The sequence below is a fragment of the Luteolibacter rhizosphaerae genome, assembly GCF_025950095.1.
GTDB lineage: Bacteria > Verrucomicrobiota > Verrucomicrobiia > Verrucomicrobiales > Akkermansiaceae > Haloferula > Haloferula rhizosphaerae.
Genome location: NZ_JAPDDR010000006.1, coordinates 343,933 through 440,241, shown reverse-complemented (window position 1 = coordinate 440,241; position 96,309 = coordinate 343,933). Strand labels below are relative to the sequence as shown.

The following is a 96,309-nucleotide window of genomic DNA, read 5'->3' as shown; positions in this document are numbered from 1 at the left end:
GAAGAATCTCCCATTCGGAATCGGTGAGGCTACAGGGATACTCGCGCATCGCGAGCTTCTCCAATACCTCACCCGGCTAGTACAGATCAAAATCCGGACGGAGATGATTTTTCAGACGGCTTCTAAGACGATCTTGCGACTCGCTTCTTTGATCAATTCTCCCAGCCTTTCAATTCTCGCGACTCCCGCCCCTCTTCGCTGCAGAAGCACACCGGCCACCCGTCCCTCAGGCAGCCGGTCCCATTCTTCAAATCAAGCCCCCGCCGGAGCCGGAGCATGGGTCGCAAACATCTCCCCTTCTTCCACCTCGATATCCTCCACCTTCTCGTGCTTCGCCGCGATGATCGAATAGAACGCCGGCACCACGAAAAGGGTGAACAAGGTTCCCACGATCATCCCCGCCACCAGCACGATCCCGATGCTGTTCCGCGACTCCGCACCGGCACCCGTCACGAAGATCAGCGGCGCATGACCGAACACCGTCGCCGCCGTCGTCATCAGCACCGGACGCAGGCGCGTCTGCGCCGCCTCCCGCAGCGCCGCCACCTTCTCCAGACCCTTCGTTTGCAGCTCGTTCGCGAACTCCACGATCAGGATCCCGTTCTTCGCGATCAAGCCCACCAGCGTGATCAGCCCCACCTGCGAGTAGATGTTGATCGTCGTGAAGCCCAGGAAGGTGAACACCAGCGCCCCGGAGATCGCCAGCGGCACCGAGCCTAGCAGGATGATCAGTGGATCCCGGAAGCTGTGGAACTGCGCCGCCAGCACCAGATAGATCAGCACCACCGCGAAGCCCAGCGTCACCACCAGCGCCGATCCCTCCTTGCGGATCTGCCGTGACTCGCCCGCGTAGTCGATCGTCGTGTCCGGCCCGATCGACTTCTTCGCCGCATCTTCCAGCACCGTCAGGCCTGCCTCCTTCGTCACCCCCGGCGTCACCCCGCCGAAGATCCTCACCGCGTTGCGTTGCTGGAACCGGTTCAGCGTCCGCGGCGAAGTCGTCGCCTCCACGCTGGTGAAGGTCGAGACCGGCACCAGATCGCCCGCCGGAGTCTTGATCTTCAGGTCGAGCAAGGGCCCCACCGCCGCACGATCGCTATCACCCAGCTGCGGGATCACCTTGTAGCTCCGGTCGAAGTAGTTGAAGCGGTTCACATAGGCCCCGCCTAACAGCGTGCCCAGCTCCTGGCCCACGCCGGCCAGATCCAGCCCGAGGTCCGCGATCCGGTCGCGGTCGATCTGCACCCGCGCTTCCGGCCGGTCGATCTTCAGGTCTGTATCCACATACAGGAATTTCCCGCTCTGGAAACCCGCCCCGATGATCTCGTAGGCCGTCTGGATCATCGGCTCCACCGGACCGTCCGTCTGCAGCACCAGCTCCACATCATGCTGGCCGGAGGTCGGCAGCGGCGGATCGAGCCTCGGGAAAACCCGGATGCCCGGCACCTGCGAGACCGCACCGAAGACCTCGATGTACATCTCCTCCGTCGTCCGCTCGCGCTCCTTCCAACCCTTCGTCGCCATCCCGCCGAAGCCACCCCAGCCCGCCGTCAGCGACCACATGTAATCCGTCTCCGGGAAGGCCGTTACCGCCTTTACCAGCTCCAGCGAATCGCGGTTCGCGGACTCGATCGTCGAGTCCGGCGGCGTGTCCATGAAGAGGCTGATGTGGCTCTGGTCTTCCACCGGTGCCAGCTCGCTCTCCGAGAACATGTAGAAAGGCACCGCCGCCAGCATGATCAACACCGCCACCGCCATGATCGCCCAGCGGATCTGTAGCGCTCCGTCCAGCAGCACCGCATAGCCCGCCTTCACCTTGTCGAAGGCGCGGTTCACCAGACGCGTCAGGCGTCCTTCGTGACCCTTCGAGTGGATGAAGCGCGAGCTCATCACCGGTGAAAGTGTTAGAGCCACGAATCCGGACACGATCACCGCCGCCGCCAGCGTGATGGCGAACTCCAGGAACAGCGAACCCGTCAGGCCGCCTTGGAAACCGATCGGCGCATAGACCGCCGCCAGCGTGATGGTCATCGCCACCACCGGCCCCTTCAGTTCCCGCGCCCCGATCAGCGCCGCTTGGATCCGCGATTTACCCTCGCGCACGTGTCGCTCCACGTTCTCCACCACGACGATCGCATCGTCCACCACCAGACCCACGGAAAGCACGATGGCCAGGATCGTCAGCAGGTTCAGGCTGAAGCCGCAGGCCAGCATGATCGCCGCCGTGCCGATCAGCGAGATCGGCATGGCGATCAGCGGCACCATCGCGGTGCGGATCGAGCCCATGAAAATGAAGACCGCCAGGCCCACGATCAGGATCGTCTCCATCAGCGTCTTGCTGATCTCCTTCAGCGCCTCGCGCATGAACATCGTGCCGTCGAAGGCCAGCTTCATCTCAATGTCATCCGGCAGCGTCGGCTTGATGCGCTCCATCTCCTTCTCCAGAGCCTTCGCCACATCGATTTCGTTCGATCCGATCAGCGGCCAGATGCCTAGATACACGCCCTCCTTCTCGCTGTGCTTCGCGATGTAGTCGGGCTCTTCCGCGCCCAACTCCACCTTCGCCACATCGGTCAGGCGCACGATCGAGCCGTTCCGCTCCACCACGATCAGCTTCTCGAATTCATCCGTCGAACGCAGGTCCGTGTTCGCCAGCAGGTTGATCTCCACCAGGTTCCCCTTCGTGCGTCCCACCGCGGCCAGATAGTTGTTCCGTCGCAGCGCCGAGTGCACATCACCCGGCGTCAGGTTCAACGCAGCCAGGCGGTCCGGATCGATCCACACCCGCATCGCGATCTGCCGCCCGCCTTCGATCGTCACCCGCTGCACCCCCGGCAGCGTCGCGAACTGCGGCTGCAGCGATCGCGCCAGCCAATCCGTCACCGCGGACACGCTCCGTTCGGAGGAGGTGAAGCTCAGGTAGAAGGTCGCATAAGGCCGGTCCGCGCGCTGGATCTCCACCATCGGCGGCTCCGCCTCCGCGGGCAGTTCCGCTCGCACCTGTTGCAGGCGTGCATTGATCTCCGCCAGCGCTGCCGTCGTGTCGTGGTTCAGCTTCAGCCGCACCGTCACCGTGCTCACTCCGGCCCGGCTCGTGGATTCCACGTGATCGACCCCGCCGATCTGCGAGACCACCCGCTCGATCGGCGTCGTCAGGAAGCCCCGCACCGTCTCGGCGCTCGCTCCATAATAGAGCGTCGTCACCAGCACGGAGGAGCTCTCCAGCTTCGGGTACTGCTGCACCGGCAGTGAGCCGATCGCCCGCCAGCCCACGAGGACGATCACGAGGTTCACCACGATGGCCAGCACCGGGTGTTTGATAAAGGTATCGGTAAAGGAGCGCATGACAGTAAGGCAGGGACCTTTCTCCGAAAGGTCCGGCGGTGCCGGGTTGAAGTCCTAAGTCTCTTCTTAGCTCTTGGCTCTTGGCTCTCTAGTGCGCCTGCTTCTCCTGCGGCGCCTTGCCCACATCCGCGACGAGCACGCCCTCGCGCAGCTTGAAGGATCCGGATGCAGCCACCTGATCGCCCACGGCCAGGCCTTTCTCGATCAGGACCTCGTCGCCCTGCACCGTTCCACCCTGCACCAGGCGCAGCGAAGCCCGCGGCTTGCCTTCCTTGTCCGCCATCACCACGAAGACATGATCGCCTTCCGGACCGCGGCGCAGCGCGCTCACGGGGATCGCAATCATCTTGCGCGCGGCCCCGACCGGCACCCTCACCTGCACCGAGGCACCCGGCGCTTGCAGCTTGCTGGCATCCGCCACCTTCGCCCGCACCCAGGCACTCCGCGTCGCCCGGTCGATCCGCGCATCCAGCGCCACGATCGAGGCGCTCACCGGCGCATCCTTGTTCGGCCCCACGACCTCCACCACGTCGCCTTCCTTCAGGCCCACCGCCACCGCTTGCGTGATCGCGAAATCCACGAAGACCGCCTCATCCACACCCTGCAGGGTGGTGAGCTCCGTGCCTTCCACCAAGTATTGTCCCGGGTGCACGTCGGAGAGGCCGATCTTCGCCCGGAAGGGCGCGCGGATCATCTTGCGGGCGATCATCGCCTTGGTCCGCTCGGTCTGCGCCAGCGCCACGTCGCGCTCCGCCCGTGCCTGATCCAGATCCTTCTTCGAGCTCGCGCTGCTGCTCGTCAGCGTTTCCACCCGCTTCAAGGTCGCTTCGGTCAGGGCCGCCTGTGCTTCCAAAGCTTTCAGCTCCGCTTCCTCCACGGAAACATCCAGGGCCACCAGCACCTCGCCTGCCTCCACGATCTTGCCCGGCGTGAGATCCACCTTCTCCACCGTGCCCGCCAGCTCGTTCTTCAGGGTCACGGAACGCAGCGCCAGCACCGAGCCCACCGCCGTGGTCACCCGCCGGTGCTCCGTTTCACGCGCTGACTGCACGATCACCGCTTCCATCGGCTCGGGCATCATCGCCGCCTCCGCCATCGATTTTTGGATATCGGCTTTCTTCTTCATCGCCAATCCGGCGCCAACTGCCGCCACCGCGGCAATCAGCCCGAGGGATGCAACCCACTGTGATGCTTTCATGATTCCTGAGGAGTAGTCGTCTGAGATCCGTCTTCATCGGCGGCGGCGTCGATCGCCCGATAAATCGCCCGTTCCAGCACCGTGCGCATCTGGTCCAGGTCTTCCTGCACCACAGGCCGCAGCCGAAGCACCCAGTAGAACCAAAGCCCGTCCATCGCCGTGCTGATCGTTTCGGCCACGCCCTCGGCGAGACCGTCCGCCTTCAAATAGCTGTAAAGTTCTTCGTACGTTTCCCGCATCGGCTGGATCAGCGCGGGATTCTGCGCCAGCGCCGCGAAGACCGAGGAGTAGCTGCGCCGCAGTTCTTCCGTCCACGCCTGCGCGTCCGTGAAGCAGCCCCGCAGGAGCCCCCGCACCATCCGCCCCGGGCCCTCCGGCACGCTCTCGTAGGAGGACATGAAGTGCTGCCGCCAGCCCTCCGCCGCCCGCAGCACCATGCTCTCGATCAGCTGGTCCTTGCTCGCGAAGTAGTGCAGCAGCCCGCCCTTGCTCACCCCCGCCTCCGCCGCCACCGCGTCGAAGGTCAGCCGCGCCACACCATCCCGCACCGCCACCGATTCGGCAGCGTCCAGCAACAGGTCCTTCGCACTCGGGTTTGCTCTCGTCATGTCGCCCGGCCACCCTACCGACCAGACGGTCGGACGTCAAACCGTCCAGACGGTCGGGACTCACTTTCTCTGTCATCACCCCCATTTACCCCTACGACGAATAACTCCGCCCAATCGTGACACCCGGTTTCCATTTTTAGCTACAAACCGGGGAATACCTTGATTCCAAAGGGTAAAGCCGTCACTTGGATCGCCTCCGATTCATGCCGCCGAATTCAAGACGTCCGGTTTCCCTCCTCCACGAGCGCTGGCTCGAAACCTTGGACCGGCATCGCGATCGCATCGCCATCATCGATGGACAAGACCGCTGGACCTTCGCCGATCTGGCCGACCGCCTCGACGCCTCTCCCCCTGCTCTCTTCCCGGTTATCGCCCGCGGCGGCGTGCCGGAAGTCGCCGTCGCCGTCCTCCGGGCTTGGCGGGACAACCAGCCCGTCTTGCCCGTCGAGAAGGACGCGCCCGATCCCGATCTCCCCCTGCTCATCCCGGACGGCACCGCCCACCTGAAGCTCACTCCCGGCATCGCGGGCAAACCCCGCGCCGTCTTCTTCACCGCCGCACAGATCGCCGCGGATGCCGATCGCCTCTGCATGGCGATGGACCTCGATCCCGCCGTCCCCAATCTGGCGGCCATCTCGGTCACCCATTCCTACGGCTTCTCGAATATCATCCTCCCCCTTCTCTTGCGCGGGGTTCCCGTGCATGCGGTGGAAGTCCCCTTCCCTCGGGTGGTCGCGGATGCCTTCGCCATCCACGACCGCCTCACCGTCTCCGCCGTCCCGTCCATTTGGAAGGCTTGGCATCGCTCGGGAATCCTCGCTCACGCCCGCATCTCGCTGGCCATCTCCGCCGGCGCCCCGCTCTCGCTGGAGCTGGAACACGCCGTTCACGAAAGCTTCGCCCTCAAGCTCCACAATTTCTACGGTGCCAGCGAATGCGGCGGCATTTCCTTCGATAGCTCCAACTCTCCGCGCAGCAGCGCCGCCGATCTCGGAACGCCTCTTGATGGCGTGAGCGTCAGCATCCACGAATCCGGGCGCTTCCTCGTCACCAGCGGCTCCGTGGCCTCCGGCTATGCCCAGTCCCGGGAGGGCGAACTCCTCGGCGGCGGCCGCTTCCTGACTCAGGACTTCGGCAGCCTTCAAGATGACCGCTTGATGCTCGCCAGCAGCGGCGCGGAATCGATCAACGTCGCCGGCCGCAAGATCGGCCCGGCCAAGATCGAAGCCGCCCTGATGGCGACCGGCCTAGTCGCCCGGGCCCGGGTTTTCGGCGTGCCGAGCCACGATCCCGAGCGGGTCGAGGAAATCACCGCCATGGTCGAACTCATAAGCGGCTCGCTGGACGGTGTCCGCCACGCCGCCATCGACGCCTTGGCAGGCTGGGAGTGCCCGCGTCATTGGATCACGGATGCCACCGAAGAGGCATGGCGGCTCGGGCGGGCGGAATTGAAGAAGCGCTACGCTTCCTGACCGCTCAGCATGACCTTCGCACTGGCAAGAAGACGCTCGCCGCTTCTAACCTCCCCGGAGACCTGAATCATTCCGCCGAGGCGACCCTCCACCTCGGCGCGGATGCTGAGGACTTCACCCGGCGTCGCCGCACCAAGGATCTTCGCGCCGCGCACTCCGGTGAGAAGCAGGTTTGCCAGCGGCGGAATCGCAGGATCGCTCTGCGCCACCACCCCGCCGAGTTGCGCGATGGCCTCGATCAGGATCACCCCCGGCATCAAGGGATTTCCGGGGAAATGCCCCGCCAGGAACGCCTCGTCACCCCGCACCCGGTAACTCGCCACGGCCGATGTTCCCGGATCCAGCGAGACCAAGGCATCCACGAAACGGAATTCCGGGCCATGGGGCAGCGCGGCGAGAGGGTCGTTCATGGCGGCATCCATCCCTCCCGACCCCGCACTGGCAAGCGGCATGCGCGTTTTTGCAGCGGAATTTTGATTCGACCCGATCCCCCGGGCTCGGTTAGACTAGACGCGCGTTCCCTCCCATGCCACCCGCCGACACCCATAGCATTGCCGCGCCCGCCCAGGCTGCGACAACCCAGCCGAAGCGCTGGGGTCGCTGGCTTTGGGATCTAACCGCGACCTTGGGGGCATTTGCTTACTGGGGCGTGTTCGGCCTCCTCTTTACGGCGGTTTCCATCCCGTTGATCCTCGTTCTCCCCTGCTCCACGGCCAAGAAGCTGGGTCGTGGCCTGCTCCACCGGGCCTTCCGGGTCTTCGTCCGCTACCTCAAGTTCACCGACCTGGTCCACGCCGACCTCGCTTCGCTCAACGCCCTGAAAAACGAGTCGGGCCCGGTGATCATCGCGCCCAATCACACCTCCCTCTGGGACGCCGTCTTCGTGATTTCCAAGTTGCCGCAGCCGATCTGCATCATGAAGGAGTCGATCCTGAAGAACCCCTTCCTCGGCGGCGGGGCCCGGCTCGCAGGCTACATTCCGAACGGTTCGTCTCCCCGGATGGTGAAGGACGCTGCGGAGGCGCTCCAGAACGGCGGCCAGCTCCTCCTTTTCCCGGAAGGAACCCGCACCCGCCGCGATGCCCGCTGGATCAATCCGCTCGGCGGTGGCTGCGCCCTGATCGCGAAGAGAGCGGGAGTGCCGGTCCGACCCGTCTTCATCCGTAGCAATACCCGCTTCCTCGAAAAGGGCTGGCCGCTCTGGAAAAAACCCGAGCTCCCGATCCGCCTCAGCTTCGAACTCGGCGACCCCGTGCGGGTGGAGGAAGGCGAATCCGCCCACGATTTCACCAAGCGGCTCCAGGACATCTTTGAAAACAACCTGTCCCGCGCCCACAAGCTCCGGAGGCAGGTCGCGGAGGAGAATTTTTGACATCCGGCGCTGCTCGCAGCACGGCGGCGCGTGGATTTTGAAGGGGTGACGGAAATCCTGTCCGGATTCCGCTTGTGAGTCCGCCCGCCCCTCCCCTACCGTCCGCGCGCCGCGCGGGTAGCGCTCCTGCGCGGCCGTCCCGCGCCCATGAAAGCCATTCTAGCTCTTGAAGACGGCCGCCTTTTCGAAGGCCGTGCCTTCGGTGCCACCGGAACCACCACCGGTGAGATCTGCTTCAACACCTCGATGACCGGATATCAGGAGGTCATCACCGATCCTTCCTATCGCGGTCAGATCGTCGCGATGACCTACCCGCAAATCGGGAACTACGGCATCAACCCGGAAGACGCCGAGTCGGCAGCCCCGCACGTCCGCGGCTTCGTCATCGGTGAACTTTCCCCGGTCGCCTCGAACTGGCGCTCCCGCCAGTCCCTGCCGGATTACTTCAGCCAGCATGGCGTGGTCGGCATCGAGCATGTCGATACTCGCGCGCTGACCAAGCACCTGCGCTCCCGCGGTGCCATGCGCGCCTGCCTCACCACGGAGCTGGACTCCGAAGCCGCGATCAAAACGGCCCAAGCCTCCCCCTCGATGGAAGGCATGGACTACGTTCAGGAAGTTTCCACCGAAAGCGGTTACATCTGGCAGGATGACTCCCGCCGTTTCGCGCTACCGAACGCCTCTACCGGCCAGCTCGAGACCTACCTCGAATTGCCGCCGGTCAAGCACCGCATCGTCGCCTTCGATTTCGGCATCAAGTGGAACATCCTCCGCCGCCTCCGCCAGGCCGGCTTCGAGGTGGACGTGGTGAACTCCCGCGCCTCCGCCGAGTCCGTGCTCGCGAAGAATCCGGACGGCATCTTCCTCTCGAACGGTCCGGGCGACCCGGCAGCCCTCGGCTACATCCACGAGGAAGTGAAGAAGCTTATCGGCAAGAAGCCGGTCTTCGGCATCTGCCTCGGCAACCAGATCCTCGGCCACGTCTTCGGCGGCAAGACCTACAAGCTGAAGTTCGGCCACCGCGGCGGCAACCAGCCCGTGAAGGATCTCCGCAGCGGCCGGATCTCGATCACCTCGCAGAACCACGGCTTCGCCGTCGATCCGGACTCTCTGCCCTCGAACGTCGAGGTCACGCACCTGAACCTCAACGACGACACGGTCGAAGGCATCCGCCACAAGGACATGCCGGTCTTCTCCGTGCAGTATCACCCGGAGGCCGCTCCCGGCCCTCACGACGCCACCTACTTCTTCGAGGAGTTCGCGGCGCTGATCGATTCGACGAAGTAAGACCCGGCTTTTCCGGCTGCGAACACCGCGATCGCTCCCGGCAAGACCCATGCCCATTTCTTCCATTCGCGGTTAAAGAAACATGAACACCATCGTCACCGGTCTCCAGTGGGGAGACGAAGGAAAAGGCAAGATTGTCGATTACCTCACCGAGAGCGCCGATGTGGTCGTGCGCGGCCAAGGCGGTAACAATGCCGGTCACACGGTCATCGCGAAAGGTGTCCGCTACATCCTGAACCTGCTTCCTTCCGGCATTCTTTGGGATGGCAAGGTCAACGTGATCGGCAATGGCGTGGTCGTGGACCCCGTGGGCCTGGTCGCGGAGATCGAGCGCCAGGAAGCGCAGGGCGTGGCCATCACCGCGGATAAATTGCTCATCTCGGACCGCGCACACGTGGTGTTGCCGCTGCACAAGGAACTGGATGCCGCCCGCGAACTCGCCCTCGGCGACCGCAAGATCGGCACAACCAAGCGCGGCATCGGCCCCACCTACGCGGACAAGATCAACCGCTGCGGCCTGCGCATCGCCGACCTGCTCGACGAGCCCTTCTTCCGCGAGATGGTGGCCCACCGCACCGAAGACGCGAACGAAGTGCTCGCGAAGTACGGCCTACCGACCTTCGACGCCGTCCAGCAAGCCGATGAAGTGCTTGCCGCCTTCGAGCGCCTGCGCCCGCACGTGACAAACACCATCCCCGTGCTCCACAAGGCATGGAAGGAAGGCAAGACGATCCTCTTCGAGGGAGCCCAAGGCTCGCTACTGGATGTCGACTTCGGCACCTATCCCTTCGTCACCTCCTCGAATACCACCTCCGGCGGATCCTGCACCGGTAGCGGCCTGCCGCCGAATGCGATCCAGCAGGTGATCGGTGTCTGCAAGGCCTACACCACTCGTGTCGGCTCCGGCCCTTTCCCCACCGTGGACGAGGGTCTTTCCGAGTATCTGCATGGGCTGGGTCGCGAGTTCGGCGTGGTCTCCGGCCGCCCGCGCGGCTGCGGCTGGCTGGATGCCGTGCTGCTCCGCCACGGCTGCATGGTGAACGGCGCCACCGGACTGGCCGTCACGAACCTCGACGGCCTCGACAACTACGAGAGCCTCCGTATCTGCACCGGCTACGATATCGACGGGACCATCCACGAGCTGCCGCCTGCCGACCGCCACGCTTGGGACCGCGCCAAGCCGGTCTACGAGGAGCTTCCCGGCTGGCAACAGGACACCACGGCATCCACTTCCTTCGATCAACTCCCGGCAAACGCGAAGGCCTACCTCAAGCGCCTGAGCGAACTTTGCGACACACCGGTGAAATTCGTCGGTGTCGGTCCGGATCGCGCTCAGACATTAGTCGTCTGATTTTCACTGCCGCTTCATCCCATGCTCGCTCATCCGCATTCCAATGCGGTCCTCCCGATGAACGAAGACCGCTCCATCCCCCGCCACATCGCCATCATCATGGATGGCAACGGGCGTTGGGCGAAGGAGCGCGGTCTGCCGCGTCGTGAGGGACACCGCGCCGGGGCGGAGTCCGTGCGGGAATGCGTGGAAGCCTGCAAGCAACTCGGCGTGGAGTATCTGACGCTCTACGCCTTTTCCTCCGAGAATTGGAACCGCCCCGCCGCGGAGGTCACCGCGCTGATGGCCCTGCTGGAGAAGTTCCTGGAGGAGAAATCCAGCGAGTTGATGAAGCAGAACGTGCGGCTCAAGGCGATCGGCCACCTCGACCGCCTGCCGGACCGCACCCGGCGCAAGCTCGACAAGGCGATCGAGAGAACCTCGGGCAATACCTCGCTCACCCTCGTGCTCGCCCTGTCCTACGGTGCACGCGAGGAGATCGTGGAGGCCGCCCGCTCGCTCGCCGCGGATGCCGTCGCCGGCAAGATCGACCCGGCGAAGATCGACAACGCCAGCTTCGCCGCCCGGCTCTACACCGCGGAAATCCCCGATCCCGACCTGCTGGTCCGCACTTCTGGCGAGCTGCGGGTCTCGAACTTCCTACTCTGGCAGATCAGCTACGCGGAAATCGTGATCTTCAAAAAGTTCTGGCCGGATTTCCGCCAAGAGGATCTCCGGGAAGCAGCTCAGGAATACGCCCGCCGCCACCGCCGATTCGGGGGATTGTAGCGAGCGAACCCGGGTCCCGACGCATCCTAGACCTTCGCGCATTATTCCGCTTTCCTGATGCCCCGCTTGTCCGGACCACCCCCTTACCTTGACATTTGAAAGGATCTAGGTGCAGGCTGTAAGCGTGAGAACGCTGCGCCCTTCCTCCCTATCCCGCACCCTCGCCTTGGCCGCCCCGGCGGTCAGCCTCGTCGTCACGCGAGCGGATGCCGCCTTCGACACTTTCATCAAGTTTTCCGACATCAAAGGCGAGTCGGTGGACAAGGTCCATCGCGAGTGGTGCAACGCTTTAAGCTTCAGCTTCGGCACGGAGACACCGGTGCTCATCGGTGGCAGCGGCAGCGGAGCAGGAAAGGCCACCGCTAAGCCTTTCATCATCACCAAGCGGGTCGACAAGGCTTCGCCACAACTTTTTCTCCAGAGCGTCCAAGGGCAGCCCCTCCCGACCGTGACGATGGAACTCGCTACGACTGCTTCAGCCACCGCGCCCGTCGTCTTCTACAAGATCGTGCTCACCAATGCCTTCGTGACCAAGATCGATAGCTCCGGAGCTGCGGGTGATGACGGAGTTTCCGAGACGATCGAGCTCAGCTACGAGAAGATCAGCATCATCTACTCGGCACTCGATGCGAAGGGGGTCCCGATTCCACAACCCGAGGTGACTTGGAACTTCGCGGAGAACACGAAGTGAAACTTCGCCCTTCCATCGGAAGCACCGCTGCGGCGTTTGCCGTCATGCTTCTCGCGGTAAACGGCGCCCAAGCCGCGATCCGAGCATGGCTCGATTTCGACGGAACCATCCCCGGTGAAAGCCGGGATGCGATGCACCGCAATTGGATCGATATCACCGGCTTCGAGTTCAGCGGGGAGGAGCGTGCGGCACCGCAGGGATTTGGCTTGCTCAAGCTCGTTGACAAGGCTTCGCCGAAGCTCTTCCAAGCCACTACCACCGGCGCCGAGATCCCGAAAGCAACGCTCGATCTGGTTCGCTCTACCGCGGAGGGAAACGAGACCTTCTGCCGCATCCGCTTGGAAGGCATTTTCCTGACGTCGCAGACAATCTCCGGCAACGGGGAAGCACCTACCGAAACCGTCGGTCTGGCTTTCAAGAAGATCACCTACAGCTATTTCGAGCCGGTCCGTGGAACCCAGTTCTACTCGACCTTCAATTTCGAAAACAACACCGGCAGCTCCGGCACCGGCAATCCCCCGGACAGCGAACCGCCCAATCCCGATAGCGACAGCGACGGGATCCCCGACGCATGGGAGGCCACCTACGGCCTTTCCATCGGCACCAATGATGCGAATGCGGATCCGGACGGCGATGGATTGACCAACCGGGAAGAGTATCTTCTGGGGACTCATCCGAAATCCGGTGCCTCCTTCTTCAAGGCGAACGTGGTGCTCGGCAATGGCAATGCCCAAGTCAGTTGGAACGCGAAGGCGGGCGCGACCTATGTGGTCGAGTGGTCGCCGAATCTCACCAGCTCCTTCTCCACCGTGGCCACGGTAACCGCTTCCTCCGGCTCCGGAACCGCCACGGTGCCGGCGGGCGGGACGATCGGCTTCTACCGCGTGCGCCTGCAGCCGTGAGCCTCGCGCCCGAGAATTACTTCCCCGGGCTCGATCAATGGGACGCGGAGCCTTTCCGCAAGCGGCTCCGGCGCGGCGGCTTCGTCCGCGAAGCTCTGGAAGTCCTCGGCCTGCCGGAGCACTGGCTACGTTCGAAGATTTCACGGGCTGCCCTGCTCGGCCGCTGCGATCCAGACTCCCCGATCGCAACGCTGATCCGCCTCTTCACCCTGGGCGATCGGCTCGAGGGCGACGCGGTGCTAGCCGTGCTGGGAGACAGCGTCCTGCCGCTTTTGGAGATGGGATTCATGGAAGCAAGCGAAGGCAGCTTCCAATCTCTCTATCAGATCTGCCCCGTGGGAGATTCATGGATCGCCTGCGATTTCCTCTCCCGGCAAGCCACGGGCGAGGCCGATCAGACGATGGGAATCGGTCCCTCTTCCCTGCTTCTGGCCTCGCTCACCCCGCCCATGGAGAAAGGCCGCCGGGTGCTGGAACTAGCCTGCGGCATCGGCTGGCTGGCCCAACAACTCGCGGCAGCGGGCCACGATGTGGTGGCTAGCGACCTGAACCCCCGGGCCCTCGCACTCGGCCGCTTCACCCGGGTCCTCACCGGAGCGCCTGCCGTGGATTACCGGCAGGGCGACGCCTTTTCGGCGGTGGCAGGCGAGCGCTTCGACCTGATCGTGGCAAATCCTCCCTACGTCCAATCGCCGGGCAGCGACCTAATTTACCGGGAGGCTCCCACCGATGACCCGATCTGCGCCCGTTTGCTACGGGAGATTCCCTCACACCTCGCCCCCGGCGGCATCGCCATCTTGCTCCTGAACTGGGGCCACGCGACAGAGGATGACTGGAGTGAAGCGCCACTTTCCTGGATCGCTCCGGAAGGCCTGCGTCGCTGGCTTTTCCTAACCGACTGTAGCTCGCCCTCCGACTATGCTTGGAAGTGGATCGAAGGGGATGTCCGCTTCGGTGCCACGGACTCCGCACTGCCGGAGATGCAGCGCTGGCTGGATCACTACGCGCGGCGCGGCATCACCTGCCTGAGCGGCGGCTTCATCGTGGTGGAGAAGTGCGCCCCGGGCGAGGAATGGACCCGCTGCGATAGTCGCGATGCCGGGAAACTATCCCCCAGCGCCGGGGCGGAGGTGCTGCGCGTGCTACGCGCCGAGACCGCGCTGCGGAGCGGACTCCCGCTCCTCGATACGGTCTATACCGTATCCCCCGGCCTGCGGGCCGAGGCCGCCATGACCTTGGATGGAGGCGGCTGGCAGCGCCAGACGATCCGCCTCATCAGCCCCGGCCGCCTCTCCTATGATGGCCAGATCGACGAGAACATCCTGCGCCTCTTGGAACTCGCCCGGAGCGGCCAGCCCCCCGTAGCCATGCTCGCCGAGATCCGTGCCAACCCGGCCTTCGCCGGAATCGAGGACTTGGAATCCCGGATCGCCGCTTTGGTCGAAGAACTCGTACGGCACGGCATCCTTCTTCCGCCATCTTAAGACTCCTGCTGGTCCGGGAATTGCTACGATAGACCGGACATTCCGGGTGCCGCCGACATTCTCGCAAAATCGGCCGCCATTCTGAGCCACTCTGATTCCACCACCGCGGATTCATGAGTGATTCTCATGTACACCGTAATTTCCCTCAGACAGCCAGTTCTTGCGCTTGTTCTGTGGGCGAGACATGATTGCTCTTGCAGCAACCCATGGCCGACGTCCCGCCGGAGCAAACGATTCTTCTCGTTGATCAAGACCACGACTTCTTGGAGTGGGCTACGAAGCATTTGACCGCGAACGGGCTTCGCATCCTGCGTTGTGACAATGCGGACAACGCGGTGAAGGTGGTCGAGAAGACCCCCGTGGACGTGGTGGTGGCGGATATCCAGCTCCAGCCCTTCGATGGTCTCGAGCTCCTCTCCCGCCTGCGCCAAGTCTCTCCCGCCACGCTGGTCATCCTGACCACCGGCTTCCCGAGCACGGGCCAAGTGATCGAGGCCACCCAGCGCGGTGCCCACGATGTGATGCGCAAGGAGGCCCTGCCCTTCGAGCTGCGCCCGGTGGTGGAAACGGCTCTCCAGACCGCGGACGACCGCAAGTCCGCCGAGCAACCGGCAGCCGAGATGCCGAGCTTGGACGGCCGCGTAAAGATCATCGGGGTCTCCCGCGCCCTGCAGGATGTTTTCAAGATCGTGGGCCGCGTCGCCCGCTCGGATGCACCGGTTCTGGTCACCGGCGAAAGCGGCACCGGCAAGGAGCTCGTCGCGAAGGCCATCCACGAATACTCACCGCGCCGCCAGCAGGAGCTGATCGCGATCAACTGCGGAGCCATCCCGGAGAACCTGCTGGAGAGCGAGCTCTTCGGTCACGAGAAGGGCTCCTTCACCGGCGCCATTGCCCGGCGTGCGGGACGTTTCGAGCAGGCCGACGGCGGCACGCTCTTCCTCGACGAAATCGGTGACATGCCGCTTTCCGTGCAGGTGAAACTGCTGCGCGTGCTGCAGGACGGCACCTTCTCCCGCGTGGGCTCAAACGAAACCCTGAGCGCGGACGTGCGGGTCGTCACCGCCACGAACAAGACCCTTTCCACCGAAGTGGCCGGCGGTCGCTTCCGCGAGGACCTCTACTACCGCCTGAACGTGGTGGAAATCCGCCTGCCCGCGCTGCGCGAACGGGCAGAGGACATTCCGCTGCTGGCCGAGTTCTTCCTGCAACGCATCACGCGCAAGAACGGGATGGCCCGCATCCGCCTCTCGGCGGAAGCCATCGCCGCGCTGCAAGTGCACCGCTGGCCGGGCAACGTGCGCGAGCTGGAGAATACGATCGCCCGCGCCTGCGCCTTGGCCTCCTCGACCGTACTGCTGCCCGCAGATATCCCGCTGGCGGCCGCGCCGGGCTCGGAGAAGGGCGCGCTCAAGCAATCGCTAGGCAGGATCCTGGACTCGATTCCCGCCGGCGAGAACGCCATCGCATGGTTCACCCGCGAGCTCGCGGCCTGCGCACTGGAGCGCCACGATGGCGATCTCAAGGAAGCCGCCTCCGAGATGGGCACCAGCGCCTCCGAACTGCGCCGGATCCTGGCCGATGGCAATGCCGCCACGCTGGCGAGCCAAGTGGAGTCCTGAGACTCCGCTAGCCATTCCCTTGGCACCGCGCTAGCCTCGCCTCATGCTGTTCCGCCGCACGGTGACCGTCCTGCCGCTCCTGTTCGCGCTCGCCGCGGCGGCAGCGCCGAAGCCGGCCGCCATCCCCGCCTACAAGGACGGGCTGGATGCGATGGCCGCCCATCTCTGGGACATCGCGGCCACCCGCTTCGAATCGGCGCTCACCACTCCGGAGCTCGATGAGACCGGCAAGCGAACGATCTTACTCCGTCTCGCCGAAACCCATGTCCGCGCCGGGAGAACGGAGGCTGCCCTGAAGGTCCTGGATGATCCTATCCTCGCGGCGGATCCCGCCTTGGCCTTCTGGAAGGCTCAGGCTCTTACCACCTCGGGACGCTTCGCCGAGGCGCTCGCCCTGCTGGATGAGAAGGCCACCGTCGCCACGGCTCCCCATTATCAGGAAGCGCTCTTCACCCGTGCCGCTCTCCAGGAGTCGCTCGGCGATCCCGGCGGAGCCCTGGAGGCGCTGAGCATCCTGGCCAAGGAGAAGGACGCCGCCACGGTGCTGAGGGCGAAGATGAACATCGCCGCCATCCTGCTGGAGCAAGGCAAGGCGGATGAGGCACTGACGGCCCTGCCGAGCCCGAACCTGAAGATGAACTCCCAGGAGCGGGCGCGCTCCGAGATCCTTCGCGCGCAGGCCGAGCTCGGCAAAGGCGAGAATCAGGCGGCCATCGGGCTCTTCTCATCCGTGTTGGAGAAGTCGGAAGACCCGGCCTATCGGATCTACCGGCACGAGGCGGCCGCGGGTCTGGCCAAGGCGCAGCTCGCTTCCGGCAACCGCTCCGCTGCTACGGACGATCTGCTGGCCTTTATCGAGCAGGAACGCAGCGCGCCGAAATTCGGAGAGGTCTTCACCATTCTTCTCAACTGTCTCCCGGAGCCGCTGACCACGGACGATGCCATCCTCACGCGCCTGCGCGAGTGGTCACCGCCTCCGCCCTTGGCAGTGCCTCCCGCCGGAATCGTCGGCGGATCGGGCACCCCCTCCGCCAGCGATGTCAGCGCGGTGTGGCCCGCCGGTGTCGCGACGGCGAACGAGCTCGGCACGCAAGCGCTCTTCCATCTCGCACTCGGCCTGCGCCGCGAAGGCTCGGCGGACTCGAAAAGCAGCGCCCGTCGTCTGCTGGCACGCCTGCGCATCGAGTACCCCGGCCATCCGCTTTCCGATCGTGCCCTGTTAGAGATGATCCGCTGGGATCTTCAGGACAATCGCAAGGAACAGGCTCAGGCTGCCCTCGCCGCGCTGGAGAGCAGCGAGGTCCCCGCCTCCTTGCGCGCCGGTGCATCGATCGCCGCCGCTTCCTCCGCCTTCAGCACCGGCGACTTCAAGCTGGCCGCCGATGAAATCGAGAAGGCATCGGCCCTGCTCGAAGGCGACGCACTGCGGGAGGCTACCCTGAATGCGGCGGTCACGCGCCTTGCCACGGGCGATCTCGCGGGCTTCGAGGCGCTGGCGGAAGCACGCGGGAAGGACCCGCGCATCGCGGATGATCTCGCCTTGGAACGGGCTTTGTTCCTCACCTCGGTCCGCGATCCATCGGCACTCGGAGCACTGGATCGCTTCATCCTTGATCATCCGCAGCATCCGCGTCTGGCAGAAGCACGACTCGCCGCCGCACATGCCGCGCTTGATGCCCTGCCACCCGACCCCGCCTTTGCCAAGGCGCAGATCGAATCGATCTCCGCGGAAGATGCGGCGAAGCTTCCCCAAGCCGATCTCGCTCTCGCCGGCATCCGTCTCGCGGAGCGTGAGAAACGCTGGGCGGACGCCGCCGGACTCGCCGCCGCCTTCCTGAAGCAGTATCCCGCGGACCCCGGGGCCAATGCAGTGCGCTTCGAACTCGGCAGCGCGTTGTTCGAGAACAAGGACTACAACGATGCCCGCCTCGCGCTGAATGAAGTGGCCAAGACCACCGACTCGCCCTTGGCCGCTCCGGCGCTCTTCCTCGCCGGCCGGGCCTCCGCGCTGGTTGGCACCAACCAAGCCCAGGAGGAAAGCCTCGCGATCTTCGACAAGCTCATCGCCACGAACGGCCCGCTCGCCGATGTGGCCCGCTTGGAGAAGGCGCGCGTGCTGATCACTCTCAAGCGCTTGGACGGAGCCGCCGCCGAACTTCAGCCATGGTTCGATACCATGAAAAAAGACGCGCCGCTGCGCGTCACCACCGGCCTCCTGCTCGGGGACGCCCTCTATCCTTACAACAGCGCCAGCAGCGACATCGCAAAACTCGAACGGGCACTCGCGCTCTACGAAGACTTGCTCGCCAGCTTGCCGGCGGACTCATCACGCCGCTTTGAAATCGAGTACCGCCGCGGCATGGTCATCGAAGAGCTTCCGCTCACCACGGAGAACTCGGACAAGGCGCTCGATGTCTATTTCTCCGTGCTGCAAGCCGCGGCGAAATCCCCGCCCGCCGACTGGCAGTGGGTGGACAAGTGCGGCGTGCGTGCCCGGGCTTTGTTAGAAACCCTGCAGAAGTGGGAGGCAGCCATCGGCGTGGCTCAGAAGCACGGAATGCTCCCGAGCCCCGGTGCGACGGAAGCCCGGGCCCGGGCCACCGCACTCAAGCAAGAGCACTTCATCTGGGACAAGTGAACCCGCTCAGCGCGCCGCGAGAGCCTGTGGCGAGCGGCTGAGACGCTTGGGCTCGCCCGAGTTGATCTCGTCGATCTGTCCGTTGAGCGTGCAGTAGTCGTAGATGTAGCCGACCAGGAAAAGACCGCCGGTCACAAGCCAGAGCAGGCCGGTCCAGACCTTGCCCATATAGAAACGGTGGATGCCGAGCGGGCCGAGGAAGGTCTGCAAGACCCATGCCACGGAGTAGTCGATCTTGCCGGTCTCGTATTTCTGCCCGGCGCTACGCTCCATCCCGGGGATCAGGAAAAGGTCCACGATCCACCCGATCAGGAAGAGTCCGCCGGTGAAGAACCAGATCGCTCCTGTAATCGGTCGGCCGAAGTAAAAGCGGTGGGCTCCGGTGAACCCGAAGATCCAGAGCAAGTAACCGATGGTCTTGCTGTGAGTAGGCATGCGTTCCATGGCCCGATAGGATCGCCGGATTCCCCGCGCCCGCCATGAGAATTCCGTGCAGTTTTTCGACACCGCCGCGGGAATCCTTCCTATCCGGAATCGCATCGGACTTGCCAGAGTTTGACACCTGCCGCCGTAAAGGCGGAACTTCAGTCATGACCAAAGCCATCCTCATTGCCGCCATGTCCGCCGCCCTTGCCAACTCCGCCGTCGCCGAAAACGAATTCCGCCACGTCGTCCTCTTCAAGTTCAAGCCCGAGGCCACGGCCGACAAGGTGCAGGAGATCGAGAAAGCCTTCGCCGAACTGCCCAAGAAGATCCCGGCCGTGACTGGCTACGAGTGGGGCAAGAGCGAGAGCGTGGAAGGCCTCAACGACGGCTTCACCCACTGCTTCCTGGTCACCTTCAAGGACAAGGCCGGACTTGAGGCCTACATTCCCCACGAAGCGCACAAGGCTTTCGTGGAGAAGCTCAAGCCCCTACTCGAAAAGGCGACCGTCTTCGACTACACCGCGAAGAAGGACTGATCAGAACGCATACGTGGCGGACAGGAAGACATTGGTGCCGGGTGCCGTGCTGCGATCCGTGACCGAACCCGCCTGTCCGCCAAAGGTATCCAGGCCCATGTGACCACCGCTGCGGCGCACCGCGCCCCAGTCGTAATACTGCTCGTTGAAGATGTTGTTCACGCCGCCGTTGAGGGTCAGGCCTTCCATCGGCTTCCACTAGGCGACGGCATCCAGCGTGAACCATGACGGCGGACGGAACATGCGGCCGTTCATCGTGGTGTCATCGGTACGGGTCACCGCCGCGGGGTAGGTGCCCAGCACGCGCGCGCCATAAGTGCCCTGTGCGTCCTGGTACCCCATCCAGCCGACCGTCTTCCACGGTTCCACCGTATTGATCGCGGTGTCCTTGGTCTGGTTCTCGCCGTAGGCCCGTCCGGTATTCAGGCCCAGAGTCCAGCCGCGCATGCGGTCGAAGGCGGTGCCGATGTCCCATTCGCCGCTGGCCTCGAAGCCATAGATGATCGCCTCGCCCTGATTCTTGGTCGTGGAGAGTGCGGTATTGTCGGGCAAGCGGCCCACCGGGACATTGTTCTCGATGAAGTCCTTGTACTTCGTGAAGAAACCTTCGATTGCGAAACGTCCGGGCTCGGCCTCGCCCTTGTAGCCTACCTTGAAGGCATGGCTTTCTTCCTCCTTCAGATCGGGATTCGGAATGGTGACCTGCTGGAAGCCCCCCGAGGGATGATCGAAGACCATGGTCAATTCCTCCGCAGTAGGATTACGGATGCCCATGCCATAACCGGCGTAAAGACGCGTGTTCTCGGTGCTCTCGAAGACCACATCCAGACGTGGCGACATACTGAAATTATCGAATCCCTGCGAGGGCTCGATACCCGTGCCCATCAAATTCGACAACCGGTCCAGATAAGACTGGGTCAGGTTCACAGCGATCTCGTGGTAATCCAGCCGAAGTCCCGGCGTGACTGTCCAACGTTCTGCCGGTTTGATCTGGTCCTGCACGAATAAACCCAAGCGATAAGTCTCGGAAGGCGCGAACGAAATGCGGTCGAACACCGTGCGCTGGGTCGAAACAATCGGCAGGCCTCCGTCCGGGTTTGGGAGGGCAACGCCGGTTGACTCCACACGGTCGAAGCGATTGGCTGAATTCTCCTGCGAGAGGTCGATCCCGGCGAGCAATTGGTGCTTCATACCGAAGAGATCCATCTCGCGCCGCGCGATTGAGGAGAGACCGAAGATCTCCGTGCGGAAATTGATCTGCTGCTGCCGGTTCCGCCCCTTCAAGACATCGATACCCCACTCCGGCGGGAAGCCCGTCGTGCGCGGGGGATTCCGGCTCAGGTTGCGGCTGCCGCTATTTGAATCCTGCCAGTAGAGGTGGGTCTCCACCGCATCGACCCAACCGTTCTCCGGGGTCCAGTCCCAGTTGAAGCTGAGACGCTGGCGATCGACATCCTGCCAGTTCTCAATGCTCTTCTTGAAGATGCTGAACATCTCGATCGAAGGATGCAGTGCGCTCCGCATGTTCGCATACACGTCCCGCTCGTACTGCTCGTAAGTGAGCTGGAAGCGATGGTCGCCCAGAGAGTAGCCCGCCTTCGAGAGCCACGCATTGCTGTGCATCTCGATCGGGTCCGGCGGGATGATCCCGTGGTTCTCCGTCTCCTCCCCTTCCCTGCCGGCATAGAGCAAGAGGAAGTCGAAGTTATCCTTCTTCCACGCACCGCCGGTTTGCCAGGCGAAGCCGCGGTTGCGGGAGAAATACTGGGTCCGCATCAGGCCGCCCCAATCCTTGTCGCCTAAGAGATCCTCGGCCGTCAGCGTCCGGGCGGAGACCATGCCACCCATCGCATCGCTGCCGTAGAGCGCGCTCGCACCGCCCTTGAGGATCTCCACGAGCTGGAACATAGAGGGATCGAAGTAATCGCGCCCCATCCCGCCCGATCCCGTCTCCGCCCCCGCATCGAAGGAAGTGGAGACATACTCGGGCGGCTGGCGAATCCCATCCACCTCCACGCCCACCCGGTTGCCCTCGGTGCCCCGGATGTTGAAGCTCGCGGCCCCCGTTGCCGCATAAGCCACGGCACCGTCGCCCGTGGTCATGTCGAAGGGCACGACCACCGTGGGATCATACTTCACGATCCCGCCGAGGTCCTGCACGCCGGTCTCTTGCAAGGTCTCGCGATCCACGCGGGTCACCGTGCCGGAAGTATCCAGCCAGTTCTCCTCGGTACGGGTGGCCACCACCACGATCTCGTCGAGTTCATCGACAACGCTGCCGCTCGACTTCTTCTCCTCTTCCTCCGCCACCACCACTTCTTCGCTTGTTTCCGGCACTTCCTCCTGCGCGCGAAGGGCCCCGCCAAATGATAGGACCGCCGTGCAGGCAAAAGTGTGAAGGGGGATTCGAATCTTCGTTCTCATTTGAATGCTGCTCCACCGCCGCCCGAACGAGCGGCCATTCTGTTAGATAGTCTTGCGCTCCATTGGGCCTAGTAGCCCACCTTGAGACGCATCAGCCGTTTGCCTCCCACCGCCGCACTGTCGGCCACCGTGACCTGCGATCGTTCGCCTGAGGCCACCGTGGTGACACGGGAGGTCCCGCCCGCATTCCAAACCCACGCTTGGGTTCCCACCTTGGTCGCGAGTGTCGTCCACTGCACCAAGTCGGAGCTGACCTGCACCTGATAGGTCAGCGCCGCAGGCGGACTGCCGGGCATCGAGAACGAAAGGGCTAGCCTGCCATCGACGATCGACGAGGATGGCCGCGCGCTCGTCCCATCTCCACCCGCAGGACTGGCCGGGTGTGTCCCCAGCGCATACTCCACGAGGTTCGACAAACCGTCGCCGTCATGGTCTGCATCATCCGCCGCCGCACCACTGTTCTCGGTGGTCTGGAAGTAATCCTGCCGCCACTGCTGGAGCGGCGTAAGCACCGGTCCGCCAAGTTCGGCGAATTGCGAAGCCACATCGATGCGAGCTCCCACCACCGAGGTGTGGTTCGCGAACGGCATCTGGATGCTGACGCTATTGACGCCACCCGCGATCGCCGAGAGATCCCACTGCCAGGTGATCCCCCGGTAAGCGAAGGAATCGATCCCCTCCATCTCCGGAACGCCAGTCTCGTTCTGCACCACGCGGGTGCCATCCACGATCATCGGCAGCGTCGCGAGAAGCTGCTGGTTTCCGCCGTTGTAGTTCAGCTTCGGGCCACCGGTAAAAGGAAAGGTCGTCGCCGGATCCCAGGTCACATCGAGCTGGAAGACAACCTGATGAATCCGGAAGGACGGAGCCGCGGTGGCCGCTTGGTTCACCGTCATCGAGTAGTTCCCGGTCCAACTGTAGAGCCCCATGCTGGCCCCGTATCCCGGGCTCGCCACCGTCATGGTGCCTTTCATCGTCGAGGGACTATCCGGAATCCGATAGGGATTCTGCGAGGCGAGGAAAGTCCGGTAGGTGGTCTTCACATCCCCCTGAAGCGGATAAGACTTCAGCAAAGACTGGGCGCCCGCGAAGGGAGCCAGAGCCAGCAGGCACAGGGAGACAAGGAACTTCGGGACGGAGAAGCGGTTCGTGCCGTTCATGATGAAGGGCGCGGTGCGCGACATGTTCGGCACACTGGCGAGATTCAACCACGGGTCATAGACTTGCCCGCCGCTCAGCGTGATATCGAGGGGATCGGATGGCATCCAGCTCATGCCCTCCGGGGGCTCGGCGGAATAGGAGGTGGAAGCGACGGCAAGCAATGCCGTGGTGATGAGGGCTGCGCGGGTAGTAATCATCGGGGCGGTGAGAAAGCCCGTAGACTGGGCTTCTCCCATCGCCATCGCTCCCGGCTCCTTGCCATTCCGTGACGCATCTTTGCATTTCAATGGCGGCGCGTTGCGCCAGATGATTGGCTGCTTGTACTAGCATCATCGGAGTTCCTTCAGGCGCTCGGAACCACACATCCGTTAGATTGTCTTCCATTGATGGCGGATTGATCCCGCAGGCCGACTTAGCCAATTGCTCGCCGATCAATCGCAACCCGGCGCGAGCGGAATGGAATCCCAAGGACACATCATTCCCTCGTCATGAAGACAACACACACATTCCTCAAGCCCGTCCTTGCCACCCTCCTGCTCGCCGCCACCGCGCAGGCCGAATACTTGGCCGATACCGATCCGGTGACGGCAGGCAATCAGCCGGGCAGCGTCTACTACCCCATCGGTCTCGGCGGCGCCTACAAGACCGAAGGCTGGGAGAAGCTGACCTCCACCCTCTACCCCGGCAATGGCAGCTTCCCCGGCTGGAGCGCATGGGTGGGTGCCCTTGCCTCCCAAGTGGACACCGATGCCGGCTCAAGCGGTCTCGCCAAGGTCGCCAACGGAGTCGGTGGCGGCCCCTACCCCTCCAGCGCCTCGATCTACTTCGGAGGCACCGGCATCCTGCCCAATCTTTTCGGCGGCACGCTTGAGACCCAGACCAGCGGTAGCAGCGTCGTCCCCGGCCTGAGGACCGTCATCTTCCACCTCGATATCGGCGAGGCCTGGACCTACGACCTCTACAGCGGCGCGGCCCCCGTGCTCTACATGACCACCTCCTCCGGCACCACCACCATTCCGGCCACCCATGCATCCCGCTACGCCAAGGTCTACAACGGCCAAGTCTGGATGAACGGCAAGTACGAGGACCTCTACATCAATTCCCGCGCCTACCAGTTCAACATCGGCTCCCTGGGCACCATCACCAGCTTCACCGTCCGCTTCAGCGGCGCGCAGCACGCGCAAATCCACGGTGCGGGCTTGGAGCAGTCCAGCCAAGCCTACACCACCAACGAGCTCCCGGCACACGTCCCCTGATAATCAGGGACCTTCGTAGATTCCCCCGGCGCCCCCGCCTCACGGCGGCGGGCGCTTTTTCTTCCATAATAGACGCGTTTCACTGATGAAAAGCGGCGGAGCAGCCCGTAAGGGTCAAGAAGTCACACAAATGAACGAATCCGCAGGATCACCGGAATTCTCGCGACGCGGCTTTGTCGGCGCCGCGCTGGCAGGCATGGCCGCACTCGGCGCGGCCCCGCAGGCACGTGCCAATGACGCCGCCGCCCCCGCCTTCAGGGATCCCTACGTCTACCGCTTCAAGATCGGTTCGCTCGAAGCCTTCTCCATCAGCGATTGCAATCTCGGCTTCCGCGAAGGCCTCGGCCTGATGTGGCCGGAGGAAGCACGTCCCAAGATGAAGGAGGAGATGGAGCGCCACGGCGAACGCCTGGACACCCTGCCCCTCTACGTGAACGTGCTGGTGATCCGCTCCGGCAACGAGGTCGCGGTCTTCGATGCCGGCTTCGGCAAGGTGAACAACCCGCAGATGGGCTGGCTCTTCGATGGACTGGCAGCCGTGGGCATCGCACCGGAGCAGGTCACTGCCGGCTTCCTGAGCCACGCGCATGCCGATCACCTGAACGGCTTCGTCCGCGACGGGAAGCCCGCCTTCCCGAATGCGCAGATCTACCTTCTGGAAGACGAGCTCTCCTTCTGGCGCGGCGAGAACCCTGACTTCTCCAAGTCAAAGCGCGACAAGAACCAGATCCCCGGAATGATCAAGGAGGTCCGCGGCCACTTCGACACGCTGCAGGAAAAGCTCCGCCCCGTGAAGCCCGGCACCGAGGTGCTCGGCGGCATGGTCCGCGTGGAAGGCGCTCCCGGCCACACCGATGGCCATGCCTGCTTCCGCATCCGCTCCGGCGATGAGGAGCTGCTCCACCTCATGGACCTCGCGCATCATCACTTGCTGATGTTCGCGGATCCGGATTGGACCATCGCTTTCGATCACGACCCGGTCACCGCCGTGGTCACGCGCAAGAAGTATTGGACCGAGGCAGCCGAGAAGCGCATCCGCTGCTACGCCTTCCATCTGCCATGGCCCGGCCTCGGCCACATCATGGCAGACAGTGGCAAGTATCGCTGGTGGGCCGAGCGCTGGGCTTGGGGCTGAAGCCATCTCTCTCCAGCAAGACACAGCTCTGTTAGGTCGTGTGCCGGTCATCCGAAAGGGGGCCGGCACATTTATCTTTCCTACGCGGGCTACATGATCTATCTCCTCACGCATGCGCCTGCATCCATTCCCATGACGCGAGAGGTCCGCTCCCGGCACTAGCCGGATGTGGTGGACCTGCTTGTCGATAGGACGCGCTTCCCTGCGTCCCCGTCACGGTTGAACGCTTCTTTCCCGCGGGATCTTCGTGCCCGCATGTACGGATCCGCGCAGCCGTGTGCACTTGAGAGAACCGGCAGCATGCCTGTGCCGCCGGATAAGAAGCTTATTGTACATGAAACCGGAGTTATGCCATGAGATCATGGCATGTTTGCCGATGGGACGCACCCTGTTCCACTACGGCAAGGATCACTACGCCTTCCACCTTCTCCGCCATGTGGCGGCGCAGGGCACCACGGTTGCCGCGTTGCGGAAATCCGCATTCTCACCGCTGTTGGAAAAGCCCGCCGTGCGTGCCTGGATGGCAGGCATCGGCAGCGGACAGATTCGCGCTGCCGATATCCCGGAGTCCGCCTGGATGCCCGGCTCCGAGGCCTACCGCCTCTCGCTTGGCATCTGGGGCCGCGATCCCGCTCGCTGGAAGAGCTACCAGGTATCGCGCCGCGGCGTCAGCCTGGTGCTACACCTGAACCACAACAACACCCAGTATCAGCGGCTGAAGCGAGCGCTGCCGAAGGATGGCTCGGATCCCTTCCTCGCCTACGGTCATCCCGAGGCGGGAGGCGGGTTCCCCACCATCGCATGGGCACGCATGGATATCGATCTCGGCCGCCGCGAGGCGCTCATCGAGGAGATGCAGACCGACCGGATTCGCGACATGACCGCAGCGGTCAAGCGGGCCCGTAAAGCGAAGCCGGGGAGCGAGATCGAGTTCTACAGCATCACGCTAAACCGCGACGCTCTGCTCGATTACTGGGAAAAGGAAATGCAACGCCACGTCGCCATATGGGAGGAAGCCATGCTCACTGCCACGCTCGACTTCCTGCATCGGGAGATCGGCGTACGGCGCGTCTTCTACCACACCCACGAAGGTGGCGCTGCTCTCAAGCACATCCGCAGGAAGCTGCCGCCCCGATCGCTCTACACCACCGTGCCGCGGAAGTTCTGCTTCCAGCTCACGGATGAGGTGCCGGGCATGGTTGAGTCGTGTTCCTCATGGCATTCGCGCCCGTCGCGAATCCGCCGCGAAATCAAGTTCCACCTGCTGGAAACCTGATAAACGAAAGCTGCCCGTCGGTTCTCCGGCGGGCAGCTTTATCATGCATGGGCGTGTCGCTCTCAGGCATAGCTCTTCTCCTGCGCCGCGCGCCTCATTGCTTCGACCACATCCTTGGACGGCGAATTGATTAAATCGCGCTTGATCTGGAGTACCAAGCACTCGCGCGCTTCCTTCGGCAAATGGTCGACAATCGCGCGATGGATCTGAGAAGGCGCGACCAAGGCCCAGCGGCCGACCTTCTCCTCGCGTATGATGGTCTGGATATTCTCGGCAATCGCACGAATGCAGCGGATCTCCAATTCGTTCTCGAGCGGCAGGCGCTCCGCCGAGGCGGTGCCGATACTACCGCTTACGGGAAAGGCACCCGCTTGATCGGTCACGAGTTCGGAAAGCTTGCGGCTCCCTTCGGCAAATTCCTCGTTCGCCACTACCCGCGGTCGGTCGGCTTCATCCAAACGATAAGCGATCAGCCGGCCACGGTCGGCCACGACAACAATTGGTGGCAGTGTTTTCATAACTCCTCTCTCCTTGCAGTTTGCCCGCCAAGCCGGGTCATTTCGCTCGCAGACTAAGCCTCTTGAACAAGTGGCGGGTCATCGGAACAGCCTTGATCGCCAAGGGTTTCAATTTGCTCCCCGCTTCCGTGCAATTCGCGCCGCCATCTACCGAGCCCGCAGCCAATCCGCGTTGATAATTCCATGGCATGCCTCATGCGCTCCCACCCTTCATGGACAGCAATCTCGAACGCTACCTCAACGACCACCTCGCCGGATCACTCGCCGCCATTGATGTCCTCACGCTGCTCTCCGACAAGAGCGAGATTTCCTCCGACCGGGAATTTTACAGCGAGCTTCTCGCGAAGGTGAAGCAAGACCGCGAGCTTCTGGAAAGCCTGCTCGAAAAAACCGGGGAGGACCGCAGCGCATTGCGCGAAGCCGCCGGCGGCATCACCTCGAAGGCGAGCATGCTGAAGCTCCGCTGGGAGGGACTATCACCGGAATCGCTCGGCCTGCTGGAGGCCATCGAAATGCTCGCCCTCGGCATCGAGGGCAAACGCCGCCTCTGGCTCCTGCTCGGCACCATTGCCACCTTCATTCCCGAATGGCAGGGCACCGACTTCGAAGCTCTCGAAGCCGATGCCAAGACTCAAGGCGACGCGGTCGAACAGCGGCGGATCGTCGCAGGCAAGTCCGCACTGCTGATGCGCCCTGCCGCCCGCCACTAAGCCCGGATCAACGCGTCACCACCGGCTCGAACCAGCATCCCCAGTCGGAGCCGATGCCATCGCCGGCATCCTCCACGCTCAGTTCGATCTCCTTCGCCCCCTCCACGGAGACTTCGAAGGAACGCAGCGTTCCCGGCTCCGTCTTCTTGGAGCGCCAGAGCTCCTTGCCGTCCGCCTTCACCACGAACACGCAGGAGCCGCCATCGCGTCCATCGGGCAGACCGGCATGACCGCTCAGCGTCTTCCACTTTCCGCCCACATCCCACACATGGCTCGCATTTGCATGCGCGTAGATGCCGCGTGAGAAAAGCCGGGATCCACAGGAGAACAGCAGATCGCTATCCGGCAGGCGGTTCATCACCGCCCTACCCCAGCCGACCTTGGCCGACTTCACCGCTGCCGTCGGCAGATCGCATTTGTCGCCGGTCGCTTGGGCGGGCGAGGCACCCGGCTTGTCCGCGGCCGGATCGGCCAAAACCTTTGCCGCTTCAAGCACGGCCTGGGAAGGATTCGCCGCCTTCACCCGGGCAATCTCCTTCGCCAGCGCCGCGGCATCCTTCTTCTCCGCCGCCTTTGCGAGCGGCAGCAGCAGCAGGCGGGCTTCTGTCGCGGCCAGATCCACCGTCCCGTCCTTCGCTACCAGATAGGGATACGTGAAGGGCGTGCTCGCCCCGGCGAAGGAACTGGCGGCGCCGTTTGCTTGCACCACCACCACGCGGAAGACTCCCGCCTTCCCCGCAGCCAAGGCACCCGCTTCGAGCTTGAAGTTCCCATCCTTGTCCGGGATCGCCGTGCAGGTCGTCGCGTCGTAGTCACCGCCACCCTCCGGGTCCATGTAGCCCAGCACCGCATAGGGCGGCGGATTCGCCGTCACCCGTGCGCTGTAGGTGAAGCTCTTGCCTTCGTTCACCACCTTCACCTCGTGCAACTCTGCATTCGCAGGAGAATCGATACCTTTCACCGAACCGCAGAAGATCGGATGCGAAGCCAACTTCAAGCCGTGCGCGAGGGTGAGGAAGGAGCCCTTCCCTTCTCCGCGCAGATCCTCGCCATAGGTCCGGTTACCACTGCCCATCAGCGCGGTTCCCAGCGCCGCCGCCTCATCCGGACGCTCGCGGTTATGTGGCAGCCCGAGCGCATGCCCGAGCTGTGACAGATCCCTCCGATGAAGATCGAGTTGTAGCGCCCGATCGAGATGTCGCCGTACTGGCCGTCTTTCACCCGCGGCTCTTTCTTCGCCAGCGAATCAAGCTCGAGGATCGGGGAATCCACCTGCCACGCGGTTCCCTGCCGGTTGCTACCACCGGCATAGTAGGGACTGTTCTGCGTGATCGTGGATTTCGCCGGATCCCAGTTCGACATGTTGCAGAAGATCACGATCGTCTCCTTCTCCGGATCGATCCCCGCCGCCCGCAGCGTGCCCAGGCACTCGCTGCGGATCTCGCTGCCGGACTGCACATCGAAGGCAGAGTAGGGCTTCCGGCTTTTCACCACGTGCACCTTCATCTTGCCTGAGTCACCGTAGTCCAGACGGATCGTCATCGGCCCGAAGCCAAGCCGCTTCATCTCCCTCGCGTAGAAGTCGCGGATGTCCTGCATGATCGTCCCCAGCCGCTCCTCATATCTCGGCGCCGGATCGCGGTCGGATGGCGTCCAATACACGATGTGCACCTTCTTCTCCGCCCGCTTTGCATCGGCACCCTGCCACGCATCCAGGATCGTCTTGGCTTGGGGCACCTTGGACGCGATCTCGGCCTGCGGGGAGGCGACCAAAGGCTGGCCAACGAGCAAGAATCCGACAACTGAAGTCAATTTCACGCGTTAAAAACGCCACAATTGACCCACTTTATTCAAGAATTTTGTCCCTGTCCCACCACGGACATGGCGAAGATCAGGACCTATTCAAGAAGCGCCACCCGCCGACCTTGCAGCAAAGCGAAGGACCAAGGCCCGCCTTGCTTCGGTTAGACTTCCCGGAGAATCTCATCATGCCATGAAAAGATTCGAAGTACATCTGATCGGTGAAGACAAATGGAAGGAAGTGATGGCGGAGTCCTTCACCATCACCGACACGGACCCGAAGGAGATCCATTTCGAAGGCTCGCGCCCTCATGTCGTCTACTACCTCCACGCCCTGCGACAACCGGTGACCGAACTGCCGGCAAGAAACAGTCCGCTCCCCGTGCGCCACAACTAAAGCCGCTCCTCCAGACGCACCCGGAAGCCATCCTTCAGCCGCAGCGTGATCCCCGGCTCCGGCTCTCCACTTTGCCCCGGCTCCGCCACGAAGCAGAAGCGCCGCAGGATCATCGGCAGAATCACCCGCGCCTCCGCTAGGGCGAACTCGCTGCCGATGCAGAATCGCGGCCCCGCGCCGAAGGGATAATACGCCTCATGATCCCTGCGCTCGAAGCGCTCCGGCCGGAACAGCTCCGGCTCTTCCCAAAATGCCGGATGCCGGTGCAGCGTGTACGGACTGATGATCACGCCAGAGCCCTTCGGAATGTGATATCCCCCGATCTCGTCTTCAGCGATCACATGACGCTCCATCGCCCAGATCGGCGGGTAAAGCCGCACCGACTCCTCGAAGACATGCAGCGCGTGCGATAGCTGAGGCAGATCCGCGAACTCCGGCAGGCGTCCTCCACACGCTTGATCGAGCTCCGTCCGCACCCGCTCCGCATGCTCCGGATGCCGGTCGAGCAGGAAGAGAGCCCAAGCCAAGCCATTCGCCGTCGTCTCGTGACCAGCCAGCAGGAAGGTGATCGCTTCGTTCCGCACTTCCGCATCACTCAACCCCAGCCCGCTCTCCGCATCGCGGCTACCCGTCAACATGGTCAGCAAGTTCGGTGTGGCCGGCGGCTGCACCCGCTGCCGCGCGATCAAGCCCGCGATGATCTCATCCACCTCCGCCACCGCACAGCGGAAGCGCAGGTTCCCCGGCGTCGGCCAAGAGGGCGGCGCGTTCAGGATGCTCCGCCAGCGGCGATAGGTATGCATCACCATCACATGCATCGCCTCCTCCACCGCGCCCGCTTCCTTCTCCAGATCCACACCGAAGAGACAGCGCCCCACCACGCGGAAGGTCAACCGCATCATCTCGGAGGCCAGATCCACCGCCTCGCTTGCCTTCGCCTTCACGCTCCACGCATCGAGCATCTCCTGCGTGCAGGTCGCGATCGATGTCACGAAACCCTCCACCGCCGCGCGATGAAACATCGGCTGGATGATCCGCCGCCGCTGCCTCCACACATCACCATTCGCGGTGAGCAGGCTCTCGCCGCAAATCAGCGCGAGGCAGTCGGAACTCCGCGAAGCCTTGTCGTAGTTCTTCCGGTTCCGGATCATCACCTGCGCCACGTGATCCGGGTGATTCACCAGATGCATCACCAGGGGCCCCACGCGGAAGCGGATCACATCGCCATGCTCCCGCGTCGCATCGGTCAGCAGCCCGAGCACGTCATTCCGCAAGCGGTTCAGGTGACCGGTGATCGGCGACCCCGGCGGGCTGGGAGCGATTCTGCGCTTCATTCCACCCGGTATCCCAAGGGTTCGTAGAACTCCCTCCACTCCTCGCGGATGCGCTGCCGCGAGGCCTCATCCAGAGGCTTGAAGCGGTTCTTCTCATAGCCATCCAGCGTGTCCACGTAGGCCTTGATCTTCGGCATCGCCTGCTCCGCTCCATCCAGCGAGAGCGCATCATAGATCCCGGCCACGGCCCCCATCGGATCGCGCTCCAGATCGGCATACGCCACCTCGCAGAAGTTGCCCGCCGGAATCTCTCCTCTCCGCGCGAAGAAGGCCCCCATCAGGTCGCGATAGCGCTGGAAGATCTCGTCGTCGATCCGGCTGCGGTCCGGCCGCTGCAGATAGGTGTGCCACATCGCCGTATCGTAGTAGTGGCGGAAGGATTGCAGCACCTCCTCCGGTCGGCGGTGGATGTGCACGAACTTCGCATCCGGAAACATCTCCCTCAGCACCCCGATCCGCGCCGTGTGCGGTGGCGATTTCAGCAGCAATCTACGGCCCGGACCGTACTTGAAGCTTAGCTTCTTCAGGAACCACTCCAGGCCGCGCTTCCACTCCTCCACCTCGTCCCGCGGCACTCCCTCAAAGCTCAGATAGCGCGAATAGTGATCCTCGCTGCGTGGAAAGGAAACGCCCAGGTACGAGGACTTCAGCGTGATCAACAGCGGCGCGAACTCATCCTCTTGCGGGGACTCGAAACTCAGCGCCATGTTGTCCATCGGCCGCTTGTCCGGCAGCAGCTTCGCGAAGCGCCGCGTGCGCACCTCCTCCGTCGTCAGGAAGATGTGCGGATTCACCACCTGATAGGTGTTCGGATAGGCGAAGCCCTCGTCATCCTGCGCCATCAGGTTGTGCAGATGCGTCGTCCCGCTGCGCCAGTGACCGAGGATGAAAACCGGCGCCTTCGCGATCACCGTCGCCACCACCTCATCCCCGTGCTCGCGATCCTCCCGCCACCGGTAGATCGAATTCGCCACGCTCAGCAGGCTCACCACCGCCGCCCGGTGCCAATACACAGGATCCACCGCGAAGTTGTTATCCTGCAGCAAACGCCACCAATCCCCTGCCGTGATACCGGTCAGGTAATTGTGCGAGATACTCCAGCGGTGCTTGAGAGGTTCCTTCAAACGCTCCCCACAGGCTGCGCGTCCCCGCGCTCAAGTCAATCTCCCGGAAGGCCCCGCGACCGGACCACCTCATTCCCCGCCCCGGAGGGGCATCGGAACCTAACCGGTGCGCAAGCACAACGCAGCCACCGGTCACGCCCGCCCCATCATCTCCCCGCCCCGGACGGGCATCGGAAACTAGCTGGTGTGCAAGCGCAGCGCAGCCACCGGTCACGCCCGCCCCATCATCTCCCCGCCCCGGACGGGCATCGGAAATTAGCCGGTCGGCAAGCGCAGCGCAGCCACCGGTCACGCCCGCCACACCATTGGCGTCCCGGAGGGCCGCCGGAACTCCCCGGCACACCCTCCGCAACCTCCATCTTCTAGTCCTCAGTAGCTCCGCCCCCAAATCGCACGCGACTTGGTCGGCTTGCCCGTCAGAATACAAGGCGCCTCCGCCTCGTCCTGCTTATCCAGCGGCAGGCAGCGGATCGCGATCTTGTGTTGCTTCGAAATCTCGTCCTCCTCCTCCGGCGTTCCCGCCCAAGGCGTGAGCAACCAGCCCGGATTGTCCTGACCCCAATGCGCGTGGAAGGAATCGATCGCATAGCAGGGCGCGATGTTCGCATCGCGGAAGCTCGTCGCCCGCTCGAGCAGCGTGTTGTGGATCTCCTGCAGGATGTCCATGGCCTGCTGCAGGAAGTCCTCCTTGTCCATGAACTCCTTCTCGTTGCTGCCACGGTCGCGGCGCTGCACGCAGACCTTGCGGGTCTCGATGTCGCGCGGCCCGATCTCGATCCGGATCGGCACGCCCTTCTTGACCCACTCCCACTTCTTCACGCCGCCTTGGATATCGCGGGCATCCACGTGCACGCGCACCGGATCGCCGTGATACTTCTTCTCCAGGCGCAGCGTCTCCGCCAGCGCCTGGCAGGCATCTAGCACGGCTTGCTTCGTATCTTCCTTCGGCGTCACCGGCACGATCACGATCTGCTGCGTGGCCACCCGCGGCGGCAGCACCAGACCGTCGTCGTCGGAGTGCGCCATGATCAGCGTGCCGATCATGCGCGTGGAAACGCCCCACGACGTGGTGTGCACGTATTGCTTGGTCCCCTCGCGGCCGGTGAAAGCGATCTCCTGCGCCTTCGAGAAATTCTGCCCGAGATAGTGCGAGGTGCCGGCTTGGATCGCCTTTTTGTCCTGCACCATCGCTTCGACCGTCAGCGTCATCTCCGCACCCGGGAAGCGCTCGTTCTCCGTCTTCTCACCCGGGATCACTGGGATCGCCAGGTGGTTCTTCAGGAATTCCTCGTACACGCCGTGCATCAGGCGCGTCTCGGTGATCGCTTCGTCCTTCGTCTCGTGCGCCGTGTGGCCTTCCTGCCACAGGAATTCCGCCGTCCGCAGGAAGAGACGCGGGCGCATCTCCCAGCGCATCACGTTCGCCCATTGGTTGATCAGCAGCGGCAGATCGCGGTAGCTCTGCACCCAGCGCGAGAAGGCTGCCCCGATGATCGTCTCGGAAGTCGGGCGGATGATGTAGGGCTCGGCCAGCTCACCCGTCGGCACCATCTTAATCTTCCCGGTCACGGGATCCTTCTGCGGCTCCAGCCGGTGATGCGTCACCACCGCGCACTCGGTCGCGAATCCTTCCGCGTGCTCCGCTTCTTTCTCCAGGTAGGAGATCGGGATCAGCAGCGGGAAGTAGGCATTCTGGTGCCCGGTCGCTTTGAACTTCCGGTCGAGCTGCTGCTGGATCAGTTCCCAGATCCCGTAGCCCCACGGCTTGATCACCATGCAGCCGCGGGTCTCCGAATTCTCCGCCAGATCGGCGGCTTTCACGACCTGCTGGTACCACTCGGGGAAATCCTGGGCACGGGTCGGGGTGATGGCAGTCTTGTCGGACATGGCTTGGGATTGGGAAACGAAAACCGCTGGCCGGACGGGACACACCCCCACCGGTCGCGCGGCGCGCGGATTTGGTCCCGGAAACCCCGGATTTGCACGCCAATTTTAAGCCCCCCTTAACCCGATTCCCCCATCCCATTCGCGTCCATCCCCGGTTCACCTCCTCCCCATCCAAATTTCATTAGCCGCCACGCGAATCCCGGTTAGAGAGGGAAAGTTCGATTCCTTACCCATCATGCACCCGCGTCGCCTCGCCATCCTCGCCCTCTCGCTCACCCTCATTTCCGCCCGCGCGGAACAGCCGGACAGCTCCTTCCCCGGCCTGAAGACCCTCCCAATCCCGGAGGATCTCAGCCCCTACCCCGGCAAGCTCTCCTACGACTCCGGCCTCGCCGAAGTCATCAACAAGCCCCTCAAGCCCGAGGAAGGCGCCCCCGAAGGCCAGCGCCTCGTCGCCACCAAGATCAGCCGCGAGGAGCAGACCCGCTACTTCATCGACTTCGATTCCGGCCCGAGCGCCGACCCCGCCTTCGTCATCACCGAGGAGAAGACCGGCAAGCTGATCGGCAGCATCGGCGGCGAGAGCATCGTCATCCCCGGCAACGGCTTCCTCTACATCAGCGGCCGCGCCAACCGCCTTCACCAGGAGCAGGGCAAGTTCGCCATCCGCGATGGCAAGCTCGTCGAGATCGAACAGCCCTTCTCCTACGTCGGCCTCAAGTCCAAGGCCAAGGTCCCGCTCAAGCTCCTCGCCAAGAAAGATGGCGGCGAAGTCATCGCGAACATCCCCGCCGGCGATGCACTCGAAGTCGTCCTCCGCGACGGCGAGCACCTCCTCATCAAGACCAACTTCGGCCTCCTCGGCTGGTGGAAGGCCAACACCAGCGTCATGCACGACAACGCCGAAATCGAAGACCTCTACTACGCCGGCGACTGAGGGCAAACCAAGGAGGGGCTGCGTCCCGCGCCCCTCCCTCAATTCCCCTAACACTCCGCCCCAAGGGCTCGTAGTCCCGCCTTCAGGCGGACGAAGCCACCAAGCTGGCCCGAATCACCCTCTTCAAAGGAGACGGCCGCAGACTCCAACTCGCTATACTCCGAGCTTCCCGCTTCACAGCACCCCCGCCGCCTCCCTCAACAACTCCTCCGTGGTCTCCCAATCGATGCAGGAATCCGTGATCGATTGCCCGCGCACCAGTTGATCCAGCGGCTTCGGGAAGGACTGGCTTCCCGCCACCAGATTGCTCTCCAACATCGCCCCAATGATCGAGCGATCCCCGGCGGCGCGCTGCCTCACGATTTCCCGGAACACATCCGGCATCCGCGCACAATCCTTGCCGCAGTTCGCGTGTGAGGCATCCACGATCAGCGAGGGCGGCAGCTTCGCCCCCTCCAGCGCCGCAAGTGCCGCTGAAATACTATCCGCATCGTAGTTCGGGCCGTGGTCACCGCCACGCAGGATCACGTGACAATCCGGATTCCCCGTCGTCGTCACCGAGGAAGCGATCCCCTCTTCCGAAACGCCCAGGAAGGTCTGCGGACGCGATGCCGCTTTCACCGCATTGATCGCGGCCACAAGGTCGCCCGAGGTGGTGTTCTTGAAGCCCACCGGCATCGAGAGGCCGGAGGCCATCTGCCGGTGCGTCTGGCTTTCCGCCGTCCGCGCTCCGATCGCCGACCACGAGATCAGGTCCGCAATGTACTGCGGGGTGATCGGGTCCAGCAGCTCCGTCGCCGTCGGCAGGCCCAGGTCGATCACGCTGCGCAGGAATTGCCGCGCCCGCCGCAGACCTTCCGGGATGTCGTCCGTGCCGTCCAGATGTGGGTCCATGATCAGGCCCTTCCAGCCCACCGTCGTCCGCGGCTTCTCGAAGTAGACGCGCATCACGATGTACAGCTTGTCCCGCAGGCGCTCCGCTAGCGCCGCCAACCGGTGCGCATACTCGATCCCCGCCTCCGTGTCATGGATCGAGCAGGGCCCGACGATCACCAGGAAGCGCGAATCCGCCCCGCCCAGCAGCGAGCGCAGGTTCACCCGCGACCGCGACACAAACTCCGCCCGCTCATCACCTCGCGGAATCTCCGCCTGCAAACGGGCCGGCGAAGGCAGCGGGACATTCCGGGCAATATGGACATCGGAGACACGGGCGGACATGCCCCCAGCCTAAGAGCAGCCCGCAAAACGTGCCAAGTGCCAATCCTGCAGACCTCTGCGGCTCTGCGGTGACTTCCTTTCATTCCGGCCCGCTCACCCCATCTTTTCCCAAGGCCCCGTCACCGCCACCGTCAGCCCCCGGCTCTGCAGGTTCACGAAGAACCACTTCCCGTCCGGCGAGAAACATCCGCCCGCAAACTCCCCCTGCCCGGAGGAGTTCCGCGCCAGCGTGAAGATCTTCCCCTCCGCCGTCACGCAGCGCACATGCGCTGCCGGTGCGAAGCCCGGATCGATCAGATCCTCGCAGATCACGATCCCGCCCCACGGCCCCGGGCACAGGTTGTCCCCGTTCGTCAGCAGGTCGCTGAGCTCCGGCTGCAGGAATAGCTCCAGACGATCCGGCGTCTCCGCCTCCCCCGAGGGATCCAGCCGGAAGATCTGCCCCCGTCGCAGCGGGCCGCCATCCGTGCAGCAGATATAAAAGGAGTTCCCCACCATGTGGATCCCCTCTCCGCGTGCGAAACGCGCCGCCCCCGCCTGATAACCCCGCAGGCGCAGGTCGTCCTTCGGCGCATCCGTATCCTGCAGGTCGATCCATGTCGCCTTCAGCGGCGTCCCCGGCAGCGGCCACTTCGATTCCGGATCGTAGTTCCGCAGATCAGCGGACGGCTTGTCCGCAATCGCCAGCGCCTGCAGCTTGCCCTTCGTGAAATCATTCTTCGTATCCGGGATGAATCGATACAGCAACCCGTCCCCGCGATCCTCCGTCAAGTAGAGGATTCCCGTCCGCGGATCCAGCGCCACCGCCTCATGGCGGAAACGTCCCAGCGCCTTCAGCGCCACCGGCTTCTGGAGCCCCGGGGTGGCCGTCGCCTTGACCTCGAAGCACCAGCCATGGCGCGCGCCACGCCCTTCCACCAGATCCGCCGGCTCCTCACAGGTGATCCAGGATCCCCACGGCATCGGCCCGCCCGCACAATTCCGGTCGGTGCCGATCAGCGAGAGGAAATGCCCCGTCTTCCTCCCCGCCACCGGATCGAAGACCAGATTGGAAGTCCCGCCCAAGGACGGATTCGCCCGCCCCTCGCCGGGATCGAAGGCCAGCGCCTCGTCGAATCCCTCCGGCAGCTTCAGGTTGTTCGCGAATGGGCCCATCGCCGTCATCTCCAGCCCCAGCTCGTGATTGCAGACCAGCACCACCTTCCCCTCCGGCCCGGGAAAGGCCGCCATCCCGTCCGCCTGCCCGGGGACCAAGTAGCCGTCATCCATCTTCTCCCCGCGCGTGGCCAGCACCCGGTAGGAGAAGCCCTCCGGCAGATCCAGTATCCCCTTCGCATCCTTCACCAGCGGTCCGAAGGGCTCGATCACCCTCCCCGCCGTGATTTCGCCCAGCGTGTAGCGTTGCAGACCGAGGAAAGCGAGCCCGGCAGTACCGAGGAAAAAGCGGCGGGAAGTCACGTCTTCACTGAAATCCTGCTGCCCGCCCGGTCAAGCCTGCGCCCCCAAGGTGTCGGTATCGTTTCATCCGCCCCCGGCTCCCCGCGAACAATGACCAATGACCAATGACCAATGACCAATGACCTTCGCAAATACCCCGTGAATACCGCGTGGCGAAATCGTCCCGCTCACGAGATGGATGTTTGACAGCCCCAATCCGGGCATGGTTGCTTTCGTCAACCTGCAATCCTAAAAAGCCTAGCAATGAGCGAAAACGAAATCCCGCCGCCGAGGCAGACGTCCTCGATCCCGGCACCGAAGCAGACCTCCTCGATTCCTCTCAAGAAGGAAACCGTGCGGGTGACCCTGAAGGCTTCCGATGCCCCGCCGGCCACTCCGAATGCACCGGTCGTGGCTGCTGCCACCAAGCCCCCGGCACCGACCGGCCTCGGCTCCGCTCCTCCGGCTCCCAGCGTTGGCCCGCCGACCGCTGGCGGTGGCGCACCCAAGGCTCCGGCTCCGGCCCCCACCATCGCTCTCCGTCCCGCAGGTGCCCCGACCGCTGCCGGTGCTCCAGCTCCGACGATCCGCATCAACACCCCGGGCGCCCCGACCGCTCCCGGTGCTGCTCCGGCCCGCACCGTCCCGCTTGGCGGCGGCCCTGCCGGCACCGTCTCGCTGCCGAAGGCCACCGTGCAACTTCAGCCGCCGACCCAACCGCTCGGCACCACCGGCGCTTCCCTTAGCTCCGCCGCCACCATCCGCTCCGTGGATGAGGACGAGGAAGAGGGCAACGACACCATCTCCACCGTCCTTTCCGTGATCGGCTTCCTCGGCGCTGCTGCAGTCGTCGTGTTCCAGATCCAGACCCTGAACCTCTGGGGTTCCATCGGCCAGCTCTTCGGCGGCGAGTAATCCCTACACCGGACCCATCACGATCATGATCTACCCTATCATCACCTTCCTGCTCGCAGCCGCCGTTCTCGCTCTCGCGATCACAACCGGCAGCGTGCCGCTGGGCTGAATCAGCCACGCTTCTCCAAGGGCCGTCCCGCCGCTTCCGCGGCAGGGCGGCCCTTGACTTTTCCGGGTCTCCCTCCACCTTCCGCCCATGGCTCAGCAATTCAACGAAAGCAATTTCCAATCCGAGGTCATTGATTCCGACCAGCCCGTCCTCGTGGACTTCTGGGCCGAGTGGTGCGGACCTTGCAAGATGATCGGTCCGGTCATCGACCAGCTTTCCGGCGAAGTCGAAGGCCAGGCCAAGGTGGGCAAGGTCAACGTCGACGAAGCCCGCAACCTCGCCGTCAAATACGGCGTCCGCTCCATCCCGCTCCTCCTCTTCTTCAAGGGCGGCGAAGTGAAGGACCAGATCGTCGGCGCGAATGTCACCAAGGACATGCTGAAGCAAAAGCTCCTCGCCCTCGCCTGAGCTCAGTTCCGCTCAACTTTCCAAAAGGCCGGTGCCCTCTTTAGGGCCCCGGCCTTTTTAACGTAGTCCGCTCAGTCCCCTGAGCGGAAGAAGCCACCCTCCCCGCCCACTTCACCCATCCACCCATCCACCCATCCACCCATCCACCCATCCACCCATCCACCCATCCACCCATCCACCCATCCACCCGCCCGCCACTCCGCACCAGCACAAATCCCCTTGCTATTGCGAACGATTCTCAATAATTTCCCCACATGTTCGAGTGCTGGTGGCAGCAAGACGGTTTCGAGGCTTGGCACCTCCGCGGAGATCTCCGCGGCGCATCCCGCCGTTGGCAACATCGCCTCCACGACGAACTCTGGCTCTGGATCAACACCAGCGGCGAAGGCGTCGTCTGGGGTAAGGACCACCGCATCTTCCTGAAGGACGGGCTCTTCGGCTGCTTCGGCGGTCAGGAAGGCGAACCCTGGAAATGGACCCGCCTCCCCGGCCATCACGAAGCCGAGATCCTCATCATCCCGCGCGACTACCTCGCCGCGAACTTCAGCGCTGCCGCCGCCGCCAAGAACACCCCCTTCGCCAAATGGCTCCGCGGCGAGCAAGGCATGTCCTTCGCCGGCCTCTCCGCCCGGGAGGAGAAGCGCCTCGCCACCCTCCTCGGCCGGGGCTGGAACTCCAAGCGCATGCCCGCCGCCGTCAAACGCGCCCTCGACCGCTGGGTCGAGCGCATCCTCGGCATGGATCAGGCCTTGACGCCCCGCGCCTCGGCGTGCGGTCGCAAACGTACCAGAAGCCAAGTCAGGAAGACGAAGCCCATATCCCACCAGATCCAGTAATCCGGGTGGATATAATACTCGCCGATCTCATCGCTCCGCCACGGATACAGCCACGCGATCCCGCCTGAGATCGCATCCGCCCCCACGTGCAGGAAGGCCGCGCTCCAGCAGGCCACTGCCACCCGCCATCTCCCTCCCGGGAAGAAGCTGGCCACCACCGCGCACACCGGGATCAGCGCCAGCAGGAACCACACCGTGTGGGACCAGCTCGTCAACCGCGCCTCCCGCGAGATATGCGGCGTGCACAGGTCCGGCAAAGCCCCGAAGAGCCCGATCAAAGGCAAACCCCAAGCCGGGAAGAAATGCCCCCGCCCCCTCATCAGCGAGCCGTTCTCCAAGATCAGCCCCGCACAAACCGGGAGCAAAGTGTGGGTGCCGAGGAACATCGGCTATTTGTGCCAAAATTTGGAGATTAGGATAGCGAGGAATTACTCCAAGCGAGACCCTAGTATTTTGCCGATTCAAAATCATCAGATTCGCATCCGCTGCTCACGCACCAATTACAATGAGTTAGAAGGGCAAACTCCTCTCCGAAACAGGAGACGAGAGTCAAATTTGGATCCGAACCGGCGTAAGAATCTCCAATCGGCTCGAATATTTACGATACGCTCTGTCATACAGGTCTTTAATCTCCGGAATCTTAACAGCCACCACCATTGCGTAGGGAATCGTGTGTCCTCTCTCTGCAGCATCTCGCTCTCCTTGAAATCTAGACATCGGGTGAAGCCTGATCGCGGCATCCCGAAGCGAGCTAAGCTCCATGATCCGCTTCTGATGCAGGACCGTTTCCCATTTTCCCGCCGCCCGGCGATCCTGCTCCGTTTTCGAGCTGAAAACTGCTGAAACTTGGAAGAAAGGTCTAGTATGCTCCTTTAACTGCCCATCCTCACTGGGGATTCTGTGAGTAAACCAAGCTTCAACCCCCCGACGCGTATAAGATGCGGCATCAAAGGGGTCGATCTCGGTCCCAACGCAGAGGGTCACGGCCACCTCAACCGGATGGTCATCTGGGAGCTCCTCAAAGAGATCCTCATAAACCGGGCTAGGAATTGGGGACCGCACGTATTGTCCATCGATCAGGTTTCCTTGGTAGATCACTCGGACCTCTCCATCACCACAGGTGCACAGATCGATAGCCTCATTAGGCACAACGACCCCCCATCCCTTCTCGCGAAGGTTTCTCTTCCCTTGCGCTGCATTGATCAACAGACATCGAATACCCAAAGTCGAAATCTTATCGCCAAAAATCTCCCTCATTTGCACACCCGCTCTCAGCACCGATGGTGCCGAGAAGCTCGTCCCTCGAACGGCATCTACACCACCACGTCCATTCGGCGAGAACGTTCGGAATCCAATTTGGCTTCCCCCCCCAAAGGCGATGACGTCAGGTTTCACATATCCTGTGGGCCGTCCTGGACCAACGCTACTGTAGGCAGCGCGAACCGAGTCCCCATCTTGAGGTAGATCTGCGGCCCCCACTGAGAGAACATTTGCACCGTCGGCAGGGACTTGCACTCGATCATATCCGAGGTCACTATCCATCTGTCCTGTATTGCCCGCGGCAACGGAGATCAGAAGGTTACCCGAGCCTGCAAGACCGTCCAAGGTTGCCGTCCATGGATGAATGTCATCGTCCACAACAGGATATTGAGGCCCGATACTGATGTTGGAAAATTCGTAGGCCCCGCCCTCCAATGTATCACGTATTATTCTCAACGTCCGAGGCAAAAGATATGGGTCAGCATCATCAGATTCATTGTCTAGCACACGAAAGTGATCTACTGCAAATCGCGGACAACGAAGCTCACCAGAGGATGGAAGATTCCCGAAAAGTAGCGCGGAAGTGACTCGAAATCCGTGCTCTTGAAGTTTTGCATCCTGCCCCTGAGAGACACTATCAGCAAACTCCCTCGCCCATGGTGCGAAAAAGTCCCCAGCCAACCCTCCATCAAATACGGCAACACGATGAACTGTAGGATCCCCACTATCGATCTCCGGCTTTGGGAGCTGAATCTGCGAACTAGCGAATAGATCACCCAAGGGTTGAATGGAGACATCTATTGTGCGTAGCGTCGGAGCATGGCGGACCACCCGAATTGTTGAGAATTGAGAAAGCTCGTTCGCGGTCGTAGCGTCCATCAAGCCGTAAAAAAACTCCAATCCAAGAAGAGGCACCGACTGAGTCCAGTCAACTGAAGCACCTCTTTTTGCGAGAAACTCGACAAGAAGCGGGCCGACCTGCTCCCATCGGTGATCCTGATGCACTCCAAACTCAATTGGCAAGAGATCGCCATGCTGACTGAATGGCACTCTTAGACGGTCCGACGCCTTTATGGGAAAAACGTCCTCGATTTTTCCCATTGTTTTTCCAATAGCATCCGATCCATTACTACCTTTTATCATCCGTGCCATCTCCTCAAGGAGATATACCGAGCCAGAAGCGATGATGTCCACAGATGCTGTAACCTTCTTCTGCATTGGTCGCATGGCCACGTCAGGAATCACAGCGCAAGATTTGCTACCTAAGTATGATAGCGAAGACGCCCGAAGAAACTCTCCCGGAAATTTTGTGACCGCGAGGTAACTAGGATGTATTCTCACCACAATATCCACGAGACCGAGCGGCTTAAACTCGTCTGCTAGACTTTTAGCAAAATCGATGCATGTCGCAACCTTCGGAAGTAATCGTGCCTTTGCGCGATCCAGAGGGTAAGGGTCTGGTTTCCTCTTTCCGCCTTTACTTGGAGGGGCGGTTTCCTGCCACAGGGCTTCCCCCCGCCCTATCAAATATCGGTTTCTTTGCATTTAAGTCGTTTATCGAGAGTTGGACGGGAAATTCCCGCAATTCTACAAGCTTCAGATTTGTTAATTCCAGCTAGCACAAGCCTCTTCGCCAAGTCCGCCCGCGCTTGAGCGCTTTTCAGTTTTCCGGAATGAGCAAGCTCTTCCAAAACAGCTCGTGTCATTTCAATTTTTTCAACTACCACTGTCCGGCGAGAATTGAGAATCAGACGATCCAGAGAAGCATATGACCAATCTTCCAAAATCTCAGCCAAGTATTCGATAACCGTAGATGACACTTCGTCCGAAGACAACCTCCGCCTAAAAAAATCCGCTCGCGCAGCCTGATCGGGATTATCGCATCTTAGATCAACATTGAATCGGCGCCAGATAGCAGGATCCAGAAGTTCCGGATGATTCGTTGCCGCTATAAGAATTCGATTCCCTGGCCATTCGTCAATTTCCTGCAACAACACGGTGACTAACCGCTTCAGCTCACCTAGCTCATGGGTGTCATCTCGACGCTTTGCAATCGAATCAAACTCGTCTAGAAGGAGGATGCAATCGAACGTCTTAGCGTAGTCCAGAACCCTCTTGATGTTTATGCCAGTCTTTCCCAGAAAGCTGCTCATCACGGACGAAAGATCCAAAACAAGAAGCGGCAAATTCAATTGGTAGGCGATGTACCGAGCCGTCAGAGTCTTGCCGGTGCCCGGTGGCCCCCAGAGAAGGAGAGTGTTCGCCGGCGAAATTCCAGCTCTGTTCAATTCGTCCGCTTGTGACCTCTGTGCTAGAAACCTCTCGACGGCTGAGCGCATGTGCGGAGCAAACAGAGGCTCCACCGGTAGCTGATCTACCGTCTCCTCACGAAGCAATTGCAAGCGAGAATCACCGTCTACGGGAGGCGTCCGAGGCGACGCTTCGCGGAGACCGGCGGAACGCAGTTCATAGCTTTTCAGCAAGGCCTTTAGCTCTCTATTAGCCTCTTCGGGATGTTCGCTCCTCAGCATTTGACGAAGATATTGGGCGACGTCTGAGCGCTTCCCCGCCAATCCAAGCCTCGTCAGAGTGTAAATATCGTCGTACGGTTTAGAAAGTTTTACGTCCATTTTTCGAGGACAATGATCAATAATCACCCATTTATGTAAAGATCTGTTTTTTGGAATGGTGAATTTACACCACTAGAGCTTGAGGACTCGCCAGTGGAACGAGCGGGCGACGGGGATTTTGCCGGATGACACATTCCCTTTGAGGGCGGGGAGAGCGACACGGCTGAACGGAGGCTGATGGAGGCCCGCGAGGTCCACACGATGCTTCACCTGCCGACGGGTGCTTTCTAAGCGCGGGCGGCAAACGCGTGCCTGTCCTTCGTCGACAATGTCGGGTAAGGACGTAGCCTCGAAAGGAGTCTAATACTATGATCATCGTACAAATGTCCCGCAGTCTGAAGCTGAGCCTGACAAATCTTCAGGTATTCATCGACTGCTACGAGCCCGTCGGCCGCGACAAGACGAGCCTGGATCTGTTCTGGCTGAAGGATGACAGCCTCACCGACCTCGACAACCTGCCCGAACCTGCCGATTTGGCGGACGAGATCATCGAGAACATCGAGGCCGGACTGAACAGCTTCCGCGCCGTCGCCGCACTTTTGCAGATTTCGGGCAAGCGCTAGCGCCAACGATTCAGCGAAATCCTCCCGCCCTGTCGGCAAGCCATCCGTAGCACGCGCCGAAGGCGATTCATACTAAGCCACATGCACTCGGAGCTTCGGAAATTTCCATTCTAAGGCCGGCAAGCAAGCTTCCCCTTGGTCCCCTCCCCGACCGCAGGCAAACTTCATGAAACGACAGACATTTCATGACCTTTTCCTGCCCGCTATTTCCACCGGTAGTGCCCCGTCAGCGGGAACTCGAACAGCACGTCTTCCTCCTGCGCCCCCGCCCCGATGTTATGGATCATCAGCGGCACCCCCGCATCGGTCTTCTTGTCGCTCACGATCATCACGTGCGGCAGGTTCGGCGGCACGGTGCAGGTCACGATGTCGCCCGGCTTGTAGTCCGCCGGATCCTTCGTCACCGGCACGGAGAAGCCGCGCCGCTTGAAGAAGGCCTGCAGGTTCGGCACCCGCCGGTGGTCGATGTTCTTGTCCGGCCGCGATAGACCCCAGTTCTTCGGATAGGCCCCGAAGTTCGCTCGCATGTCCTCGTGCACCAGCTTTTGCAGATCCTGCGTCAGCCCCTCCCGTAGCGCGCGGACAATCACATCCGTGCACACGCCCCGCTCCTTCGGCACATCCCCGCCCGGATAGACCAGGCTCACATAGGCAGGATCATAGCGCAGCGTCACTCCCACCTGCTTCCGCGCCGCGCTCACGATTTTCACCCCCGTCTCCTGAGCCGGAAGCGGGGCCAGCAAAGCCAAACCGAGAAAGATCCAACGCATGCCAAGATAACGCATCATGAACCGCCATCTAGCAAGCGGGATAGATTTTCACCGCTTGGAAAACACTCTCCCCTCTTCGTTCAGAAACCCATCCAAAGGCTTCCCTGCCAGACCGGCACACCCTGCGATCACCTGTCGCGCATTGAACAGCGCGCCCGCATGGTTCGTGTGGGTCCGCTCGTCCGCGAACAGCGCCTCCACCTCCGCCTTCCCCATCCCGGCATAGGCCTCGCCGATCAGCGCGGAGAGATCCAGAAACAGCACGCCCTCCGCCTCCGCGCAGGCCTTCACCCAGCCACGCCACTCCGTCCAATCCGCCACCGCCCTCCCCTCGCGATCGAACTTCCTGTGCGGCACCGGCGAACACAGGACCACACTCGCGCCCTTTGCCTTCGCCGTGCGAGCAAAGTGCCGGAGATACCAGCCGTAGCTTTGGACCGTTTCCTTCGTCCCGTCCGGCTTCTCCACTGTTTCCGTCTCCTCACCGATCCCCTTGATCGAGCCGCGGAACTTCCCGGCAGCCCCCAAGGGACCGGCATCGTTATGCCCGAATTGGATCAGCACCACATCCCCCTTCTTCATCTCGCCGAGCATCCTGTCCCAGCGCCCCTCCGTGAAGAAGGTCCGCGAGGAACGCCCGCCGATCGCACGGTTCAGGACCTGGATCTTCGCCGGATCCAGGAAGCGGGAAACGTCCTCACCCCAGCCCCGCATCTCACCACGGTTCCGCACCGTCGAGTCCCCCGCGATCCACAGCGCCGGCAGGGTTTGCTCCGCAGCTTCCTCCGGAGGCAGATCACTGTCCTTCACTACCGGTCGCTCATCCTGCGCCAAGCTCGCGGAAACGGAGAGCAGCAGCAGGAGCAGCGCGCGGAAAATCGCATTCATCGGCGGAGCATGGCAGCCCGGCCCGCAGGCGGCACTGCCACTTACGGGTTAGCCGTCACTCCCTTACTTCCGCCGTTGCAGGAAGAGATCGATGCCATCCACCAGCGCGATCCAGGAAGCCTCGATGATATTCTCCGAGACGCCGATCGTGCCCCAGTTCTCCTTGCCATCGGTGGATTCGATCAGCACGCGAGTCTTCGCCGCGGTAGCGTCGTGCCCATCGATGATGCGGACCTTGTAGTCCACCAGCGAGACATCCGAGATCTCCGGATAGAAGGGTCGCAGGGCCTTGCGCAGGGCCTTGTCGAGAGCGTTCACCACACCGTGACCCTCGGCCACCGTGTATTCGGGCACCTCTCCGACATAAAGTTTCACCGTAGCCTCACAGACCGGCTGGTGACCATCGCGGTACTGGCGGAAGGAGGTGTGGAATTCCTTCAGATCGAAGGGCTTCTCATAGCGCCCCAGTTCGCGGCGGATCAGCAGCTCCAGGGAACCGCCCGCAGCTTCGAAGGCATAGCCCTCGTTCTCCAGATCCTTCACCTTCTGCAGCACCGCCTTAGCTTCGGGCGAACCCTTGTCCAGCGAGATGCCGAGCTGCTCGGCCTTCATCAGGATGTTCGACTGCCCGCTGAGCTCGGAGACCAGGATGTTCTGCTCGTTGCCCACGGACTGCGGCTCGATGTGCTCGTAGCTCCGCGCCAGCTTCTGCACCGCATTCACGTGCATGCCGCCCTTGTGCGCGAAGGCCGTGCGACCGACGAAGGGAGCCCGCGCGAAGTGCGGGTTGTTCGAGACATCGTCCACGAAGTACGAGAGATCCCGGAGTTTCTCCAATTGTGGCACCACCTTCAGGCCCATCTTGAGCTGCAGGATCGGGATCACCGAGGTCAGGTTGCAGTTGCCGGTGCGCTCGCCGTAGCCGTTGATCGTTCCTTGCACCTGCGTGGCACCGGCTTGCACCGCGGCGACGGCATTGGCCACACCCAGTTCGCAATCGTTATGGGTATGGATACCCACCGGCGCTCCCGGGATGCGTGCCTGCACGGCAGCGGCGATCTCCATCACCTCGGCAGGCAGGGTGCCGCCGTTCGTGTCGCAAAGCACCAGCCAATCGGCACCGCCCTCGGCCGCCGCTTGCAGCGAGGCGAGAGCATGCTCGGGCGAATCCTTGTAGCCGTCAAAGAAGTGCTCGGCATCATAGACCACCTCGCGGCCGTGCTTCTTGAGATGCGCGACGGTGTCGCGAATCATCGCCCGGTTTTCTTCCGGCGTGGTCCGCAGCACCTCGGTCACGTGAAGCTCCCAGCTCTTGCCGAAGATCGTGACCACCGGCGTCTCCGCCTCCAGCAGCAGGCGCACCTGGGCATCCTCTTCCACTGGTGTGTCCGCACGGCGGGTCGAGCCGAAGGCCGCCAGCTTCGCATGCGTGAGCTTCAGCTTCTTCGCCTCTTGGAAAAACTCCACGTCCTTCGGGTTCGAGCCCGGCCAGCCGCCTTCGATGTAATCGACCTCGAAGGCATCCAGGCGCTCGGCAATTCGCAGCTTGTCGAGCAAGGAGAGCTGGAATCCTTCACCCTGCGTGCCATCGCGCAGGGTGGTGTCGTAAAGTCGGACCGGCTTGTCGGAAAGAGCGCTCATGGGTGGCGGGGCGCGGAAACTAGGGCGATCCGGCATCGGGGGCAACCTGCAATCGGGACAGCAGATTCCACGGATTTCCCTCCCGGATGCTTGTCACCCAAGGACATTGCGCCTCTCATGCAGCCTATCATGACCCGAAATGCGTGGATTCCCGCACTTCTAGCCCTTGGCTTCTCTCTTCCCGTCTCCGCCCAGCTCTGGAAAGGGATTCCCGGCGATATCAATGCTCTGGAGAAGGCCGCGAAGACCGATCCCGAGAAGGCAGCTGAGTATGCCTGGCACCTCCTCGAGGGTCATGGCGGGCGGAAATTCGACGCCAAACAGATCTTCACTCTCTTCGAGGAGGCTTCCGCCCAAGGCAGCGCGCTCGGGCATGTGGGGCTCTCCCGCTGCTACGCCAAGGGTATCGGCACCACCGCCGACATGCGCCGGACATGGAAGCTCGCCGAGGAAGCAGGCAAAACCGGCCATCCGGAGGCATGGAAACAGATGGGCTATCTGACGAACGCGGGCTTGGGCGTGGCCAAGGACCGGAAGAAAGCGGTGGAGCTCACCGAGAAGGCTGCGCAGGCAGGAAGCATCTCGGCACAGGTGAACCTGCTGGTCTACACCAACTATGCCGGTGAGGAGGACCGCTACAGCCCACAAGCAAAGATCGCCCTGAAATACGGACACCTGATGGCGGCGATCAACGCGACCTTCGGCTACGTTTTCCTGCGGGGCAGGCCGGAGGAATATGAAACCAACCGCAAGCTGATCGAATTGCTGGAAAGCCGCGCCGAGCTTGATCACCCGGAGGCTCTCCAAGCACTGTCCTTCGTGAGAAGCTGCCAGGGCGATCGGGAGGCGAGCCGGGTGCTTGAACTCCGGGCAGCACGGACCGGGACGGGCGATGCACTCGAAGAACTGGCGAAAGAAGTTTCCCTGCCGACCAATCGGGGGCCGAAAGCGCCTTACACTCCCTATCATGTGACCGAGGAAGGCCAGCAGAACCTCGCCTGGCTGAACTATCAGCACGGGGAACGCGGCGACCACACGGTGACGAGTGCCGCAAGCGCCTTGGCCGAAGGGATTGATGGCAAGCCGGGCGATCCCGCCGCAGCCGTGAAACTGCTGGCCAAGCACCTGCCGGGAACCAACAAGCAAAACCACTTCTACCTCACCCTGCGCTATCTCCCGCTGGTCGGGAAGAAGGAGCACGAGAAAGCCGGAGCACTGGCCGTGGCTCACGCCGCCTATGCCACGGATCGATACCCGAAAGCGCTCGGACTGCTCGGCTACCTGCTCTCCGGCAACGCCAAGGGCATCGAAGCCGATCTACCCCGCGCCCACGCCGCGATGCGCCAAGCTCCTGAAAGCGAGAAGCAGCGGCAAGATCAATGGAAGAAACTCGACGCGAAGCTGAACGACGAGCAGCGCAAAGCGGCAGACGACTTGGTCGCGAAAGGCTACCCCACCGCGGCCGAGTTCATTGCCGAGGCTGCTGCCCTGCTGAAGGAAGCCGGAGAGCTTGAGGGCACTCACGATTGAGTCCGGGCGTATTTTTCCGGAAGATCATGCTCGATGCGCATCCGCTCGAGCCAGCCGGAGAAAGTGCCGTCGATGACTTTCACCGGCGGTTCCTTCAGGGGACTGCCCAAGGTGAGTTCCACCGGCTCCTGGAGCGGCCCCTTGCCTGCCAAGCGGGCCGGGGACCGGTAATCGAAACGGCGGACCCTGACCTTCACTTTCGCGCCCTCCCCTGACGTCCGGATCATTTTCATGAGGCGTCCCACGCAATCGTCTCCTTCGAGCGGCTTGCCATTCCACTCGACGATCACATCCCCTTTGCGAAGCCCCGCCTTCGCGGCGGGAGAGTCCTTGGCCACGTCCTCAATCAAGGGATGGACCGCAGTGACGCCCTTGGTGCTGCTGGTCTCAAGATAGCGGGAAAAGATCATGCCGGTCTCGGGTTCGCCGAGACGATAGCACTGGCGCAGGAAGATGTTCTTCAAGATATCCGGTATCCGGGCGCTCGCTTCGGGGCCCATCTTTGCTGAACTGAGATAACGGATCACCTCCTCCAAGTGATCATCTGCCGCGGCGGCCATCTCCGTGACCGCCTCTTCCCTGGCTTTGAAATCCTCGGCATCCAATTTCTTGGCCAAGCCTCCCAAATCCGGAGCGGAGATGACCTCGGAACCGAGAAGACCCAAAGCGATGGCCGCATAACCCGCAAACTTCATCCCGACCCATTCCAAGAATTCCGCAAGCTTGTCAATCCAAGCCGCAAGCCGACCGAGCCGGGATCAAGATAAACCATTTATCTGTCAGTTATCTTTCCGAAAAACGGCCAAACCCAAGCCTGCCACCCATGTGAATATATTCACTCCGGCCCTCCAAAAAAGTAGGAACCAGCGTAGTTCACAATAAAAACCCCGGCATGCTGTTCGATCAAACAGCCTGCCGGGGTTAAATGTAAATACAATATCAGGCGCGGATACCCGCGAACTCGAGGAACTTGTCCAGAGGCATCGCAACTTGAATCTGGGGCGATGTCTGGGTCACGTGAATCGCGTTTGCATTGCCCGGGATAGGGCCGAATTGGAGGTCCAGTTTCTTGATCGACTCCGGGATCTGGGTCTGGATTTCACCGGTCAGGAGATCCTGAGTGATCTTCACCGGGAATCCTTTTCCGTGGAGAACCTTGTAGAAAACGCTCTCATCCAGCTTGCCGGCGGCGGGGGCCGTAGCCTTTACCACACCTGCCTTTGCCGCCTTTGGGGACTTACTTCCCTTTTCGTCCGATTCACCGGAGGCCGGGCAGGTGCCGTAGGATGAAAGATATTTTCCAGACACCCAGATCGGAGAGGCACCGGCACGGCGATAGCGCGGAGTATCGCTAAGTGTCCACTTGCACTTCGACTTCTCAAGGTCCGCATAGACAGCAGCCTCCGTGGCTTCGAGACCGTTTTTCTTACGCAGCTCAAGAACTTGTTCTAGGGTGTCGGATGGGATCTTGTCCATAAAGTGCGCGGAACCTGTGACAGGACCACCCCCCTCGCAAGCGCTATTTCCCGATAATATAAAATAAAATTCCGGGCCTTATTTTAAAAAGGGAATGCCTCTTATCTAATGTGACCGTCCGAGCCAGACGACCCTCAATCCCGGCGGGCAGATTCCGGGCCCCTTCACGAAAAGCGCCGTGGCCCAAGCACTTGCATGCGCGGCATCCGGCCCGATGACGGTCACGGAACAAGGCGGACGCAGAAGCGGCTCACCCGTGGCGGGATCCAGCAGATGGGACACTAGCCGGCCATTTTTGGATTCACGCCACTGTCGGTGATTCCCGCTGCTCGCCATCGCTTGCCTGGAGAGCGAAACCGTTTCGGCAATACCGTCCGGACCTTCGATCCCCACTGCCCAATCTCCTTCCCCGGCGCGCACCTCGCCGGCGAGGGAAAAAACATGCCGGTGAATGCCGCGGCATCTCAAAAGCTCGCAAACCCGGTCGACCGCGAAGCCCTTCCCCACCGACGACAAGTCCACCCCCGTCCCTCCGGGGCCGAAGCCAGCCTTCCCGAGCTGGGCGAGCATGCGATGATCGAAGGCTCCACCGGTATCCAGCCGGAGTTGCTCCGCCAGCTCAAGAACCCGGGAGAGATCCTCGCTCGCAGGTTCACCCCGATTGTAGCAGGAGAGATCGGAGTCCTCGCGCCAGATGCTGAGGACTTGCTCCCAGTGCTCGAGAACCGCGGCGATCTCACCCGGAAGTTGCACGCGATCAAAGTTCTCATCCGTAAGCAGCTTCCACTCGCAGCCCATCGCCCGGCCAGCGAGCAGAGTCGGCCCGGACGGCTGCTTCCGCCAAAGGGCAATGAGAAGAGCGACGAGGAGCAGGAATGGAAGAAGTCGCTTCATGCCATGGGAACCAAGAACCAAGACAAGGCCACCAGGCCTCCGGCGATCGAATCGCGGCGGGTCCAGCGACCGGGCGCGCTGGCCAGAAACTTCAGCACCGCTCCCGTAGGACATCCATAGTGGCAGTAGGCCTGGGGCAGGAAGCTCGCCGCTGCCAAGCCTCCGATGAAGATGACCACCGGGAGCAGGGCAACAAAGCCCGCGCTCCAGACTTCGAAAGGCTCGGAGTGGGAGAAGGGAACGCCGATGCCCAGGAAGGCCATCGCCCACAACAGGACGAGCGTCAGCCAAGGCATGCCCACCAGGAACCGGTGAAGTTTCGGCGGTAGCGAGTGCCGCTTCTTCCGGAAGCTGCCCATCAGCTGTTGGGCAGCGCCGTGCGGGCAGAGATGGGAGCAATAGATGTTCTTCCCGAAGACGGCGGGAATCAGCAGCGCGGAGACCGTGAGTGCCAGCAGAGGCAGAGCGGAACCTGTGATCGAACCCCGCATTCCCGATTTGATCCACTGGTCCTGACCGGTCATCAGCCCGAGCCAAAGCCCGCCACAGGCGACACTGACGAGCGAGAAAAGCATCCGGAGCCGCTTGCGACCACGCCAAGGCCCCAAGCCGAGCAAGAGCCCCACGCCGATCCAAGCGAAGGCAATTCCTTCCCGCCATCCGATCGCCGGACCCGCCTTGATCTCGGGAGCGAAATGCCTCCGCAGCATCTCTCTCACCGTCTCCTCCACCGATTCGGCAGTCCGGCTGGCTCCGGAAACCATCACGAGCTCGCCGGGGACGGCCGCGAGAATCTGTTCATTCGAGCGACTGCTGAAGGGTGTGTCGAAGACAAGTCCGTCCCGGACGTCGGACGTATAGGGTTGGTTATCCCGGCTACCCTGCAAGGAGACGCCGAGGATGCGATCCCCATCGAGAGCAAGGAGCAGATCCTGTGAGCCTTGGAAGCCACGCACCGAAACGCCCATGCGGCTGGAGCGCAGGAGCTCGCCCAGTCGCTCACCCCGGGCATTGGAGACCGTGGCACCCTCAATCCGCGAGGCCTCCGGAAACCAGCGCCTGATCTCCCCGATAGGAACTTCGCCGGGAAACCATTGGTCCATCTCCCGTGCTCCGAAACGGGCCGCAAGACCTCGTGCGATCGCCTCGCTTGTTAGAGACGCACTGCTTACCATCACCGGCTCTCCCGGTGATGCCAAGCTGGCTTGATGACGACCGTTCCACTGGCTCAGAAAGCGAGGATCCCCGGCGACCTTGGCCACATGACCGGCCGTATCAGCGCTTTCCAAAAGATGCACCCCGCGGACACGGCGGGAAGTATCGAAGACCACCAGCAAATTCGTCGGCCCGGCATAGCCGATCACGGGGAGTGATTCGGGGTAGCTCTGGGCAAGCCATCCGACCGTTTCGCCGTCGGGTCTCAGCACCGGTCGAAGACGATCATCGCCTTCCGGAGCACCAACCGAAGCTGCCGTCGGCAAATCCGTCTTCAACAAGGACAGCAACGCAGCACCGTCCAGATGATCGACCTGTCGATCCTCACGCTTGGCCGTGGTGAAATAGAGCGCGAAGAATGCCGCCACCAAAAGACCGAGGCGGTAGCATGCGATGAGCACACGCTTCGCCCGCCTTGCCGCATTACTTGGTGGAGGCGGTGCTTTCGCCGAGCGACTTGCGCAATTCATCGATGGAATCAAAACGCTGTTTTCCGGGCATGCGCCAGAGCGTCTTCACCTCGTCGAGATGATCGCGGTAGACGTCGCGGGGCAGGCAAGCGTGGACCTTGCAGATCGCGGCGGCCCGACCCACCGCCACGCCCATCATGCCGATGGTCTTCATCACGCGGATCGTACCCAGCGCCTCCCGGGTCACGCTGATGTTACGGCCGGCCATGAAGAGGTTCGGCACATTGCGCGAATAGAAGCAGCGGTAGGGAATCGGATAGCCCACCCGCTTGTCCACCGCGTGGCGGTGAATGTCCTTCGAGATGAAGGGGCGGTCCGGATTCTCCTTGGTGTAGACCGGGTGCGGGATGTGCAGGTCGATCGACCAGGTGGTGAGCACGCAGGCATCAGGAAACTCCTTCTTCTCCTCGATATCGGCATCACTGAGAACCACATCGCCGATCAATTGCTGCGTCTCTCGCGTCCCGCCCACATAGGCGAGCCATTGCAGCTTGGCATTCGCATGCTCTTGCGGATCGCGGTTGGCATAGACGCCGTGGTTCTTGATCGCATTCCACGCGCTGTAGGAGGCCAGCAGGTTCCAGTCGCGGGTTTGTTCAAGCTCCTTGATCGGATGACTGTCGAAGCCGCCCTCCCAGAACCATTCGGCGTGGTGGCGCTGCGGATAGGGGAAACCTTTCTCGCTGAGGTCGATCATCCATGGCTCCTCCCGGAAGCTGCGAGGCGATGCTTCCGCTTTCCACATCCACATGTTGCTCATGCCCATCCGCCCCTTGCGCTCCATCGTGAGATCCGCCCCGGCCCACTGCCCGATGAATCCGTGACCGGTGCAATCGGCGAATAGCCTTCCCTTCACGCGTTTGATCTTGCCGGTCTTCACCTCCAGGAGCTTCGCCGCGGCGATCTCCTCGCCCTTCATCTCCAAGCCGTACGCGTGGTGGCCCAGCAGCAGCGTGATGTTCTTCTCCGCCTTCACGACCGCCTCCTTCTTCGCGTCGACGAACTGCTCGGCGGCAGCGGGCGAGGCCTGCGCACTGTCGGAAATCTCCCGCACGATGTCCGCCATGAGATACTCGCTCGGAGGCAGGTCCCCCTTCGCCCAAACCCGCACTTCGGAAGAACCATTGCCACCCAGCACTTCCCGGTTCTGGACCAGCGCGACCTTGCACCCCATGCGTGCAGCAGAGATGGCGGCACCGAGACCACCGTAGCCCCCGCCGATCACCACCAGGTCAAAATCGCCCGCATCCTCGACCGCCAAGGGTGCCCCCGGAATCTTCCAAGCGATGCGATCCTCCAGCAGGCACTTCTCCGGAGGACGCAGCCCTTGGGAGCGGCTGAGCAAGACTGCATCGACTCGGCCGTCGAAGCCGGAAAGGTCCTTCAAGGAGAGAGTGGTCTGTCCCTGCTTCAAGGAAATTGAGCCTGCTTCCTCCCAATGCCACTCGCCTTTGCCTTTTCCAAGCTCTCCACCCACCTGCGTGCCACCGATCGAAAGCGAGAAACGTCCTGCTCCGCCCTCTCTCTCCAAGGCCTCCGTCCAATCCATCGTGCGGGCCCATACTTTGTAGCTGCCATCCCCGGGAACGGTGATGGAGGTGCTGGCATCCGCGACACACTCTCCCATGCCGTGTGCGAGCAGGTAGGGCGAACCCATGGTCTCGATGAACTGGGTATCGACCTGCCAGCCACCCCTCTCGGAGAACTGTTCGGCCTCGATCAAGAGGGTGTCCGTCTCCCGGGCTTGTAGAGGCAGGGCAGAACACATGGCTCCGAAGAGAATGAATCTGATATGCGTATTCACGATATTTTATTTTATGAATACGAAAAACAAAGCAGGACGTCTTTCAAGCCAAATGCGGTGCCTTCGCTGCATGCATTCTTCTCCAGCGAAAGAGCAGCCATCCAAGCCAAAGGATCGCGACCGCGAGTATCAGGCACCAATGCGCGATGGCTGCGGCTCGCCAACCATCGACCGGCGAGCCGTATTTAAAAGCCTTTGGAAACCATGAACTCTGCTCCCTCCCGAACATCCTTTCGAGCGGCAACTCGGGAAGCGAATAGATCGGTGTAGCCGACTCCCAAACCAAGGCGACATAGCCTCCGCTCTGGTCGATCCGGAGCAGCTCCTCCGAGCTCCCGGCGATCGAGACGTAACCGCCCTGCCCCATCGAGTGCACCCAGCTCCATGCGAGGAAGACGAGAACGATCGCCCCGAACCAGAAAGACTTCCAACGGTGCAACGAAGGCGGGCTCATGGCGATATCCACCACAATAGCCACTTTTTCAAGTCAGGGCGAGGCCGTGAACACCACCCGGAAAAAGCGGCGGCTATCGGATCCGACCGAGACACTGAGAATGCGGGCCTCCGGCCCATTGCTCGTGACGGTGACACCCGAGATGGCCGAGGTCCATCCGGACAGGCCGGTGGAGGTTTCCAGCGCCACGCTGGCCGTGCGGTCGAGCCGCCGGGGAACCGTGAGCTGGATCGAGCCGCCCACCATCGTGGTGCCGATCGGCGGCAGCGCATCAAGGGTAAGCGGGCGGGTGCCGAAGACGAACTCCAGCAGGTTCTTGATCCCATCGCCATCCGCATCGTCCTCCGGACCGTTCAGTGCGACGCCGGAAAGCTCCTCATTCCTCCACTGGGCGTAGGTGGAAGAGGGCGGCACGCTGCTCACCACCGCGGAGGCCTGCATGAGGAAAGGACTTCCCGAGGCATGGATGTTGCCAACGATGACTTGGGTGGCATCCTTCGCATTCCAATCGAGGCCGAAGGGGTCGATTGGATTCGGCGCCGGCCAAATCCATGAGGGCGCGCGGAACAGTATCCACTCATTCCCCGCCCGACCACCAAAGCCCCAGACGTAGGCATTCGCCCCGACCGTGAATGGAGCCGCGTTCGAGGTCACCGTGTATACGCCGGTGAAGACCCTGGTGGTCCCATTGTAGACCACTCGTTGGGCGGCACTCCAATTAGCGGACCATTGAGCAGTATTGGCGGCGGTGGGAGTGAAGCCCGCCGCGAAGACTCCGAGTTCGAAGCGGTAGCCGCCGTCCATGGGCACGCCAGCACTGCTGAGATTCATCGTCTGTGAATCGCAGAACCACTTGAGCGTCTCCGCTTCCACCGCCTTCGTGAGAACGATCACGAGGGCGATGCGAACCAGAAGGGCGCGGAGCAAGAACATCAGGGGGTGAAATCGGTCAGGAGATCGGACGACGGCGGCGGAGACAGAACATCATCCCGAATGCCGCGAGGACAAGGGTCGAAGCTTCCGGAACCGTGTGGGTCTGGATCGTGTAAACGCCGGGATTATCCGAAACGCCACCGCCGAATACCGGACCCTGCGCGCCGTATACCGGGGTGTCCGAAGTGGTGAAGTCGGTGGTGGACCATTGGGTAGGCAGGCCATTGTCGCAGCATTCGGTGGGAGCGGTCGGCATCACCCAGCTATCGCTGCGGCCGAGGAACCACTCCGACTCCGGTTCCATGGTCGTGGAATTGAAGACCCAAACATAGACTTCCATGTCCGAGAAATTGATCCCCGTGTCCGCGAGCGGATCGCTGCTGCCGCCACCGACCAGTAGATCGGCGGTGCCGGTGAAATAGCCAAGCTCCGGATCGAAACTGGCGACGCTGAAGGTGCGCCAGTTCGCGGCCCAATCCTCGGTATTCTCCGCGGTGGGGACGAAGCCGTTGGCAAAGGCACCGAGTTCCACGCTGTAGCTGGAATCGAGTGCCTCACCCTTGCTGTCCGCCGTGGTCGAGAGCACGGGGCTGCCCCAGTTGATGGTCGCGGCCGGGGCCTGCGTGACAGCGAAGAGCAGGAACGCTGCCGCTGCTTGCACTGCTTTGTGACGAAGTCTCATCGGTGTAAGGGGTGAGGGATATTTCTCAGGGCTGCCAAGGACGGGCGACCTTGTGGGACGGCAGCGCGGTGTTCAGCTTGAGGAAGGCACTGTGGTCTCGCTTGAAGAGGAGAGAATTGTCCTGCGGCGTGAGCGAGGCATCGCCCACCTTCGCCCAGCGTCTCAGCGTCGGCGACGCATCGAGCAGGAAGTAGGTGTCGTAGCCGGTGCCATTCGCCACCAGATCGCCGCGCCAGATGAAGATCTCGTCCGCCTTCTTATAGTCGCGGTCGCCATCGAAGCCGTTCGGAAGCGTCATGCCGCGGGAGAACGGTGATTCATCGAGCGGATATCCGCCGCGCACCAGGTTGTGTCCTGCTTGGAGCGGCAGCACGAAGTCATTCGCACGGACCTTCCCAAAGGCCAGCATCGAACCCGGGGCACTCAGGCACTGGATGAAGGTGCCGGCGTTCGGCGGGATCACCGTCGCACCTTGGTCGGACATGCTGCTGTCTCCCACACGGATCCAGCGCGGCGTGCCCGCATCATCGTAGAGCCAATAATTCGTGAAGATGCCGTTCGCGAAGGTCTGGACCTGATCCGCCGTGTCTTGGCTGGAGGTGGCGGTGAAAGCCTCGACCGGGAACATCTCCCCGAGCGACCAGTGCACGCGGATCACGAAGCTATCCCCCGCCAAGGTGGCAGGAAGAGCGCCGGCAAGCGTGTTGAAGGGCCCGCTCTGCGCGAAGAGATCGGGATCATTCGCGAGTGAGAGCACGCCAACACCGGTGGTCGTCACGTCGAAGCGGTGGCCGGCCCAATCGCCGGAAGTGACTTCGAGGTAGTAGGACGAGCCGGAAGGCAAGACCGTGGCGAGGTTCACTCCGGTCGCGGAGGCGCCCAAGATGATCTGCTGACCATTCACGGAATCGATGATTCCGGAGAAGGGCGGGCAGGAAATGAAGGGATTGCCATAGGTGCGGCACTCGGTGCCCCAGTTCGTAGCCACCCAGCCACCGACCTCGGTCACAGCCGTGGCTTCCGGCGTGCCGTTGTTGTCTTCATCCAGGCTGACGCGCATCCGGACAAAGCCGGATCCGGTGAAGCTCGTGAGCGATTGCAGGTCGAGGATGCGAACCGTCTCCGAGCCATCACCATTGTTGGTCACGGTGAAGTTCGCGGGTGTGAGGCTCACCGTCGTCCAGCCGCCCGGCGAGAGCGTGAGGCTGGAGATGGTCTGCACTTCGTAGTTCACATCCAGCGCGCCACCGGCGGTACGGGTGTAGACCGCGTCGATATTCCCGTCATTGGCGAGCGAGGAGACGAGGCAGAACGGATTGCCCGCACCGCTGGCCGGATCGAGGCCGAAGGCGTATTCGATCAAGTTGTTCGAGATGTCGCCATCCGGGTTCTGCGTCGGACCGTTCTGACCACCGAGCGGATTCTGGTCCTGCCAGCCCGCGAAGGTGTTCGGAGTCCTAAGCGGCCGCTCCAGGAAGTTGCGGCCATTGACGGTGCCACCGGCGCTGAGCACGACCGGCGTCACATCACCGATGGTGTCGGGATCGCCGAGATCGACATCGGACACGCTGAGGTAGCCCGTGGGCTGGGATTCCACGATGATGTAGTTACCCGGCGGCAGATTGCCGAAGGAATAGCTGCCATCCGCAGCGGTCACGGTCGAAGCGATGGCATTGTTGCTCGTATCGAAGAGGCCGATCGAGACCCCCGCGATACCGGTATCCGGCGAACCGTTGCCATCGGTATCCGACTGGACGAAGCCGCTGATCGTGCCCGGCAGGAAGTAGCCGGTGTTGCCTGCCGAAGAATCGCTACCTGCGGCTACGACGACTGTCACGGTATCCGCACCCTCCTTACGGATCGAGCCCGCCGGGATCGCCGCGCTGGTATCGATGACATCCACGATCGTGGTGCCCGGAGGTACAGGGCTGGTGTAATTGCCTGCCGCGTTGGTGAAGACGGTGAGCACCGTGCCGGTGGAGGTCGTGATGCGGACTTCCCCACCGGAGAGATTCTGGTCGCTGCCGTCCTGCACGTTGTTGCCGTTGCTATCGAGGTAGACGTGGCCGCTCACGCTTCCGGCGCGATAGAAGCCATCGTTGCCCGCGAAGGTCGAAGTGCTCGCCACCGCGGTGACGGTGGTCGGATCTTCACCCTCCGTCTGAACATGATCCGCAGGGAAGTCGGGATCGGTTTCATCGATATTGATCACGGTGGCGCCCGGCGGAACGCTGGCAGTCCAGTTGCCGTTGGCATCCGTGACCACCACGGTGGTGACGTTGTTCGCGTTGAGCACGGAGACAGTCACGTTCGGCAGGTTTGGCTCGGTGCCGTCCTGTACGCTGTTCCCGTTCGTATCCACGTAGAGGTGGCCGGTAACGGTGGCAGGGAAGAAGAAGCCCACCGGGGTGCTCGGCGTGGTGCTACCGGCCACCGCATCGAAGCTGGTGGTGATCGCGCCCTGGGTGACAAGAGCACCGCTAGGGTATTCCGGATCGGTCGAGTCCACCGTGGCGGTGGCAGGGCCTGGCGGCACCGTGGCGCTCCAGTTACCCGCGCTGTCGGTAGTCACGCGGGTCGTATTACCGTTCGAATCCACGATCACGATGACCAGGTCGAGATTCGCGAGGCCGGCTTCCGTGCCGACCTGCTGCGTGCCGTTGCCATTCGTATCGAGATAGAGACGGCCGGTGATGGTGGCGGGCACAAAGTAGGCCAAGGTGCCGCCACTGGTATTTTGACCGGCGACTGCCGTGACGCTTGTGACCGGCTGACCCGCGGTCAGGACACCACCTGCCGGGAAGTCCGGATCGTTCTCGTCGATATCGATCAAGGTGGAGCCTGGCGGGACGCTGGCGGTCCAGTCACCATTCGCATCCGTCACCACGGTGAGCACCGTGCCGGTGGAAGTGGCCACGAAGACATTCACGTTCGGCAGGTTCGGCTCGCCCTCGTCCTGCACGCCGTTGCCATTTACATCCCGGAAGAGGTGACCGCTGACAATCGCGGGAACGAAGAAGGCCGTGCCAGGAACCGTGGTGGTGGTGCCGGGCACCACGTTCACTTCGGTGGGATCGGAGCCCGCAGTGACGATGGCGCCTGCGGGCACGTCGCCGCGATCCACACTCACCACGGCGGTGCCGGGCGAGACGTTGGCAGTCCACTGGCCATTGGTATTCGTGGTGACCACGGTTACCACGCCATTCGAGCCGGTGATGGTGACCTCGACATTCGGGAGACCGAGCTCGCCGCCGTCCTGCACGCCGTTGCCATTCGTATCATCGAAGAGCACGCCGGTGAGAGTGCCGGGGAAGTAGTAACCGGTGATGGCCACCGAGGTCGGGGAACCGCTCACCGCCGTGACGGTGGACGTACCGGTGCCTTGGGTGCGGGCATAGCCGGAAGTGAAGACCGGGCCGGTCTCGAGCACGAGAGAGGTGGTTCTACCCGCGGGCACGCTGGCCACCCAGACGCCCTCGCTATCGGTCACCACCGTCGTCTGCACGCTGTTCACATCGGTCACGCGGACGGAAACGCCTGCAAGACCGGGCTCACCGGGATCACGCGTGCCGTTGTTGTTGCGGTCGAGATAGACGACGCCGGTCACCGAGGTGGCGACGTAGTAACCATTCACGTTTCCGCTCACGGTCTGACCTGCGAGGGCCGTGACCTGGGTGGGGTTCGTGCCTTGGCTGCGAACCGCTCCGTCAGGGAACTGCGCATCGTTCTCGTCCACGGTGATGTCCACGGTGCCGGGAGCGACGTTCGCGCGCCAGTTACCGTCCACATCCGTTTCGAGCACCTGGGTGCCACCGAGAGAATCAAGCAACGTCACCGTGATACCCGGCATCGCAGGCTCGCCCGGATCCTGCACGCCGTTGTTATTCACGTCGTAGTAGAGGTGGCCGGTGACGACACCGTAGATCCGGAAGCTGAGGGATGGTGCAGTAGTAGTGGTGCCGGCCACCGCGGTGATCGTGGCAGGATCCACACCGCCGCCAACCAGGGTGCCGCCGACCGGGAAGTCCGGATCGTTCTGATCCACATCCACGATGGTGGTGCCGGGCGGCACGCTCACAGTCCAGTTGCCGTTCGGGTCGGTCGTCACGACGATCACCGTGCCGTTGCCGTCGGTGATGATGATGTCGACGTTCGGCAATTGCTCGCCTGGATCTTCCACGCCATCGCCATCGGCATCCACCCAGAGGTGACCCTCGACGATCGCGGGCCTGAAGTAGCCGTCCTTACCGGCATTCGAGACCACGCCGGCGACGGCTGCCACGGTGCTCGGGTTGGTGCCCTCGCGCAGCACCGAGCCGGCGGGGATCACGCTATTCGTATCGGTGACCAGCACGGTGGCGGTGCCGGGCGGCACGCTGGCGGTCCAGACGCCGCCGGTGGTGGTGGTCACCGTCTGAATGGCACCGAGGCTATCGGTGATCTGTACCGTCACGCCGACGTAGCCGTTCTCGCCAGCTTGCTGTGAACCATTTCCGTTCGTGTCGGCATAGACCACGCCGGTGATGGTGGCCGGGAAGAAGAAGCCGATCGGGGCAGTCGGAGTGATCTGGGTGGCGAGCGCATTCGCGGAAGCAGGATCGGCACCCGTGGTGCGGGTGGCACCGGTGGGATACTGCGGATCGCTTTCTGCGAGCTTTGCCTGGGTGGTGCCGGGCGGGACAGACACGGTCCAGTTGCCGTTTCCATCGGTGGTCACGGTCTGGGTCGCATTGTTGCTGTCGGTGATGACCACATCCAAGTTGGCGATGCCGGTCTCGCTGCCGTCCTGCACGCCGTTACCGTTCACATCATTGAAGACGTGGCCGGTCACGGTGGCCGGGAAATAGTAGCCCGCGGTGCCTGCGGTCACCGTGCTGCCCGCAATTGCAGTCACGGTCTGCGGATCCACGCCTTCGCGCAGGATACCGCCGTTCGGGAAGGTGCCATCCTGATTCAGGATATCCACGATGGTGTCGCCGGGCGGCACGCTCACGCTCCACACGCCGGAGCTATTCGTGACCACGTCACGCACGACGCCGAGGCTGTCGGTGATGCGCACGGTCACGCCTGCCAAGCCGCCTTCACCACCATCGCGGGTGCCGCTGCCATTGATATCGCGATAGACGGTGCCGGTGAGTAGCGCCGGCAGGAAGTAGCCATCGTTACCCGCGCTCGTCGTCGTGCCGGAGACGGCGGTCACCGTGGTCGGATCCGTGCCCTCTCTCTGGGTCACCCCGGCCGGGAAATCCGGATCGGAAGTATCGACCTTGGCAAGGGTGGTGCCGGGCGGCACGGCGATGGTCCACCCGCCATCCGGGCCGGTCACCGCCGTGCGCGGATTGTTCAGGCTATCCGTGATCAGAATCGTGATACCCGGAAGACCGACCTCGCCCTCATCGCGGACGCCATTGCCGTTCGTATCCGCATAGAGCAGGCCGGTGACGGTAGCGGCTTGGAAGAAGCCGGCGCTGCTGCCGGAAGGTGTATCCACGCCAGGCTGCGCGACAACCGTCACGGGATCATCGCCCGCGGTCTGAGTCGCACCCGCCGGGATCTGCGGATCGGTGTTCACGATATCCACCAAGGTAGAGCCCGGGGGCACCGTGGCCACCCAGTCGCCATTCGCATCGGTGGTGATGGTCTGGGTGTTCCCGTTCACATCCGTGATCAGGATGTCCACGCCCGCAAGGCCCGGTTCGCCGGAATCCTCGACGCCGTTGCCATTCGTATCCACGAAGAGGTGACCGCTGACGGTACCGGAGCGATAGAAGCCATCATTGCCAGCGAAGGTATTTAGGCTGCCCACCGCAGTGACGAAGCTCGGGTCGGCGCCTTCCGTCTGCACATGGTTTTCCGGATAGTCCACGTCCGCCTCGTTGATATCCACCTTGGTATTGCCGGGCGGCACGGTGGCGATCCAGTTGCCAGCCGCATTGGTCGTGACGGTCTGCACGTTACCGATCGCGCTGGTGATGAAGATATCAACGCCTGCCAAATTCGGCTCGCCGCCATCTTGCACGCCGTTGCCGTTCGTATCGATGTAGAGGTGGCCATTCACCTGCGCCGGGAAGAAGAAGCCGACGGGGGTGCTGCCCGTGGTGGTGCCCGCCACGGCAGTGAAGTTGGTGGTGGCAGCACCTTGGGTGACTACCGATCCGGAAGGATACTCCGGATCCGTGCTGTCCACGGTGGCGGTAGCAGGACCCGGCGGGACGGTAGCGCTCCAGTTGCCGTTCGAGTCGGTCACCACCGTCTGGGTATTGCCGTTCGAATCGGTGACGATGATGTTCACGTTCGCCAGGTCGTGGACCACGAAGTCCTGGTTACCGTTACCGTTCAGGTCGAGGTAGAGGTGACCGGTGATAGCGGCGGGGACGAAGAATCCTGCGGCCCCTGCACTCACCGGATTGACCGTGGTAGCGGTTACGACGATCAGAGCCACACCTTGTGTCTGGATCGCGCCGACCGGGAACTGTGGATCAGACTCATCGATATCGATGCGGGTCTGACCCGGCGGCACGCTGGCCGTCCAATCCCCGTTCGAATCGGTGACCACGGTGCGGGTGACGTTGTTCGAGTCGGCCACGAAGACATTCACGCCGGCGAGATTCGGTTCGCCCGGATCCTGCGCTCCGTTGCCATTCGTATCGAGGTAGAGGTGTCCATTCACCACGGCTGCGAGATAGAAGCCTGCGGTGGAACCGGACGGAGTATTCACTCCGGCGACGGCGGTGACGGTGACTGGATCGCTGCCCGCTGTCTGCGTGGCACCGGCCGGGATCTGCGGATCGGCGTTGTCGATATCCACGATCGTGGCGCCGGGCGGCACGCTCACGCTCCAGTTGCCGTTGGTATCGGTCTCGACAAGGCGCAGCACACCGAGGCTATCGGTCACACGGATGGTCACACCGCCCAAGCCGGGCTCGCCGGAGTCCTCGATGCCGTTGCCATTGAGATCATTGAACAGATGACCGCTGACGATGCCGGGGAAGTAGTAGCCGGTGATCGCCACGGAAGTCGGGGAACCGTTCACCGCTGTGACGGTGGAGGTGCCGGTGCCCTGCGAGCGGATGTAGCCGGAGGTGAAGACCGGGCCGGTCTCCAGCACCAGCGAGGTGGTGCTGCCTGGCGGCACGCTGGCCACCCACACGCCGTTCGAATCGGTCACCACGGTGCGCGTCGCGCTATTCACATCGGTGACCTGCACGCTGACATCCGCGATGCCGGGCTCACCCGGATCGCGGTTGCCGTTGTTGTTGGTGTCGAGGTAGATGGTGCCGGTGACGGAGGTGGCGATGTAGTAGCCATCGATGCCGCCGTTCACGGTTTGGCCGGCGATGGCGGTTACCGGGTTCGGGTCGGCGCCTTCGCTTTGAACGGAGCCGGAGGGGAATTGGGGATCCAAGGTATCGACCTTCACCTGATAGGTGCCGGGAGCGACACTGGCGGACCAGTTGCCCAGTGAATCGGTTTCCGCGGTGACGGTGCCCGACGGCCCGCCGCTGAGAGTCACGGTCACGCCTGCGAGGTCCGGCTCACCCGGGCCCTGCACGCCGTTGTTGTTCACGTCGATGTAGAGGTGACCGCTAACAACCCCGAGAATGCGGTAGCCGATGGTGCCCGCCGCGACGGACTGCCCAGGGAGTGCGTTCACAGTGCTCGGATCGCTGCCCTGGCTCAGGGTGCCGCCTGCCGGGAAATCCGGGTCGGACTGATCCACATCCACGGCAGTGGTGCCGGGCGGCACGCTCGCGGTCCAGTTACCATTCGCATCGGTCACGACCACCTGCACCACACCCTGGCTATCGGTGATGGTGACATTGACGTTCGGAACGCCGGGCTCACCGGGATCCTCCGCGCCGTTGCCATTCGAGTCGACATAGAGGTGACCGGTGACGGTCGCCGCTTGGTAGAAGCCATCTTTACCCGCGTCCGCAGTGGCACCTGCCACGGCCGTCACGGTGGTGGGATCGGAGCCCTGCGTGCGTGTGGCTCCCGCCGGGATGGCGGTGCTGGTGTCATCGATATCGGCGATGGTGCTGCCGGGCGGCACGCTGGCAGTCCAGTTGCCGTTCGCATCGGTGGTGACGGTCTGAACCGCGCCGAGGCTATTCGTGATCTTCACGGGCACACCGGGCAGACCGAGCTCGCCGACATCCTGCACGCCGTTGCCATTCACATCGCGGTAGATGTGGCCGATGACGGTGGCCGGGACGAAGTAGCCGTCGATACCGCCGGAAACCACTTGGGTCGCCACCGCAACGAAGGCGGTGGGGTCATCACCCTCGCGCTGCACCGCACCGGTCGGGAAATCCGGGTCGGTGGTGACCACCTTCGCGGTGCCGCCGCCGGGAGTCACGCTCGCGGACCAGTTACCGCTAGTGTCCGTGACCACGGTTTGGGCCACGCCATTGCTGCCGGTGACGAGAATATCGATGCTCTGCAGGTTCGGCTCGCCGGGGTCTTGCACGCCATTGCCATTCACATCCCGGTAGAGATGACCGGTGACGGTGGCGGGGAAGTAGTAGCCGTCCTTGCCACCGTTCGTCGTGGATCCAGCCACCGCGGTCACGGTATTCGGGTCCTCGCCTTCGATGCGGACGCCCCCCGTCGGGAAGGTCGCATCGAGCTCAAGGACATCGACAATGGTGCTGCCAGGCGGCACGCTCACGGTCCAATCGCCGGTGGCGTTGGTGGTCACATTCCGGACCACGCCGAGGCTGTCGGTCACGCGGACGATCACGCCCGCGATTCCGGTGTCGGCGACATCCTCGATGCCATTGCCCAAGACATCGCGATAGACACGGCCGCTGACGATCGCGGGGAAGAAGTAACCATCGTTCCCGGCGCTGGCGGTGCCGCCCGCGCTCGCGGTGACTTCGGTTGGATCGATGCCTTCGGTCTGCACCCAGCCGGCAGGCAGGCCGGCCTCATTCACATTCGCGGAGGTCAGGCCGGGCGGCGCGGTAGCGGTCCAATTGCCATTGGCATCGGTGGTCACCGTCTGGGTGCCGCCGTTCGCGTCGTTGATGACGACCTGGATGCCGGAGAAGTTCGGCTCGGTTCCGACCTGTTGCGTGCCATTGCCATTCACATCGCGGTAGATGTGGCCGGTCACGGTGCCGGGAAGTTCCTCGACAAAGGAAGCCACGCCGCTGCCGCCGGCAGCCAAGACCAAGGCGACCTGATTGATGGTGCCGCCATCGGTATCGGAAACACTGAGGTAGCCGGCGGGCTGGGTCTGCACGACCACGTAGGCCCGCGGCGGAAGTCCGGTGAAGGAGTAGCTGCCATTCGCAGCGGTGGTGGTGGTCGCCACCTGCACTCCGTCGGCAGGATTACCATCGCCATTCGGATCGGTGAAGAGCGCAAGGGTCACGCCCGCGATACCGCTATCGCCGACGTTGTCGTTGTTGTTATCGGCGAGAACCGTGCCGGTGATGCTGCCGAGGCTCGTGTTCGGGACGAAGCCGAAGTCGATCGTGTTCTCGGTCTCGTTCGCGGAGATCGCGATCAGCGGGCTGACCACAGCGGCACCCGATGCGGTCTGGATGCCGTTGTCGTCGTTGTTCACCTGATTGTCGGTCGTGACAGTCAGGGTCGAGGACAGCGGCGAGGTGAAGAGCGCGCCATTGCCCGCGAAGTTGGTAGCCGGAATGTAAATGTAGTAGGAGCCGGCCGGAACACCCGCGAAGGAGTAAACACCATTGATGTTCGTGAAGGTGCTGCGATAAGGCGCGCCCACGCCGGGAGTTTGGGTAGAGCGGTAAAGCTGGACGGTGACATTCACGATGCCCAGCTCACCCGCATTGAGGATGCCGTTGTTATTCGTGTCGGACCAGACGGTGTCGCCGATGGTGCCGAGAAGAGTCAGCGAGTTCGAGTCGAGGAAGTCGTTCCCGGTCGATGTCTGCGAGGCCACGACGGCAACCGGCACGCGGTTATCATTCGGCAGGGTCTTGTCATTCGTGCTGACGTAGCCGGAGAGGTCGGTTTCGATCACCACGTAGCTGCCGGGCGGCACCAGATTGAAGGAGTAGTTGCCCGTGCCATTCGTAACGGCGCTCAGATAGAGCGTGCCATCGGTCGGATCGCCATCGCCATTCGGGTCGGTGTAAAGATCGATCGTGACACCGCTGATGCCGCTGTCGGCATCCGTGAGGTCGCCATCGCCATCCACATCGTTACGGACCTGGCCGGCGATATTCGCGTAGAGCGCGGGATCGATGTATTTGTCGAGGAAGTTGCGGCCGGTGACGGCGGTCAGGGTAGTGAGGGAAACCTTGATGCGGTTGTCATTCGCGCCATCCACATCGGCCACGCTGTTGAAGCCGGTCGGATCGGTCTCGACCACGACGTAGTTGCCAAGCGCGAGATTGAGGAACTCGTAGCTGCCGTCCGCAAGGGTGTTGGCAATCGCCAACACGGTGCCATCGGAGGGATCGCCGTCGTTATTCGGATCCGAGTAGAGCGTGACGCGGACGTTTGCCAGCGGGGTATCGCCACCGCCGAAGCCGGAGGTGCCCTTGTCTTCGAGCACGAGCCCCTTGATCGAGGCCGCGGCAGTCACCAGCGAGGCGGTGCTGCTTGTGGCCGGCACGGCATTGCCGTTCGAGTCGGTGGCGTAGTTCACCGCGGCGACGTTGGTCGCGGGGCTCGCCTCGCCCTTCACCTTGAGGGTGACGGAGATCGTCTGGGTGGCGCCGACCGCCAGGCTGCCGCTGCCGGTGATGTCGTTCCACAGCAAGGTGCCGGAGCCGACCGCATTCGGGGCGAGCGAGGCACTGACGTATTCGAAGGTGTCGTTGCTGAAAAGGTCTTCAAGCGGCAGATTCGGGATCGCCGTGCTGCCGGAGTTCTGGATCGCGATGCTGAAGACCACGTTATCCCCCTTGCCTGCCGTGCCAGTGGCCGGGCTGGTCACCGTCTTGGTGACGGTCACGCGCGGGCGGGTGATGGTGATGTTCGCGGAGCTGTTCGAGCTGGCGGTGCCAGCGGTAACGGAGGCCGAATTGGTCACCGTGGTACCCGCGGCATTCGCGGTGAAGGTCAGGAAGATTTCGGTGGATGCCCCCTGTGCGAGCGGGCCCACATTCGACCAAGTGATAGTGCCGCCGGAGACGCTGGTCGGAGTGGTGGTGGCGGAGACGTAAGTGAGGTTCGCCACCGGGAAGGTATCGGTGAGAGCCACGGTGCCCAAGGCGGTGCCGCCGGTGTTCACGACCCGCAGACGGTATTGGATCGTCTCACCCACGATGGCCTGGCCACTGGCAGGAGAGATGAGGATCTTGCTCAAGGACACGCCATCGACGGCAGTCGGCGCGGGCACGCTGGCGGTCGCGCTGGAGGTATCGGTGGAATCCGTAGGGTCGGTGTAGACCACGCTGATGCCGGTGCCGGTCGGGGCGTAGATCGTGCCATTACCCGGATTCGCCGGACCGGTGGTGGTAGCCGGCACGACCGCGGTGAAGACGCCCGTGTTCACACCGGTTTCAGTCAGCGTGATGGTCTCCGTGTCTCCGCTGGTAGTCGTGATCGTGACCGTGATGGTTTCGATCGCTGCCGGATTGCGATTCTCGTCGAGATCGGTCACGCGAATGCGGATCGACTCGTTCGCCGCATAGGTCTGAGTGCGTGTGCCGCCTGCATTCAGGAACTCCACGCTGGAGGGCGTGCCGAGGTCGAGGAAGCTGAGATTGACCGTGGTCGAGCGCGAGGAAGAGATGGCATTCTCCAGGCCTTCCTTCGCGGTGCCGACGATCGAGTATTGACCATTGGTGGCACCGGTGCGCCAGACGTACTCGTAGGTCTTCGTCGCGGTGGTGGTGGCAACCACGTTCGCCGCATTGAGAGTGGTAGTGATATCATCGGTGGTGCCGGGACCATCGATGCTCAGGTCGACGCTGGTGATGTCATAAGCGCCGAAGGGGTCGCCCACCACGGTGCGCACATAGAGGGTTTGGCCGTTGGCTGGGCTGGTGACCAAAGTGCCGCCGGGGAAGGGAGCATCGTAGACTCCGATGGAATCCGTGTGGATCACCGTCGTGGTCGGAAGCGTGATCTTCGACGGCTTGGTCACGCTGTCGTAATCGATACGGAAGGAAACTCCGGGCACAGCCGTGGTGATATCCAAGGTGAGTGCCTGCCCGGACGGGATTGTCACGGCGCTGGCCAGCGCGGGGAAACTGAAGTTGATCGCGGAGCCGCTGACCGTGGCGGAGTTGCTCGTGGCCACGGTGGTCGAGCCATAGCGCAAGGTAGCGGTAACCGCGACAGTGCCGCTCAGGGTGCCGCTGGAGGCAGTGAAATAGGTCTGCGCGCTCAAGGCCGCACCGGTCGGAAGGGTGAAGCTCTCGGCGAAGGTCGGGGTCTGCGTGAAGCTCAGCGATGAAGAGGTTCCGGCAGTCGCTTGCTTGATCGGGATGACAATGGCTGCCCAGGCATCCGCGGCACTCAGGGTCCATGCAAAGGCGGCACTGCTACCGTCACCGGCACGGGTACTGCCGACACTACGCACACCGTCGCCGGTGCCGCCACTATTGGCATTCCACAGGGCGGTAGCCGTGGCACCGGTCGGCGTCGCGGTGCGCGAATCGTCGATCGCTGCGGTAGCGAAGATAAGATCACCGGTCACGCCGCCAGCCGTGATCGTCGTCGGAGTAGTAGTGCCAACCGCCGTGACCAGCGTGCCAAGCGGCGTGGTCTGATTGACTCCGGTGAAAGTGGTGGCGGCAACGTGCAGGGCATCCCCGCTCGCGAAGTTGGTCATGTTCACCACCACGTTCGCCGTGCCGGTGGCCGGAGCGACGAGGCTCCACAGTTCCGTGACGACTTCCTGAGTGGAAGGATTGCGGGAGATGCGGGTCATCGCAGTACCACCGTAGGTGACCGAACCCACGGTCATGCCGGCGGTGCCGTCGTCCTCATAGTTCACCGCCACCAGCAGCAAGCGGTTGGTGCCGCTCACGGCGTGGCTCATGCTCACGCTCGCGGTGGAACCGGTCAAAGGCCCCGTGAAGGCACCGAGTGTCGAGGTGCCGGCGCCCACGGCCACCGGTACGGAGATATCCGCGGTGAATGCGGTTGTGTTGTCCGCCAAAGCGACCGGATCGATGCGATCCATGTCTTGGTCAGGAGATCCCACTCCATCCGTGCTCAGGTAGAGCACCTTTGAGGGAGCCGGAGTGCTGACCGTTGCGGTCGTGTTGGCCGTCTCGCCGTAAACCGGATCGGTATAGCTGACGGTGAGACTGTTGCCGGCGAAGACGTTGAGTGTGGAATCGTTGGGGTTGGTTCCTGCTGCGGCAGAGGAGGCCAGCGCCGGAGTCGTATTGCGGAAGATGCCGGTGTTCACGCCTGTCTCGGTCAGCGTGATGGTTTCGTAATCGCCGGTGGTCGCGTTCCTCACGATGACGGTGACCGTCTGCACCGTGGTCGCGCTGGTGTTCGCATCCGGATCGGTCATCGTTACGTAGATGCCATCCCCGGGGGCAAAGGAGGTAACCACCGTGCCATCCGAAAGGGTGAAGCGGATCTGCGCCGCCGTGCCACCACCCGGGACGGAGACCGTATTGGTGGAAGTGACACCGGCATAAGAGGTCGTCACCGTATTCGCGATCGAGCCCGCGGCGACGATCGTCACGCGATACTTGAGAGTCGTGACCTGACCGCGCGGCAGGATGGGAATGTTGTAGCCGCTGGCATCGAAGGGGAAAGGCGTGTTGCCTGCCCCCGTATTATCGGCCACGGCGACCCCGTCGCGGGTGGCGCTGCCCGCCACGTAGGAAATCTGTGCCGGCAGCGAATCGACTACCAGCAGGTTGCCGAGGGCGACCAGGCCGGCGTTGTCCATGGTGATCGAGTATTCGAGCACATCGCCGATGCTGAGGCCGGCGGTGTTGTTATCCACGGCGATGACCGAAGCCTTGCGAATCACCGGTACCGGAAAGGAGGGGATGGTCGTGCCGGCATCGAGATAGGGATTGCCCGGACCCGCGGTGGCAGGATCCTGACCCCAAGCGCCAGCGATCAAGGTGCCATCCACGGTGTAGATGCGCATGCCGGTCTGGTCCTTGTCCGGATCGAAGAGGCGCTGCACCTGCAAGGCGGCGACATTGTAGGAAACATCGTACTTGCCGCCCAAGGGATCGGTCAGCGAACCGATGCGGTCGCCGTTGTAGTCGACATAGATCGTGGTGTTCTTGGTGGCGGTGACCCATGCCGGGTTCCCATTCACGGTGATTGTGCCGCTCTCCGAGCTGCCGGGGCCCCAGCCCAAGGAAAGAGTGGTGGTGAGGTCCGACTCCTGAACGAGGCTGAAACCCCAGTCATGTACGTTGTTCGCCGTAGGTTCGGCACCCACGGTGGCAATCGCATAGAAGAGCTTGTTCGCCGTGTTGATGAAGCTCGCACCCGACTCCTGTGGCATCAGGTAGATGTAGTTGCTCTTCGCCGGGATGCTGATCGTGCTCGCACCGACACGGGTGGTGATATTCACCGAGATCGCCGCGCTGTCCGGATTGTAGAGGAAGACGTAGGTGTCATCGCCATCCGAGGCCGTGCCTACCGGGCAGTAGTAGCGGGTGCCCCACAGGGCGGTGGGGGCCACGGTGTACCAACGGGTTTCGTAATTGCCGCCGATGTCACCGGTAATGATGTGCGTCTGCACCGGCTTCGAGGCCACCACGGTGGCGCCGCGCAACAGGCCGCGCTCGAGGTAGTAGGTTTCCCCCTGGCCCAAGACCACGGTGGTATCCACCGTGCCGTTGCCATCGCGGTCGATCTGCACGTTCGTGCCCGCCTGCGAGGCCTGCACGAACAGCGAGCAGAGCTCGAACATGGAAGCCGTCAGCGGCGTGGGGAAGATCTCGTTCTCGCCCACCGGGATGATGAAGTTCGTGCCCCAGTCGACGGTGGCGTTCACCTCCGTGGCATCCGCAAGTACGGCACCCGGCGTAGTCGCCCAGGTGGAGCGGGACATGACGATGCCACGCGTCGCTCCCACGCGGTCGCGGCCATCATAAAGGAAAGTCGTGGGATTCCGCGGCAGCGCGATCAGATTCCGTAGCGCGATCACCGCACCCGCCGAGAGGCCGTTCGGGTCGTTCGCGAAGCCGGGCGGCTTTCCGTTCGCATCGTTGCCGTCACCCCAGACCTGGGTGGTCGATTGGGTCGGGCTGTCGAGATTGATTTCGTAGCCGTCTTCCCAATGGTCGTAGACGATCTTCGTACCGCTGACAGCCGCGACCATGGAGATGGTCGTGTCCATCGAGGTGCCGGTGTTGCTCGCGAGTGCCAGGAAAGACTGGCGGATCTGAGCCTCCGGCATCGGCACGTAGTACTCCTGAACGATCGATTGGGAGAATGCGCTACCGAGCCCTGCGAAAACGAGGGCGGTCTGAATCAAAGCGCGGGCTCCTGCGAAGGCAGTCCGGAATCTCATGGGTGGGGAATGTAGGCGGCGCGCGCCGGGCAGATTCCCTTCCCCGTGGACACAGCCCCTCCCTCATCCGAGGTGGCCTGTGGCACCGGTCGAACCTCCCGAAAACGTACCTGTTAGTGAAGCAGCAGTTCTTGTTGTCCTTGGGAGGAGAGAGATGGCTTCGTGGGAGAAACCGAACAACGCCGCAGCTTTTACCTCTGGCTTCCGAAACGTCAACGTGGGATTACAAAAATAGGACGTGGAATTTTAATACCCCTATAATAGTTCCGCATTTTCCGTCATGAAATTGCAAAAAGCCTCGTAACGAAGTGCTTGGCAGCCGGTTGTTAGACGAGCCGGTGCTCGGCTGATCTCGTGAACCAGCGCCATGCAAAGGACCTGCAATGGTCGGAGAATGCTCCCGCCGGGAATCGAACCCAGATCTAGAGTTTAGGAAACCCTTGTTCTATCCGTTGAACTACGGGAGCGGAGCGGCGGGAGACTAGGAGGGGAACGCGGGGGGTGCAAGCCCCGGAGCTTGCCGGGGGGGCGGCGGGCGTGGAAAGTCGCGGTGGCGATGAGCGAAGAAGCACTTGAGGAGGCAGCAACCCCGCGGCCGACGCTGGCACACCGGCTGGAGTATGCCGCTTTCCGCTCGGTGGAGGGCCTGCTGGGACTGATGTCGCTGGCAACGGTGACGCGGGTGGGCGGCGGGCTGGGCTTGATCGCTTGGGCGCTTTCACCGGGACACCGGCGTCTGGTGCGGCGCAACCTGCGGATCGCGACCGCGGCCCAGGCACCGGATGAAGCCCGGCTGGATGCGATGGTGCGCGAGACCTTCCGCCGCGCGGGTGGCAACCTGCTGGCCAGCCAGCGGGCGGCAACCCTGCCGCAGGGCGAGCTGCGGAAGCACATCGAGTTCTCAGGCCTGGAACATCTGCTCACGCCGATCCGTGCCGGGCGCGGTGTAGTGCTGGTGTGGTCCCACATGGGCAACTGGGAGGTGCTGGCACAACTCATCCGCGAGACCGGCGAAGCGATCGAAGGAGGGCCGATCTACCGACCGCTGCAGAATCCGCTGCTGGACGAACTAACCGTGCAGCGCCGGACCCAAGAGGGTGCGGTCCTCTTCAACAAGCACGATGGCTTCAACGGTCCAGCCGCGCTGCTGCGCCGGGGTGGCGTGGTGACGGTGATGACCGATCAGCGCGCCGGTGGTCATGGAGAGCTCTGCCCTTTCTTCGGCAGGCTCTCATCCTGCACTCCGCTGCCCGCCTTGCTCGCGCGGCGGACCGGATCGGCGATGGTCACGCTTTCGATCACCTCGCAGAAGACCGGCAAGTGGCTGCTCACGATACGCTCCGTTCCTGAGAAGGCGAAGACCGCCGAGGTGCTGGGACACTTGGAAACGGCGATGCGCGATCAGTTGACCGATGTCTTCTGGTTTCACGACCGCTGGCGCGTGGACAAGATGGTGCCCTTCGGATTCTTCACGAAGGAAGCACCGGCCGAGGACGCACGGGCGGCGAGCCAGGTGGTGCGTGCCGTGGTGACCCTCCCGCCGGGCGATGGCGCCGCGGTGGAAGTGCTGACGACGCTGCTCGAGCTACGGCCCGATGCCCGCATCGACGTGCTGGATAACGGGAAGCTTCCCCCTCTGCCGGAAGATCCGCGTCTGGTCCGCTTCCCGGCGGAGCATGCGAACGGACTGCTGGAGCGTTGTGATGCCTCGCATGCCGTGCCACTGGATTTTGCCCTCTTGTTAGATAGCGACCTCCACCTCGCCACCGCCGCGAAGCGTCTCGGCTTGAGAGCGATCATCGGGGCCGGCGTAAGCGGCAAGCCGTGGACCCGCAGCATCCCCCGCCCTGCCGACCGCGAGGGCTGGAGGGAATTCGCGACCAAGCTGGTGCTGACCGCGAAATCCCGGAAGCCCGCGCCATGAAGCCGCTGAGCATCCAAATCCTCTCGGACGGCAAGCCGGGGCACGAGAACCAGTCCTATGGTCTGGCGGAAGCGATCGGGCGACTGCGGGAAGTGGAAGTCTCAAAGATCTCCTTGAGTGAAGTGAAAGGAGGCATCGCACGCTTCCGCCACGCGTGGAAGCAGAGCGGGCTCTTGCCACGGCCGGATCTGATCCTGGGTGCAGGGCATGCAGTTCATCCTGCGATGCTGGCGTTGGCGCGACGCAACAAGGTGCCATGCGTGGTGATGATGAAGCCGACGCTTCCCTGCGGGCTCTTCGATCTCTGCCTCGTGCCCGAACATGATCTTGGCGGGAAATCACCTTCCGGGCATGTGATCCCAACCCTAGGCGCCCTGAACCGGGTGCCGCCTGCCAAGCGCGACGGGAGGGATGGAGGCATTATTCTTTTGGGCGGGCCTTCGTCTTCGTACGGCTGGGATCAGGCTGCGGTGACGACTGCGGTGAAAGCGATCGTGGAGGATGGACGAAGCTTGAAGTGGCTCGCCACCGATTCCCGCCGATCTCCGGAAGGAACGCTTCCCGGAATCGCCGCGGCGGTGCCCGGAGTGGAGGCCCATCTGCATGCCGGGACGGGGCGCAACTGGCTTCCGGAGAAACTCGCCACCGCTTCCGAAGCATGGGTGACCGAAGAGAGCATCTCGATGATCTACGAGGCGCTTAGTAGCGGCGCACGGGTAGGCCTGCTGCCCGTGCCGGCGACCAAGAAGGCGGGGCGCGTGGCGAGAGGGATCGCAAAACTGGCCGAGGCCGGCTTCGTGACCCGATTTGCCGAGTGGTCGCCACGCACGGGTTTGACGGAAGCGCCGCGCGTGCTACGAGAGGCGGACCGATGTGCGGAGATCGTGCTCGAGCGATTGATAAAACGATGAAGGTGCTGCAGATGATCCCCGAGATGGAGTCCGGCGGTGTCGAGCGCGGCACGCTGGAACTGGCGCGCCATCTCGGACGCTACGGCCATGAATCTCTCGTGATCTCCGGCGGCGGCAAGATGGTGAGCCAACTGGAAGCCTGCGGGACGCGGCACATCACGATGCCCGTCGGCCGCAAGCGCTTGTCCTCGCTGTTTTTCGTTAGGAAGCTGCGCAAGCTTTTCGATCAGGAGAGGCCGGATATCCTCCATCTGCGCTCGCGGGTACCCGCGTGGCTCGCATGGCTGGCGTGGCGCGGCATGGATCCGGCAACGCGCCCTCGCTTGGTTACGACGGTTCACGGTTTTAACTCGGTGAACCGCTACTCGGAGATCATGACCTGCGGTGAACGCGTGATCTGCGTTTCCGAAAGCATCCGGGATCATGTCCTGAAGCATTACCCCCGCGTGGATGAGACCCGGCTGCGCGTCATTCACCGCGGCATCGATCCGGCGGAGTATCCCTACGGTTATCGGCCGGATCCGGAGTGGGTCGAGAATTTCCATCGCGAGTTCCCGGCCACCCGTGGGAAGCGTCTGCTGACCCTTCCCGGGCGCATCACAAGGCTGAAGGGGCACGAGGACCTCGCCATCATTCTAAAAGCATTGGCAGAGGATGAGAGCATCCACGGGCTCATCGCCGGTGGAGCCCATCCGCGGAAGGCGGCCTATCTCGACGAGATCAAGGCGCTGTTCAAAGCCGAGGGACTGGCGGATCGAGTGACCTTCACCGGCGGGCGCTCGGACTTGCGAGAGATCCTGGCGATTTCATCGCTCGTGCTCTCTCTCACCACCCAGCCGGAATCCTTCGGGCGCACGACTTTGGAGGCGCTCGGGCTAGGCGTGCCGGTGGCGGGCTACGATCACGGTGGCGTGGGGGAACAACTCAAGTTGCTTTATCCGGCAGGTCGTCTGCCTGCGAACGATCCCGAGGATTCGGTAGCGCTCGTCCGGGGCCTGCTGGAAGATCCGCCCAAGGTGCCGCGCGAGCATCCCTTCACGCTCGATGCGATGCTGGAGGGGACGATGGGAGTTTACGGGGAGCTGCTGCGGTAGCGCTCAGGTCGCGACGAAGACATGCTCCCAGACGGGGCGCTCTTCACGACAGAAAGCGGCGTAGGTATTCCAATCAGCCAGCTTCGGACGATCCCTTTCCTCACCTCGCTTTAAGATTCGCTGGCGGCGTTCTTCGGGCTGGCACCAGACGAAGTGGAGCGTGGGGCGGACGCCGAGACGGGCTTCCAGGCGATCCGGCCAATCCGGCTCGCCCCCTTCACGGGTGAATGGTCCCGCCATGACAACGGGGATGTGCGGGAGGTTGGACAAGGCCAGATCGAACATGGCCTCGTAGACCGCATCGCGGTAGGCGCGTTTGTAGGCCGGGGAATCCCGATCATCCGGATCGAGCCCTGCGAGACCGAGTCCGGCGCGGACGAGACGCTCGGTGGCGATGTCACTATCGATGAGGCAGGCGCCGAGTTCCGCGGCGAGGCGGCGGGCATAGGCACTCTTCCCCGCCCCTGCGGGACCGGTCACGATGTGGCAGCGATCGCTCCTCACGCCCCGGAGACTTCATGTCCGGGGCGCGAAAGGCAACGCTCCATCATTGGATGAAGCGCAGCGTGAGTGGATAGCGATAGCCATTCCCTTCGTTGGCACGGACGCCGCCGACGATGCTGAGGACGGACATCCCGACGGGGATGAGAGCGACAACCGGCCAGAGAAGGACTCCGATGACGAAGAAGGTGAGGATGAAGGCGACGATGGCGAGGAGGATGAGCCAGATGGTCCAGGAGATGTTGAAGTTGAGCGCTTCCTTCGCTTCTCGCGCGACGAATGGCATGGTGTCCTTCTTGATCAGCCAGACGATCAGGGGTCCGGCGATGTAACCGAAGCCGGTGAGCCAGCCGGAAAGGGCGGACAGGTGACCGGCCATGGCCCAGTTGCGCTCCTCGCTGGAGAGGACCGCGGGCGGGGCCACTTCGGGAACCGACGGTGGAAGGTAAGGATCATTCATGGCGTCTCTCATTAGCACAGGTTCCGGGAGGGCAAAAGGAAACCGCATTCCAAATCCGGGGCGGGTTTCAAACCGCCGGGCATGTTCCGAGAACATGCTGGGCATCAGGAGACGGCATTGGGCGGCGCCGGGAGGCCGGGATAGGATCGAGGCATGAGCAGCACTGCCATCGATCCCCAAGTCCGCATCGGTCACGTCCATCTGAAGGTCGCCGATCTCGAGCGGGCGATCGGTTTCTACCGGGATATACTAGGCTTCCAGTTGATGCAGCGCTTCGGCGACTCGGCGGCGTTCCTTTCGGCGGGAGGTTATCACCACCACATCGGGCTCAACACTTGGGAAAGCCTCGGCGGCTCGCCGCCGCCGCGGGGTAGCACCGGGCTCTACCACACCGCGATCCTTTATCCCGACCGCGCGGCTCTGGGCAATGCGCTCAAGCGCCTTGTATCCGCGGGCATCCGTCTCGACGGAGCGGCGGACCATGGGGTGAGTGAAGCGCTCTACCTCCGCGATCCGGATCAGAATGGCGTGGAGCTCTATCGCGACCGGCCGATGGCAGAATGGCCGCGCAATCCGGATGGCTCGCTGGCGATGGTCACGCAGCCCTTGGATCTGGAGAAGCTGTTGCTGGAAGCCGCGGCTTGAGGGTACGAAAAAAGCGGGAAGCCCGCGAAGGCTTCCCGCTTTGGAAAGAGATCTTGGCCTCAGCGGCTGGCGGTCGACTCGGGCTTGGGAGCGCGGGACTTGAGCGCGTTGGCGGACTCGGTTTCGGCCCAGGTGCGGAAGGCCTTGTCTTCCACCACTTCGAGCTGGCCGATCATGTTGCCGTGACCTTCACCGCAGAGCTGGGCGCAGACGACGGAGGTTTCGAGGGTCTTGTTCGGCGTGAACCACATCGGGATTTCCTTGCCCGGGATGGCGTCCTGCTGGATGCGCATCGGGACGATGGCATAGTTGTGGATCACATCGTTCGAGGTGATGTTCAGGATCGCCGGGCGGCCCTTGGCGATCTTGAGCATCGGAGCGATGAAGTCGTCTTGGGCATTCGGGTCGTCGAGGTCGATGCCAGGATCCGAGTTGCTGGTGATGCGAAGCGGATCGATGCGGCCGAACTTCCCGTCAGCGCCGGGGTAGTGGTAGGTCCAGCCGAACTGCCAGCCGATGACGCGGACGCGGACCGGATCGAGCTTCTGGACCTGCTGCCAGGTATCGGTGCGCTCCTTCCAGAGCGGGAAGGCGAAACCGAGGAGCAGCACGGCCTCGATGATGACCACCGCGATCTCGAGGTGGCTCGAGATGTGGTTGCGCACGCCATGATAAGAAGCACGCGGATGCACCGAGGCGCGGAAGCGGATCAGGCAGAAGGCGAAGAAGAGGAACCAGCCGACGCCGAGAGCGATCATGAACCAGTGGACCACATCGATGAGGTGATCCACCCGGCCGCCGTGGGCGGAGAAGTTTTCCGGGATGCTGAGGAATTTCGAAGGACTCATGGAAAGGGGCAGGCGTCAGCGGGAAGGGGTGGCGGCGGGCAGTTCGTCGCGGAACTCGGGCTCAAGCTCGACATTGCTGCGACGGACGAGGCGGACCATGAAGAAGACCACACCGAGAAGCACGGGAAGGATCATCCCGAGCATGAAGAAGATCGACCAGCCGGCGGCATTGGTCGTGTCGTCTTGGAAATTGACGGCGCAGGTGGAGCAGGCGAGTAGGGAATCGAACATGGCGGTTCAGAGCACGATGTTGCGGACCTTGCGGTAGAAGAAGATGCCGTAGACGGGCATGACGACGGCACCGATGGCGCTGACCACGCCGAGCGTGGTGACCATGGTGCTGCGATCCGCGACGAGCGCGAAGGCCCACACGGCAAGAAACACGAAGAGCAGGGTGCTCACGGTTACGAAGACGATGTGAAATGCTCTCAGCGACATGACAGGATCAGGTTGAGGTGCCGGGGATCAGCGCCAGGTGTGGACTTTTTCCGAACCGGGGACGCCGTCCTTGAAACCATTGTAGCGAATGGGATTCCAAACGGCTAGAGCGGTAAGGGCGAGAAGGAAGAAGGCACCCGCGAAGCCAAAGCCGAAGAGCCAGTAGATCAGGCGCTTCTCGTGGTTAAGGTGCATGAAGATCAGCGCCACCAAGGAAGCCTTCACGGTTGCAATGAGCAGACCGATGACAAGGTCGGCGGTGTCGAAACCGTGCTTGCCGAAGTCGAGCTGGGGCATGGTGGCGACCAACACGGTAATGACGGTGCCCGCGAACAGCACTCCACCGATCAACAGGTAGAGGCGGGTCGCTTTCTTGATAGCTTCTGGTGAGTCAGCCATGGGATCGAAAAGGTCAGGAAATGTCTGTCGTTTGAACTTACATCAAATAGAGGATCGGGAACAGGAAGATCCAGACCAGGTCGACGAAGTGCCAGAACAGGCCGCCGATTTCCACTCGGTTTGCAAGCCACTCAGGGTTAGAGAGATACATCTTCTTGCCGCAGAAGAGGTAGTAGGCGAGGACGAGAGCGCCGCCGATCACGTGGAGGCCGTGGAGGCCGGTCATCGTGAAGTAGATGGCGTAATAGGTGTTCCAAGCCGGAGCGAACTTGGAGGCGAAGAGAACCTGCTCGCGCGGGACATTCAGGTGCGGGAAGTGGCGGATGTGGTAATCCGGACCGAGGAACTGCTCCTTGTTGTTGAGAGAAACGCCGGGCATGACATAGGCACCGGGCTTGATCGCCACATCGGCGAGGTCCGTATCCATGTAATAGGCCATTTCCTGCCAGTTGATCCGGTACTTGTCCTTCTCGGTCGGGACGCGGCCCTTTTCCTTGAGGGCATCGGCAAGCTGGCCGAGGGCCTTCTGTTGCTTCTCCCAGATGGCGCGGAACTCGGAGTTCTCCTTCATCAGCCAGGAATTGGCGATGGCGACGGCGGGATCGATCCCCTTCTCCTCTGCCTTCATGACGAGGTGGCGGAAGTCAATGGCGTCGACGTAGTGGAAGCCCATCGGGCTTTCGAGCAACTTGCCGACGAGGGCGGTGCCATCGCGCAGGGTGCCGGCGGCCGGAGACTCCTGGATATCGCGGGGCTTGTAGTGGAAGGTGACGGGCGGCTGGACCGTGAAGGAGATCGAGGGAGCTTCTGGCATGAGCGCCAGCTTGGTGGCGTCCACCGTGATTCCCGGGGAGAGCTCGCGGTCATCCTTTTCCGGATTGGCCTTCTTCGCTTCCTTCCAGAGGCGGCGGAGTTCCTCGGTGCGCAGGTCCGCATTGTGGGCGCGGGCGGCGAGGTGGGCCTTCTTGATCGACTCCAGCAGGGCGATATCGAGATCGGTGCCGGCCGCGAAGGTCACGGTCTTGTCCGGAGCGGTCTTCAGGTCGAGCTGGGAGGCCAGTTTGATGGTCGAATTGCGCTCCTTGGCGTGGTGAATCATCTCCTCCACCCAGTCCTTGTGGAAGCGGACGGTATTGAAGCTGACCTGGGTGGTCTCGAAGTTGATGACGTTCTCCTCGAACTTCTTGCCGTGGTGGTTAAGGGCGAAATCCTCTTCCTTCGGCTCGTGGCCGTGCTCGTGATGCACGCCATCCTTCAGTTCGTAGGCGAGGTGGCCTTCAACGATCGAGAAGTCCTTGGTGCGAAGCGCCTGGTGATGGAACTTCACGTTGTACTCAATGCCCTTGAGCACCATGAACACCATCGAGCAGATGACGGTGAAGCCCATGTAGGCCTGGAACTTGCCCCACTGCCGCAGCTTGAGCGAGGCCCAGGCAAAGACCACGGTCACCGAGGAGGCGATCAGGACGAAGGTATTGATCAAGCCCGGGAGCACCGGGAGCGTGCGCTCCGGCCAGGGGTAATCCGCACCGAGGCGCAGGAAGATATAGGCGGAGAAGAAGCCGCCGAAGAGCATGACTTCCGACGCGAGGAAGAGCCAGATGGCGATCTTCGAGTTGAAGAGGCCGGTGTCCTTGCGCGGGGTGACGATATAGGGGATTTCCATCGTTTGGATTTCCTAGTTCAGGCTACGAAGCTGCACCCTGCGGGTCAGTGGGAAGGATGGGTGGACGGTTTGCCGGGAGTCTCCGAGGCGGCGGGCACGGCGGCATCGCGCTTCGGCTCTTCCCACTGCGGGAGGAAATCCTCCTCGCAATCCGGGCGGCTGTACTCATAGGGACCGCGGTAGACGGCGGGCTCGGTGAGGAAGTTGCCGTGGCCCGGAGGCGTCGGCGTGGCCCACTCGAGGGTGGTCGCGTTGTAAGGATTGTCGCTTTCGACCTTCTTACCCAGCTTCCATGCGGTGAAGAGGTTGATCACGAAGGGGATCTGGGCAACAGCCATGATCCAAGCACCCCAGGACATGAGGATGTTCAGGTCGATGTGCTCGGCGACGACCTTGCCGAACTCGTTCGCGGTGTTTTCCCCGGCGAAGTAGGCATCACCCCCATTGTACCAGCGGCGGTGGAAGCCTGCCATGCCCTGCGTGAGCATGGGGAAGAAGATCAGGTTCATGCAGATCAGGCTCGGCCAGAAGTGCACATGGGACAGGAAGTTGCTCATGTGGCGACCGGTGATCTTCGGATACCAGTGATACACGCCAGCGAAGAGGCCGAAGAGGATACCCGGGGCCACCACGTAGTGGAAGTGGCCGATGACGTAGTAGGTATCGTGCAGGTGGAGGTCCACCAAGTTGAAGGCCAGCGGCAGACCGGTGAGACCGCCGATACCGAACATGGGCAGGAAGGCGCAGGCCCAGATCATGGCCGGGGTGAAGCGGATGGAACCGCCCCAGAGCGAGATGATCATCGAGGTGAGCAAGATCACCGAGGGGATCGAGATCAGCACCGTGGTGGTCTGGAAGAAGGTCGAGACGACCGGACCCATGCCGGTGAGATACATGTGGTGAGCCCACACGATGAAGGAGAGGAAGCCGAGGACGAGCACGCCGTAGACCATCGCCTTGTAGCCCCAGAGCGGGCGGCGGGTATTCACCGGGATGATCTCCGCCACGCACGCGATGGCGGGGAGCAGGAGCACGTACACCTCCGGGTGACCGAGGAACCAGAAGAGGTGCTGGAACAGGAGCGGGGAGCCGCCACCGGAGAGATCGGCCAGACCTTCCGCCTTCGAGAAGAGGCCGGAGGGCATGAAGAAGGACGAGTGCGTGACCCGATCCATGAGCTGCATGATGCCGGCGGCTTCAAGCGGCGGGAACGCGAGGAGAAGCAGGAAGCCGGTGACGAGCATCGCCCAGACGAAGAAGGGCATGCGCATCCAGGTCATGCCGCGGGCGCGCAGGTTGATGATCGTGGTGATGAAGTTCACCGAACCAAGCAACGAGGAAGAGATCAGCAGGACGAGGCCGAGAAGCCACTGCGTCTGGCCGGCGAGCCACTGGTTCACGATCTGGCCATCCGCGAAGCCCGCGAGCGGCGAATAGTTCGTCCAACCGGACTTGGCGGCACCGGACTCCATGAAGAAGGAGGCGCACATCACCAGGCCACCCAGCAGGTAGAGCCAGTAGCTGGTCATGTTCAGCTTCGGGAAGGCCATGTCGACCGCACCGATCTGGAGCGGCGTGACGTAGTTACCGAAGGCACCGAAACCGAGGGGCACGATGCCCAAGAACACCATGATGGTGCCGTGCATGGCACCGAACATGTTGTAAGTCTCACCCGTGACCTTGCCGTCCTGGAGCCAGCGGGCCTTCCAGGTATCGGTGAAGATCCAGCTCATCCACTCCGGCAGGGGCTGGTGCGGGTAAGCGATGCTCCAGCGCATCACCATCATCAGGTAGAAGCCGAAGGCCAGGAAGGCCATGGCGGTGAGACCGTACTGGATACCGATCGTCTTGTGATCGGTGGAGAAGACGTACTTCGACCAGAAGCCGGGCTCGTGGTGGTGGTGATCGTCGTGGCCGTGGTGATCGGCAGATGCGGCGTGAGCGCTCATGCTAGAATAAAGTCAGAGTTACGGGGCGGCCACCGGCTCGAGGGTAACCGGATCGATGGGCAGGGACGCTTCCAAGGGATCGCCCGGCAGGTTCTTCTTGTGGTCGGCGGTGAGCTCGTCGGCGGTCACCGGAGCACCGGCCTTCGCGCGAGCCTGGGAGATCTCCAGAGCGGCGGCACCCATCTGCTTGGTGACGACGTCACCGGAGCTGTTGCCGAAGTTGTTGCGGACGTAGGTCATCAGGGCGGCGAGGTCTTCACCGCTCATGCCGGCCCCTTGGGCGGGCATCACGCCGTAGGTCTTACCGGAGGAGGTCGGGCCGGTGAGGCCGTTCAGCACCACCATGGCGAAGACTTCGGTCTCACCCAGAACCCACTTGGATCCGGCGAGGGAAGGATAGGCATTGCCATCACCCTTACCGTCCGGGCCGTGGCAACCGCTGCACTTCGAGTAAATCTTGGCGCCCTTCTTCATGTAGATGTCGAGGGCAGGTCCCGGAGGTGCACCGCCCGCCTCGTCATCGGCGGGGATCACGCGGACATAGCCCGACTTCAGGGTGTCCTTGTAGGAGAATAGGGTGCCCGCATTCCCGAGGGTCCAGCCGGCGGCCAGCATCGGGATGAAGCAGAGGGCCATGACCCACATGGAAACGGGCTCGGCACCGTTCTCGGTGAGCTTGTTCTCGCGGGACGCCGCGGCCGCACCGCGGAGGACGCGCTCGTGGGCTTCGGTGACGTTCACCGATTCCTCGAGGTCGGGCTTGGAAGGATCGATCATCGGAAAAGGGAAATTCGGTTCAGCCTTTCGGTGCGGCGGCGGGAGCGGCGGCCTTCTCCGGCGCGCCCTTCTGGGCTGGCGGCAGATGGCTCATCGAGGCGGGGACGGTGTCGTCGCGCTTCAGGGAAAGGAGGTAATCGACCAAGGCGAGGGCCTGATTGCCCGGGACGACGGCTTCACCGTCCTTGGTGATGGCCACGGCATCGTTCGGCGTCTGGCCCTCGATCTCGACGGTATCGAAGAGGAAACGGTAGGACGGGCACTTGGAGGTGGGGCGCTCCGGATTGGCGCGCGGATCGTAGAGGTGGGAAAGCAGCCAGGCCTTCGGATCGCCGCCGTCCTTCACGTAGAGCTTCTCGACGCGGCGGCCGACATTCGAGAGATCCGGGCCGAGGCGGCTCTGGCCGATCTGGGCGAACTTCTCACCGGAGTAGTCGAAGATGTTGCTCTCGCGGCGGGTGTCGCCGCGCTCTTCATCGGCCTTCAGACCGGCCCAATCGGGGCGGCCGAGGTCATTGCCGGCGTAGGTCGGGCGGATGAGCTGGCTGTGGCAGTGGTAGCAGCCGTTGGCGGCGTAGACTTCCGCGCCATTGATCACGCGACCGGTGCGCTTCGGGTGGTAGACCCCTTCCTTGCCGTCGGCCGTTTCATCGAAGGCCACCGGCTTGATGTGGCGCATCATGAAGAAGGGCACGATCACGATGGCCAGCCAGGCGATGCCGAAGGAGGCGGTGAGACCGAATGCGAATTGGCGGAAGCTCATTGGAACGGGAAATTACTAATGACTAAGCACTAATGTTCAAACAGGAGTGTTAGTGGGAGTGGGCGGCGGCAGCGGAACCGGGGCCGGCATTGTCGATATCGCCTTCGGGGCCGTGGGTGGCATCGTGGAGATCATCGTGATGGGCATGTCCGAGGAGCGTCGGGTGCGAGCTGCGACGGCCGAGGCGGAGCCACATGAGGGTAAGGTGGAAGAAGAAGAAGACGTTCGAGAAGAGGAGGAAGCACCAGGCCAAGGTGGTGGCCACGGCGTAGGGGTAGGCGCGCATGGAGGCGTCTTCCCAAGGCTGCTTGTAAGCTTCAAGACCCACGCCCTGCATGACGCCGCCGAAGAGGGCGACGATCACGACCAGCGCCACCCCGTAGACGGAGAGGAAGAAGTGCATCTTGATCAAGCGGCTGGAAAGCCACTCGCGACGGGTGATGCGGGGCACCACGAAGTAGATCATGCCGAAGGCGATGAAGCTGAAGAAGGCGTAGAGGGCCAGGATATCGAAGCCGTAACCGGCCATCGAGAACTGGGTGCCGGGCAGGATGGCCGGGTTGTTCAGGAAGACGCAGGCGAGAGCGAGCACCAGCAGGCAGATCACCCCGGCGAGGGTGAAGCGAAGCGAGGGGCTATTTACCACGGTGTCCGGAGCACCGGCCGCGGTCTTGAGCAGGTTCACGCCGACGGCAATCGCAGGAACGGCGAAAAGGATGGTGGCGGCGGCGCCGAGGTAAGGCAGGAAATTCGGGATCGGAGCACCGGCGAGCTTCTGCATGCCCGCCCATGGAGCGATGATCGCGAGCGACCAGAAGCCGAGGGAGGACAGCGAGTAGCTGTAAACCGGGCGGCCGGTGACCTTCGGGATGAGATAGTAGGCGGCGGCAATCCCGGTGGGGATGAAGAAGAGGAAAAGCAGCGCGGAGCGGTACCAGGCATTGATGGCGGCGGCCATCACCGGGTTACCGGCGAAGCCGTGGACCAGCAGGTGGGCGCTGGCGAAGACCCAAGGGAACCAGATCAGCGCGGCGAGGATGTACCACTGCGAGATGAAAACGTGACCGGCGGGGCGGACCTTGAACTGCACCATCGACCAGATGGCGATGGCACCATAGGCGAGCAGCATGGGGACCCAAGCGAAGGCCGGGAACTCCATCCACGGCATGCCGGTGCCTGCACCACCGAGAATGGCGAGGATGCCGAGCGAGATCGCGAGATTCCAAACGTGACCGGCGACGAGGATGATGCCGGCGGCGCGGCACTCCTGACGGGAGAGGCGGGCCATGAGCCAGACGAGGGCACCGAAGGCAGCCTGGCAACCCCAGCCGTAAACCAGCGCACTGATGTGGGCGGACTGGACCCGACCGTAGGTGAGCCAAGAGACGCCATCGAGGAAGCCGGGGCTATGCACCTTCGCCGAAGCGATGATGCCGAGCAAGATGGCGACCGCGAGCCATGCGGCACCGCTGGTGAAGAAGAACATCACCGGGTGGCGCAGCGAAATATCGATCTGCGCGCGGCGCACCGCATCGTTCACCGGGGTCTGGGAAGTGGTGGAAGACATGGGAAAGTCGCGTGGAGGATCAGGGCTTGATCAGGTCCGCTTCGGTGAGCATCGGCTTGCCCACCTCGGAGCGGAGCATTTCGACCTGCTTGGGAAGCACCGGAGCCGCCTTGTTGCCGAAGCTATTGCGGACGAAGGTGAGGACGGCGGCGATCTGGTCATCCGTCTGGTAGGAGAGCGGAGCCATGGGAGCGACCGGGGTGTAAAGCTGGCCCTTGATGTGCATCGGGCCATTCAGGCCGCGGAGCTGGATGCGGATGAGATTCGAGACCGGGCCGGTGACCCACTCGGATCCGGCAAGCGGAGGTCCGACGGGACCGCCTTCGCCATTGGCACCATGGCAGGCCATGCAGACCATGAAGCCAGCCTTGCCGGCTTCAATGAGCGCGGGATCCACCGGGGTGTCGGCGGGAGGGGTGAGGGCGTCGATCGGGCCCATGTCAGGACCTTGCTCGGCGGCCTTTGCCTTGGCGATGTCACCATCAGGATGGATTTGAGTGTCCGCTTCCACCTTCGCCACCTTATCGCCCAGAAGGTTCTTACCGACCGCATCGAAAGCGGCGTGAGGCGGAACCTGAACGACCTTGCCGGCTTCGACTTCCTTGAAGGCGAAGTTCGCTTCCTGAGCTGCGTGGATCTTGGAAGCGGTCTCGTAGCGCTTGGTAGCGGCCGCTTCTTCCAAGGGATCATTCTCCGGAGCCCCGCCGCCGAAAATTTTCAACGCGATGAGGATCACCGCGAAGAGCGAGAAGACGCCGAGCGCCCACCAGAAGGCGGCGAAACGGATCAGGGGATTGTCGCTGGAAGAGGACATCGGGAAAAAAGTGCCAAGTGAGCAGTGATCAGTGAGCAGTGGAAGCTGTTCTCGGGTCTTGCGTCTTGTGTCTTGAGGTCTGGTGGCTCCGCTTTAGTTGGAGACGTTGGCGGATTCGAGGATGCGCGGGTCGCGATGCGGGTAGGTCGCGTTCTGCGTGAGGGCGCGGAGGTAGAAGAAGACGAAGCCAGAACCGATGGTGATGAAGGCGAAGATATCGCCGACGAATGCACCCGGGACAGCGGTGGTGTAGGAGGCAAACTCCGCGGGGAGATTGATACCCGCTTCACCCACCATATTCTTCAGGGAAACCGAGCGCTCCGGGATCACGATGAGGTAGTGATCGAGGATGTGCATCGCCAGAGTATAGACGGCGACGATGCTGAGGAGCTTCGGGTTCTTCTTCAGCCAAGCCTGCAGGAGGACAACGAAGGGGATGACGAAGTGACCGAAGACCAAGGCGATGCTACCGACGTTCCAGCCTTCCGTGTTACGGATGAGGTACCAGGAGGTTTCCTCGGCGATATTCGCATACCAGATGAGGAAGAACTGGGAGAAGGCGATGTAGGCCCAGAAGATGGTGAAGGCGAGGAGCAGCTTGCCCATGATGTGGAAGTGCTCCGGACCGACCACGCGCTTCAGATAGCCGCCCTTTTGCATGAGGGTGGCGGTGATGATGATGACCGCCATGGAGTTCAGGGCCGCACCGGCAAAGAGGTAGACCCCCCACATTGTGGAGAACCAATCGAACTTCATGCCCTGCAGCCAATCGATACCGGCGAAGGTGATCGTGATCGCGAAGATGATCAGGGTGTAGGTGGAGTGCTTGCGCGCCTTGAAGAGGTTCGCTGTGCCGGGATTCGGATCGCTGTCCTGAGCGGTGGAGAGCTTGCGGAGGCCGCGGATCACGAGGCCGAGGCCGATGAAGTAGAAGGCGAAGCGGGCATACCAGGCGACCTTGTTCATGTACCACTGCTTGTTCACAAGCAGGGCCTGATGGTCCTTGGTAAGCGCGGCTTCCATCGACTCGGTACCGTAGAAGCCCATGAAGGGGCTGCTGAAATAGGAGCCTCCGTTGTGAGCGGCATGCTGGTGGATGGTCATCCACTCATAGAGCCACTTCTGGACAGCAGGGAAGAGCAGCGGCGCGGCGAAGATCGCCATCCAAGGGAAGACGGCACCGAGGTTCTCCATGATGCGGCGGACCGAAGTCCCCCACCCCGAGTTCGAGACATTGTGAAGAAGTGTCCAGAAGCAGCCGCCGACGGCGAGGGTGAAGAAGAAGAACAGCGCGAAGAGCCAAGAGTAGGCGAAGGGACCGGCGATCTTGTCCGGAGCAGCGAAGAGCAGGTAGGCGCTGATCAGGCCGGTGATCGCGGCGACACCGCCCGAGATGCGCTTCACATTGTCCAGCTTGCTGCTGGAGATGCGCTCGCCGTCGACCGGGATGTCGGCTGAGGTGACGAAGTGATGTGACATTTCGTTAGGGAAAGCGGGAGATTATTTGGCCTGCGTGGCGATGCCCTTGTCGTAGGCTTCCTTCACGGCGTCATACGGGGCCTTGCGAGCGAACTGGAGGGCACGGACGTAGGCGACGATGGCCCAGCGGTCGCGGAGGGAGACGTTGTGCTTGTAAGCGCCCATGTTGCCCTTGCCGTTGGTGATCACGTAGAAGAGGCGACCATCCGGATAGGCAGCCTGGCCGTAGGTGTCCTGGGTGAGGTTCGCGATGCCGGGGACGCCGAACTGGCCGGTGATGCCTTGGCCATCGCCGGAGGTGCCGTGGCAGATGGCGCAGTTGACATTGAAGGACTCCTCGCCGCGCTTGAGGAAGGCACCGACGTTCTCCGCGGTGAGCTTGAGCTCTTCCGGCATGCCATTGGCGAAGTAGCCCTCGACGCCGCCGGTGGCGTAGTAGCCGGTGCCGCCACCGAACTCGTATTCGGGGATGCCGCCGATCTCGGAGGCACCTTCGGCATTGAAGCCGAGAGCCTGGGTGCCGTGAACGGGAAGACGCGCGCCCTGGCCATCCGCGAAAAAGGGATCCGGCTTCTGGGGCTTGAGCTTGTCCTGCTCATCCATGTCCGGCAGGAGCCGGATCGGGGTATCGGCCGACTTCGCGCCGCGCATCGGCATGAGGCCGATGAAGAGGGCGGCGATGATCGCGTAGGCGATGAAGAAGTATTTCACGGGAACGTAGCGGTAGCGAGTAGCAGGTAGCGAGGGAGGAGTTTGAGATCAGTCTTCCTCTTCAACCAGTTCGATGCTTTTCCCGCCGATTTCCTCGAGGAAGGAGCGGGTCTTGTCGGGATGGAACTTCGGGTCGCGGGCCTCGACGGCGATGAAGAAGGCGTCGTCGGTGGCTCTGTGGAACTGACGGCTCGCGAAAAGCGGGTGGTTTAGTCTGGGCAATTTCATCAGCGCCAGCAGACCGAAGAGGGTGGTGAAGCCCGAGAAGAGGATGGTCAGCTCGAACATGATGGGGAAGAAGGCGGGCACCGTGAAGATGTTCGCCGGCTTGGCCTGCACCACGGTCGGGTAGATTTCGACCTGGGTGATATAGGCGAGACCGAATCCCGTAGCGGTACCGAGCATACCTCCGAAGAACACGAACCAAGGGAGGATCGAGCGCTTCATGCCCATGGCGGCATCGAGGCCGTGAACCGGATAAGGCGTGTGGCAATCCCACTTGCGGAAGCCGGCGTCGCGCACTTTCTCGGCCGCCTTGTAGAGGGCGGAAGCGCTTCCGAATTCGGCGAGGTAGCCGTAGACGCGTTTGCGGGTGGTACTCACTGTCTGTGTTCGAAGTGAAAAGTTCCGGGGAAAGGCGGGATCAGTTGTCGGGACCGACGATGGGCTTGCCGTGGAGCTCGCGCTGGTAGGCGGGGATGAGTTCGGTGCCGTGGTCCGGGTGATCGTGATGATCGTCGTGGTGCGGGTCGGACTCCTTGAGGGTCCACTTCACTTCCGCGATGTTGATGCAGGGCAGGAAGCGGAGGAAGAGGAGGAAGAGCGCGAGGAACATGCCGATGGTGCCGATGAAGAGCATGATCTCCACCCAGCTCGGGCTGTAGGACTTCCAATCACCCGGCAGGAACATGCGGGCGAGGGTGGTGACGATGATGACGAAGCGCTCGAACCACATGCCGATGTTCACGGCCATGGCGACGCCCATGACGACCCAGAGGTTTTCACGGCAGGCCTTGAACCAGAAGAGCTGCGGGGAGAGGACGTTGCAGGACATCATGGCCAGGTAGGCCCACCAGTAGGGACCGGTGATACGGAACTTGAAGGCGTCCATCTCGTACTTCGCGCCGGAGTAGTAGGCGACGAAGAGCTCCATGAGGTAGGCGTAGCCGACGATGGTGCCGGTGAGCAGGATGATCTTCGCCATGTTGTCGATGTGCTTCATCGTGATCACGTCGTGCAGGCCGTAGATCTGGCGTGCGGGGACCATGATGGTGAGCACCATCGCGAAGCCGCCGAAGATGGCACCTGCGACGAAGTAGGGCGGGAAGATGGTGGTGTGCCAGCCGGGGACGACGGAGGTGGCGAAGTCGAAGGACACGACCGAGTGCACCGAGAGCACGAGCGGGGTGGAAAGGGCGGCCAGAAGCAGGTAAGCCATTTCGTAGTGGCTCCACTGGCGGTTACCACCGCGCCAGCCCATGGCGAAGATGCCGTAGAGCATCTTGCGGAGGCCGGGCTTGCAGCGGTCGCGGATGGTCGCGAGGTCCGGCACCATGCCGAGGTACCAGAAGATCAGCGAGATGGTGAAGTAGGTGGAGACGGCGAACACGTCCCAGAGCAGCGGGGACTTGAAGTTCTGCCAGATCGCGTTCGCGTTCGGGATGGGAGCGAGGAACCAGGCCATCCAGACACGACCGACGTGGAAGGCCGGGAAAATACCGGCGCACATCACGGCGAAGATGGTCATGGCCTCCGCCGCGCGGTTGATGGACGTTCGCCAATTCTGGCGGGTGAGGAAGAGCACCGCGGAGATCAGGGTGCCGGCGTGACCGATACCGATCCAGAACACGAAGTTGGTGATGTCCCAGCCCCAGAAGACGCGGTTCGACATGCCCCAGACACCGACACCGGTGGAGACGAGGTAGGTCAGGCCGAGGCCGACGCCGACCATGGCGATGAGAGCGGAGGGGAGGAAGAGCAGCCACCAGAGGAGGGGCTGGCGGTTCTCCAGAACGCCGCAGATGCGCTCGGTGATCCAGTGGTAGGAACGGCCGTTCAGGATGAGCTTCTCGCGCTCGAGAACCGGAAGCTTCGGTCCTTGGCGGGTGTGGCTCGGGGCGTGTTCGGTGGCGGTGGCCATGATGATGAAATTGCTAATGACTAAGCACTAATGACGAAACACCGGGTGATCAGTGCATGTGGATGGTGGCCTTGCCGACGAACTTGGCGTCGGGCATCTTGTCATTCGGGTTCTTGACGCGGGCCAGGTAGCTGGTGCGCGGCTTGGTGCCGATGTAGTGGAGCAGGTCGTAGTTGCGCTCGCTCTTCTTGGCGCGGTTCATCACGGCGCTGTCGCCATCGAGAAGGTTGCCGAACTCGATGCCACCTGCGGGGCAGGCTTCCTGGCAGGCGACCTTCACGGAATCCACCGGGATCCGGAGGGTGTGAGTGCTGACGGAGGAATCAACCGAGGCCTTGCCGGCGAGCAGGGCTTCCTGCTTCTGGCCGCGCTTCTGGCGGATCTTGGCGTCCTTCAGGCGCTGCACGCAGTAGGTGCACTTTTCCATCACGCCGCGCATGCGGACGGAGACGTTCGGATTGCGCTGGAGGTGCGGGGCGGTGCCGACCTGCTTCTCGCCGAAGGGACCTTTGTAAAGGTTGTCGGCGATGAGCGGGTTGCGCTTGTTGTAATCGAAGAAGTTGAAGCGGCGGGCCTTATACGGGCAGTTGTTCGCGCAGTAGCGGGTGCCGATGCAACGGTTGTAGGCCATCGCGTTGAGGCCGTCTTCCGTGTGGATGGTCGCGTTGACCGGGCAGACGGTTTCGCAGGGAGCGCTTTCGCACTGCACGCAGGCGACGGGCTGCGGGATGAGGGCCGGGCTGCCGGCGTCGAAGTCGTTGTCCTTATCGATCGCGAAATAGCGGTCCATGCGGATCCAGTGCATTTCGCGGCCCTTCATGACCTGCTCCTTGCCGACGATCGGGATGTTGTTCTCGGCCTGGCAGGCGATGAGGCAGGCGTTGCAGCCCATGCAGGACGAGAGGTCGATCGTCATGCCCCACTGGTGAAGCGGGTCGCTGAGGTGCGAGTTGCCCTTCTTGTCTTCCTGCTTGTAGAGCGAGATGTTCGGCGGTGCGTGGCTGTCGTTGCCTTGCAGCTTTGCGTCGTGCAGCTGGGTGGCGAAGTCCTTGCCGCTCTTCTCGTCCGTCATGGTCGAGATCTCGCGGGCGAGGGCGCGGCCATACATGGCGAAGTGCTCTTGCACGAGGGCCAGCGGGTAGCGGCGGCCGGTCTTCTCGATCTTGGCGCCGGTAGCGAAGTACTTCGTTTCCCCGGTGCGGAGCGGGTAGGCATTGAAGCCGGAGTTCACACCAACCTGGCCGACGTGGCTGGCGGGGGTGAAGCCCTTCGAGTTGCGGTCGAACTTGTCTTCCTTGTCGAAGCCCTGGCCGTAGCCGAGGGGGATGACGATGGTGTTCTCGGCCTGACCGAAAGCGATCATCACGGGGAGCTCGAGCTCCGCGCCGTTCACCTTCACCTTGATCATCGGGCCGGTGCGCTGCGGGCCTTCGGCATCACCTTCCGGGGCCTTGGCGGCGCGATCGGTTTCGAGCTTAACGATCTCCTCGTAGATGCCGACATTCTTGGCGGTTTCCGGGGCGATCAGCGCGGCATTGTCCCACGAGAGCTTGGAGACCGGATCGGGGGCTTCCTGAAGCCAGCCGTTGTCGATCCAGCGGCCGTCGTAGACGGAGCCGTCGGTGGAGAAAATCACTTCGAGGCCTTCGCTGGTGACCGGAGCCTTGATGGTGGCCTCACTGGCGGCGGGCTCGACCAGCGTGTAGGCGGTGCCGGCGTGGAAGCCATCGCGCAGAAGCTTCTTCCAAGCGTCCTCCCCTTCCCCGCCGATCACGCCGAAGGTCTCGCGGACCGCGTCGTAGGCCGGGGAGGGCTTGCCATCGGCAGTTTCGCCGGTGACGAGCTTGCCTTCCTTGTCGAGCAAGGCGGCGAGGATCTCAAGTTCGCTGGCGCACTCGTTGTAGAGCGGCAGGATCATCGGCTGCACGACGGTGTAGACACCGTTGATCGTGCGGGCGTCACCCCAGCTTTCGAGGTAGTGGCTGACCGGGACGTGCCAGGTGGCGGCGTGCGCGGTAGCATCGGTGCGGGCACCGAGATGGATCACGGTCTTGACCTTGGCGAGGGCCGGGATGAAGCCGCCGTCTGCCGGAGCATCATAGACCGGGTTGGCCGGGGTCAGCAGGAAGAGGGTATCGATCGCGCCCGCATTCAGGTCGGTGACAAGCTGCGAGAAGTTCGCGAGGCCGGTGGCGTCGGTCTGGACCGCCTTGAGCGGCTTGCCTTCGCCGATGCTGCCGAGCTTCTGGTTGATCGCGAGAGCAAGCAGCTGCACGGCTTCCGGCTGGCGGGGGCCGGCGAGGACCAGCGACTTGGAGCCGGAGGCTTGGAGATCGGCCACGAGAGCCTCGATCCACTTGAGGTGCTTCTCGTCCGTGACGGCTTCGACGCCCGAGGTCACGCCGAAGGCGCGGCCGATCTGGGCAGCGACGCGGAGCAGCATGCTTGGCGCCACGCGGAGGCGGTGATCGGCCATGCCGCCGGTCATCGAGTAGGTGCTCTCGACGGCGTAGAGGCGATTCATCGAGGCCGGATCGGCCTTCTTGTCGTAGGCCGCGCCTTCCGGCTTGCGGCGGTTGAAGAAGGGAACGGTCGAGCCTTGGCCATCGAGGCAAAGGAAATCGCTATCGAGCGAGAGGATGCGGTCGGCTTGGGAGTAGTCGGCGACCAGCTTCACGCCATCGGCCAGCACCTGGGTGCCCTCGAGGGCCTCGTAGGCGTAGAACTTGGCGGAGGCGAACTTCTCGGTGAGCTTCTTGAGGAGGCGCGAGCGGGTCGGCGAGTCATCGTGACCGAAGACAAAGCCGATCTTGGCGGCAGGATCGGCGGCGAGACCGGCGAGAACCTTCTCGAACTCGGCGCGGCTGGAAGCTTGGGCCTTGTTCAGCACCTTGCGCGAGCGCGAGGGCGAGTAGAGGTCGAGGATGGAGGCTTGGACGAAGGCGTCCGTGCCGGTCATGTCCGGGTGGAGTGCGTTCGGCGCGACCTTGGTCGGGCGGCCTTCGAAAGTGGTCACGACCAGCGGGGTGGCACCGCCGGAGCGGGGCATGCTGGAAGCGTAGTAGGTCGCCTTACCCGGGATCACCCACTCGGGAGCCTTGTTGTAGGGGACGATATAGCTTTCCGGGCGGCGGCAGGCGGCGAGTCCGAAACCGGCAAGGGCCGTGGAGGCACCCATCAGCTTCAGGAAGGAACGGCGCGAGGTCTCGGCATCTTCCTCGTTCACCATCTCGGCGACGCCCTGCGGGAACTCACGCTCCATCCAGGTGCGGAATTCCGGGGTGTCCTCAAGCTGACCGACGCTGCGCCAGGAAACGGTGGTTTCGTCGGCGGGAACCTCGGGATGTTGCCAGATGCGCTTGCTCATGGGCGAAGAAACGAACGGGGAATGCGAAAAAGGGACGGGAGAAAGGAAACGACAGGGATCAATGGTGGCAGGTCGCGCAGGACTCGCGCGCCTTGATCTGCCAGTGTTCCACCAGCTTCTTGCCGAGATCCTCGGTGGTCTTGACGCCCAGCTTGGACATCAGCTCCGGATTGGCGGCGATGTACTTCTCGGGGTCGTACTTCAGGTTGTAGACTTCCTCGAGCGGACGGATGTGCTTCTCGGGAGCGCGGTGGCAATCGAGGCACCAGCCCATGGACAGGCTGTTCTCCTGATAGACCACCTCCATCTGATCGACGCGGCCGTGGCAGCTCTGGCAGGAGATGCCGCGGTTCACGTGCGCGGAGTGGTTGAAGTAAACGTAATCCGGGGTCTTGTGGATGCGGACCCACTCGATCGGCTTGCCGAAGTCCGGGCTCTTCAGGGCCGGATCCATGCGATCGCGCAGCGGCTGGAGCTTCGGGCTATCCTTGGCGACGTGCTGGTGACAGTTCCAGCAGGTGTTGTTACCCGGGACGTTCGAAGTACCGGAAACATCCACGAAGGAGTGGCAGTAACGGCAATCCAGCCCGAGCTGATCGACGTGAATTTTGTGTGAAAACGG

75 protein-coding genes and 1 tRNA gene (1 of these 76 only partly in view) are annotated in these 96,309 nt (G+C 62.7%); 26 read left to right on the top strand and 50 right to left on the bottom strand.

Annotation, left to right across the window (positions count from 1 at the left end):
* Positions 1–252 precede the first annotated feature (252 nt).
* The 3 genes from OJ996_RS13975 to OJ996_RS13965 all read right to left on the bottom strand — a co-directional run bounded on the left by OJ996_RS13975 (position 253) and on the right by OJ996_RS13965 (position 5,151).
* The gene (locus OJ996_RS13975; RefSeq protein WP_264514228.1) at positions 253–3,345 is read right to left on the bottom strand and encodes an efflux RND transporter permease subunit; all 3,093 of its coding nucleotides are present in this window, start codon (positions 3,343–3,345) and stop codon (positions 253–255) included.
* 88 nt (positions 3,346–3,433) lie between these two features.
* Positions 3,434–4,543 (bottom strand): efflux RND transporter periplasmic adaptor subunit, encoded by a 1,110-nt coding sequence (locus OJ996_RS13970; RefSeq protein ID WP_264514227.1) that lies wholly within the window; start codon positions 4,541–4,543, stop codon positions 3,434–3,436.
* Positions 4,540–5,151: a TetR/AcrR family transcriptional regulator gene (locus OJ996_RS13965; protein ID WP_264514226.1), complete on the bottom strand. Its 612-nt coding sequence runs from the start codon at positions 5,149–5,151 to the stop codon at positions 4,540–4,542. Before OJ996_RS13965 ends, OJ996_RS13970 begins: the two co-directional genes overlap by 4 nt.
* Positions 5,152–5,354: 203 nt before the next feature.
* Here OJ996_RS13965 and OJ996_RS13960 point away from each other — a divergent pair, with 203 nt between their 5' ends.
* Positions 5,355–6,623 carry an AMP-binding protein gene (locus OJ996_RS13960; protein WP_264514225.1) on the top strand — a complete coding sequence of 423 codons (1,269 nt, stop codon included), beginning with the start codon at positions 5,355–5,357 and terminating at the stop codon, positions 6,621–6,623.
* On the opposite strand, the gene OJ996_RS13955 is transcribed toward OJ996_RS13960, so the two are convergent.
* Positions 6,611–7,033: a 3-hydroxyacyl-ACP dehydratase FabZ family protein gene (locus OJ996_RS13955; protein ID WP_264514224.1), complete on the bottom strand. Its 423-nt coding sequence runs from the start codon at positions 7,031–7,033 to the stop codon at positions 6,611–6,613. The two genes, OJ996_RS13960 and OJ996_RS13955, sit on opposite strands and share 13 nt — an antisense overlap.
* 116 nt (positions 7,034–7,149) lie before the next feature.
* On the opposite strand from OJ996_RS13955, the gene OJ996_RS13950 reads away from it, so the two are divergent.
* The 9 genes from OJ996_RS13950 (at position 7,150) to OJ996_RS13910 (ending at position 18,738) form a co-directional block, all read left to right on the top strand.
* The gene (locus OJ996_RS13950) at positions 7,150–7,995 is read left to right on the top strand and encodes a lysophospholipid acyltransferase family protein (protein WP_264514223.1); all 846 of its coding nucleotides are present in this window, start codon (positions 7,150–7,152) and stop codon (positions 7,993–7,995) included.
* A 147-nt stretch (positions 7,996–8,142) separates the two neighbouring features.
* Positions 8,143–9,282, top strand: coding sequence for a glutamine-hydrolyzing carbamoyl-phosphate synthase small subunit (carA, locus tag OJ996_RS13945; protein WP_264514222.1), 1,140 nt, complete (start codon positions 8,143–8,145; stop codon positions 9,280–9,282).
* A gap of 82 nt (positions 9,283–9,364) precedes the next feature.
* Complete coding sequence (locus OJ996_RS13940; RefSeq protein WP_264514221.1) at positions 9,365–10,633, top strand: adenylosuccinate synthase; 1,269 nt, start codon at positions 9,365–9,367, stop codon at positions 10,631–10,633.
* Between the two features lie 57 nt (positions 10,634–10,690).
* Positions 10,691–11,401, top strand: a complete 711-nt coding sequence (gene uppS / locus OJ996_RS13935; protein ID WP_264514220.1) for an undecaprenyl pyrophosphate synthase — start codon at positions 10,691–10,693, stop codon at positions 11,399–11,401.
* Between the two features lie 124 nt (positions 11,402–11,525).
* Positions 11,526–12,092, top strand: coding sequence for an Hcp family type VI secretion system effector (locus OJ996_RS13930; RefSeq protein WP_264514219.1), 567 nt, complete (start codon positions 11,526–11,528; stop codon positions 12,090–12,092).
* The gene (locus tag OJ996_RS13925) at positions 12,089–12,994 is read left to right on the top strand and encodes an Hcp family type VI secretion system effector (RefSeq protein WP_264514218.1); all 906 of its coding nucleotides are present in this window, start codon (positions 12,089–12,091) and stop codon (positions 12,992–12,994) included. The genes OJ996_RS13930 and OJ996_RS13925 overlap by 4 nt, the downstream gene beginning before the upstream one ends.
* Positions 12,991–14,478 carry a methyltransferase gene (locus OJ996_RS13920; RefSeq protein WP_264514217.1) on the top strand — a complete coding sequence of 496 codons (1,488 nt, stop codon included), beginning with the start codon at positions 12,991–12,993 and terminating at the stop codon, positions 14,476–14,478. The genes OJ996_RS13925 and OJ996_RS13920 overlap by 4 nt, the downstream gene beginning before the upstream one ends.
* A gap of 206 nt (positions 14,479–14,684) precedes the next feature.
* Entirely contained in the window at positions 14,685–16,100 is a 1,416-nt protein-coding gene (locus tag OJ996_RS13915; RefSeq protein WP_264514216.1) for a sigma-54-dependent transcriptional regulator, read from the top strand.
* 43 nt (positions 16,101–16,143) lie between these two features.
* A complete protein-coding gene (locus OJ996_RS13910; RefSeq protein ID WP_264514215.1) occupies positions 16,144–18,738 on the top strand; it encodes a tetratricopeptide repeat protein in 2,595 nt (864 codons plus the stop codon).
* Positions 18,739–18,744: 6 nt separating this feature from the next.
* On the opposite strand, the gene OJ996_RS13905 is transcribed toward OJ996_RS13910, so the two are convergent.
* Positions 18,745–19,182 carry an NINE protein gene (locus tag OJ996_RS13905; protein ID WP_264514214.1) on the bottom strand — a complete coding sequence of 146 codons (438 nt, stop codon included), beginning with the start codon at positions 19,180–19,182 and terminating at the stop codon, positions 18,745–18,747.
* Positions 19,183–19,328: 146 nt separating this feature from the next.
* Between OJ996_RS13905 and OJ996_RS13900 the strand changes: the two genes are divergently transcribed.
* A complete protein-coding gene (locus tag OJ996_RS13900; protein WP_264514213.1) occupies positions 19,329–19,700 on the top strand; it encodes a Dabb family protein in 372 nt (123 codons plus the stop codon).
* Here the strand turns inward: OJ996_RS13900 and OJ996_RS13895 are convergent, their stop codons facing one another.
* From OJ996_RS13895 to OJ996_RS13885, 3 genes are all read right to left on the bottom strand, one after another.
* On the bottom strand, positions 19,701–19,889 hold the full coding sequence (locus OJ996_RS13895; RefSeq protein WP_264514212.1) for a hypothetical protein: 189 nt from the start codon (positions 19,887–19,889) through the stop codon (positions 19,701–19,703).
* A gap of 9 nt (positions 19,890–19,898) precedes the next feature.
* Positions 19,899–22,037, bottom strand: a complete 2,139-nt coding sequence (locus OJ996_RS13890) for a TonB-dependent receptor domain-containing protein (RefSeq protein ID WP_264514211.1) — start codon at positions 22,035–22,037, stop codon at positions 19,899–19,901.
* 155 nt (positions 22,038–22,192) lie between these two features.
* Positions 22,193–23,482, bottom strand: coding sequence for a hypothetical protein (locus OJ996_RS13885; RefSeq protein WP_264514210.1), 1,290 nt, complete (start codon positions 23,480–23,482; stop codon positions 22,193–22,195).
* A gap of 291 nt (positions 23,483–23,773) precedes the next feature.
* Here OJ996_RS13885 and OJ996_RS13880 point away from each other — a divergent pair, with 291 nt between their 5' ends.
* From OJ996_RS13880 to OJ996_RS13870, 3 genes are all read left to right on the top strand, one after another.
* Positions 23,774–24,541, top strand: a complete 768-nt coding sequence (locus OJ996_RS13880; protein ID WP_264514209.1) for a hypothetical protein — start codon at positions 23,774–23,776, stop codon at positions 24,539–24,541.
* A 130-nt stretch (positions 24,542–24,671) separates the two neighbouring features.
* Positions 24,672–25,676, top strand: a complete 1,005-nt coding sequence (locus OJ996_RS13875) for an MBL fold metallo-hydrolase (RefSeq protein WP_264514208.1) — start codon at positions 24,672–24,674, stop codon at positions 25,674–25,676.
* 334 nt (positions 25,677–26,010) lie between these two features.
* Positions 26,011–26,952 carry a hypothetical protein gene (locus OJ996_RS13870; RefSeq protein WP_264514207.1) on the top strand — a complete coding sequence of 314 codons (942 nt, stop codon included), beginning with the start codon at positions 26,011–26,013 and terminating at the stop codon, positions 26,950–26,952.
* A 62-nt stretch (positions 26,953–27,014) separates the two neighbouring features.
* On the opposite strand, the gene OJ996_RS13865 is transcribed toward OJ996_RS13870, so the two are convergent.
* Entirely contained in the window at positions 27,015–27,443 is a 429-nt protein-coding gene (locus OJ996_RS13865; protein ID WP_264514206.1) for a host attachment protein, read from the bottom strand.
* A gap of 215 nt (positions 27,444–27,658) precedes the next feature.
* Here OJ996_RS13865 and OJ996_RS13860 point away from each other — a divergent pair, with 215 nt between their 5' ends.
* Positions 27,659–28,180, top strand: coding sequence for a hypothetical protein (locus OJ996_RS13860; RefSeq protein WP_264514205.1), 522 nt, complete (start codon positions 27,659–27,661; stop codon positions 28,178–28,180).
* A gap of 7 nt (positions 28,181–28,187) precedes the next feature.
* On the opposite strand, the gene OJ996_RS13855 is transcribed toward OJ996_RS13860, so the two are convergent.
* Positions 28,188–29,255: an NPCBM/NEW2 domain-containing protein gene (locus tag OJ996_RS13855; protein ID WP_264514204.1), complete on the bottom strand. Its 1,068-nt coding sequence runs from the start codon at positions 29,253–29,255 to the stop codon at positions 28,188–28,190.
* Positions 29,255–29,998, bottom strand: coding sequence for a hypothetical protein (locus OJ996_RS13850; protein WP_264514203.1), 744 nt, complete (start codon positions 29,996–29,998; stop codon positions 29,255–29,257). Before OJ996_RS13850 ends, OJ996_RS13855 begins: the two co-directional genes overlap by 1 nt.
* A gap of 175 nt (positions 29,999–30,173) precedes the next feature.
* Between OJ996_RS13850 and OJ996_RS13845 the strand changes: the two genes are divergently transcribed.
* Positions 30,174–30,377 carry a hypothetical protein gene (locus OJ996_RS13845; RefSeq protein ID WP_264514202.1) on the top strand — a complete coding sequence of 68 codons (204 nt, stop codon included), beginning with the start codon at positions 30,174–30,176 and terminating at the stop codon, positions 30,375–30,377.
* On the opposite strand, the gene OJ996_RS13840 is transcribed toward OJ996_RS13845, so the two are convergent.
* The 3 genes from OJ996_RS13840 to proS form a co-directional block, all read right to left on the bottom strand.
* Complete coding sequence (locus OJ996_RS13840) at positions 30,374–31,711, bottom strand: cytochrome P450 (protein WP_264514201.1); 1,338 nt, start codon at positions 31,709–31,711, stop codon at positions 30,374–30,376. The two genes, OJ996_RS13845 and OJ996_RS13840, sit on opposite strands and share 4 nt — an antisense overlap.
* Positions 31,708–32,835, bottom strand: coding sequence for a sulfotransferase family protein (locus OJ996_RS13835; RefSeq protein WP_264514200.1), 1,128 nt, complete (start codon positions 32,833–32,835; stop codon positions 31,708–31,710). The genes OJ996_RS13840 and OJ996_RS13835 overlap by 4 nt, the downstream gene beginning before the upstream one ends.
* A 369-nt stretch (positions 32,836–33,204) precedes the next feature.
* Positions 33,205–34,722, bottom strand: a complete 1,518-nt coding sequence (gene proS / locus OJ996_RS13830) for a proline--tRNA ligase (protein WP_264514199.1) — start codon at positions 34,720–34,722, stop codon at positions 33,205–33,207.
* Between the two features lie 235 nt (positions 34,723–34,957).
* On the opposite strand from proS, the gene OJ996_RS13825 reads away from it, so the two are divergent.
* Complete coding sequence (locus tag OJ996_RS13825) at positions 34,958–35,659, top strand: hypothetical protein (protein WP_264514198.1); 702 nt, start codon at positions 34,958–34,960, stop codon at positions 35,657–35,659.
* 174 nt (positions 35,660–35,833) lie between these two features.
* On the opposite strand, the gene OJ996_RS13820 is transcribed toward OJ996_RS13825, so the two are convergent.
* Positions 35,834–36,877 (bottom strand): 3-deoxy-7-phosphoheptulonate synthase, encoded by a 1,044-nt coding sequence (locus tag OJ996_RS13820; RefSeq protein WP_264514197.1) that lies wholly within the window; start codon positions 36,875–36,877, stop codon positions 35,834–35,836.
* A gap of 93 nt (positions 36,878–36,970) precedes the next feature.
* Positions 36,971–38,335 carry an alkaline phosphatase PhoX gene (locus OJ996_RS13815; protein ID WP_264514196.1) on the bottom strand — a complete coding sequence of 455 codons (1,365 nt, stop codon included), beginning with the start codon at positions 38,333–38,335 and terminating at the stop codon, positions 36,971–36,973.
* Positions 38,336–38,578: 243 nt separating this feature from the next.
* On the opposite strand from OJ996_RS13815, the gene OJ996_RS13810 reads away from it, so the two are divergent.
* The 3 genes from OJ996_RS13810 (at position 38,579) to OJ996_RS13800 (ending at position 40,582) form a co-directional block, all read left to right on the top strand.
* Positions 38,579–39,229, top strand: coding sequence for a hypothetical protein (locus tag OJ996_RS13810; protein WP_264514195.1), 651 nt, complete (start codon positions 38,579–38,581; stop codon positions 39,227–39,229).
* Between the two features lie 196 nt (positions 39,230–39,425).
* The gene (gene trxA, locus OJ996_RS13805; RefSeq protein ID WP_264514194.1) at positions 39,426–39,746 is read left to right on the top strand and encodes a thioredoxin; all 321 of its coding nucleotides are present in this window, start codon (positions 39,426–39,428) and stop codon (positions 39,744–39,746) included.
* A gap of 254 nt (positions 39,747–40,000) precedes the next feature.
* Positions 40,001–40,582, top strand: a complete 582-nt coding sequence (locus tag OJ996_RS13800) for a hypothetical protein (RefSeq protein WP_264514193.1) — start codon at positions 40,001–40,003, stop codon at positions 40,580–40,582.
* Here OJ996_RS13800 and OJ996_RS13795 read toward each other — a convergent pair.
* The 3 genes from OJ996_RS13795 to OJ996_RS13785 all read right to left on the bottom strand — a co-directional run bounded on the left by OJ996_RS13795 (position 40,489) and on the right by OJ996_RS13785 (position 44,472).
* On the bottom strand, positions 40,489–40,968 hold the full coding sequence (locus OJ996_RS13795) for a metal-dependent hydrolase (protein WP_264514192.1): 480 nt from the start codon (positions 40,966–40,968) through the stop codon (positions 40,489–40,491). The two genes, OJ996_RS13800 and OJ996_RS13795, sit on opposite strands and share 94 nt — an antisense overlap.
* 163 nt (positions 40,969–41,131) lie before the next feature.
* Positions 41,132–43,060, bottom strand: coding sequence for a S8 family peptidase (locus OJ996_RS13790; protein WP_264514191.1), 1,929 nt, complete (start codon positions 43,058–43,060; stop codon positions 41,132–41,134).
* Positions 43,061–43,365: 305 nt separating this feature from the next.
* Complete coding sequence (locus OJ996_RS13785; protein ID WP_264514190.1) at positions 43,366–44,472, bottom strand: AAA family ATPase; 1,107 nt, start codon at positions 44,470–44,472, stop codon at positions 43,366–43,368.
* Between the two features lie 323 nt (positions 44,473–44,795).
* Between OJ996_RS13785 and OJ996_RS13780 the strand changes: the two genes are divergently transcribed.
* Complete coding sequence (locus OJ996_RS13780) at positions 44,796–45,035, top strand: hypothetical protein (RefSeq protein WP_264514189.1); 240 nt, start codon at positions 44,796–44,798, stop codon at positions 45,033–45,035.
* A 203-nt stretch (positions 45,036–45,238) separates the two neighbouring features.
* On the opposite strand, the gene OJ996_RS13775 is transcribed toward OJ996_RS13780, so the two are convergent.
* The 3 genes from OJ996_RS13775 to cimA all read right to left on the bottom strand — a co-directional run bounded on the left by OJ996_RS13775 (position 45,239) and on the right by cimA (position 48,334).
* Positions 45,239–45,805 (bottom strand): DUF1287 domain-containing protein, encoded by a 567-nt coding sequence (locus OJ996_RS13775; protein WP_264514188.1) that lies wholly within the window; start codon positions 45,803–45,805, stop codon positions 45,239–45,241.
* A 48-nt stretch (positions 45,806–45,853) separates the two neighbouring features.
* On the bottom strand, positions 45,854–46,693 hold the full coding sequence (locus tag OJ996_RS13770) for a rhamnogalacturonan acetylesterase (protein WP_264514187.1): 840 nt from the start codon (positions 46,691–46,693) through the stop codon (positions 45,854–45,856).
* Between the two features lie 63 nt (positions 46,694–46,756).
* Positions 46,757–48,334 (bottom strand): citramalate synthase, encoded by a 1,578-nt coding sequence (gene cimA, locus OJ996_RS13765; protein WP_264514186.1) that lies wholly within the window; start codon positions 48,332–48,334, stop codon positions 46,757–46,759.
* 129 nt (positions 48,335–48,463) lie between these two features.
* Between cimA and OJ996_RS13760 the strand changes: the two genes are divergently transcribed.
* Complete coding sequence (locus tag OJ996_RS13760; protein ID WP_264514185.1) at positions 48,464–49,864, top strand: tetratricopeptide repeat protein; 1,401 nt, start codon at positions 48,464–48,466, stop codon at positions 49,862–49,864.
* On the opposite strand, the gene OJ996_RS13755 is transcribed toward OJ996_RS13760, so the two are convergent.
* The 10 genes from OJ996_RS13755 to OJ996_RS13710 form a co-directional block, all read right to left on the bottom strand.
* Positions 49,855–50,559 carry a PDZ domain-containing protein gene (locus OJ996_RS13755; protein WP_319800690.1) on the bottom strand — a complete coding sequence of 235 codons (705 nt, stop codon included), beginning with the start codon at positions 50,557–50,559 and terminating at the stop codon, positions 49,855–49,857. The two genes, OJ996_RS13760 and OJ996_RS13755, sit on opposite strands and share 10 nt — an antisense overlap.
* A gap of 244 nt (positions 50,560–50,803) precedes the next feature.
* Positions 50,804–51,340, bottom strand: coding sequence for a hypothetical protein (locus OJ996_RS13750; RefSeq protein ID WP_264514184.1), 537 nt, complete (start codon positions 51,338–51,340; stop codon positions 50,804–50,806).
* Positions 51,341–51,445: 105 nt separating this feature from the next.
* The gene (locus tag OJ996_RS13745; protein WP_264514183.1) at positions 51,446–52,234 is read right to left on the bottom strand and encodes an FAD:protein FMN transferase; all 789 of its coding nucleotides are present in this window, start codon (positions 52,232–52,234) and stop codon (positions 51,446–51,448) included.
* A complete protein-coding gene (locus OJ996_RS13740) occupies positions 52,231–53,850 on the bottom strand; it encodes a 4Fe-4S binding protein (protein ID WP_264514182.1) in 1,620 nt (539 codons plus the stop codon). Before OJ996_RS13740 ends, OJ996_RS13745 begins: the two co-directional genes overlap by 4 nt.
* A 22-nt stretch (positions 53,851–53,872) precedes the next feature.
* The gene (locus OJ996_RS13735) at positions 53,873–55,723 is read right to left on the bottom strand and encodes an FAD-dependent oxidoreductase (RefSeq protein ID WP_264514180.1); all 1,851 of its coding nucleotides are present in this window, start codon (positions 55,721–55,723) and stop codon (positions 53,873–53,875) included.
* A gap of 43 nt (positions 55,724–55,766) precedes the next feature.
* Entirely contained in the window at positions 55,767–56,177 is a 411-nt protein-coding gene (locus OJ996_RS13730; protein WP_264514179.1) for a hypothetical protein, read from the bottom strand.
* A gap of 33 nt (positions 56,178–56,210) precedes the next feature.
* Positions 56,211–57,110, bottom strand: a complete 900-nt coding sequence (locus tag OJ996_RS13725; RefSeq protein ID WP_264514178.1) for a hypothetical protein — start codon at positions 57,108–57,110, stop codon at positions 56,211–56,213.
* A 16-nt stretch (positions 57,111–57,126) separates the two neighbouring features.
* Positions 57,127–57,792, bottom strand: a complete 666-nt coding sequence (locus OJ996_RS13720) for a PEP-CTERM sorting domain-containing protein (protein ID WP_264514177.1) — start codon at positions 57,790–57,792, stop codon at positions 57,127–57,129.
* 25 nt (positions 57,793–57,817) lie between these two features.
* Entirely contained in the window at positions 57,818–73,234 is a 15,417-nt protein-coding gene (locus tag OJ996_RS13715; RefSeq protein WP_264514176.1) for a beta strand repeat-containing protein, read from the bottom strand.
* A gap of 395 nt (positions 73,235–73,629) precedes the next feature.
* A tRNA-Arg gene (locus OJ996_RS13710) sits at positions 73,630–73,701 on the bottom strand.
* An 89-nt stretch (positions 73,702–73,790) separates the two neighbouring features.
* On the opposite strand from OJ996_RS13710, the gene OJ996_RS13705 reads away from it, so the two are divergent.
* Genes OJ996_RS13705 through OJ996_RS13695 form a run of 3 tightly spaced genes read left to right on the top strand, consistent with a single transcriptional unit; the run spans position 73,791 to position 77,163 of the window.
* Complete coding sequence (locus OJ996_RS13705) at positions 73,791–75,158, top strand: lysophospholipid acyltransferase family protein (RefSeq protein WP_264514175.1); 1,368 nt, start codon at positions 73,791–73,793, stop codon at positions 75,156–75,158.
* The gene (locus tag OJ996_RS13700; RefSeq protein ID WP_264514174.1) at positions 75,155–76,069 is read left to right on the top strand and encodes a mitochondrial fission ELM1 family protein; all 915 of its coding nucleotides are present in this window, start codon (positions 75,155–75,157) and stop codon (positions 76,067–76,069) included. The genes OJ996_RS13705 and OJ996_RS13700 overlap by 4 nt, the downstream gene beginning before the upstream one ends.
* Positions 76,066–77,163 carry a glycosyltransferase family 4 protein gene (locus tag OJ996_RS13695; protein ID WP_264514173.1) on the top strand — a complete coding sequence of 366 codons (1,098 nt, stop codon included), beginning with the start codon at positions 76,066–76,068 and terminating at the stop codon, positions 77,161–77,163. Before OJ996_RS13700 ends, OJ996_RS13695 begins: the two co-directional genes overlap by 4 nt.
* Positions 77,164–77,166: 3 nt before the next feature.
* On the opposite strand, the gene OJ996_RS13690 is transcribed toward OJ996_RS13695, so the two are convergent.
* Positions 77,167–77,667: a P-loop nucleotide/nucleoside kinase family protein gene (locus OJ996_RS13690; RefSeq protein ID WP_264514172.1), complete on the bottom strand. Its 501-nt coding sequence runs from the start codon at positions 77,665–77,667 to the stop codon at positions 77,167–77,169.
* Positions 77,668–77,710: 43 nt separating this feature from the next.
* The gene (locus tag OJ996_RS13685) at positions 77,711–78,124 is read right to left on the bottom strand and encodes a DUF4870 domain-containing protein (protein ID WP_264514171.1); all 414 of its coding nucleotides are present in this window, start codon (positions 78,122–78,124) and stop codon (positions 77,711–77,713) included.
* Between the two features lie 153 nt (positions 78,125–78,277).
* Here OJ996_RS13685 and OJ996_RS13680 point away from each other — a divergent pair, with 153 nt between their 5' ends.
* Positions 78,278–78,769: a VOC family protein gene (locus tag OJ996_RS13680; protein WP_264514170.1), complete on the top strand. Its 492-nt coding sequence runs from the start codon at positions 78,278–78,280 to the stop codon at positions 78,767–78,769.
* 59 nt (positions 78,770–78,828) lie between these two features.
* On the opposite strand, the gene OJ996_RS13675 is transcribed toward OJ996_RS13680, so the two are convergent.
* The 16 genes from OJ996_RS13675 to OJ996_RS13600 form a co-directional block, all read right to left on the bottom strand.
* The gene (locus OJ996_RS13675) at positions 78,829–79,617 is read right to left on the bottom strand and encodes a cytochrome c oxidase subunit II (protein WP_264514169.1); all 789 of its coding nucleotides are present in this window, start codon (positions 79,615–79,617) and stop codon (positions 78,829–78,831) included.
* A 15-nt stretch (positions 79,618–79,632) separates the two neighbouring features.
* Positions 79,633–79,848 carry a hypothetical protein gene (locus OJ996_RS13670; protein WP_264514168.1) on the bottom strand — a complete coding sequence of 72 codons (216 nt, stop codon included), beginning with the start codon at positions 79,846–79,848 and terminating at the stop codon, positions 79,633–79,635.
* A gap of 6 nt (positions 79,849–79,854) precedes the next feature.
* Positions 79,855–80,055, bottom strand: coding sequence for a hypothetical protein (locus tag OJ996_RS13665; protein WP_264514167.1), 201 nt, complete (start codon positions 80,053–80,055; stop codon positions 79,855–79,857).
* A 27-nt stretch (positions 80,056–80,082) separates the two neighbouring features.
* Positions 80,083–80,454, bottom strand: a complete 372-nt coding sequence (locus tag OJ996_RS13660) for a cytochrome C oxidase subunit IV family protein (RefSeq protein WP_264514166.1) — start codon at positions 80,452–80,454, stop codon at positions 80,083–80,085.
* A gap of 37 nt (positions 80,455–80,491) precedes the next feature.
* Positions 80,492–82,120 carry a cytochrome c oxidase subunit 3 gene (locus OJ996_RS13655; protein ID WP_264514165.1) on the bottom strand — a complete coding sequence of 543 codons (1,629 nt, stop codon included), beginning with the start codon at positions 82,118–82,120 and terminating at the stop codon, positions 80,492–80,494.
* Between the two features lie 44 nt (positions 82,121–82,164).
* Positions 82,165–84,069: a cytochrome c oxidase subunit I gene (locus OJ996_RS13650; RefSeq protein WP_264514163.1), complete on the bottom strand. Its 1,905-nt coding sequence runs from the start codon at positions 84,067–84,069 to the stop codon at positions 82,165–82,167.
* Positions 84,070–84,087: 18 nt separating this feature from the next.
* Complete coding sequence (locus OJ996_RS13645) at positions 84,088–84,846, bottom strand: c-type cytochrome (protein WP_264514162.1); 759 nt, start codon at positions 84,844–84,846, stop codon at positions 84,088–84,090.
* Between the two features lie 19 nt (positions 84,847–84,865).
* Entirely contained in the window at positions 84,866–85,609 is a 744-nt protein-coding gene (locus OJ996_RS13640; protein ID WP_264514161.1) for a cbb3-type cytochrome c oxidase subunit II, read from the bottom strand.
* 49 nt (positions 85,610–85,658) lie between these two features.
* Positions 85,659–87,176: a cbb3-type cytochrome c oxidase subunit I gene (locus OJ996_RS13635; RefSeq protein WP_264514160.1), complete on the bottom strand. Its 1,518-nt coding sequence runs from the start codon at positions 87,174–87,176 to the stop codon at positions 85,659–85,661.
* 19 nt (positions 87,177–87,195) lie between these two features.
* Positions 87,196–87,990 (bottom strand): c-type cytochrome, encoded by a 795-nt coding sequence (locus OJ996_RS13630; RefSeq protein ID WP_264514159.1) that lies wholly within the window; start codon positions 87,988–87,990, stop codon positions 87,196–87,198.
* Between the two features lie 93 nt (positions 87,991–88,083).
* Positions 88,084–89,469 (bottom strand): hypothetical protein, encoded by a 1,386-nt coding sequence (locus tag OJ996_RS13625; RefSeq protein ID WP_264514158.1) that lies wholly within the window; start codon positions 89,467–89,469, stop codon positions 88,084–88,086.
* Between the two features lie 21 nt (positions 89,470–89,490).
* Positions 89,491–90,180 carry a c-type cytochrome gene (locus OJ996_RS13620; RefSeq protein ID WP_264514157.1) on the bottom strand — a complete coding sequence of 230 codons (690 nt, stop codon included), beginning with the start codon at positions 90,178–90,180 and terminating at the stop codon, positions 89,491–89,493.
* Between the two features lie 48 nt (positions 90,181–90,228).
* On the bottom strand, positions 90,229–90,783 hold the full coding sequence (locus OJ996_RS13615; protein WP_264514156.1) for a DUF3341 domain-containing protein: 555 nt from the start codon (positions 90,781–90,783) through the stop codon (positions 90,229–90,231).
* A 40-nt stretch (positions 90,784–90,823) separates the two neighbouring features.
* Complete coding sequence (gene nrfD, locus OJ996_RS13610) at positions 90,824–92,320, bottom strand: NrfD/PsrC family molybdoenzyme membrane anchor subunit (RefSeq protein WP_264514155.1); 1,497 nt, start codon at positions 92,318–92,320, stop codon at positions 90,824–90,826.
* 49 nt (positions 92,321–92,369) lie between these two features.
* The gene (locus tag OJ996_RS13605) at positions 92,370–95,687 is read right to left on the bottom strand and encodes a TAT-variant-translocated molybdopterin oxidoreductase (RefSeq protein ID WP_264514154.1); all 3,318 of its coding nucleotides are present in this window, start codon (positions 95,685–95,687) and stop codon (positions 92,370–92,372) included.
* 58 nt (positions 95,688–95,745) lie between these two features.
* Positions 95,746–96,309 carry the 3' portion of a cytochrome c3 family protein gene (locus OJ996_RS13600; RefSeq protein ID WP_264514153.1) on the bottom strand. The gene runs 150 nt beyond the window's last position, so the window shows 564 of its 714 coding nt (coding positions 151–714); the start codon falls outside the window, past its right edge — the gene reads right to left on this strand; its stop codon occupies positions 95,746–95,748.

What these genes read in the sequence shown, in the direction of transcription:
- OJ996_RS13975 (WP_264514228.1), bottom strand. Translation starts at nt 3,345, where the DNA reads ATGCGCTCCTTTACCGATACCTTTATCAAACACCCGGTGCTGGCCATC.
- OJ996_RS13970 (WP_264514227.1), bottom strand. Translation starts at nt 4,543, where the DNA reads ATGAAAGCATCACAGTGGGTTGCATCCCTCGGGCTGATTGCCGCGGTG.
- OJ996_RS13965 (WP_264514226.1), bottom strand. Translation starts at nt 5,151, where the DNA reads ATGACGAGAGCAAACCCGAGTGCGAAGGACCTGTTGCTGGACGCTGCC.
- OJ996_RS13960 (WP_264514225.1), top strand. Translation starts at nt 5,355, where the DNA reads ATGCCGCCGAATTCAAGACGTCCGGTTTCCCTCCTCCACGAGCGCTGG.
- OJ996_RS13955 (WP_264514224.1), bottom strand. Translation starts at nt 7,033, where the DNA reads ATGAACGACCCTCTCGCCGCGCTGCCCCATGGCCCGGAATTCCGTTTC.
- OJ996_RS13950 (WP_264514223.1), top strand. Translation starts at nt 7,150, where the DNA reads ATGCCACCCGCCGACACCCATAGCATTGCCGCGCCCGCCCAGGCTGCG.
- carA (WP_264514222.1), top strand. Translation starts at nt 8,143, where the DNA reads ATGAAAGCCATTCTAGCTCTTGAAGACGGCCGCCTTTTCGAAGGCCGT.
- OJ996_RS13940 (WP_264514221.1), top strand. Translation starts at nt 9,365, where the DNA reads ATGAACACCATCGTCACCGGTCTCCAGTGGGGAGACGAAGGAAAAGGC.
- uppS (WP_264514220.1), top strand. Translation starts at nt 10,691, where the DNA reads ATGAACGAAGACCGCTCCATCCCCCGCCACATCGCCATCATCATGGAT.
- OJ996_RS13915 (WP_264514216.1), top strand. Translation starts at nt 14,685, where the DNA reads ATGGCCGACGTCCCGCCGGAGCAAACGATTCTTCTCGTTGATCAAGAC.
- OJ996_RS13910 (WP_264514215.1), top strand. Translation starts at nt 16,144, where the DNA reads ATGCTGTTCCGCCGCACGGTGACCGTCCTGCCGCTCCTGTTCGCGCTC.
- OJ996_RS13905 (WP_264514214.1), bottom strand. Translation starts at nt 19,182, where the DNA reads ATGGAACGCATGCCTACTCACAGCAAGACCATCGGTTACTTGCTCTGG.
- OJ996_RS13900 (WP_264514213.1), top strand. Translation starts at nt 19,329, where the DNA reads ATGACCAAAGCCATCCTCATTGCCGCCATGTCCGCCGCCCTTGCCAAC.
- OJ996_RS13895 (WP_264514212.1), bottom strand. Translation starts at nt 19,889, where the DNA reads ATGGAAGGCCTGACCCTCAACGGCGGCGTGAACAACATCTTCAACGAG.
- OJ996_RS13885 (WP_264514210.1), bottom strand. Translation starts at nt 23,482, where the DNA reads ATGATTACTACCCGCGCAGCCCTCATCACCACGGCATTGCTTGCCGTC.
- OJ996_RS13880 (WP_264514209.1), top strand. Translation starts at nt 23,774, where the DNA reads ATGAAGACAACACACACATTCCTCAAGCCCGTCCTTGCCACCCTCCTG.
- OJ996_RS13875 (WP_264514208.1), top strand. Translation starts at nt 24,672, where the DNA reads ATGAACGAATCCGCAGGATCACCGGAATTCTCGCGACGCGGCTTTGTC.
- OJ996_RS13870 (WP_264514207.1), top strand. Translation starts at nt 26,011, where the DNA reads ATGAAACCGGAGTTATGCCATGAGATCATGGCATGTTTGCCGATGGGA.
- OJ996_RS13860 (WP_264514205.1), top strand. Translation starts at nt 27,659, where the DNA reads ATGCCTCATGCGCTCCCACCCTTCATGGACAGCAATCTCGAACGCTAC.
- OJ996_RS13855 (WP_264514204.1), bottom strand. Translation starts at nt 29,255, where the DNA reads ATGGGCAGTGGTAACCGGACCTATGGCGAGGATCTGCGCGGAGAAGGG.
- OJ996_RS13845 (WP_264514202.1), top strand. Translation starts at nt 30,174, where the DNA reads ATGAAAAGATTCGAAGTACATCTGATCGGTGAAGACAAATGGAAGGAA.
- OJ996_RS13840 (WP_264514201.1), bottom strand. Translation starts at nt 31,711, where the DNA reads ATGAAGCGCAGAATCGCTCCCAGCCCGCCGGGGTCGCCGATCACCGGT.
- proS (WP_264514199.1), bottom strand. Translation starts at nt 34,722, where the DNA reads ATGTCCGACAAGACTGCCATCACCCCGACCCGTGCCCAGGATTTCCCC.
- OJ996_RS13825 (WP_264514198.1), top strand. Translation starts at nt 34,958, where the DNA reads ATGCACCCGCGTCGCCTCGCCATCCTCGCCCTCTCGCTCACCCTCATT.
- OJ996_RS13820 (WP_264514197.1), bottom strand. Translation starts at nt 36,877, where the DNA reads ATGTCCGCCCGTGTCTCCGATGTCCATATTGCCCGGAATGTCCCGCTG.
- OJ996_RS13810 (WP_264514195.1), top strand. Translation starts at nt 38,579, where the DNA reads ATGAGCGAAAACGAAATCCCGCCGCCGAGGCAGACGTCCTCGATCCCG.
- trxA (WP_264514194.1), top strand. Translation starts at nt 39,426, where the DNA reads ATGGCTCAGCAATTCAACGAAAGCAATTTCCAATCCGAGGTCATTGAT.
- OJ996_RS13800 (WP_264514193.1), top strand. Translation starts at nt 40,001, where the DNA reads ATGTTCGAGTGCTGGTGGCAGCAAGACGGTTTCGAGGCTTGGCACCTC.
- OJ996_RS13795 (WP_264514192.1), bottom strand. Translation starts at nt 40,968, where the DNA reads ATGTTCCTCGGCACCCACACTTTGCTCCCGGTTTGTGCGGGGCTGATC.
- OJ996_RS13790 (WP_264514191.1), bottom strand. Translation starts at nt 43,060, where the DNA reads ATGCAGAAGAAGGTTACAGCATCTGTGGACATCATCGCTTCTGGCTCG.
- OJ996_RS13785 (WP_264514190.1), bottom strand. Translation starts at nt 44,472, where the DNA reads ATGGACGTAAAACTTTCTAAACCGTACGACGATATTTACACTCTGACG.
- OJ996_RS13780 (WP_264514189.1), top strand. Translation starts at nt 44,796, where the DNA reads ATGTCCCGCAGTCTGAAGCTGAGCCTGACAAATCTTCAGGTATTCATC.
- OJ996_RS13775 (WP_264514188.1), bottom strand. Translation starts at nt 45,805, where the DNA reads ATGCGTTGGATCTTTCTCGGTTTGGCTTTGCTGGCCCCGCTTCCGGCT.
- OJ996_RS13770 (WP_264514187.1), bottom strand. Translation starts at nt 46,693, where the DNA reads ATGAATGCGATTTTCCGCGCGCTGCTCCTGCTGCTGCTCTCCGTTTCC.
- cimA (WP_264514186.1), bottom strand. Translation starts at nt 48,334, where the DNA reads ATGAGCGCTCTTTCCGACAAGCCGGTCCGACTTTACGACACCACCCTG.
- OJ996_RS13760 (WP_264514185.1), top strand. Translation starts at nt 48,464, where the DNA reads ATGACCCGAAATGCGTGGATTCCCGCACTTCTAGCCCTTGGCTTCTCT.
- OJ996_RS13755 (WP_319800690.1), bottom strand. Translation starts at nt 50,559, where the DNA reads ATGAAGTTTGCGGGTTATGCGGCCATCGCTTTGGGTCTTCTCGGTTCC.
- OJ996_RS13750 (WP_264514184.1), bottom strand. Translation starts at nt 51,340, where the DNA reads ATGGACAAGATCCCATCCGACACCCTAGAACAAGTTCTTGAGCTGCGT.
- OJ996_RS13745 (WP_264514183.1), bottom strand. Translation starts at nt 52,234, where the DNA reads ATGAAGCGACTTCTTCCATTCCTGCTCCTCGTCGCTCTTCTCATTGCC.
- OJ996_RS13730 (WP_264514179.1), bottom strand. Translation starts at nt 56,177, where the DNA reads ATGAGCCCGCCTTCGTTGCACCGTTGGAAGTCTTTCTGGTTCGGGGCG.
- OJ996_RS13725 (WP_264514178.1), bottom strand. Translation starts at nt 57,110, where the DNA reads ATGTTCTTGCTCCGCGCCCTTCTGGTTCGCATCGCCCTCGTGATCGTT.
- OJ996_RS13720 (WP_264514177.1), bottom strand. Translation starts at nt 57,792, where the DNA reads ATGAGACTTCGTCACAAAGCAGTGCAAGCAGCGGCAGCGTTCCTGCTC.
- OJ996_RS13715 (WP_264514176.1), bottom strand. Translation starts at nt 73,234, where the DNA reads ATGAGATTCCGGACTGCCTTCGCAGGAGCCCGCGCTTTGATTCAGACC.
- OJ996_RS13705 (WP_264514175.1), top strand. Translation starts at nt 73,791, where the DNA reads ATGAGCGAAGAAGCACTTGAGGAGGCAGCAACCCCGCGGCCGACGCTG.
- OJ996_RS13700 (WP_264514174.1), top strand. Translation starts at nt 75,155, where the DNA reads ATGAAGCCGCTGAGCATCCAAATCCTCTCGGACGGCAAGCCGGGGCAC.
- OJ996_RS13695 (WP_264514173.1), top strand. Translation starts at nt 76,066, where the DNA reads ATGAAGGTGCTGCAGATGATCCCCGAGATGGAGTCCGGCGGTGTCGAG.
- OJ996_RS13685 (WP_264514171.1), bottom strand. Translation starts at nt 78,124, where the DNA reads ATGAATGATCCTTACCTTCCACCGTCGGTTCCCGAAGTGGCCCCGCCC.
- OJ996_RS13680 (WP_264514170.1), top strand. Translation starts at nt 78,278, where the DNA reads ATGAGCAGCACTGCCATCGATCCCCAAGTCCGCATCGGTCACGTCCAT.
- OJ996_RS13675 (WP_264514169.1), bottom strand. Translation starts at nt 79,617, where the DNA reads ATGAGTCCTTCGAAATTCCTCAGCATCCCGGAAAACTTCTCCGCCCAC.
- OJ996_RS13670 (WP_264514168.1), bottom strand. Translation starts at nt 79,848, where the DNA reads ATGTTCGATTCCCTACTCGCCTGCTCCACCTGCGCCGTCAATTTCCAA.
- OJ996_RS13665 (WP_264514167.1), bottom strand. Translation starts at nt 80,055, where the DNA reads ATGTCGCTGAGAGCATTTCACATCGTCTTCGTAACCGTGAGCACCCTG.
- OJ996_RS13660 (WP_264514166.1), bottom strand. Translation starts at nt 80,454, where the DNA reads ATGGCTGACTCACCAGAAGCTATCAAGAAAGCGACCCGCCTCTACCTG.
- OJ996_RS13655 (WP_264514165.1), bottom strand. Translation starts at nt 82,120, where the DNA reads ATGGAAATCCCCTATATCGTCACCCCGCGCAAGGACACCGGCCTCTTC.
- OJ996_RS13650 (WP_264514163.1), bottom strand. Translation starts at nt 84,069, where the DNA reads ATGAGCGCTCACGCCGCATCTGCCGATCACCACGGCCACGACGATCAC.
- OJ996_RS13645 (WP_264514162.1), bottom strand. Translation starts at nt 84,846, where the DNA reads ATGATCGATCCTTCCAAGCCCGACCTCGAGGAATCGGTGAACGTCACC.
- OJ996_RS13640 (WP_264514161.1), bottom strand. Translation starts at nt 85,609, where the DNA reads ATGAGCTTCCGCCAATTCGCATTCGGTCTCACCGCCTCCTTCGGCATC.
- OJ996_RS13635 (WP_264514160.1), bottom strand. Translation starts at nt 87,176, where the DNA reads ATGTCTTCCACCACTTCCCAGACCCCGGTGAACGATGCGGTGCGCCGC.
- OJ996_RS13630 (WP_264514159.1), bottom strand. Translation starts at nt 87,990, where the DNA reads ATGTCCTCTTCCAGCGACAATCCCCTGATCCGTTTCGCCGCCTTCTGG.
- OJ996_RS13625 (WP_264514158.1), bottom strand. Translation starts at nt 89,469, where the DNA reads ATGTCACATCACTTCGTCACCTCAGCCGACATCCCGGTCGACGGCGAG.
- nrfD (WP_264514155.1), bottom strand. Translation starts at nt 92,320, where the DNA reads ATGGCCACCGCCACCGAACACGCCCCGAGCCACACCCGCCAAGGACCG.
- OJ996_RS13605 (WP_264514154.1), bottom strand. Translation starts at nt 95,687, where the DNA reads ATGAGCAAGCGCATCTGGCAACATCCCGAGGTTCCCGCCGACGAAACC.